The organism is Paratissierella segnis (assembly GCF_014385195.1).
Classification (GTDB): Bacteria; Bacillota; Clostridia; order Tissierellales; family Tissierellaceae; genus Paratissierella; species Paratissierella segnis.
The window spans coordinates 1-105,459 of the sequence record NZ_JACRTG010000012.1; the positions used below are offsets into that span (position 1 = coordinate 1).

Below are 105,459 nucleotides of genomic sequence, written 5' to 3' on the forward strand. Positions count from 1 at the left end.
CTTCGGAGAAGAAGTAACCGAGACAGCAATAGAAATAGAAGGTTACAACAAGGTAGAACCAATAGAAGTAGCCATAGAGCTAGGAGTAGAAGGAAATGTAATTAACTTCTACTACACAGCTAGAACAGATATCAGTTACACTGTAAACTATCTAGAAAAAGGAACTAACAAAGTATTATCTCCAGCAAAAACTGTTGGTAATAAAACCTTCGGAGAAGAAGTAACCGAAACAGCAAAAACAATCTCTGGTTATATAGCATTAGATCCAACAAGTTTAACAATAGAACTTGGAGAAGAAGATAATGTAATAACCTTCTACTACAAAGCAAGACCATACAATCCACCGGATGATGATGACGATAATGAAAAGAGAAGGGATAGAGACGAAGTAGTAATCCTCGACGAACCGGTTCCAATAGGCAAACCGGAATTAAACAAGGAAGATCACTTCCAATATATTCAAGGTTATCCGGACAACACAGTCAGACCAGAAGGCTTGATAACAAGAGAAGAAGTAGCAGCAGTATTCTATAGACTTCTAACAGAAAACTATAGAGAAAGCATCAAAACAAATGCTCACAACTTCGTAGACGTTAAATCAAACAGATGGTCAAATAGACATATAGCCACATTGTCTAATGGAGAAATAATCACAGGTTATCCGAATGGAACCTTTAAACCCGGAAGCTTCATCACAAGAGCAGAATTGGCAACCATAGCATCAAGATTTGATAACCTAAGTCCATTTGAAGCAGATAGTTTTTCGGATATAAAAGGACACTGGGCAAACAAATATATAAATTCCGCATCAAAGAAAGGCTGGGTAAAAGGCTATGAAGATGGAAGCTTTAAGCCGGATCAATATATCACAAGAGCAGAATTTGTAACCCTAGTAAATGCAGTATTAGAAAGAAGAGTTCACAAAGATAATATATTACAAGATGCCAAGAAGTTCCCGGATCTTCTCGAGTCAAAATGGTACTATGAAGATATGCAAGAAGCAATCAATAGCCATTACTATGAAAGACTTGAAGATGAATTTGAAGAATGGAATGAAATATATTATCCGACATTAGATTTGTAATTGGAATGTAATATTATATAAGTGTCTTTTCTTGAATTAACAAATAAAAAAGTGTAAACTATAATTATTATGGTTTATACTTTTTTTACATAGTAGAGATCCTTCGTTTCACTCAAGGATGACATCAGCAGAAATTATTCTGCAAAGCTCAACCCTAGCAACTCTTCACTCTTAGTTCTTCACTCCTCGCTTTTCTTTCAATTGTGAATTGTGAATTGTGAATTGAATTAAGTTGTGAATTGCACAAATATTTATTGACACTGTAAATAAAATTTCATATAATAGAGATACTAAGAAACAAGGAGATGAGAATATGGCTCAGACAAATATAAACATTCGTATGGACGAAGACCTGAAAAAAGATTTCGATAAAATGTGTGGAGAGCTGGGTATAAATATGACCACAGCGTTTAATATCTTTGCCAAAACGGTCGTTCGGCAGCGGGGCATTCCTTTCCCTGTCGCACTTGATACTCCAAATGCAGAAACGCTGGCAGCAATTGAGGATGTGAACAAACGGCGGAATATGCGTGGGCCTTTTAACAGTGTTAAGGCGCTGATGGAGGACTTGAATGCTGACGATTAGTTATTCCACACGTTTTAAAAAAGATTACAAAATAATCAAAAAACGTGGATATGATATTGCTTTATTGGAAGAAGTGCTGGAGCTACTCTGCACTGAACAATTTCTACCGCAAAAATATCGTGACCATGATCTAACAGGAAATTATGAAGGACATTGGGAGTGCCATATTTCTCCCGATTGGCTGCTTATCTATAAAATTGAAAAAGAAGAGCTATTGCTTGCTTTGACCAGAACAGGAACGCACAGCGATCTGTTTTAAGGTATCCGGCATTTAATATGTAATTGGAATGTAATATTATATAAGTGTCTTTTCTTGAATTAACAAATAAAAAAGTGTAAACTATAATTATTATGGGTTACACTTTTTTTTACATAGTAGAGATCCTTTGTTTCACTCAAGGATGACAACAGCAGAAATTATTCTGCAAAGCTCAACCCTAGCAACTCTTCACTCCTCACTTTTCTTTCAATTGTGAATTGTGAACTGTGCATTGTGAATTGAATTAAGTTGTGAATTGTGAACTGTGAATTGTGAATTGAATTAAGTTGTGAACTGTGAATTATGAATTGAATTAAGTTGTGAATCATGAATTATGAATTGAATAAGAAAGGACATAAAAAAATGATATATTCATTATTATTAACATTAAAATTTATACTTTATACAAATTTAATAAAAGTAGAATACAACAGAATATCAATAATAATAACCAGTAGCTTAATATCCGCACTAATACTATCCTTAATATATAGATCAAAATCAAAACACAAAAGCAGAAATTCTCTCATATTCTATTCCGTAGTATCCATACTAATGCTGGGAAATGCCACATATTTTGCGCATTTTAACAATTTATTATCCGTAAAATTGATACCGCAAATTCCACAACTAAAAACTGTAGGAGAAAATCTAAAGATATTATTGGACATGAAGAAACTTCTATTGATAACCGATATACCAATCATAATAGCGTATAGATTCTTCACAAGGTCAAAGGCAAGGGCGAAAGACCCTATCCACCCGCTTCATAGATCCCATTCCAATGTCAATCTGTTCAATGTAGGGGCCCGCCCACAGGGATTTTCGATTTCATCAATTATCAATTTTATTCGTCGTCCGATAGTATTGGGCGTAGCCGTAATAGCTCTGTTTGCCATCTTCAATATAAATGGAACAATAAACACGATTAAGACACAAGAGCTATTTACCTATCATCTGCTTGATATAAAGAATACCATAATAAAAGATGAAAAAGCAGAAGCAGACGGAATCCTGACCAAAGCGGATATAGAAGATTTAAAATCCAGAGCAAGTCTAAAAGAAGGGAATTTGACAGGCATAGGAAAAGGCAAAAACTTAATAGTATTACAAGTAGAAGCATTTCAAAACTTTGCAGTAGGATTAACATACGATGGGCAGGAGATTACGCCAAATATCAACAAATTAATAGAAGATAAGTCGTCAATTTACTACAACAACTATCATCAAATGCTGGGAAGGGGCAATACATCCGATGCAGAATTTGTTTCCCAAAATTCTCTTTACCCTTCCATGGAAGAACCAACCTATACACAATATGCTCACAATACCTATTATGGATTGCCATGGCTGTTAAGGGACAATGGCTACAATGCATGGGTATTTCATGGATATAAGGCAGATTATTGGAATAGAGAAGAAGCCTACGTAAATCAAGGATTTCAAAGATTTATATCAGAAAAAGACTTTACCTTTGATGATATTATAGGATTCGGACTCAAAGACGAAGATTTCTTTGACCAATCCATCCACTATCTCAAAGAACTGGATAAAAAAGATGAAAATCCATTTTACGCATTTATGATAACACTATCAAGCCATACACCATTTTTGATGCCTGAAGAATATCAAACATTAAAAATAAGAGAAGAACACAAGGACACCATGCTGGGAAATTATCTGCAAGCAATACACTATACAGACAAAGAAATAGGAAGATTTATAGAAAGTTTAAAAAAAGAAGGACTATATGACGACACCGTAATCGCCATATATGGGGATCATTTTGCAGTCCTTTCCACAGACGAAAATGAACAGCCGATAATGTCAGATTTATTAGGCGAAAGATATGATTTTGACAGTATGATGAATATTCCTCTCATAATCCATGTACCGGGAGAGGATATCCACGAAATAAATACAACATTAGGAAGCCAATTGGACTTTTATCCTACTATAGCAAATATAATGGGATATAACAATGAAAAGGGACTTGTATTTGGCCGAGACTTAAATAACACAGAAGAAAACTATGTATTTCCTCAAACCTATATGCTGAAAGGTTCTGTAATCACGGATACATCTGTACTTGAAATCTCAAGAGACGGAATCTTTGAACACAGCAGAGCATATGATAGAGAGACCAGAAAAGAAATAGATATAAACCAATTCAAAGCCCTAAGCAAAAAAGCAGAAGAAGAAATCAACAAAGGGCACTATATATTGAAACATGACACGCTTAAAGAGCTAAAATAAAATGTGAATTGCCTTATGTCATCTCGACCGAAGTGGAGAGATTCCCGGTTTTAGCGAAGCTGTCATCCTGAACTAGCAGTATAAGCATTACAATTGAAGGATCTCCTCCTTTAGACCTCAAAGCTCGAACCTAGGAACTCTTCACTCTTAGTTCTTAACTCTTAGCTATCTTAAAACCGGAGATCCTTCGCTTTATGCTCACCCTTAGAATGCAAAGGGTACACGGCAGGATGACGTAAGCAGTAATCTTGAGAGACTATAAAGGCAGAATAATCACTGCTGGATGTCATTCTGGAACGCAGTGAAGAATCTCCTCTTTACAGACCCTAAAGCTCGACCCCAGCAATTGTGCATTGTGAACTGTGAATTGTGAATTGTCTTTCTAATTGTGCATTGTGAACTGTGAATTGTGAATTGTCTTTCTAATTGTGCATTGTGAACTGTGAATTGTGAATTGTTTTTCTAATTGTGCATTGTGAATTGTGAATTGAAATCGGAGGTAATATAAATGAAATATAAATCAAAAAAATTAGCAATCCTAACGTTAATAATAGCCTTATTAATCCCAAATATCTCAGCAGCCGCCACTCCCACTCCTCAAACCCAAGAAAGAGATCCGGACCTTCTATTTTTTGTAGATGTGTTCCAATACATAAAGGGACAATATCCATTTGAAATAGAAGATAAAGAGCTGATGGAAGGAGCATTAAAAGGAATGCTTCAAAGCGTCGACCCATACAGTGACTACTATACACCCGAGGAAGCCGCAGAACTCTACAAAGACATGCTAGGAGTATTTTCAGGTATAGGAGTATATATAGAAGAAAAAGATTCTTACATCAATATCATAGAAGTAATAAAAAACTCCCCAGCAGAAAAAGCAGGATTAAAAGAAGGAGACTTGATAGTATCCATAGATGATACAGACACAAAAGATATCCAATTAAACCAAGCATCAAAACTTATCAAAGGACCAATAGGCACAAAAGTCAAACTAGGAATAAAAAGAGAATCCAAAAGTCTACCTATATATATAGAAGTAATTAGAGATACGGTCAATGAAAATCCCGTAAAATATGAAATCATAGAAGACAATATAGGCTATATAAGACTATCCGAGTTTTCCGGGAACTCCGCAAAAGCAATGAAAAATGCATTGGCTTCAATGGATAAGCAAGGTATCACAAATATCATATTGGACTTAAGAAACAATCCCGGTGGACTATTAGATCAAGTAGTAGCTATAGCCAAAGACTTTATACCAAAAGGACCCATAGTCCATATACAAGAAAAGAACAAAGAACCAGTAACCTATATCTCAACCTTAGAGAAACCGAAATATAAACTAGTACTATTAGTAAATGAAAACAGTGCATCAGCATCAGAAATCTTGGCGGGAGCAGTAAAAGATACAAAAAGCGGCACTATAATAGGAAAGAAAACCTTCGGAAAAGGAATAGTACAAAGCATGAGACCTGCACAAACAGGAGGAATCATCAAACTAACCTCCGCCGTCTACCTAACCCCAAACAAAACCTACATTCACGGAAACGGCATAGAACCCGACATAGAAATTGAAAACAAAAAAGACGAAGATACACAACTTAAAACTGCAATTAAGCAGTTTTAAGTAATTCACAGTTCACAAATCACAATTCACAATGAAAGGCGTGAGAAGAATTACAGAAAATGTAATAGAAACAAAATCATATAATTTTGCAATTGATGTAATAAATACTTATAAGAAATTGCAAGAAGATAAGGAATTTATATTATCTAAACAATTTTTAAGATCAGGGACAAGCATAGGTGCTAATGTCATGGAAGCGTTAAGAGCCAACAGCAGGAAGGATTTTTTATTTAAAATGAATATAGCACTAAAGGAAGCAAATGAAACAGAATATTGGATTAAATTATTAATTGATACTGGGTATTTAAAAGGGGACTCATATATTGAATTAATTTCTGATTGTAAAGAAATTTGTCGAATATTAAATGCTATAGTGAGATCAACAAGAGAAAACAACCCAGATTATATTAAAGAAGACGAGGAAAGTTATATTGATTGGTCCTTAATTGAATAACTCTCTTTTAAGGTTTTAATGTTTTAATCTTTTAATTGTGAATTGTGAACTGTGAATTGCAGTGTAGGTTACCCCTCATTTAATACCCCAAAGCTTAACCCTAAAGGTTTTTAATGTTTTAATCTTTCAATTGTGCATTGTGAACTGTGAATTGTGAATTGTCTTTTTAATTGTGAATTGCAGTGTAGGTTACCCCTCATTTAATACCCCAAAGCTTAACCCTAAAGGTTTTTAATGTTTTAATATTTTAATTGTGAATTGTGAACTGTGAATTGTGAATTGTCTTTTCAATTGTGAATTGTGAATTGTGAATTGTGAATTGTCTTTTCAATTGTGAATTGTGAACTGTGAATTGTGAATTGTCTTTTCAATTGTGAATTGCAGTGTAGGTTACCCCTCATTTAATACCCCAAAGCTTAACCCTAAAGGTTTTTAATGTTTTAATCTTCTAATTGTGCATTGTGAACTGTGAATTGTGAATTGTCTTTTCAATTGTGCATTGTGAACTGTGAATTGTGAATTGCAATGTAGGTTACCCCTCATTTAATACTCCCAGCCTCAACCCTAAAGGTTTTTAATGTTTTAATCTTTTAATTGTGAATTGTGAACTGTGAATTGTGAATTGTCTTTTCAATTGTGAACTGTGAATTGTGAATTGCAATACTTTGTAACACACAAGTATTGTATTTGTAACATAACTGTAATGGTAATCTGACTTATTCTCGTATATAATGATTTTAGAACGAATTTGAAATATACATTTTCTATATTACAAATTCATTACATTAACATCAATTGCTTGATTTAGAAAGTTTCTGATGTTATAATACAAAATAGGATATTTGGTAGTAAATTACATATTTGCTACTCAAATCCACATTTGGGTCAGGCGTTTAAGAAGGAAAACTTCTGACTTAAAGATTACATTCCTTCAGGAAAAATTATAATTTTATAAGGAGGGTTTTATAAATGAAGAAAGGTTTATCATTAGTACTTGTACTTGCAATGGTACTAGGATGTTTCAGCTTCGTTTCGGCAGCATCATATAGTGATGTAGCTGGCACTTCATACGAAGAAGCTGTAGCTAGACTAAGCCTATTAGAAATCTTAACAGGCTATAAAGATGGAACATTCAAACCTGAAGACCAAATAACTAGAGCAGAATTTGCTGCTGTAGCAGTAAGAGCTAAGGGCTTAGAAGCAACAGCTCAAGCTTCCAAAGGCTTACCAACTGGTTTTTCAGATGTTCCGGGAACTCATTGGGCATCAGGATATGTAGGAACTGCTGCTAAAATGGGTATTGTTAACGGTGTTGGCAATGGGCAATTCGCTCCGGCTGCTCCAGTTAAATACGAAGAAGCTATTACAATGATAGTTAGAGCATTGGGCTATGAACCATCAGCTCAAGTTAGAGGCGGATATCCATACGGATACCTAATCGTAGCTAACGAAAATGGTTTACTTGATGACGTTAAAGGAACTCAAGGAGCTCCGGCTCTTAGAGGAGAAGTAGCTCAAATAGTTGACAATGCATTAGAAATCCCAATGATGGTTCAAGTAGGATATGGTACTGACACTAAATGGGTTGTATCAGGTTCTAAAGAACATGGTGGAGACGAAAGATATTTATTAGATGACATGGGATTTGATTCAGTAAAAGGTAGAGTTACATCAGTAAATACTAAGACAAACAAAATAACAGTTGAACCAGAAGATGATGACAAGGTAGTTATAGAAGTAGCAGATGACTTTGACTTCTACTCAGTAGAAGGCTTAATAACTAAATTCTGGTACAAAAATGACAAACTTGTAGTTTATGTAGTAAAAGATGAAGCTAAATTCGACGCAGCTGAATATGATGAAGACGAAAAAGAATTAGCATTAGTTACAGAAGATGAAAATTATGAAATATCAAAAGATGCAATTTTAAGAGTAGACGGCGACAAGGTTAAAGCCGCTGATTTTGAAGCAGATTATGCTAAAATAGTTCTTAACGATGATGATGAAGTAGTATTCGCAGAAGGCTATACACTTGACGGTTACGTAGTAGTCGACGAAGTTAAGGATGATGAAATTGCGGGTTATGGTGATGAAGAATTAGATGTTGAAGATTTCCTAATAGTAAAAGAAGGAAAAACTATTGCATCAAAAGATTTAGAAGATGGCGAAGTTGTATTCTACAACAATAGTGAAGACTTTGCTGTAGTAGCTACTGCAAGCAAAACTGGGAAAATCGATAGAGTTTACTCAGACGGTTTCAGATTTGAAGGCAAAACTTATAACTTTGACAATGTAAAATATTTCGACGGAAAGAACTTAAATGATGTTGATGAAGATATTTTAGACGAAGTTGTTGAAGATGAAGACGAAATAGAAGCAATCTTTAACTTCAAAAACAAAGTAGCAGTTTTAAAAGGTGAAGACAAAGACCCAGATGCTAGCTCATTCTACGCAGTATTAACAGAAGCTGCTGGTCGTACAACAGGTAGAAGAGGAGATATCTTCCTATCATTAGATGTAAGAGGAGCAGATGGTACTAAGAAAGCATATGATTTAGATTTTGATGTATTAGATGATAGTGAATTATTAAAAGAAAATACAACAAAAGAAGATTTTAATAAGGTTGAAAATATAGAAGATTTATTAAAATTGCTAGATCTTAGCAAAAATAGGGCATTAGCAGAAAAAGGCGACGTTATCAAAGTTAAAGTAGATAAAGATGGTGACGTAACAGAAATTAGTGTACCAGAAAGAGACAAAATTACTTCAGATTTTAAGATTACAAAGACTTATGTTAATGGTGATGGAGTAGATTATAAAGCAACTCCAAGCACAGTTGTATTCTACGATAGCACTAAGAAAGCTATTAAAATTGGTGATATTGACGATGAATTTGAAGTAGTTAAAAAAGAAGGGTTCGTATACTATGAAGCTGGTAAAGCAGTTGCTTTAGTATCGGAAACAGACGCAGATGCTGATACCAAGACTGTAGTTGGTCTATTAACTAGAGTTAAAAAACTAAGTAGTGGTGCTCACGAATTCGGAGTTAAGGTAGCAGGGAAATCAGGTACTCAATATTATGTAACTGAAAAAGACAGCTATAAACTTCCAGACGGTATAAAAGTTGGAACTAAAAATGTAATAGTAGTATTAACAGTAGGAGAAAAATCAGATAAAGTAAGAGATATTAAATTTGCAGATAACTTTGTTAGTGATGTTACTATCGGATCATATAGCGGTAAAAAACTTACTATCAAAGATAGTGATGATGAATATGCATTCTCAGACGATTACAAGATATTTGATGCTACTGATGATTATGCGGAAGTAAAGAGTGTAAGGGATATAGTAGGCAAGAAGGTTACGCTATACTTAGATGGTAAGAGTGATTACTATGTAAGTTATGCGATAGTAGGCGAAACTGGTAAAGCTGAAGAAGTAAAAGGTTTAATAACTTATATTAATGCTGCTGGAACAGCATTCGCAGTTGATGGAGAAATCTACTCAACAAATAAAGATACAGTTGTTAAAGATGCAGCTGGAAAAGTTATTGGATTAGGCGATGCTTCAGTATTAGTTGAAGGTGACGTAGTAGACGTAAAAGATAATGTAATCACTCGTAAAGTTTCTGTAGTAGCAGAAGCAGCAAAAGTAGAAGCTTTAATTAAAGGTTTACCAGCAACAGTAACTATTACAGATGAAGCTAAAATTGCAGAAGCAAGAACAGCTTATAAAGCGTTAAATGAATATGGAAAAGCAATAGTTGATGGTGCAACAACAAACAATACTGCTTTATTGGAAACTAAAGAAGCAGCTTTAGTAGATGCGTTAATTGATGACATTAATACAACTACTCCAGAAGCAGCTAAAGTAGCTAAAGCAAGAGCAGCATTCGATGCATTAACTACAGGAGCAAAAGGAAAAGTAACATCAGCTAAGAAGACAACATTAGAAGGTTATGAAGCAGCAGAAGTAGCAGCTCCAGTAATAGCTAAGATAAAAGATTTACCAGCAGCTGGAACAGTTAAATTAACTGATAAGGCAGCAATCAATGAAGCAAGAGCAGCTTATGATGCATTATCAGGAGCAGCAAAAGCTAAAGTTGATGCAGAAACTACTAACAATACAGCTAAATTAATAGCAGCTGAAGATGAGTTAAAAACACTAGAAGATACATTAGCAGCTAATAAAAAAGATGTAGCAGATGCAAAAGCTGCTTTAACAACATTACCATTTGATAGTACAGATAAAGAAAATACTACAACACCTAAGATAGTTTTACCAACAGCAGCTAAAGGTGAAACATATGCATTTAAAGTAGAAACAACAGATGCATTAGCAGGTGGAGGTCAAGCGGTAATCACAGCTTCAAATGCAACAATTACTAGAGACTCTGCAGAAGAGTTCACATTTGAAATTGAAGTAACTATTTCTAAAGGAACAGGCGAAACAAAAGCTGAAGATAAAGTAGTATTTGTAGTAACAGTTCCAACAGGATTATCAAATGTAACAGTAAAATAATCAACAGAAATAAACATTGAGAACCTAACCGTTCTCTAAGATAAAGAAGGACCCCAGCGGAGAAATCCAAAGGGGTTCTTTTTATGTCTTTATGTGGTAGGTTATTAATCTAATGTTGTTAAATGGCACCCTAATAGACTTGCCTCATAGGATATGTGATGAGCTTGTCTGCTGGGGTGCTTATTTATTTTAAAGAAAAAGGACTATGCCTTAGTTAGCATAATCCTTAGAAAGGTGGATTGTTTAGGAACTCACTTTCCGCTTCTTCCATTTCAATTAAGTTTTTAGCATCTTTCCAATCTTTTAATAAGCCCTCTTCAAAGAAGGTGGTCGGCATTCCACATTTTTCACAATACCGAGCATCACTATCATTTTTATGGTATTCTACATAATCGGGGTTGTTTCCATTTGGATCAACTATAGTTTCACCAAGGCAGTAATTATAGAGCCTAAGGCCACAGATTTTGCAGTATTCAGCTTTAGAGCTATAAACTTCATTCCCACATCTAGGGCAAATTTCAACTCTCATATCATCATCCATTTTAACTCCATCATCATAAATCATAATAATAGCACCCCACATTCGTTATAATAGTTTGTCCATATTCTTTAATGCACTCCATAAGTAAATTTTGATGATTCAATATAATATCTGCAGACATAGCATTTGCTGCAAATACAATAAAAGAACCTTCATCTCTAATTGCTTTACTACCATCTAAAGCTGTATAAAGCTCTAAATCTCTTTTAAAATAATATACTGTAGCAATGATATAATTCCAGTATTCATATTCAATATAGTCCTCATATTTACCATTTTCAAAAGTGAGGAGGTCTGGTATTTGAACTTCTTTTAAATTATCAAATATATTTAATTCCTGAAACTTAGTAGTTTCACCACAGTTAGGGCAGTATCTACAAGCACCAGATACTTTTGTATTTTCACTTAAACAAGTATTGTATAATGGTGTGCCACAAATTTTGCAATATGTAGCATCTTCATCAAAGTCTTGATTTTTACACACAGGACAATATAAAACTCTTTTGTTATTATCAACCTCTATATACGGATAATATTTACCCTCTAGGTTTTCAGGCCAACCTATCCACACCCCATTTACAGGTAAGTTTTTAAATGGATAATCCCATTCAGGTACTGTATTTCCACAAACATGACAAAACTTTTGATTCTCATCTGTTATGTAAGCATTACAATTCCTGCAAATTCTACAGATTTTATAAAACTCATCATAAAGATAACTGCCATTAAACTTATATATCCCATTAGCAATAGACTGTAGAACTCTATGCTTAAAGAAGAAATCATAAAAGTTTCTAACAAGCTTTCTTTCTAAATCTACAAATTGGGGTCTAAAGTTGTTTAAATACCCTTCACATTTTTCAGCAGATTCTTGAGAAATATTACATATGAAGGCGATGTCCTGGCTATCTTTAATACCATATAAATTAAGAACAACATGGGGTGATAATAGAATACCAGCGAACCAATGGGCTTCTACTTCTAATACCCCATATTGTTCTTGAGTTAGGCCACCTCTATTTAAGGCTGTTTCTTCATAATAAACAAGATGGCCTAAAACTATATGGCCAATTTCATGAGCTATAGTCCAGCGAATACGGTCCATAGAAAAACTATCATCATAGACAATTATATAATCATTCGTTCCTCGTTGAATTTTAGTTGCAGCTTCTGCACCGTTTCTTTTTAAATTAAATGGGTCTTCCACGCCAGTATTTATTTTCAATTCAGTCCAACTTAAAAGGTGCCAATTATCTTCAAATCTTTTTATTATCTTAAAAGGGTCTATTGGAAATTCTTTTACATCTAATTCAAGCAAAAATTCATAGGCTCTTTTTGTGGCACGCTTAAAATTTGGCTTACTTGGAATTTTTCTTTTTCTTTGCATGAGCTAAGAACATCTCCATTTGATCTACTAAATCATCATAATCTTTCTCTTCAAGATCAGAATTCCTGGCTAACCCATCTACTATCTTTTGAACAGTTTCTTGCTGCTTCTCTGTTTTTAAATCTGGAAAAACCCTTGCAATTAAGGGAACATTTTCATCATCATCAATATATCCTGCTATGCGAAGCATTTCTTCTTGGGGAACACCTAATGCATCTGCAATAGAACTTAGAACAGGTGCAGAAGGATTTTGTCTTTCACCAATTTCAATTCTATGAACTTCCGTATGACTTATGTCAGCCTCAGTGGCAAGCCTTCTTTTTGACCAGCCTTTTGCTTCTCGGCGTTCTTTTATAAACTCACCTAAAGTAGTCATTGATAACACCTCCAATATTTCAATTATTAAACTATAGACAATATATATATTGTGTTGACTATAGTATATCATTAGTGTAACCAAAAGGCAACAAAAATATAATTATTGAACTTTATATTGACATGGCACTTTAAGGGTGATATGATTTATTCAATGGAACTGAAAAGCACAATAAGGAAAAGAGGTGAAATAAATGGTGCCAAACAGAGAGTATTTATTAGAGCTAGTTAGGGATAGAGATTGGTCTGGAAGTGAATTAGCTAGAAGAATGGGAATATCAAGATCAGAAGCAAATCGATTATTAAATGGAGAAAGGGTAGGAGGTAAAAAAACCATTGGTGGATTAATAAAAGCTTTTCCAGAGGAACCATTAGAGAAGCTTTTTATTTTTCCAAGCATGGAACCTAAAAACACCAATAATAAATAAATAGAAACAATAAGTTGATAGTGGCTGCAAAAGTCAAGATATTAGAACTAGAGAAAGGAGAGGAAGAGAATGAGCAAAATCAAACTGGCACTAGATGTGGTGGAGGATCTACGAAGTCTTGCAGATAGTATTGAAACTTTGGCAGGTACAGTAGAAGGAAATAAACCTAAAGAAAAGGTGGAAGTTAATCTACCAACTTTAGAGGAAGTCAGAGCAAAGTTAGCTTCTCTATCTAAAGCTGGAAAGCAAGCACAGGTAAGAGAGCTTATTACAGGCTTTGGAGTTAAGAAGTTATCTGACATACCAAGAGAAAAATACCCAGAATTATTAAAGAAAGCTGAGGTGATGTAATGGGAGAACACGCTCTACTCTCTGCTTCATCGGCTCACAGGTGGCTTAAGTGCAGCCCTAGTGTAAGGCTTGAAGAAGAGGTGGAAGATAGCACAAGCATTTATGCAAAGGAAGGAACTTTTATGCATGAATTAGGAGAGTTACATCTTAAACTTTTTCTAGATGATATTACAAAGGCAGAGTTCAATAAGAGACTAAAAGAAATGAAGCAAAATGACTTTTATACAGATGAGATAGAAAAAGCAGTAGAGATTTATGTAGATGCAGTAATTGAAAAGATTAATGAGGCAAGAGCTATTAGTCCTGATCCATTGATTCTCATAGAAGAAAGATTAGATTATAGCCCTTGGGTTAAAGAAGGATTTGGAACAGGAGATGTTCTTATTATTGCAGATGGAATTATTGAAGTTATTGATTTAAAAGGTGGCAAAGGAGTAGCGGTATCAGCAATAGCAAATCCCCAAATGCGTCTATATGCCTTAGGTGCAATTAACGGATTTGGAATGCTCTATGATACCCAGAAAGTTAGAATGACCATTATCCAACCAAGACTTGATAACATCTCCAGCGATGAAATGGAAGTAGAAGAACTTATACATTGGGGGAATAAAACAGTAAAGCCAAAGGCTGATGAAGCCTGGAAGGGAGAAGGTAAATTCAAGGTAGGAGAGCATTGTAGATTTTGTAAGGTGAAAGCCATATGCCGTTCAAGGGCAGAAGAGAATATGAAGTTAGCTTGTATGGATTTTAAGCCACCGCCACTTCTTATAGATGAAGAAATTGTAGAAGTACTAAATCAAATAGATGAGTTAACAAAATGGGCTAAGGATGTAGAAGCATATGCATTCAGCCAAGCAGTAAATGAAGGCAAAGAGTGGCCTGGATTTAAGCTGGTAGAGGGAAGAAGTTCGAGAAAGTATTCAGATGAAGATAAAGTTGCCAAAGCTTTACTTGCTGCAGGTTATTCAGAGGATAGGATATTTTCAAAATCTCTAATAAGCCTTACCAAGCTTGAAAAGAAATTAGGAAAGAAAGTATTTGAAGAAACCTTAGGAGATTTAATAATCAAACCTCCTGGAAAACTTCAGTTAGTTCCAGAGGAAGATAAAAGGCCTGCTCTAAGAAGCAGTGCAGAAATAGATTTTAAAAAGGAGATGTAATGATATGAGTACAAAAGTGATTACAGGAAAGGCATTATTAAGTTATGAACATTTACTGACACCTCAAGCAGGAATAGGAGGAGGGGAACCTAAGTATTCGGTTTCATTAGTAATACCAAAGAATGATAAAAAGACAATAGAAAAAATAGAAAAGGCAGTTCAAGAAGCTATAAAAGAAGGAGTAACAAGGTTTGGAGCTAAGTTTGGAAAAGGTGCTAACTTTAGAACACCTTTAAGGGATGGAGATTTAGATAAACCAGATGACCCATCATATAAAGACAGTTACTTTTTAAATGTAAACTCTAAAACAAAACCTGGAATAGTAGATAGAGATTTAAATCCAATATTAGACCCAACAGAAATTTATTCAGGTTGCTTTGGAAGGGCCAGTATAGTTGCATTCCCATATTCAGTTAATGGTTCTACTGGTGTGAGCTTTGCACTTCACAATGTCCAAAAGCTAGAAGATGGGGAACCCCTAGGCGGTAAGGCAAGACCTGAAGATGATTTTGAAGCTATAGATAATGACTTTGATGATATTTTAGGATAATGCCTTATGAAAATACTAGCTATCGATATTGAAACCTATAGTAGTGTAGACCTCGGTAAATCTGGGGTCTACGCCTATACTGAAGCAGAGGATTTTGAAATACTAATCATTGGTTATGCCTATGATGATGAAGAAGTACAGGTTGTAGATTTAGTAAGTGGTGAAAAGGTTCCAACTGATGTAGTAGAAGATATAACAAATCCTAAAGTAATTAAAACAGCTTTTAATGCACAGTTTGAAAGAACTTGTTTATCAAAATATTTTAAAGAGGAAATGTCACCAGAACAGTGGAGATGTAGCATGGCCCACGCATTAACTTTAGGCCTTCCTACCAGTTTAGCTGGTGTGGCTAGGTGTTTAAATCTAAAACAGCAAAAGATGAGTGAAGGGAAAGCACTAATTAGATACTTCTCAATTCCTTGTAAACCTACTAAAGCTAATGGGGGAAGAACTAGAAATCTTCCTCATCATGATAAGAATAAGTGGGAAACATTCAAAGCATATTGTAAGCAAGATGTGGAAGTGGAAAGGTCTATTCGTAAAAGATTAGAAAACTACCCCATGACAGATAAAGAATTAAAGCTGTGGTTTTCAGACCAAAGAATTAATGATGGAGGGGTTAGAGTTAATAAAGAATTAGTAGAAAATGCCATTCACTGCGATGAAATCTACCAAAAGGAATTATTAGACGAAGCTATAGATTTAACAGAACTTGAAAATCCTAACAGCCCAGCCCAGCTAAAGACTTGGCTTAAAGATAAATATGATATTAAAGTAGATAGTTTATCTAAGGAAAAGGTATCAGAGCTATTAGATGAAGCCCAGAACCCTACAGTAAGAAGAGTTTTAGAGTTAAGGCAAGATATGTCTAAGACTTCAGTTAAGAAATATGAGGCTATGGAAAGAGCCATGTGTAAGGATGAAAGAATACGAGGATTACTGCAGTTTTATGGGGCCAATCGAACTGGTAGATGGGCAGGGAGGCTAGTTCAAGTTCACAATCTTCCAAGAAATGATATGAGTGATTTAGATTTAGCAAGGGAAATTCTTCTAGCTGGAGATTATGAAACACTAGAACTTTTATTTGATTCAGTACCAGATGTATTATCTCAGCTTATTAGAACTGCTTTTATTCCCTCTCCTAATTCAAGATTCATAGTAGCAGACTTTAGTGCTATAGAAGCTAGAGTTATAGCTTGGCTTGCAGGAGAGAAATGGAGAATGGATGTGTTTAATTCTCATGGAAAGATATATGAAGCTTCAGCATCTCAAATGTTTGGAGTTCCTGTAGAAGAAATTCATAAGGGCAGCGTCTTAAGACAGAAAGGAAAGATTGCAGAGTTGGCCCTTGGATATGGAGGAAGTAAAGGTGCCTTAAAGGCTATGGGTGCAATAGACATGGGACTTAGTGAAGAAGAACTACCTGAGCTTGTATATGCTTGGAGAAAGTCCAATTCAAATATAGTTAGACTTTGGTGGGATGTAGAAAGTGCTGCAATTAAAGCAGTTAAGGAAAGAACTGTAGTTAGTATGCAATATGGTCTTAAGTTCTACTTTAAATCAGGAGTGTTATTTATAAGACTACCCTCTGGTAGAAGCCTTGCTTATGTAAGGCCTAGGATTGAAATAGATGAAAGATTTAATAAAGATAAATTGACCTATGAAGGTATAGAAGGAATGAAGTGGGGTCGCATTGACACCTATGGAGGAAAATTAACAGAGAATATTATACAAGCCATAGCAAGGGACTGTTTAGCTGAATCTATGCTAAAGCTTGAAAAGTATGGATATAGGATTGTATTTCATGTCCACGATGAAGTTATACTAGATGTTCCAAAGGATAATGGCTCATTAGAAGAAGTGGAGGAAATTATGGGGGTTGATATCCCTTGGGCTCCAGGACTTCCATTAAGAGCTGAAGCCTTTGAGAGTGATTACTATAAAAAAGACTAGGTGGGTCATGAAATACGACCTACCTAAAGAGGAAGGTGATATTAGTGAAACCAATTATCTATGTATGTTCTCCCTTAAGGGGAGATGTTAAAAGGAATATAAATAAAGCTATAGGTTACTCAAGGTATGTCTATGTCAAGAGTGGTATTCCCTTGGCACCTCATACCATCTTTACTCAGTTTTTAGATGACGAGGATGAAGAGGAAAGAAACGCAGGAATAGATATGGGGCTTGAACTTTTAAATATATGTGATGAACTATGGGCCTTTGGAGATAAAATCTCTGTGGGAATGCTTAATGAAATTGAAAGGGCTAAGTCACTAGGGATTATAGTAAGAAGGTTTAATGAAAGGTGTGAACCTTTGGATGAATAGGGAAACCATTAAGTTTATAAAACTTCTAAAAGACTATAGGGGAATTTTTCCAAGACAAACCATTAAAACCTTACGAGGTCAGGCATTAGCTGGAGACATAGAAGGAGCAAAGAAGGGCCTTAAGAAAGAGGTGAGTAAATATGCAAGAGCCATATAAGCTTAAAGAACCTAAATTAAAACATGATGGAGTTCTTACCATTGCTACAGGTAGAAGTAGAAAAGAAATGAACTGGAAGAATCGAGAGATGCTATGGTCGGAGTTAGTAGAGAAATTAAGCAGTACAACTAGAACATATGAAACCTATGAAGAATACAAGAAGCTATCTAAATCTAAGAAAGATGAAGTAAAAGATGTAGGTGGTTTTGTAGGTGGAACTTTAAAGGAAGGCAGAAGAAAAGCTGATAATGTAGTTTGGAGGCAAATTGTAACACTTGATGCTGACTTTGTTAAGGGAGATTTATGGGCAGGTGTTGAGACCAAGTTTGGATATGGATGTGTAATGTATTCAACTCACAGCCACAGTCCTAAAGCTCCAAGATTAAGACTTGTTATTCCACTAAAAAGAGCAATAACTCCTGATGAATATGGAGCAGTATCAAGAAGAATTGCAGCAGATTTAGGCATAGATTTCTTTGATGATACCACCTATGAGCCACATAGATTGATGTATTGGCCATCAACTTCTTCTGATGGAGAGTTTATTTTCAAAGTATTAGATGAAGAATGGGTAGATCCAGATGAAATACTTGCAAGGTATAAAGATTGGAGAGACTCTTCCTATTGGCCTGAAAGTTCAAGGACTAAAGAGAATAGAAAGAGATTAGCAGAAAGACAAGGAGATCCTAAAGAAAAGCCAGGTGTAGTAGGTGCCTTTTGTAGGACATACTCTATCATTGATGTAATTGAGAAGTTTTTATCTGATATATACTCACCTTGTGAAACTTCTAATAGATACACATATATTCCAGGATCATCTGCAGGTGGATTAGTTATATATGAAAATGGAGACTTTGCATATTCACACCATGGCACCGACCCCATTAGTGGCAAACTATGTAATGCTTTTGATTTAGTTAGACTTCATAAGTTCGGTGAATTAGATGAAGAGGCAAAGGAAGGAACACCAGTAAATAAGCTGCCATCTTATCTTTCTATGCAGAAGTTAGCTAGAGAGGATTTAGAGGTTAAAAAGACTATAGCTAGTGAAAGGATGACTTCAGCTAGTGAGGATTTTAATGAGGAAGATTGGCAAGTAAACCTTGAAATTAATAATAAGGGAGAGCTTAAAAATACTCTTACCAATATAATTCTTATACTAAGACATGATCCACAACTTAACAGTATTTTTTATAACGAGCTTCGAGAAGGTGTTGATGTAGAAGGAGATGTTCCCTGGAAAAGGTTAAAGTCTGGGTGGAATAAAACTGATGAAGCATCTCTTGCTGGATATATTGATTTAAACTATAACCTTTATGCACCAGGAAAGCTTAAGGAGGCTGTATTAAAAGTAGCCGTTGAAAGGTCTAGACATCCAGTAAAGGAGTATCTATTAAATCTTCCAAAATGGGATGGTGTTAAAAGAGTAGATACCCTATTAGTTAAATATCTAGGAGCAGAAGATAATATCTACACCAGAGAAGCAACGAGAAAGACACTAGTTGCAGCAGTAGCAAGAACCATGAATCCAGGAATTAAATTTGATACAGTTCTAGTTTTAAATGGGCCACAGGGAATAGGAAAGAGTACTTTGTTTTCAAAGCTAGGAGGAAAGTTTTTTAGTGATTCTCTTTCCATCTCAGATATGAGAGATAAAACTGCAGCGGAAAAACTTCAAGGTTACTGGATACTTGAAATTGGAGAACTAGCTGGAATTAGAAAAATTGATGAAGAGACATTAAAGTCTTTTTTATCAAGGCAAGATGATAAGTTTAGAGCAAGTTATGGATACTCAGTAGAAGACCATCCAAGACAGTGTATTATTGTAGGCACCACAAATCAAGAAGCAGGATTTTTAAGGGATATTACTGGTGGGCGTAGGTTTTGGCCAGTTAAGACTCCAGGAGATACTAAATTAAAACCTTGGGATATAGATGATGTAGACCAGATTTGGGCAGAAGTAATGGAATATTACCATAAAGGTGAATCTTTAGTATTAAGTAATGAAGCTGAAAAAATAGCAAATGCAGCCCAAGTGGATGCTTTAGAAAGTGATGATAGAGAAGGAGTAGTTAGAGAATATTTAGATATGCTCCTTCCAACGAACTGGGATGATATGGACTTATATGCAAGAAGAAGCTTTATTCGTGGTGATGAGTTTAGCGATAATGTTATAGGAACTGTAAGAAGAGAGCAAGTCTGCACCATGGAAATTTGGTGTGAGCTATTTGGTAAAGAAGCTACTGCCATGAGAAAGATAGACTCTTATGAGATAAATGCAATAATGAGAAAGATTGATGGATGGGAAAAGTACACTGGAAACAAGCAGGGAAATGCCAAAGTTCCTCTCTATGGAATACAAAGAATTTATGTTAGATGCGATAAACAAGATTAAACAAGATTTAGGCTTGTTACCATTCTTGTTTACTACCCCTACCCTAGTTATATTAAGGCTTTAATTTATATTATTAACAAGATAAACAAGATTATATATATAGATAAATAAAATAAAGAATATATAGGTATATGTATATGCCTAATCTCTATAATTAAGAGTAGTCTATAGGAAATTCTTGTTACTTGTTTATTGAAAACCTTTTAAAAGTTACTAAAAGCCTTATAAATACTGAAGTGTAGAGATTAACAAGATTGTTAACAAGATTTGTACTTGTTTAAGAAATGGGGAGTGTTTGAGATTTTAGAGAGTAAAATAGAGGCTAGATTAAAACGGGAGGTAGAAGATTTAGGTGGCCTTGCACTTAAGTTCACCTCTCCAGGAATGGCAGGTGTGCCTGATAGATTAGTCTTACTACCAAAAGGAAAAATCTACTTTGTAGAACTAAAAGCACCTGGGAAAAATTTAAGGCCTCTCCAATTAAAAAGAAAAGAGCAACTGGAAAGCTTAGGCTTTAAAGTTTATGTAATAGATTCATATGAAAAAATAAATGTATTTTTACAGGAGGTGGTTGATTGAAATATAAACCTTATGATTATCAAGAATACGCTACTCAGTGGATTTTAGATAAAGAAAAAGCAGGATTACTGCTGGATATGGGAATGGGCAAGAGTGTTATTACACTAACAGCCATAGATGAATTAATGTTTAACTACTTTGAAGTATCAAAAGTTTTAGTTATAGCACCTCTTCGTGTAGCGGAAAGCACATGGGATGAAGAAGCAGCTAAATGGGATCATTTAAAACATCTAAAAATATCTAAGGTTCTAGGAACGGAAAAAGAAAGAATCAATGCCTTATACACAAAAGCTGATATTTACATCATCAACCGAGAAAATGTGAAATGGCTAGTAGATAAATGTGGTAAGGACTGGCCCTTTGACATGGTGGTAATAGATGAATTATCCAGTTTTAAATCCCATAGAGCACAAAGGTTTAAAGCCTTAAGAAAGGTAAGGCCCTTTATGAAACGAGTAGTGGGCCTTACTGGAACCCCAGCACCAAATGGACTTATAGATTTATGGTCCCAAATTTATCTATTAGATGGTGGAGAAAGGCTAGGAAAAACCATTACTGGGTACAGGGAGAAGTACTTCTTACCAGATAAGAGAAATCAACATATAGTATTCACCTATAAGTTAAAGGAAGATGCCGAGGAAGCCATCTATGAAAAACTATCAGATATTTGTGTCAGTATGAAAGCAGAGGATTATTTAAAACTACCAGAAAGAATTAATAATATCATACCAATTTATCTGCCAAAGAAGGCAAAGGATAAATATGACCAACTGGAAAGAGACTTATTACTGCCACTTAAAGATTCAGATATTGTAGCAAATACAGCAGGTGTTCTAGCTAATAAGCTACTCCAAATGTCCAACGGTGCTGTCTATGATGAAGATGGGGATGTTCGGGAAATACACAATGCAAAGCTTAAAGCATTAGAGGACACTATAGAAGCTGCAAACGGAAAGCCAGTATTAATCTTTTATTCCTATAAGCATGATTTAGATAGAATTAGAAAGCACCTAAAAAGAGATGATTTAACAGTTCTTGATACATCTGAAGATATAAAGAATTGGAATGAAGGTAAAATACCAATTATGCTGGCCCACCCAGCTAGTGCTGGACATGGATTAAACCTTCAAGCTGGTGGAAATATCATCATCTGGTTTGGACTTACTTGGAGCCTTGAATTATATAGTCAAGCAAACGCAAGACTTTATAGACAAGGCCAAAAGCAAAATGTAATCATCCATCACTTAGTATCCAAAGGTACTATGGATGAAGATGTTATGAAAGCACTTGAAGGTAAAGAAGTAGGACAAGAAGCATTGCTAAATGCAGTAAAGGCGAGGGTTAGGAAGATGGGAGGTAATGAGAATGAATGCTAAAGAATATCTATCTCAAGCTATGTGGCTTGATAAAAGTATAAATAATAAACTGGAGCAAATGGAAAGACTGAAAGCTATAGCAGAGAAGGTTACTGTAGATTTTACTCAGGAGAAAGTATCTGGAGGAAAAGCTACAACAAGTCCTATGGAAGATGCTACTGTTAAACTTATAGATTTAAGCTATGAAATAAATGATGATATTGATAGATTAATTGATTTAAAAAGAGAAATCCTGGATGTCATAGGTCAAGTGGAAGATGTCAGTTACCAACTGCTATTAGAGATGAGATATATAAACAACAAGGGCTGGGATGATGTAGCTAGATGTATGGGATATGATAAAAGGTGGATAATGAGACTTCATGGTAGAGCTTTAAAAGAAATTGATGAAATTTTAAAAGAAGCCACTAAAAGCCATTGAAAGCCACTTAATAAATGTAGTATTATATAAGATGTAAAGGTATAGAAAAATCAAGAACACCATATGCTGTTTGAATAGGCCGAGGTTATATCAATTTGATTCCAAGGAAACGCAGCATTCTTGAATACAAGCCCCAAAGAGGGCTTTTTTCTATGCCTGGAATTTAAAAAAGCTAATGACATATAAAACTAAGAGTGATACAATGTTAATATAGATACTAAAGATGTTTTTTAAAACAAATGGGGGATAAAAATGAGTTGTATGAATTATGAGGATTTATCTAATTATATAATTGCTTATTGTAATTCGCATAACTTAGAAATTTCAAATAAAAAACTTCAAAAATTAATGTATTATTGTCAGGCCTGGAGTTTGGCTTTAAATGATGAAAAGCTAATAAGCAATGGTTTTGAGGCTTGGAGACATGGTGCAGTTTTAAGACCTTTATATTTTAAATATTCTAAATGTGGGTATAATAATATACACATGGATACAAACTTAGTAAACAATATTTTAGAGAGTGCAATGAGTAATATTTCTGATTATAAATTGAATATAATTAATAAAGTTCTAGAAACATATAGTTCATATACTGCAAATGAGCTAGAAGCGATGAACCATCAAGAAATTCCTTGGATTGAAGCTAGAGGGGACCTAAATGATAGTGAGATTTGTGATGAAGTAATAGATACTGATTTAATGAAGCGATATTATAAGTCCAAAGCCTTAGAGAGGGGGATGAAAGAAGTGAAAAATAACATATTCAAATTTTCACCCGCTAGATTAAAGAAAGCTCAGGACAACTTAAGAAAAAAGGAAGTTTTTAAGGTGAATGAAGATAATTATGTAGAATATGAGAAATTCATCTTAAATTCCTATGAGGCTACATTAGATACAACGGAGAGAGCAGAATATGTCAAAACAATATAAAGACCTAGAGGCTTTAAAAGATGACAGGGAATTTGCATTTGGTAAGATATGGAAATTAAGAGATGAATTGATAAGATTGCTTCCAAGTGATAGAGTTGTTAATAAGAGAAACTTACACCCCTCCAGAACTGTATTAGTTGTACAAAACTGTTTAGAGAATAATGATGAAGAATCTTTGCTAATAAGAGTTGCACCAATTACAACAACTATAAGATTTCTACAAAAGTTTGATGTTCTTTTATACCCGAATGAAGGAGATATAAAAAGAGATGATGTATTAAGAAAATGTATGGCCCAAATACAGTTAACTCAACCTATTTTAAAAAAAGATATGTATGAAAAAGTGGGAGAAATATCAAATGAGAAGAAAGAAGAAGTAGCTGCTATTAAGTTAGAACTTCTTGGGATTAATTTAGATGATCTTTTACAAGAATAGATTTTTAAGATTAATGTAAAATACAAAGATACTTTAGGATGAATGCCTAAAGTGTTATAAATGTCAAATATGGGGAGTCACGAGTGGGCTACCTGGTATAATTATACTGAGGAACAAAAACTTATAAAGTTTTTAGCGAGAAGGTGCCTGTACCTACTCGTATTTTTGTTCAAATACTATTTAGCTTAACATTTGGTTAGGCACTTAATATTTCTTAGGGTGGCTTGGGTCGCCCATTTTTATTTAAAACGATCTGATCTAAAGTTTTATAGAATGACAAGCTCTAGAGCATTTAGCTTTAGGGCTTTTTCTATGCCCAATTTTAGGAGATGAAACAAATGAATAAATGTAAGAAATGCGTCTGGGGAGCATGGCTTTCACCTAATATGGTGTATTGCATGTTCCCTAGTTGCTTTAAAGATAAAGAGGTGAAAGAGGATGCCAAGGAAACCAAAGAAGCCCTGCAAGTACCCAGGCTGTCCAGAGCTAACAGAAGGGAACTATTGCAAGATGCATCAAAAGGAAATTAATAGAGAATACAACTGTAGTAATAGACCATATAAGAAACTATACAACAGCAGTCGCTGGCAAGATTTAAGAAGGTATGTATTAAACAAACAACCTCTCTGTGTAGAGTGTTTAAAGAATAATAGGATTACCCCAGCAACAGTGGTAGACCATATAAAACCTCATAAAGGTAACGAAGACTTATTCTATGACATTAATAATCTTCAATCCCTGTGCAAGTCCTGCCATGATAGGAAGACTGCCAAGGAAGACGGCAGATGGAAGAGAAAGGTTTACACCTATTGACCCCTAGGGCGGGGTGAAGATTTTAAAACCCTCTAGCCCAGGAACGGGGCGGCCCCCTCGTGCAAGAATTCGCAAAATTCCATAGGGGGGTATAGAAGCAAAATAGCCCTCTTTTGAGAGCTATTTAATATATCGCTTTAGTTGTTGATAAAAGTTTTCACGAGTTCCAGCAAGAAGCACAACAATCTTTTTACCATTAACTTCATTGATGGTATAGGCAATTTCGTAATTTATACCTTTATACTTTACATCAAAACCATAAATTCCAGCCAAATCACCACGTTTTGGTTGACCGATATAAGGATTTTCACTTAATTTTAGTAAAGCTGTTTTATATGCATTTTTTAAAGGTTTTTCCTTTAATTTTTTAAAAAAACGTTCAGCTTGAGGACTGAATAATATTTCGTACATAATCAGTCCTCTGAACCAAAGATGTCATCAAAGTTTGCTGCTTTCTTTTCACCAGCTGCAATGGTATCTGCTTCTTCAAGCATATTGGTAACAGCTTTTTTAATATTTTTGCTTTGTGTTTCAAACTGCTTTACTAGTTCATCACCTGAATATCCTTGAGAAACTAGGTCTTTTAGTATTTCAACGGAAAACTCACTAGGTTCTCTATGAAGAGGTTGAATAACAATTTTACCATCTTCAAGTGAGCATTCAACTTCGCTTCCAAGTTCAAGATGTTTATAGAATTGTAAAGGTATCGTAATTTGACGCTTCTTTGAAACGCTGATTATTTTACGATCCATAATATCACGCTCCATAACAATTGTAGGCATATTTGTAACCTCCTTTATAGTATATGCTAAATTCATAAATATAATACCTATATCTTTGTATCTTTATAAACATTATAACAAAGAAACAAAGAAAATTCAATAAAAAATAAAGAGGTGAGTGAAATATTGAAAACAACAGAAGAATTAAAACTAATTAATATAGATGAGTTGATACCTTATGCAAATAATGCTAGAACCCATAGTAAAGACCAAATTAATAAATTGAGAAGTAGCCTTAGAGAATTTGGTTTTATAAATCCCATCCTTATAGATAAGGATTATAATATCTTAGCTGGCCATGGCAGAGTAATGGCAGCAAGGGAAGAAGGAATAAAAGAAGTTCCCTGTGTGTTAGTGGAACATTTAACAGAGGCCCAGAAGAAGGCCTATATTTTAGCAGATAATAGACTGGCTATGGATGCAGGCTGGGATGATGAGATGTTAGCTTTAGAATTAGAAAATTTAAAAGAACTGGATTTTGATATGGACCTTACAGGCTTTGATGCTGCAGAAATAGATGAGCTTTTTAGTAATATCCACGATAAAGATGTGCAGGATGATGATTTTGATGTAGATGCAGCTTTAGCAGAAGAGCCTATTTCAAAACAGGGTGATATTTGGCTACTTGGAAGGCACAGACTTATTTGTGGAGATAGTACCAAGGCAGAAATTTATGAGAAACTAATGGAAGGAAAGAAAGCAAATCTCTGTGTTACAGACCCTCCTTACAATGTGAATTATACAGCTGGAAGTGAAAATGAGAGAAAAATTAAAAATGACAATATGGAAGATAAAAACTTTTATGAATTCCTATTAGCTTCATTTAAAAATATATTTAATTCTCTTGATGATGGTGCTGCAGCTTATATATTCCATGCAGATACAGAAGGGTTAAATTTTAGAAAGGCTTTCAAGGATGCAGGATTCCATCTTGCTAATGTGTGTATTTGGGCCAAGCAATCATTGGTATTAGGTCGTTCTGATTATCAATGGCAGCACGAGCCTATTCTTTATGGGTGGAAACCTACGGGAAAGCATAGATGGTATGCAGATAGAAAACAAACAACTATCTGGAATTTTGATAGGCCTACAAAATCAGAACTTCATCCAACTATGAAACCAGTACCTCTTGTAGCTTATCCGATCCAAAATAGTAGCATGAGTAACTGTATTGTATTAGAACCTTTTGCTGGCAGTGGTTCTACTTTAATTGCCTGCGAGCAGTTAGGAAGAATTTGTTATGCAATAGAACTTGATGAAAAATATGCAGATGTTATTGTGAAAAGATATATTGAGTATGTTGATTCTTATGAAGAAGTTTTTCTAATAAGAAATGAGGAGAAAGTACCATATAAAGGGCTTATGAAATCTACTAGAAACTAAAATACAAAGTATGTGATTTAGACTAATTTTTATTTAAAATTCTTGAAAATCAAATAATTTAATGATATAATTGCACTAAAATACCCGCACTGCTAATTGCAATGCGGATAATGAGGTGCAATTATGATTGAAAAAGGTGTTATCTATAAAGAATTTAAAAATCGTGGTGGAGTATTAAAAACATCAGAACTTAATGCGTTAGGGCTTTCAAGTCGGCAAATAAAGAAACTTGTAGATAGTGGAGATATTACAAGAATTAAACGTGGTTATTATGAACTATCAGATAATATCTATCCAGAAGAAGCTGTAATAGCAAGACTATTTCCAGATGCAGTAATTTTTCTTGAAAGTGCACTGATGCATTATGGATATACAGATAGAATACCTCTAGCATGGCAAATAGCTGTGGATAGAGACAGTGAAAAAAGTCAGTATAAAATTGACTACCCATTAATAGAAGTCTTTTATATTGAACCAAAATTACTAGAAATCGGCTTGGATGTAATTCAAGTAGAAGAGGTAGAGATAAAAATATTTAATCGAGATCGCACTATATGTGATGTTCTTCGCTATGAGAATAAGTTGGAGAGAGAAGTATTTACTAATGCAATAAAACGTTATATAAAAGATCCAAAGAAAAATGTGAGAAACCTATTTGAATATGCTGAGAAATTTAATATTAAGAATAAGACACAGACATATATAGGAGTGTGGTTGTAATGGGAAATATTGAAGCGTCAGTTTTAGCAAGACTAAAAAACAAATCGAAAGAACAAGGCATCCCATTGCAACAGCTACTAAATTTATTTTGCCAGGAAGAATTTATTCGAAGGCTTTCGGGGAGTAACTATAAAGAAAATCTTATTCTTAAGGGTGGTTTTCTATTATATTCAATTAGTGGATTTACTACGAGGCCAACAGTTGATGCAGATTATCTTTTAAAGAATTATTCAAATGATTTAGACGCTATTGAAAAGCTTGTTAGAGAAGTTATTTCTTCACCTAGTAATAATGATTTTGTAGAGTTTAAAATTAGAGGTTTAGAGGAAATTAGTGAGGTTAAAGAGTATCATGGTATCAGAGTCAACCTTACTGGTATTATTGGAAGAACAAAGACACCTTTTAGTATAGACTTTGGAGTTGGGGATATTATTGTACCTTCTCCAGTTGAAAGAACTCTACCAGTATTACTTCCAGAGTTTGAAAAACCTGAGGTATTAACTTATTCTTTAGAATCTACAGTAGCGGAGAAATTAGATGCGATCATATCTTTAATGGAAGCTACAGGTCGTATGAAGGATTTTTATGATATATATTATTTAGCGACAACATTTGATTTTGAGGGTAGAAAGCTTCAAGAAGCAATCTATGAAACATTATCTAATCGAGGTACACCATATGAAAAAGACTCTGTTATTGTAATTGCAAGACTTGCTAAAGATAATCAAATTCAAAAGAGATGGAACAATTTCTGTAAAAAGATATTAAAATATGAACTTGATTTTACTGATGTAGTTAATATAATTGTTGATTTTACTTCGCCACCATATCAATCGATAATTGAAGAAGACGAATTTTTTAAAAATTGGAGATATAAAGACAGGAAATATATCTAATCAAAAGTAGGCTTTTACTAGCCTGCTTTTTTATTTGAATAAATCTCGATATAACCCTTGCAATTCCCTGTGTTTAGAGTGATATATGTAAGTAACCTAAATACAGGAGGGATTGAAATGGATAGAAAGGAATTAGTAAAAATCTTAGGTGAGCATTTTGGAGTGAAGCCTAAGTATCTAGGAGTACCAAGCTTTCAATATCAAATAGAAACACCTAAAGAAACTTACATCATAGATAGGGAGGGAAAGATTATGACATCTCTTGGAGTAGAAGTAGAATTTGAAGAACTACTAGCTGGGCCTGAAGAACCTATTGGCTACGAATTAGAAATACCCATGGATGGCCACAGTGGTAGAACCTTAAGAAATATTGTAAACATGATTTACAGCAGGCAGCCTTTAATTAAAAAAGCATTGGGAATTGAAGAAAATATAGTAGAAGAGGACTTTGTTATTAAAATTAACGAAGCAGATATTAACAGCGTAGATAGTTTTGAAAGAGCATTAAATAAAATTGAAGAGGGAGGACATCCTGGAATAGAATTTGATTTTAAGGATAAAACCATCACCTTTAAGCATACAGGAACTGAAGCAGCTACTTGGCTTTTTGCACTAATCAATAAAAATGCTAAGGCCCAAAGTAGAGCTTTAGCTAAAGTGAAACCTACCGACAATGAAAAATACACTTTTAGAACTTGGCTAACAAGACTGGGAATGATAGGAGATGAGTATAGAGAAATTAGAAAAGAACTACTTCAAAATCTAAGTGGCAACAGTGCATTTAGGTATCCAGTGAAGGAGGAAGACTAATGACTAAACCAAGGTGTAAATTAATCGGTGAAGATGGAAACATATTTAATCTTATGGGGATTGCATCTAGAACCCTTAAAAAAGCTGGTATGAAAGATAAAGCAGACGAAATGGTAAAAAGGATAATGGAATCTGGGTCTTATATTGAAGCTTTAGCTGTTATTTCTGAATATGTTGAAATAGTGTAAAATACTATGTTTCTTTTGAAAATAGTACTTGCTATTTATCCCTTTTAGAGTGATATATATACACAACGAAAACACACTGAAAGGAGATAAAACCATGGCAGACAGAGGCTTTTTAAAAGGAAACTTTGGAATTGAGATTGAACTAACAGGAATTACAAGAGAAAAGGCAGCAAAAATTGTGGCAGAGCATTTAGGGGGAAGCATTCAAAAACAGTATGATTATTACGATAGCTACAAAGTTACTGCACCGGATGGAAGGGTTTGGAAAGTTATGTATGACGGAAGCTTGAGATGCCAAAGAAAAGTAAATGGGCAAAAGGTTGCGGCAGGAAGAGAATACAGCGTAGAAATTGTTAGCCCAATCTTAACCTACGAAGAAGACGTTGAAACTTTGCAGGAGATGGTGAGAAAAATCAGAAAGGCAGGAGGATTTTCAAACTCAACAGCAGGAATTCACATACACCTAGATGGAGCAGACCATACACCAAGAAGCTTAAGAAACTTTGTAAACATCATCTACGCTAGAAACGATTTGCTTTACGAAAGCCTACAAATTGAAAGGGAAAGAATGCGTTACTGCAAGAAGATGGATAAAGATTTAGTGGAAAGAATGAATAAGAAAAAACCTAAAACTTTCAAAGAAATTGAGGACATTTGGTACAAAGGCTACGGCTCCAGCAGGGAAAGACACTACCATGAAAGCAGATATCATTTTCTAAACCTTCACAGTTTTTTCAACGGAGTAGGAACAGTAGAACTTAGGGGATTTAATGGAACTCTTCATGCAGGAAAAATAAGAAGCTACATTGTTTTGGCCTTAGCCATAAACAACCAGGCCTTAACCCAAAAGAGTGCTAGCACCAAAAAGCCACAATTAGAAAATCCAAAGTTTGCAATGAGAACTTGGCTAAACCGAATAGGACTTATCGGAGAAGAATTCAAAAACTGCAGGGAGCACTTAACCAAACACCTAGAAGGAAGTGCAGCTTGGAGATTTCGAAGAGCCGCATAGAGAAACTTAAAAATAGCGGCAGGCCCAAGAGCCACAGAGGGGGAAACCCCTCTTAAGCTGGTAGAAGGACTCCCTCACTTAAAGTAAAGGCCACACAGGCCAAGTAGTGGGGAAATATTGGGCCCTTTGGAAAGGATGAATCAAAATGAAAAGACTATATGTTGCTTATGGTTCAAATCTTAACCTAGAGCAAATGAGCTACCGATGTCCTACTGCCAAGGTTTATGGAAAGGGAATGCTCTATGGCTACAGGCTGCTTTTTAAAGGTGTACCTGGAAATGCCTATTTAACCATTGAACCCTGCAAAGGTAAAAAAGTGCCAGTACTTGTATGGGAAGTAGAGCCTAAAGATGAACTAGCCCTTGATAGGTATGAAGGCTATCCTAGCTTTTACTACAAAGAAGATATACCAGTGGAACTTGAGACTGGTGAAATTGTAACTGCCATGGTTTACATTATGACCAATAAGATTAAGGATAGGATTCACTTAAATTCTCCAAGTCAAAGTTATTTAAGAACTGTAAAGGAAGGATACAAAAGTGCTGGATTTGATTTGAGTTTCATTGATGAAGCCATTGAAATCAGCACAAAGAGGGAAAAATAAGCCCCACACTTGCCCTGTAAGGGCTTTTTAAAGAGGTAATGGGGCAATTACCCTAGGGGTTTTAAACTACAAAGGAATTGGAAGATAGAAAAATCAGAAGGAAGGCCTAAAATAAGGGCCTTTTTTCTTCACTATAAATTGGAGGTGATAGCAATGGCGACACGAGGAAGAAAGCCAAAACCAACTGCACTAAAGGTCTTGGAAGGGAATCCTGGAAAAAGACCTTTAAATGATAAAGAACCAAAGCCTGAGAAAAAAGCTCCCGAATGTCCGTCATGGCTGGAGCCTGAAGCTAAGAAAGAATGGGAGCGAATGGCTAAAACTATGGAGGCCATTGGAATACTAACTGAAGTGGACATGGCAGCCTTTGCTGGATACTGTCAAGCCTATGCTAGATGGAAAGAAGCTGAAGAATTTCTATCAAAGCATGGCACTATTTTTAAAACCCCATCAGGATATATTCAACAGGTGCCACAGGTATCCATTGCCCAGACATATCTTAAGGTTATGAAGGATTTCTGTTCTGAATTTGGACTTACCCCTGCTGCTCGTACAAGAATTCAGGTAAATACAGGGGAGACTGATACCGATGATCCAATGGAAAAATTACTGAGGGTTAAATAATGTTTGATGAAAAGAAAGCAGAACGAGCAGTGAAATTTATAAATAACCTTAAACATACAAAAGGTGTATGGCATGGCGTACCTTTTGACCTTTTACCTTGGCAAGATAAAATCATACGAGATATATTTGGAACTGTAAAAGAAGATGGTTATAGAAAATATAATACAGCTTATGTGGAAATTCCAAAGAAAAATGGGAAGAGTGAACTTGCTGCAGCTATAGCCCTATATCTTACCTGTGGTGATGGAGAATGGGGTGCTGAAGTTTATGGATGTGCAGCTGATAGGCAGCAGGCTTCTATCGTATTTGATGTAGCAGTAGATATGGTAGATCAATGTCCTGCTTTAAAGAAAAGAATAAAACCAATTCTATCTCAAAAGAGATTAGTGTATATGCCTACAGCTAGTTTTTATCAGGTTCTATCTGCTGAAGCATTTACAAAGCATGGGCTTAATGTTCATGGAGTAATTTTTGATGAACTACATGCCCAGCCTAATAGACAACTTTATGATGTAATGACCAAAGGAAGTGGAGATGCGAGATGCCAGCCACTTTTCTTTTTAATTACTACTGCTGGAACTGATAGGCATTCTATTTGCTGGGAAGTTCACCAAAAGGCAGATGATATAATAAGGGGCAAAAAGCATGATCCTACCTTCTACCCTGTTATTTATGGAATTGAAGATAGTGATGATTGGACAGATGAAGCTAATTGGTATAAAGCTAATCCATCCTTGGACCATACTATTGATATAGAAAAAGTAAGGATGGCTTTTATAAGTGCAAAGGAAAATCCAGCAGAAGAGAACTTATTTAGGCAACTAAGGCTTAATCAATGGGTGAAGCAATCTGTAAGATGGATGCCAATGCATTTATGGGATAAGTGCTCATTTGAAGTAAATCCTGAAAAACTAAAAGGAAGAGAGTGTTATGGTGGACTTGACCTTTCAAGTTCCATAGATATTACAGCTTTTGTTTTAGTTTTTCCACCTGTTCCAGATGACGATAAATACTATGTACTTCCATACTTTTGGATACCAGAGGAGAACTTAGATTTAAGAGTTCGAAGGGACCATGTTCCTTATGATATTTGGAAACAGCAAGGCTACCTTCAAACCACTGAAGGGAATGTTATACACTATGGTTTTATAGAAAAGTTCATAGAAGAACTATGGAAGGATTATAACATTAAAGAAATAGCCTTTGATAGATGGGGAGCTGTGCAAATGACACAAAACCTAGAAGGTGCAGGATTTACAGTAGTTCCCTTTGGGCAAGGATACAAAGATATGAGCCCACCTACAAAGGAACTTATGAAATTAACACTAGAGGAAAAAATAGCCCATGGAGGCCATCCAGTACTATCTTGGATGATGGATAATATTCATGTAAGAACCGATCCAGCTGGAAATATAAAACCTGATAAGGAAAAATCCACTGAAAAAATAGATGGTGCTGTGGCTTTAATTATGGCATTAGATAGAGCAATAAGAAATGAAGGAAGTAAATTTGATATAAATGAAAATTCAACAGAGGAAATGCTAGATAAACTTTGGAGTTAGAAGGGGTGATGATATTTGAGTGTATTTAATAGGTTAAAGAATATATTTAGTCCTAAAGCTGAAGCGTTACCAGAGGAAATATCATTAAACGATAGAAGGCTTTTAGAAATATTAGGAGTTGAAAATAGCGAGTTTAATTACAAAGGTAAAAATGCACTAAAGGAAGCCACTGTGTTTTCCTGTATTAGAATATTGGCTGATAGCGTAGGTAAACTTCCTACTAAGGTATATAAAAATAATAATGGAAGGCAAAGTGCGACAGAACATTATCTAACCCCAATTTTAAAGATTAGACCTAATACTTGGATGAGTGCCAGGGATTTTTTTAAGGCTTTAGAAGTTCAGAGAAATATCTATGGAAATGCTTATGCTTGGATTGAATTTGAAACAGTTGGTAAAAATGCAGGTCATGTTACAGGAATATATCCCTTAGATAGTTCTAAAGTAGAAATATATATTGATGATATAGGACTACTACCTCATAAAGGTAGACTTTGGTATGTTTACACCGATAAAAAAGGTACTCAGTATAGGATTGATCCTGATGAGATGTTACATTTCAAGGGACTAACCAGCGATGGAATATTGGGTATGACTCCATTAGAACAACTTAAAAACACCATAGAAAATGCAGGAGCTGCAAGTGAATATTTAAATAACTCTTTTAAAACTGGGCTTCAAACCAAAGGAATTATTCACTATATAGGAGATTTAAACCCAGAGGCCCAAAGAGTATTTAGAGAGAGATTTGAACAGATGGCCAGTGGACTTAAAAATGCTAACAGGGTATCCCTTCTTCCCATAGGATATCAGTTTCAGCCTTTGAGTTTAACCATGGCAGATGCCCAGTTTATAGAAAACACTCAGCTTACCGTAAAGCAAATAGCTGCAGCCTTTGGAATAAAGAACCATCAGATTAATGATTTAGATAGGGCAACTCATACCAATGTAGAACATCAGCAAAGGGAATTCTATGTAGATACACTAATGGATATTCTAACAGGTTATGAACAGGAATTAACGTATAAGCTATTTACCAATAAGGAATTAGAAGAAGGCTACTATATAAAATTTAATGTAAATGCAATACTTCGTGCAGATCCAAAAACTAGATATGAAGGATATAGAATTGCTATCCAATCAGGCTTTATGACAGCCAATGAAGTTAGGGCATTAGAAGAATTAGAAACCAAGGAAGGTGGAGATAGGCTACTTATTAATGGAAATATGATGCCTATTGAAATGGCAGGCGAGCAGTATATGAGGGATAAAATTACAGGCGAAGAGGTAAAAGGTGGTGATGATATTGGGAAAGAAGAATAAAAGGTTTTGGAACTTTAAATCCTTAGATGAAAAAACAGGTGAGTTAACCCTTTATGGGGAGATTTCAAATGAAACTTGGTGGGGTGATGAAGTAACTCCTAAAGAGTTTAAATCTGATTTAGATAATTTAGGAGAAATAGATACACTAAATATCTACATCAATTCTCCAGGAGGTGATGTATTTGCAGGTCAGACTATTTACTCCATATTAAAAAGGCATAAGGCACATAAAAATATATATATTGATGGATTAGCTGCAAGTATTGCTAGTGTCATAGCCATGGCAGGCAATACTATTTTTATGCCTAAAAATGCTATGATGATGATTCATAATCCTTGGACTGTAGGCATGGGAAATGCAGATGAGTTTAGAAAACTAGCTGAAGACTTAGACAAAATCAGGGAAAGCCTTATTGCAGCTTATGAAAATCACTCAGCACTAACGAGAGATGAGATTATAGAGATTATGGATAGCGAAACTTGGCTAACAGCTACAGAATGTGAAGAGTATGGATTTTGTGATGTGGTAGAAGAAGAAAAAAATATGGCTGCATCTGTAGATTTGGAGGTACTAGAGAGATATAGAAATACACCTAAAGCGTTAATACAAGAGTCAAAATCAGAGAAGAATGGACAGGACAAAGAACAAGAATTATTAAAACAAAAATTATTAATTGAACTGGAGCTTTAGGCTCTTTTTTTAATTTCAGAAAGGATGGGATTATATTGAGTAAAGAATTAAGAGAACTACTTCAAAGTTTAGAAGAAAAGAAGGCGAAGGTAAGAAACCTAATAGCTGAGGATAAGGTAACTGAAGCTGAAAATATGATGGAAGAAGTAAGAGCATTACAAAAGAAAGTGTTAATGCAGCAGGAATTAGAAGCATCTGAAGCTTTTAATTTAGATGATGCTACACCCGTAAATAATGCAGAAAGAGATTTAGAAGCAGAATACAAAAGAGTATTTTTAAAAGGATTAAGAAAACAGAGAATTACTGCAGATGATTACAGCATTATTAATGAATATAAGGCTGCTATGCATGAAGGTGGAGTAAGCACTGATTCTGATGGGGATATGGGAATTATTGTCCCAGAGGATATTCAAACAAAAATTAATGAGCTTATGAGAAGTATGAATGATCTATCTAAAATTATTAGAGTAGAGAAGGTAAACACACTATCTGGTTCTAGGGTTTTAGAAAAAGACGAGGATATGGTTCCATTTGCAGTAGTAGATGAATATGGAGAAATTCAGGAAATGGACAATCCTAAATTTACACCAGTAACATATAAGCTGGTAAAAAGAGCAGGATTTTTACCAATTACCAATGAGCTATTAAAGGATAGTGATCAAAATATTATATCCTATGTAACAAGATGGATAGCCAAAAAGCACGTGGTGACTAAAAATAGTTTAATTATAGAGATATTAAAATCTCTATCAAGTAAAGATTTAAAAGACATTAAGGCTATTAAGAAAGTATTAAATGTAGATTTAGATCCTGCATTAAGTCTATCTAGTACAATCATCACAAATCAAGATGGATTCCAATGGCTAGATGAACAGGAAGATGGTAATGGTAGACCACTTCTTCAAGATGATATTACTCAACCTGGAAAGAAACTATTTAAAGGTAGACCAATTGCAGTAGTAGCCAATAGAACATTGCCTTCCACTGGAACTACCACAGTAAAAGCTCCATTTATAGTTGGAAACTTTAAAGAGCTAATGGTTCTATTTAATCAAGGGGTTTATGAACTAGCTTCTACAACTACTGGTGGAGATGCTTGGAGAAGAGATACTACTGAGCTTAGAACTATTACAAGAGATGATTGTGTGAAATGGGATACAGATGCAGCTGTATTTGGTAAACTTACTATTTCAACAACTGGAGCATAGGGGTGGAGTTTTCCACTCCTTTTGGAGGTGATAAGCCTTGCTAATTACACTAAAAGAAACTAAAGAATACTTAAGAGTAGATGGAGATGAAGATGATAGTTTAATAGAATCCTTAATCAATGCTTCAGAAGAGTATCTAAAAAATGCCACAGGTAAGACCTTTAATAGTACAAATCCTTTAGCTAGGCTATTTTGCTTAGTTCTAGTAGTAGATTGGTATGAAAACCGAGGTTTAACTGCTGGAAAGGTAGGAGAAAAAATAAGACCTGTAATTGATAGTATGCTTACACAGCTAAATTACTGTTACCCAGAGGAGATGGTGGAATGAATCCAGGAGAACTAAATAAAAGAATTACCTTTCAAAGATTAACTACCACCACCAATGAGAATGGCTTTGAAGTTGAAGAATGGGAAGATTTTAAAACAGCATGGGCAGGGGTTACTAATCTTCATGGAAGAGAATACTTTGAAGCTGCAGCTGTGCAAGCTGAACAGACAGTGAAATTTACTATTAGATACCTTGAAAATATAGACACCTCTATGAGGATACTCTTTCAAGGGAAACAATATAACATTACCGCCATTGATAATATAAAATACAAAAATGCGTATATGGAAATTAAGGCAGTGGAGGTGGATAAGAGTGGCTGATATGAAATTAGAAGGAATGGAGAATCTTCTTAATGAAATCGAAAAGCTAGGTAAGACTGGTTCTAGAATTGAAAATAAGGCATTAAGGGAAGCTGGAGATGTAGTAAACGAAGCCATTCAAAAGGAAGCACCTATAAGAACTGGAAAGCTAAAGGAAAGCATAACTGTATCTAGGGTGAAAAATAAGGATGGAGCAAAGCATGTAGAAGTAGGGCCTGATAAAGATGTGTTTTATAGTAGATTTGTAGAATTTGGGACAGTAAAGATGAAAGCCAATCCTTTTATGGCTAGAGGATATGAAACTTCAAAGGATAGTGCAATGGAAACTATAGAGAAGAACTTAAAAGAAGGATTGGGGCTATGAGCATAAATAAAGAAGTTTTATCAGCATTAAAAGATGTAGATGTTCCAGTAAGGTTTCAAACTTATACAGGTAATGAAGAAACATATATAACCTTTTTCACTTATCTAGATAGGCCAGAACAACACGCTGATGATGGCGAAATTGTTACTGGCTATTATGTTCAAATTGATATATGGAGCAAAGGTGATTATACTCAAATTTCAAAAACAGTCCATGAAAAGATGAAAGCTAGTGGATTTATGAAACAAAACTTTTATGACATTTATGAAGAGGATTTAAAAATTTATCACAAAGTAATGAGATTTTTTAAGGAGGTTATGTAAATGGCACAAGTAGGATTAAAGGATTTACATTTTGCTATTTTAAATAAAGACACCATAGAAGAATTAACTTATGCTGTTCCTGAACCAATGGTAGGAGCAATTAATGCTACAATAAACCCAACAGTAAATACTCAAGAAGTCTATGCTGATGACCAGCTTTGGGAATCTGTGTCTGCATTAGGAAAGATTGATGTAGAAGTAGAAACAGCAGATTTACCTTTAACTATAAGAGCAAAGATACTAGGAAATAAGATTGTGGAAGGAGTGCTTGTAGAAAATAAAGCAGATATTCCACCTCATATTGCCCTAGGATTTAAGAGCTTAAAATCCAATGGAAAATATCGTTATGTATGGCTTTTAAAAGGTGTGGCCCAGCCTATGGCAGAAGACTATTCCACAAAAAAGGACAATGTAGAGCATAAGACACCTAAGCTTAAACTTACCTTTATGCCAAGACTAAATGATGGAGAATGGAAACACACTGCAGATGAAGATAGTGCAGATTTCTTAGGAGCAGATACATGGTTTGAGAAAGTTCCTGGAGATACTACAGTAGTGGGAGGTTAATATGGAGATTATATTAAAAAAGGATAAAAAAGAAAAGACATATACCACTGGTTTCATCTCTGCCAGGATGGTTAGAAGAACCATTGAAGTTTCCCGAGGAGTGGATTTTGATAACATCACTCCTGAGGAATTAGATAAATTAATTGACTATATTGTAGAGCTATTTGGTAATCAATTTACTAGAGATGATGTCTATGATGGACTTCAATCTAAAGACTTAATTCCTACCATCACAAAATGTATTAATGAAGTAGTAGGTGAGATGACGGAAGTAACAGCAGGTGAAGGAAAAAACCAGTAGAGGGGAATGCCATGGATCCCCAAGATTTTATAGATAGCCTCTATCTAGCACTTCTTGATAAAGGCTGGACATTAAATGAAATAGATACCATGGACATTGTGTATTATTTGAAACTAATGACTAAGAAACTTGGAGAGGGAAAAGTATATATTGATGAAATTCTATAGCACCTAAATCCTAGGTGTATTTTTTATGCCCAAAGGCAGGTGAGATAAGTGGCAAAGGAAATAGGGAAATTAAATGTAGTAGTAGGTCTTGACTCTACTGGATTTCAAAATGGAATAAGTAGCTTAAACCGAGAGATGAAAAAAGTTCAATCGGAGTTTAAACTAGCCAGTGCTGAAATGGGAAAGCATGGGAAAGAACTAGATGGACTAAGATTAAAATCAGATAGTCTAACAAAACAAACTGAACTTCAAAGACAAAAAGTAAAGGCCTTAGAAGAAGCACATAAAAAATCTGTAGAGACCAAAGGAAAAGATGCCAAAGCTACACAGGATTTAGAGATAAAACTAAATAAAGCAAAGACACAATTAGCCTATATGGAAGAGGATTTAAAGAAAGTAAATCAAGAGATAGAACTTCAATCTTCTGGCTTTTATAAACTAGGAAAAGCATTAGAGCCAGTTGGGCAGAAGATGCAAGATGTAGGAAAAAAGATGGAATCTGTAGGTAAAGACTTAACTAAAAAAATTACACTTCCACTAGTTGGACTTGGTGCTGCTGCAGTTAAAGTAGGTTCTGATTTTGAAGCTGGAATGAGTGAAGTAGGGGCTATAAGTGGTGCTACAGGTAATGATTTAAAGATGCTAGAGGAAAAAGCTAAGGAAATGGGTGCTACTACAAAGTTTAGTGCCAGTGAATCTGCCGAAGCTTTAAAGTATATGGCCATGGCTGGCTGGGACACTACACAAATGCTTGATGGTTTAGATGGAGTTATGATGCTTGCAGCTTCTAGTGGTGAGGATTTAGGTCTAGTTTCTGATATTGTCACCGATGCCCTTACTGCCTTTGGAATGGAAGCAAAAGAGGCATCTAACTTTGCAGATTTACTAGCCAGTGCATCTTCAAATTCAAATACAAATGTAGCAATGCTTGGGGAGTCATTTAAATATGTGGCTCCTCTTTTTGGTTCACTGGGATATTCAGCAGAAGATGCAGCCCTTGCCTTAGGACTTATGGCTAACGCAGGAATTAAAGGGAGCCAAGCTGGAACTTCACTTAAAACTGCCATTGCAAATTTAGCAAATCCAACAGATAAAATGGCAGCTGCTATGGGTCAATTAGGTCTATCCATAACAGATGCCAATGGTGAAATGTTACCTTTTAAGAGTGTTATGGATGAATTAAGATCTAAATTTGCAGGGTTAACTGAAGAACAACAGGCCCAATATGCAGCTACTATCTTTGGAAAAGAAGCAATGTCTGGAATGCTAGCTATAATAAATGCTAGTCCTGAAGATTATGAGAAGTTAACACAAGCCACAAGGGAATACAATGGTGTGGCTAAAGAAATGGCAGAAACTATGGAGGATAATCTTCAGGGGGAAATTACTAAATTAAAATCAGCTTTTGAAGGTGTAGGAATACAGATATTTGAGATTTTAGTTCCACATTTACAAACCTTAGTTGAAAAGCTGCAACTTGTAGTAGAATGGTTTGGAAATCTTAGTCCTGCTACACAGGAAACTATAGTGAAAGTAGTAGCACTTGCAGCAGCTATTGGGCCATTATTAATTCTTGGTGGAAAGGTTATAGGTGGAGCAGGTACTATTATTACTTCTTTTTCAAAAGTATCAATAGCCTTAGCTGGATTAAAAACAGGAACTGCTGGAGTTACAGTTGCTACTAGTGGAATGGCTACTGGATTTAGTGCAGCAGGAATAGCAGCTAAATCTGGAGCTTTACTTTTAAATCCATGGACTTTAGGAATTGGAGCTGCTACAGTGGCAGGTATTGCACTATATAAGCATCTTTCAAAAGAAAGTATTCCAGCTATAGAACTATTTGGAGATGAAGTATCTGATTCTACAAAGAAAGCTGTAGGAGGATTTTTAGAATTAAATGATGAAGCTACTCTTGCACTTAATCAACTTTCATGGAGTGGTCAAGAAGTAACAAAGGAAATGGCAGAGGGGATAAGTAATAACTTTTCACAAATGGCAAGTGAAATTCAAGCAGGACTTGATAAGCATCATGAAGAGTCTTTAGGGAAGATACAAAACTTCGTAACAAACAGTACATCCCTTTCAAAAGAAGAACAAGATGAGATTTTAAATAACATGAATGAGGGTTATGAAAATAGAAAGCAAAGTATAGCAGATGGAGAAGCAAGAATAAAAAAGATATTAGATACAGCATCTAGTGAAAAGAGAGCTTTAACTAAGACCGAGCAAGAAGAGATAAATGCTATTCAGCAGGAAATGGTATCTACAGGAATACAGGTTTTATCTGAAAATGAAGTAGAAGCCAAGGCCATCATGGAAAGGATGAAGGCTCAAGCTGGAGATATTACTGCAAAGCAAGCTACAGAGGTTGTTAAAAATAGTTTAGATCAAAAGGATAAAACCATTAAAGCAGCAGAAGAACAATACAAAGAAGTAGTTAAGGAAATCATCAGACAAAGAGATGAAGCAGGTACTATTTCAGAAGATCAGGCAGATAAATTAATAAAAGAAGCTACTCGTCAAAAAGATGAATCCATTAAAAAAGCAGAAGAGATGCATAAGAAAGTAGTATATGAAGCTAAAGTACAGGCCAAAGAACATGTTAATCAGGTGGATTGGGAAACTGGTGAGATTAAGACTAAATGGCAAGTGATGAAAGATGATATAGAGACTAAGGCAAAAGAGATAAAAGAGGATGTAATAAATAGATGGGAAGAAATCAAAGTGGCTACATCTGAAATATGGGAAGTTACAAAAACATATCTAGCAGAGACTTGGGATTCTATAAAAGAAGATACACTAATAAAGGCTAAAAAGATAAAAGATGATGTAACCGATAGATGGGAAGAGATAAAAAGATCTACAGAGAAAAACTGGAATAGGGTGAAGTCTTCCGTAGAGGATAGTATGAAAACTGTGAAAGATAAGATAGATGAAGGAATAGGAAAGATTAAAGAATGGAATGCCACAAAGGTAAAAGAAAAGGTATTTAGTATTGTAGAGAAAATTACAAGGGTATTTAAAACAGTAACATCAGGCGGCGGAGCTGCATCAAATTATAGTGGAACAAGCTTTTTCCAAGGTGGCCTTACTATGGTAGGAGAACTTGGGCCTGAATTGGTGGAACTACCTAGAGGAAGTAGGATTTATAACGATAATGTGACTAAAAAGATGCTTTCTGGGGATAAAGGTATAACACAACATATAGTTATCAACAGTCCTACCCCTTTAACCCCATCTGAAACAGCAAGACAAATTAAAAATGCATCAAGACAACTTGCTCTTGAATGGTAGGAGGTGTGTTATGGAGAAAGTTGTTATTACTAATAAAAATGGAGAAAGCATCACCCTTGGGAACCACACTCCTTATTTTTTAGAAACATTAGATGGAGTTGGAAATATTCCAGTAACAATTGAAAGTCAAAAATCACCTAAACAAGATGGCTCTACTTATATTGATAATATGCTAGAAAGTAGAGTTATCTCCATTGAAGGGATGATTGTTACTAGAGATAATCCTAATGAGGTTCTAAACTATAGAAGGAAGATGCAAAGAGTATTAAATCCAAAACTTGGAGAAGTAACAATTACCTACTACCATGAAGATAAGATTAAGGAAATTAAAGCCATAGCAGAAACTACCCCGATATTCCCTAGTGGGCAAGGAAGTAAAGGACTCTTTTATCAAAAGTATCTATTACACCTACTTTGCCATCAGCCTTTTTGGCTTGATACTTACTATGAAAGTAGGGAAATGTCCTATCTTATGGGTGGTCTCAATTTTAGATTGTCTCTACCCACTAATTTTTCAAATAGAGGATTTAAAAGAAAAGCTGCGAATGTTGGGGATGTATCCACTCCAGTTGAGATAGAATTTAAAGGCCCAGCTACTAATCCAACAGTTACAAATGAAACTACAGGAGAATTTATAAAGGTAAATAGAGAACTCGGAGAAGACGATATTTTAACAGTATCTACTGTCTTTGGAGAAAAGTATGTAAGAATTAATGGAGAGAATGCTTTTCATTATATTGATTTAGGTAGTGTGTTTTGGCAGCTGGTTACTGGAGATAATATCTTAAGCTACCAAAGTAACAATGACAGTATTAAAACTAGAGTAAAAGTAAAATGGAAAAGTAGATATATAGGACTTTGAGGTAAGGAGGGGTTTAATGAGTGAAGAATATAGATTCTTTGATTCCATAGATGGGGAAGATGAACGATTTTATACAGCTGATGAGTTTGCAGAGTATTTTAGGCAGTTTATTAGAAATGGAATATTTAATGGTGGAGAGAATTTAAAAGTTGTTACAGATGAAAAGGATATGAAAATATCTATAAAACCTGGCTATGCTTGGATTGAAGGATATTTATATAAAATAGCAGGAGAAGATTTAATACTAGAACATGGTATTGCTGACCCAAGTTTAAATCGAATTGATAGGGTTGTAATTAGACTAGATAAAACCCTTGAAAATAGATATGTAAAAGCTTTTATTCTAGAAGGCACGCCAGAGTCAACACCTAAAGCACCAAGCTTAACAAGGAATGATAACATCTATGAAATATCTTTAGCTCAAGTGGAGATTATTGCAGGAAAGAGTTTTATAGAAAGCTATCAGATAACTGATGAAAGATTAGACAATACAGTCTGTGGTATTACAACCCATCTATTTGAACAGGTTGATACTACAGACATTTTTAATGAGTGGGAGAAATATTTAATCCATAAAAGGAATGAATCGGATGCAAGTTATGAAGAGTTTGTAACAGCTTATCAAAACATCTGGAACTCTTGGATAGAAGATAAGATATCAGAACCTAGTGGAGAATTTTATGCTGAGTGGAAATATTGGTTTAACGAGGTACAGGATACTACAAACTTGGTGACTAAGTCTCAGTTTGATGAGCATAAGATTAAAGTTACTACAGAATTTGAACAAGGGCACATGAGTATAGAAGATAAACAAAAGTTAGATAAGATAGAGGAAAATGCAAATAATTATATTCATCCTACAACAGCTGGAAACTTACACATACCTGTAGGGGGGCTAGTAGGTCAAATTTTGAAAAACATAGGTAATGGTAAAGCAGGATGGGCAGATAATATCAAGGCAGTATATGGAACTTATACAGGAAACAACGGATTTAATAGAGTCATAGCATTAGGATTTAAGCCTAAATTTATTTTTATTACTAATATAAAAATTGATAACAGTACCACACTATTTATTAGTGTATCAGTAGATAAAGGTGGATTTATGATGAATTCATCAGGCAGTTCCTTTTTCTACAATAATAATACTTTTGTACCAGTTGCAGTAGATAATGGTTTTAGCATAAGTGGAAATAGTGGTGGAAGGTTAAATTATAATATAAACAGATATGAATACTTTGCTATTGGATAGGGGTGATAGACATGATAGTCAGGAGAGATAAAAGCTTTGAGATTAATTCACTATTTCCTAATACAGATTGGTATGAAGAAGGAAATTATGTTATAGATGAAACTAAAACTGAGAATCACGAGCTTATAGAGAAGATAAAAAGATATTCACCTTTTATGGAATTGGTTATTAAAGATGATAAATTGGTGGATATTATACCGAATGAAGAGCTGAAAATAGAGCAAGATTTGCTAGAGAGTCTTATTCCTACACCAGAAGAAGTCTTTAGAGCAGAAATAGATTTACAGATAATAAATATATTACAGGAGGCTGATTTAATATGACCATAATACAAAAGAGACTTATTAATGCCTATACTGTATTGGTAATGGCAAATAGGCTTGAATTGATAGATGTACCAGAAACAGAAGTAGTTCTTGAAGATGGCAGTTCTTCTACATTGAGAACAGAGGTAGAAATTAAAAAGGCAGAAAGAGAAATTGAGGTATTATCTTCAGGAGTTAATACAAAATAATTCAAATGAAATATTAAACTAAAAATAATTATAGTAGAGAAATATTATTTAAACTGTATAATATTTCAAATTTTACAGGATGAATATGATACAATCAAGGTAATACCTAAAGGGATGGTGATTATCTTGAAATATGAAGAATTTTTAGAGGATAGTAATGTCAACAACTTTTCGATGGATTATTATAATGCAAAAGCTGCCCATTGTATTCATTTGCATGAAGGAATTGAAAAACGGGTGGCATTTGCTTTAATAAAGAAAGAGGCAATAATTAATATATTAAATTATAAAAAGAAAGTAGTTGATGATTGGAGAGAACAGCTAATTAAAAATAAACATACATCAAGTTTACCTTCCGAAGAATTTGAATATATTAATTTAAATATTTCAAGTGATTTTGCTCTAGAAATGTTAATAAACGAATTTTTCAGCCATATACATTCAATATTTGACCTAGTAGCTTTTTTATTAAATGAAACAGTACTTCAACGTAGCATTAAAAAAACAGAAGGAGTTTCATATAACAAAGTTATTGAGGAGCTAGAAAATAACAAACAGCACCTTGACTTATTAGAAATTTTGCAAGGAATTAAAGATAATGATTGGTATAAATACATCGATGATTTTAATAATTTAGCGAAGCATAGATATCTAGCTAATATAGAAAGCACATCTTATCTAGATACTAGTGAAATCGTGGTTAATATATCTGAGTTTGAAAGAAAAGGAAAGCACGAAGAAGAGGAAGCCTTCGATGTAATTTATATATGTTTTGATGAGGTGTTAATATTCCTAAATGATGTATTTTCATATATAAAAAAAGAGCTTCCTAATATTAAATTTGAGGATAGATATCATAGAGATGACATGTACTATAAGGCTCAGATAAGTACTGATTCAGGTTCTTCTGGTGCTAATGCATTTTTAATTACTGGAAGTAAAACATATAAAAAAGATGATGAGCTATATATAAGTATTGTAACTATAGATGATGAGTTAAATAGAGTGAAATTAAACGATGAAAATCATGTAGTTCGTGTATTTCTAAAGAACAGGAGAGAAGATGATTTACCATATGCCTATGCAGAACACGTACCCACTTATAAACTTAGGTCTAGATATGACTATATTAAATATAAAGTTAAAACTTCTAGTGAAATTGAAAAGGTTATGATTTTAGATTTTTTCGAACCTAAAAAGATTTATGGCAATAGATTAACGGACGATATTAATTTAATAGTTAATAACAAATAAAAGAAGGTGAGACATGCTACCAATAAGAATATTATCACCAACACTAGATTTACAGGGAGAGATAGATAACTATCTTTCCTTTTCTTTTTGTAGGAAATACTACACATCTGGAGACTTTCAGCTAGTCACAAATAGAAAAGTTCAAAATGCAGATAAGCTGAATATTAATCAACTAATAATGCTTGGAGCAGATACTAGAAAGGTAGGAATTATTCGATATAAAGAAATAAAAACAAATGAGAAGGGAGAGGAAATTCTAACAGTTAAAGGGCCTACACTAGGAGCTATACTTAGACAGCGAATTACTATTCCACCAGATGGAGAAGCCTATGATGTTCAAGATTCTAATGCAGAAACAGTCATGAAGCATTATGTAAAGAGGAATTGTTTTGATATTTCTGGTATGGAGTTTCCTATGCTTAAAATTTCTCCAAATCAAAATCAGGGTGAGAAGATTAAATGGCAAAGTAGATATAAGAACTTAGAAGAAGAATTAGAACTAATAAGTAGACTTACAAATTTAGGCTGGCATATATATTTAGACTTCAAATTAAAGAGGTGGATATTTGACATATATAATGGAAGGAATTTTTCAGCAAGCCAAAATATTAATCCTCCTGTTATCTTTTCACCTGAATTCGATAATGTAAAATCACAGGAATATATTGATAGCTTAGTGGGAGTTGGAAACTTTGCTATTGTAGCTGGACAGGGAGAAGGTGTGGAAAGAAAAATTGTCATGACAGGAAGTGACGCTGCTGGCCTTGATAAGCATGTCATATTTGTAGATGCCAGAGATATAAAAGACAGTGCTGACTTAGAAGTAAGGGGACAAAGTAAACTTAATGAATACAAAAGGACTATTTCATTTAAATCAGAGGTACTTCCAACTGGGCCTTTTCAATATGAGAAAGATTGGAACTTAGGAGATGTGGTGACAGTTCAGAATAAGGACTGGGCTATTACTATGGATACACGAATTACAGAAGTAACAGAAATCTATGAAGCTGGTGGGTTTAAGCTAAATGTTTGCTTTGGAGAAAGTCTTCCCACTTTAACAGAGAGATTTAAGCTAAGTTTAGGGGAGATGAAAATTGAAAGTACCAAGTGATAGGCACAACAGGTGTCTATTTTTTATGCTGAGAGGAGGAAGAGGTAAATGAAAAATGTGATTCATACTTTACAACTTATCTTTACCGCTATTGGTGGATATATTGGCTGGTTCTTAGGAGGATTTGATGGCTTGCTTTATGCACTGGTAGCCTTTGTAATTATTGATTATATCACAGGCGTTATGGTAGCAGTTCTTGAAAAGAAGCTATCTAGTAGCATTGGATTTAAAGGTATATTTAAAAAAGTTCTCATCTTTACCTTTGTAGGTATAGGTCATATAGTAGATATTTATATCCTTCAAAACGGAAGTGCCATAAGAACTGCAGTTATCTTCTTTTATTTGTCCAATGAGGGATTAAGTATAGTTGAAAATGCTGCAAAGATAGGACTTCCTGTGCCAGAGAATTTAAAGAAAGTATTTACAGAGCTAAATAAGGAGGATGATTAGATGGCTAAACTTTGCTTAGATTACGGCCATGGTGGGGAAGATCCAGGAGCTATATATAAAGGAAGGTGCGAGAAAGACGATGTATTAAATATCGGGAAAGAAGTGGCTAAAGAATTGAGAAGACATGGAGTTATCGTAGATGAAACGAGAACGAAAGATAAAACCATGAGTCTTAGAGAAAGAAGTAACTTTGAAAAGAGTGGTAGATATGATTACTTTATATCATTCCATCGAAATGCCTTCAAACCAGAGGGGGCTCAAGGTATTGAAACCTTCACTTATTTAAATCAAGGAGCAAAGGCTAAAGAACTAGCAGATAGGATACAGAAAGGATTAGTAGATATAGGCCTTGTAGATAGGGGTGTAAAGACTGCTAACTTCCATGTATTAAGAGAAACAAAAGCACCTGCAGTATTAGTTGAAATAGGGTTTATTGATAATAGTAAAGACAATAAACTATTTGATGAAAAAAGAGATGAAATAATAAAAGCCATATCAAAAGCCATCCTGTCTCAACTGGAGATTAAGTATAAAGAAGAAAAGGACTCTCTAGAAGAAGCTTTAGATATATTAATTAAAAAAGGTCTTATTAATTCACCAGACTATTGGCTATTAAATGCTAGGGAAGGAAAACAAGTAAAGGGAGAATTTGCAGCTCTTCTAATTGAAAGGGTAGCTAAGTTTTTAAAATAGACATAAAGCCTTGGACTTAACAGTTCAAGGCCTATTTTTTTAACCCTAAAAAGCTTAATTTTCCTATCTAAACTATTAGCTAATTATTAGTGATATATAACTTGCTATTACTGAAAAGTAAGTTTAATATGCTACTACCAAAACTTAACAAGGAGTGATTATATGCTTTACAATCAAGCTGTAGAAGAGTTTTTAAAGTATATGAAAATGACGGATAAGTCAAAACAAACCATTACAGGTTATGAAAAGGAACTAAGGTATATGAATAACTACCTAACAGTCAAACACAATTGCCCAATTTATGTGGAGGACATTACCCTAGAGGATATTGAAAGCTATATGCATTACAAGAAGGAAAAGGGACTAGCATCATCCAGTAGGAGAAGGGCCATTTACATTTTAAGAAGCTTTTATAACTACTGTGTTAAAAGAGGAATATGCGATAAGAACCTGCCTGACATGCTAGAACCTATTAAGGTAAAAGAAAAGGAAAGAGAATTTATTACGGAAGAGGAATTTGAAGAATTAGTAGGAGCAATCGATCAACTAGTTATTCGAACCGTAGTTCAAACCATGTTTTACACTGGGGGAAGGATTTCAGAAATATTAAACCTAAAGCTTGAAGATGTAGACTTGGAAGAAAGAGTCATCCACATCATTGAAGGAAAAGGGAACAAGGATAGGAACATTCCAATCAATGATAAGCTTTATGATATTTTACAGAATTATCTAGAAAACATAAGAGAGGTAGATGAATATATAGAGACTGATAAGTTCTTTGCTAATAAGTCCACTGGAATGGTTTCAGGAAGCTATGTAAATAGGTGTATTCAAGAAGCAACCAATAATCTAGGGTGGGAAAAACACATAAGTTCTCACATATTAAGGCATTCCTTTGGAACTAACCTTTTAGAAAAGGGAGCATCTTTAGTAAGTATTCAAAAGCTACTGGGCCACACTAACTTAGCAGTGACCTCAAGATACCTTCACCAAGACATGAGAAAGTTAAGTGATGCAGTAAATCTATTGTAGAAAGGGGAAAAGTAAATGGAAGAAAGAGAACCTATTTATGATAAAAAGGTAATAAAGATTTTAGATATGATGAAATACATGACTAGAGAAGATGCGGCTAAAGAATTAAAATACAAAGACTGGAGGGGTATGGACTCTTACATGAGAAGGAAGAACTTCCGATTTGATAGCATAAATCAAGAGTATGTTCCTGCTGCAACCAAGGTAAATAGCATAATGAAAGACCCTAAAAGTTACGCACCAGTAAAAGTAGTGAGTATTATTACGGCTTTTGAAGAACCTAATGCAGACCCAAGGCTAATAGCAAAGCAAGCTGGATTTAAAGACCATAAAGCTATGGCAGATTATATGAAGGAAAAAGGTTATGAGTGGAATGTGTATAAGAACAATTATGTAAAGATAGTAGGAGAACTTAATGAAGAGGAAGAAGTAATACCAGAGGCCTTTACTCCAACCGCTGGGGAGAAACTTCCTGAAAGTGTAGAAGAGTATTTGCCCTTCATAAGATTTCTATATGAGAAAAGAGATGATGTATATCAGCTATTATCTGGCACAAGGGAAGATGGGAAGATTCCAAGATACGCTCTTCCTGGAATGGTAAGAACCAAGGCTATTTATATGAATGATATGATAGCAAGGCTTACAGCAGAGTTTAGTAGAGAAAAGAATGTCACCCAAAGAGAAATAGTAGAAGCAGCCCTAGTAGAATATCTTCAGAAATATGGATACAAAGTAGAAATTGAAGCACTTTTAAAGAGCAACTAATGCCTATGAAAACCCTAATAATTCATAAAAACAAGCAAAATACTATTGAAATCTATATTAATAATAAGCTTAGATTTCCTACTAATATGAATAATGGTACTCATAATATGGATACCTACCATAAGGGGGTATTAACAAAGCCTGAACCCTTTGATACAAGCGGGGTTTGGGCGTTTTACATATATGGAATTTTTGTATGTTTGCTTATATTGACACTGCAAGCTTCAGAGTAGATAATAAGACAGCATACTTCACAACAGATAAGACTATCTTAAGAGATAAAAATGATGTTATCTTAACAACAGGTAAAGACCTAACTGCTAAATTAGCAATTGGTGATCAAGTAGATGTTAAAGCTACTGGAATTGATGCAAATGAAGTTAAGATTGTTAAGAAAGCTAGCGAATTTGCATTAGCAGATGCTATAAAAGCAGCTAACAAAGCATTAACTGATCATGTAGCAGCAGGTGGAAAAGCTACAAACACTGAATACAAAGCAGTAGAAGCAGCATTAAAAGCAGATCCACAAGTAGCAGCTAATATAACAAGTACAACTACAGCTTTAACAGCTTTAACAAACGATATTAAAGCAGCTAAAGAAGCACAAGTAGCATATCTAGCAGCAGGTGGAAATAATACAGATGCAGTTTACAAAGCAGTAGATACTGCATTAGCAGCAGATCCACAAGTAAAAGCTAATATAACAAGTGCAACAAGTGCTTTAGAAGCAGCAACAGATACAGCTTCAGCACAAGCTATAGTAGATGCAGAATTAGCAAAAGTACCAGCTACTTTAGTATTAGCAGGAAGTACTGCAGCAGCTCAAGCGGATATAAAAATAGCAGTAGAAGGATTAATTGACAATAACAAAGTTACTGTTGGTGTATCAGCTTCATCACCATGGGTTGTAACATTAACATTAAGAGCAGATGGAACTACAACAGCTAACAAAACAATTACTGTAACAAATGAAGCAACTGTAGCAGAAAAAGCAGCAGTAGATGCAGAATTAGCTAAAGTAGTAGATTTAACATTAGCAGCTGGTTCAGCAGCAAATCAAGCAGCAGTAGATGCAGCAGTAGAAGGATTAGTTGACCTTAATAAAGTTGTAGTTACTTCAGTAACACAAGGTTCTGGTAACGAATTTGCAGTAGTATTAACTGCAAAAGGTGGAACTTACAACGATAATAAGACTATCACAGTATCATCAGCAGATGTAAATGCAGCTAAAGCAGCATTAACAAATGCATCATTAGCTATGGTAAGTGCAACTACTGACCCAGTAGTAGTAAATGCACCAGCGGCAGCTAGTGGAATAAGCTACTTTATTACAGATGCAACTGACACTAATGTTACTACAACTGGTGCAGGAGCAAGTGCAACATCAGTATCAATCGCAAGAGATACTAGTGCTGGTAGTACAGTATTAGAATTAACTATAACAAAAGGTCTTATTAGTGAAACAGCTACATTTACTGTAACAGTACCAACAGGTACAGATGCAGCAACAATTGCTAAAAACTAATTAAACCCAAAACTAAAAACTAGAGACCTCTAACAAGGTTCTCTAACCAAAGAATGACCCCAGCGGAGAAATCCAAAGGGGTTCTTTTTTTCGTCTAAAATTAATTGATAAAATATTGTAAGCGCTCAATAATAGATGTATTTTAAATTTTCCACTACCATGAGACAATAGAATAAATTGCAACACTCTTAGAGTAAACACAAGTGTTACAAATACTATAAAAGTCTTTGGGGAGATACCAAATATGGATATGAGAAGTGTTAATCATCAGGCAAGTCTTGTGGAATGGCGAGAATTAATTGCTGAGTGCAGGAGAAGCGGGAAATCTGTAAAAGATTGGTGCGCTGAGAATTCAATAATTCCAAGTAAATACTACTATTGGCTAAGAGTAATAAGAAACGAAACTCTGGTTCTGGCTAACAATCACGTCCCAGTACCTCAACCACAATTTGTTGAGGTAAAGGTAAAGGAAGAGAATTATGGGAATGAGGCTTATGATAGTGAAAGCAGCATTTGTGCTACCCTAAAATTCGACTCCTTTTTACTTAAGATAAATAATGGTGCCGATGTAAATACACTTGAACATACTCTAAGGATACTTAAGAACCTATGTTAGCTGAATTAGGTGGAATCTTAAAAGTATATGTAGCCTGTGGCCATACAGATATGAGAAAGTCAATTGACGGACTATCTGCCATGGTCTCGCAAAACTTTAAGTTAGACCCTTTTGGTAAAAGTCTTTTCTTGTTTTGTGGAAGAAGAAGAGATCGAATCAAGGGACTGTTATGGGAAGGTGATGGATTTTTACTTCTATACAAGCGCCTAGAAGGTGGAAGATTCAATTGGCCAAGGGATGAAACACAAGTTATGGAATTAACCCCTCAACAATATCGATGGCTGATGGAAGGCTTATCTATTCATCAGAAAATCATACCAAAAATCGAGAATAAGGTGATAATATAAATGCTTGAAGCTACTGAAAAATACGGTGTTTCAAGCATTTTCTGGTTGTTTTTGAATCGTTAAAATGGTATAATATACTCAAAGATAAGACCATAAGAAAGGCTAAATTCCAATGAATGAGAACTCTTTGATAAGAACACTTCAGGATACAATTGAATCTCAGAACAAAACCATTGAAGGTCTTAGAGAAGAGTTGAAAAAGTCTAATGAGAACATGGAATTTCTCATTAAAAAGCTCTATGGAAGAAAGACCGAGAAAACATCTGCAATAGATGGGCAGCTAGTAATTAGTGATATTTCATTAGGTTTATTCAATGAGGCAGAAAAAGAAGCAGATCTATCTGTTCTAGAACCAGTTCCATTTGAGGAGCCAGTAAAAAGAACAAGAAAAGGCTACAAGAGAAAAGATCTCTTCAAAGACCTACCACAACAAGATCATGTCTACAAATTGGATAAATCTCAACAAATATGTCCAATTGATGGTGATAATCTTTCTGTAGTAGGGAAAAAATTTTTAAGATCAGAAATAAAATATGTCCCTGCCGAAATCAGCATAGTTAACATATATCAAGAAACTTATGAATGTAGAACATGTAAAAAAGAGAACAGACCAGGGGTATTTAACCCATATATGCCAGAGCCTGTACTTCAGCATTCCTATGCCACAGCTTCTAGTGTAGCATGGACCATGTATCAGAAATTTGTACAGTCAGTTCCTCTATATCGACAGGAGAAAGATTGGAAGCAGATGGGCTTTCCATTAAGCCGTGCAACTCTTTCTAACTGGATCATAAAAACATCGGAAGAATGGCTAACTCCTGTAGTAGAGAAACTACGAGAGGAACTCCTTAAAGAGACGTATTTGCACGCTGATGAGACTCCTGTACAGGTTTTTAATGAAGAGGGTAAGAAAAACACTACAAAATCATATATGTGGGTGTATTCTACTTCAACTAATTCAGAGCGTGGAATTAGAATATTTAAATATGCTACAGGTAGAGCAGGAGACAATGCCAAGGACTTCCTTAAAGGATTCGATGGATATCTACATACCGATGCTTACTCAGGTTATGGAAAGGTTAAAGACATCCATCACTGTTTATGCTGGGCTCATGTCAGACGATATTTCACAGATGCCTTGCCTAAGGATATGAAAAGTCCAGAAGCTACCCTACCAGCAACAGGAGTAGCATATTGTAACCAGCTGTTTGACTGGGAAAGGGAGTTAAAAACCCTAACAACAGAAGAAAGAAAAAGAATGCGTCTAGAGAAGGAAAAACCTGTACTAGATGCCTTTTGGTCGTGGGTAGAAAGCTCAATTCAAAAAGTACTTCCCAAATTCAATATTGGTAAGGCACTTCAATATGCCTTAAATCACAAAGATAAACTTCAAACATACCTAGAGGATGGGAACTGTGTTATCTCAAATAACATAGCTGAGAATAGCATAAAACCATTCACTGTAGGAAGAAAGAACTGGCAGTTCTGTGGTAGTCCTGAAGGAGCTAATGCAAGTGCATGTGTATATTCACTTGTTGAAACAGCCAAAGCTAATGGACTTAACCCCTACAAATATCTAGAGTTCCTATTAACAAGACTACCAGGATCCAATTTTAAGACCAGCCCAAACATGCTGAATTTAATGATGCCTTGGGATGAATTAATTCAAACAACATGTAAAGCAGAATAAATACTTACAGGGATATCATACCGATATCCCTGTTATTATGCCATACATCTTTTATTGTACGCTTACTCTCCTCTTTTAAAGACCCCAAAACCTGACCCCAACAACTCTTCCCTCTTAGTCCTTCCCTCTCCCTTTTAACTCTTGGAAATTTTGTTGTATAATGAGGGTAAAGGAGTTGGGTGGATAGATGATTGAAGAAATAAATCTCAATGATATAAAAGAAATGATTGATAAGAACAATGAAGATAAGGAATACAATGAGAACTTGACTAAAGATTTAAAAAAACGAATTCATTCAAATAGCATACCAGATAAATCTTTATCCGAGAGTTTGGCAAGAATGGTGGCTGAAGATAGACATACTCCGGGACTGATTGTTTCATATCCGCATGGTACAGTTATTCAGCAGGAAAAGCGTTCTAATTACTATAGAGGAGAGACTGCATTATATAGTAGTAGTAAGCCTTCGATTTTTAGAAATACACCAAAGAACCCTGTGGAGAAAGTTGTTTACCATTTTATTTCTGAGATGAAAATATACGAGTTTTCTAAAATAATTGATAGTTTTAAGGTTGTAAGAGATTGGCCTTGTGATGTCTTATATAGAGCAATTGCTCAGCATTATGGAATTCCCACAAATTGGTTAGATATAACTAATGATTTTGAAGTCGCTTTATTTTTTGCATGCTGTAAATATGATAAAGAAAAAGACCATTATAGACCATTAAATCAATATGATTTTAAAGAAGAAAAAAATAAGTATGGAGTTATTTTTAAAGCGGATGCCTTTTTAGCTGGTTTAAGATCAGGTGCATCTGAGTGTAAGAGTAGTATCACACCAATAGGATTTCAACCTTTTATGAGATGCCACAGACAATATGGATATGCATATGTCATGGGAGAAAATGAAGATTTATATAAAAGTAATGATTTTCATATAATGAAATTTAAACATTCCATAGAATTATCTAATGAAATCTATCAACATATGGAAAGCGGGAAAAGAATATTTCCGAATGAAGGACTAGAAGATATAGCTGATGAGATAAATCAGATAAAAGAGGCACATACTTTTTCTAATGAAGCATTTCAGAATGTATTAAAGAGCTTTGATTTTGGCAAACAGAACGTAAATATAGAAAAAGAATTAAATAAGAGAAATATACAAATAGGAAAATCTCCTATAAAAATTAGTCGGCAGAGAGTTCGTAAAATAGATCAAAAATATAAAAAATCAGATTCTTCAAAAGAATTTAAGCTGCCTATTCACGCTAGAACATCTTATGTACCGGAAGGTGGAGATAAATTTTATTTATCCGTGAATTACAAAACATTAGGAAAATATGAAGATAAATAATTCCATTTTTCCCTCCAAAGCCTGACCTTACAATCGGAGAATTAAACCCTAAGTTCACTGCTGATGTCATCCTGAGTTTCACAGTATAATTTTTGCTATCGAATGATCTCTGGTTTTGAGACCCCAAAGCTCTACCCTAACAATTGTGAACTGTGCATTGTGAATTGTGAATTGACTTAAGTTGTGCATTGTGAACTGTGCATTGTGAATTGTGCATTGACTTAAGTTGTGCATTGACTTTTTCATTGACTAAGACAAGCCTTAATGGTATCTTTATACTAACTATGATAAAACTTAAAAGGAGAGATGAAATTGAAGCCAATAATAGGTTTAACATGCCAATATGATAGTACCATAAATAGGGGTGTCAATCGAATCAATTGTGAATATATAAGTGCAGTATTGGAGGCTGGAGGTATGCCTCTTGTCATACCAAATTTGCAAAATACGGATGATATTGAGATGTATTTAAATGTGATAGATGGGATTATATTTACCGGTGGAGAGGATGTATCAGCGCACTATTTTGGAGAAGAACCGGTAAAGGAAATAACTGAGGTTTCCCGTGACAGAGATATGACTGAAATGGCATTGTTTGAAAAGGCATATGAAAAGGGAATTCCTATTTTTGGGATATGCAGAGGAATGCAGCTAATTAACATTGCATTGGGAGGGAATATGTACCAGGATATTTATACTCAGGTACCCGGAGTACATGGGCATAGCTGTGAAATAAGTCTGCAAGAAGGCTATCATAGCATAAATATTGCAAGAAATAGCATAGTGTATGAGATATTTGTAAAAGAAAGATTATTGGTAAATTCACTTCATCATCAGGCGCTAAAGAACTTAGGAAAAGATTTGAAGATAACTGCCAAGGCTTTGGATGGAATAGTTGAAGCAATCGAATCTACAAATGAAAAATTTGTACTGGGATTACAATTTCACCCTGAAACAATGGCAATGAAATATAAAGAATTTGTAAAACCTTTTAAATATTTTATAGATAGGTGTAAAATATAGATATTATCAGAGGTATGACCTTTAATTGACCTAAACAATTTATAAATAATTCCATTTTACCCCTAGACACCGAACTGATGTTTGTGTATAATGTAATTAACAATACAAATACAGGGAGGAAAAAGAAATGGAGGACTTTGTAACAAAAGACATAATGGCTGTAGTACCGGTTTATGTAGCTGATAGGGGAAATTGCACCATCATCTACGCTGAAGATGAAAACATTACCACCAATTCATCTGTAAGAAATATAATTAAAAGATTATGTACTCATTATCATTTAGATAGAGTAGCGTCAAATAAGTATTTTGGCAATCTGATACAAGTTAAAAATGGAGTTCCATTGCCATTGACCAGAGACAGGATATTTATTCAGCTAAAGGTAAGAAGAGCTATAGGTCATTGTGATGGGACTATGGGATACTTTAATCTTGATTCCATCAAAAGCGTAAAAGGTATGGAGAATGATGCCTTTGTAATACTAAAAAACGGAACGGAAATAAAATGCGTAAGTGCACTGTCCAATATAAAGAAACATATGAAAAATGGTGAATTGGTAAGAAACCTATATGACAATCGAATATATACCGCAAATGAAGCTATGGAACGATACGAAACCTCAAATACTCCTGCAACCAAAGCGGATATAGCGAGGCTATATATGATACTTCAGGATATGTCGGATAAAATAAGTTGAGGAGTTAATTGGGCATTGTGAATTGTAGAAAAAACATCTTTTCATAGTTTCTATGGAAGGATGTTTTTATGTAAACTAATTAAATCATAAATAAATAAAATTGGATGGTCGTAAAGAATAGCAATAACAAAAAATACATAAGTTAAATAAAATGTATTAAAGGATACGTTTATGCATTGCATTTTTGGTATAATTAATGTATAATTGTATTTATCGTATCTTTTCATAAAAGAAATAAATCAATAAAATATTTATTTAAATAATACCTGAAATTTAAAATAAGAGTAAAAATAGTGATTAATAAAAGGAGGGAACCTAGATGTTAGGGTTTTGTGAAAAGTGTCATGATATGGTAGAGTACTATATCAATGAAAGGAAAATGACAAAAAATATCAAAGGTAAAGAAATCGAATATATAGGGAAAGTAGCAATTTGTAGTGAGTGCGGAAGTGAAATATTTGTAGCTGATATTCGTGATTACAATCTTAAAATGCTGGATAATACTTTTAGGGAAAAAGAAGGGTTGATTTCTGTTTCAGAAATGGAACTTATATTAGATAAATATAATATTGGGAAAAGGCCTTTGTCTTTGCTATTAGGATGGGGTGAAGGTACTTTGACTAGATATTTGGATGGAGATGTTCCTACTAAACAATATTCGGATACTTTAAAAACAATCCTTAATGATCCTGAGTATATGAAAAAGTTACTAGAGGAAAATAAAGATAAAATAACAGATGTTGCGTATAAGCGTTGTAGTGAGGAATTAGTTAATATTGAAAAAAAGAAGTTCATTACTATTAAATCTGAGGATAAAATTGACCATGTTGTAAAATATCTTTTGGTAAACTGTGTAGATATAACACCTTTAGCATTACAAAAATTATTGTATTATGCTCAGGGATTTTTCAAAGCTTTTACTGATGACTTTTTATTTTATAATAATTGCGAAGCATGGATACACGGACCTGTATATAGAAGTGTGTATTATAAATATAAAAACTATGGATACAATCCAATTGAGGAAAATGAATGTTACTATACTGATATAGAATTGGATAAGATGGAAAAGGAAATTTTAGACAATGTGATTAGAAATTTTGGGTGTTATAGTGGTAAGGTGTTGGAAAAGATGACTCATGCAGAGATACCATGGAGCAGTACTAGGGTAGGGTTAAGAGATGATGTAAACTCAGAAAGAATTATTGAAAAAGAGTTGATAGCAAAATATTTTCATGATATAAAATTAAAGCATAATATGCTTAACATATCGGACATTAGTGATTATAGTACTGATCTTTTTAATAAACTATACAGATAAAATGTGAAAATAACTCTGTAAATGGGAGAGATTTAAATATAATAATAAATAGGGTATATTATTACCTATATCTTATTGAGATAAGCAAAAATATTTAAAAATATTTTTGCTTTTTTCTTTTTTTGAATAGTAAAAAACACCTCCCAAATCTATTTAATAAGTATAGCAGCAAACAAACAAGTTCACATCTCGGTGTCATCGTACAATTGAAGGAACCCATCTTTTGAGACCCAAATGAATGACCCTAACAATTGTGAATTATGAACTGTGAATTGCCACCGAAGGTGTTATTCTGGAACGCAGTGAAGAATCTCCTCTTTACAGACTCTAAAGCTCGACCCCAGCAATTGTGCATTGTGAATTGTGAATTGCCACCGAAGGTGTCATTCTGGAACGCTAGTGAAGAATCTCCTCTTTACAGACTCTAAAGATCGACCCCAGCAATTGTGCATTGTGAATTGTGAATCGTGAATTGTAAATAGTAGCTGCTAATAGAAAAGGAGGTGAAAACATGGCAATTGCAAGCTTAAAGGAAAAAACAACCCTTAAACTAGAGTTAGATGCAGGAACTGTAAATGGCAAACAAAAAGTTAAATCAAAGTCATTTAACAATGTAAAGACTGATGCAACAGATGAGTCTCTACATGAAGTAGCAACAACATTAGCAGGGCTTCAACAAAACGACTTACTAAATGTGAAGAGAGTTGAAGAAACATTATTGACAGAAGAATAGAAATAAACAATTGCTAGATCCCCAGTTTTCAATTGTGTCTTGTGAATTGTCAACTGAATTGTGCATTGTGTGAATTTGTAGAAGGGAGGTGAAATGATGGATAAGGTTAAACTTGAAATGAATTTTCTCAACGTTGCAAATAAAATAGTAAAAATCTCCATAGATGATCCTAAAGAAGATTTAAACAACGCGGAAGTAGAAGACGCTATGGATAATATAGTTGCACTAAATATATTTGACTCAAAAGAAGGAGACTTAGTAGGAGTAAGTGGAGCTAGAGTTATAAGGACTAGTGTAAGTGATATAGAATTTTAAATAGGGAGCCTTTATGGCTCCTATTTAAAAACCTAAAAACAGAGATCCTTCGGAAGTAACGCTTATGCTGCCCATCTCAGGATGACGTAAGCAGTAATCTTGAGGACTATAGAGGCAGAATAATCACTGCAGGATGTCATTCTGGAACGCAGTGAAGAATCTCCTCTTCACAGACCCTAAAGCTCGACCCAAGTAATTGTGAATTGTGAATTGAAAGGTAGGTGAGTTTATGCAGGAGATATTTTCTAATATAGCTAATTTGGGCTTTCCCATAGTAATTTCCATATATCTATTGGTAAGGATAGAAGGAAAATTAAATGAATTGACAAATAGCATAATAGAATTATCCAACTCAATATCTAAATTGAACTAAACAAAGCCATCCTTTCCATAGTTTCTATGGGAAGGATGGTTTTTAGCTATTTCATAATATCACGAAAAAGTGGAATTAATTCCACTTTTTGTGTTAAAAATAAAAGCACTACTTATGCTCTAAAACTTCAACGAACTTTCCAATGATGTTTATTTCATCCATTGGATATTTCATTGGCGGATATTCCGGATTAGCTGAACGGAGTTCACATTCTTCGCCGTTAAAATAAATGTATTTAATTGTTGCTTTTCCATTTACATTAACCAAAGCTATCTCTCCGTTTTCCACCATTGGCTGCACCTTAAAAATGACTAAATCACCATCTTCTATGTCTGCATCTATCATATTTTCTCCTCTTGCCCTAATGATAAATGAATTGGATATGTCTCCATGATATGCTTCAATACTTTCAATTGGAACGCCTGTAGCTATGTCTCCTAAAACTGGAAGATATACCGCAGGTTCTTCTCTTGCTATTGTACTTAAATTATTCTTATACACAGCGTTTATCTTTTCTTTATAAGTAACTCCATGATTGTTCTTTTCCCTTCTTAATTTTAGAAATTCTAGAAAAATGTCTAAGTCCCTTTTATCAGTTTCCGTAAGATTCTTTAATTCATATGAGAGCAAAGGATTTATGATATTAGTTTCTTTACCTGTCAGTAACCAATCTGAAGTAACATTAAAAAAAGTACTTAAAGCTAATAGATTCATTGTTGAAGGGTTTGAATTGCCATTTTCCCAGTCGCTTATATTACCTGAGCGAACATTAATAGCTTCAGCTAATTTAGCCATTGATAAGCCATGATTTTTTCTTAACGAACGTATTCTATCCCCTAAATCATCCATAAGATTCCCCTTTCTAATTCTTTTTTAAGAGCATCAATATAAAAAATACTTTGAAAAAAGAATTTTATCATTGACAATACTCTGAATAAAGAGTAAACTATATTTGACGAGGTAATTAACAGCTAATTACCACGACTTAATTTTATCACAACTATCTATATAACTGAATATATAGTTGTGCAAATTTCCAATTTTAAAAATATTAAGTAATCATAGGGGGTGAGTTGGATGAAACAGAGACTGACACCTTGGGGAATGAAGGTAAAGAAAAGGCTGATAGACTTGAATATGACACAAGCGGATTTTTGCAAAGAGTATGGCATACCGGAAAATAGACTTTCAGAGATGATTACAGGCTCAAAGCCAAATTACAAGCACAAAAAAGTAGTGAATAAAATACTGATGATAGAAGATATAGCATAATCAGTATGAAATTTAAATCTAGGAATAAAAAATTTTTAGCATCATCATAGCGTTTTCATATATTTAAATAGTAATTTAAGGGGGAGGTTTATTATGAAGTGGATGATTGATTATGTAAAAGATGCTCCAGAAATATGCAAGAACATGGTAAAAAACAGAAAAGAAATAACTAAGGATCTGGTAAAGAAATATACATCAAAAAAATATAGGGGAATTTTGATTGTAGGATCAGGTACATCCTTTAACATTGGTTTATCTTCAAAACCGGTTTTAGAAAAATATTTAAATGTACCAGTAAAGGTACAAACGCCAAGAACATATGCGTATTACGATTATAAATTTTATGATGATTATCTAATCTTATGTATTTCTCAAAGTGGAAGAAGTACAAACACTATTGATGCAGTCAAAAGAGCTCAAAAACAGGGGAATGATGTGTCTGCAATTTCAATGATGCCAAATAGCCCCATAAGTAATTATGTTAAAGATTCCTTTGAATATGGTTCCTATAATGGTGAAGGAGATAGTTTTGTAAGCAAGGGGTTTCCGACATCTTTTCTTTATTTTTCGTTATTTTCAATTGAAGCAGCACTTAAATTAAATCTAATTGACCAAGAAAAATATGATAGTGCTGTTGCAGAGTTGGAACAGATTATTGAATATATGCCAAAAATGCGAGAGAAAAGTGAAGAATTTTATGAAAATAATATTGAAGCTATACAAAATGCCAATAGAATTATGTTTGCCGGTATAGGGGCTGGATTTGGATTAGTTCAAGAAGCTTGCTTGAAGTTTTCCGAAACAACAGGAATTCCGACAAATGGTTATGAAACTGAAGAGTTTCTCCACGGCCCTTCATATGAAGTGAAAAAGGATCATGTAGTTTTCATAATGGATTTAGATTTAGAGTCTAGCGGACTTGCTAATAAAGTTTTTGAAGCTATGAAACTTTTAACAGATAAAGTTTATATGATTACGGACAAAAGAATTCGTGGAAACGATGTATTGAGCGCAGAAATCAATGTAGATGATGTTTTAAAACCTATGCTGTTTGTAATCCCGGTTCAAGTTATTCCCAGTAGAATTTGTTCTGACTTAAATATAAGAGCTATAACTATCTATAATCATAAGGCTTCGAAATTGGTTCAAACTAAAACAGATAAATAATAAACGGAGAAGTTTGCATTAATAAAGGAATCTTTTACATTTAATAATTCAATAAATATATGGAGGTAGCAATGAAAAAAGTAATAATCCTAACTCATGGAAGATTAAGTGAAGGTTTCCAATCAGCATTTGAAATAATTTGTGGGAAAGAAAATGGACTTGAGACAATAGTAATGGAAGCTAAAGATTCTCCAACAACACTATCAAAAAAAATCCAAGAAAAAATAAGCAAATTCTCTGAAGATGATACCATCATATTATTAACAGACATACCTGCAGGTAGTACTACTAAGACAGCAGTTTCTTTTCTAAAAGATTATAAAAATTTATATATTGTGTCCGGGATCAATTTAGGGTTATTGCTTGAGATAATGATGGATCCCATGGAACAAGCAGAAGAATCAATAAGAAGATCTATAGCTCTAAGCAAAGACACTATACAATTTATAAATGACGAATTGAAAATACTTGCTTTAGATTGTAAGGAGGAATGAAATGATAAAACTTTTAAGAATTGATCAAAGGTTAGTTCATGGTCAAGTGGCTACATACTGGGTAAGGTCTACAGAAGCAGATACTATGGTAGTGATAAATGATAAAGCAGCAACAGATTCAATGACTAAGATGAGCTTAAAACTTGGGAAACCCGCAGGTGTTAGATTTGAAATTCTTACTTTGAAAGATGGAATTGATTATATAAATAGTCCATCTAATAAAAAGAGAAAGATTCTTATAATAGTAGGGAATTGTAAAGATGGTAGAAAAGTTTGCGAAAATAGCCCAGAAGTTGCAGACGTTAATATTGGCGGTATTCATTATGAAGAAGGCAGGGTTTCAATCACAAATCAAGTATTTCTAACTCAGGAAGATTTAGATGAATTAGATAAAATGGAGGCTTATGGCAAAAATGTTTTTCTTCAATCTATACCTAATGAACAAAAAATATATTTAAAGGAAGTTCATGAAATATATAACAAAAATAAATGATTAAAGAGAGGAGAGTGGATTTTATGTTTCTAGTTAAATGTATTCTGGTGTCATTAGTGCATGTGTTGGGAGTAATTGACGGAAGAATTTTTGGACAAAACCTATTAAATACTCCAATTGTCGAAGGTGCATTAGTAGGTTTAATTATGGGAGATATGAAAACAGGAATAATTATGGGGGCAACGCTACAACTGATCTTTATGGGATTTGTGGGGATTGGGGTTACTTCTTTACCGAATTCCTCGGCAGGAACAATTTTAGCAGTTTTTTTTGCTATTAGTTCAGGCTTGGATGCCGATTCAGCCATAGCACTATCAATGCCTATTGCTTTATTGTTTCAACCCACCGGTATAATTCCAAGGATTATTAACAATATTTTCAATCCACGTTGTGATAGGGCAGCAGATAGAGGGGATTATAAAGCAATAGAAAAGTATTTTTGGTTAGGGGTATTAGTATTTGCTATAGTATTTTTTGTTCCTATGCTATTAGCTACATACTTTGGGCAAGGACCGGTAGAAGCATTGATAAGGATCATTCCGGATGTGATACTAGATGGATTAAACAAAGCATCAACTTTGTTGCCAGCGCTAGGAATAGCACTTTTAATGAATTATATTATGGATAAAGAAAGTACTCCATTTTTGTTCTTAGGGTTTTTATTATCCGCTTATTTAAAAATGGATTCTTTAGGAATAGCAGCTATGGGGCTAATTATTGCATCGGTTTATTATTTTTTCTCTCAAAAAAGAACTTTGGATTAGGGGGATGTTAAGATGACAAATAGCAATGATATTCAAGAAAAAAAAGGCAAATGTTTAGGTAACATGAGTAAAAAAGAATTTATGAGTGGATTTTGGCGTTCATGTGGAGTTCAGGGCTGTTTTAATTACGAACGTCAACAAGGAATTGGATTTGGTTTTAGTATGATTCCTCATTTAAGGAGAATTTATAAAGATGATAATGATGGTTTTAAAGAAGCTTTAAAAAGGCATATTACTTTCTATAATATCACGCCACAAATGACTACGTTTGTTCAAGGCATTTCAGTTGCTATGGAAGAGGAAGCGGCAGAAAATGAAGAGTTTGATACTGGATCAATTAATTCAGTAAAAACTGCTTTGATGGGTCCATTATCCGGAATTGGGGATTCAGTTTTCTGGGGAACATTGCGTACTATAGGGCTAGGAGTAGGATTATCTTTTTCAATGAGGGGTAGTATTCTGGGACCTATATTGTTTTTGCTTATACACAATATTCCCGGGTGGTATGTTCGCTATAAAGGTTTAGAAATAGGTTATATGCAAGGAATGAAATTTATGGAATCAGCCACTGAAGGTGGCATGCTAGATACTTTTAGTACTGCTGCAAAATTACTTGGTGCAACTGTTGTAGGCAGTATGATTTCATCCATGATCAATTTTTCTACAAGTATTACTTTAGACTTAGGAAACTATCAAACACTTTCAATACAGGAGATATTGGATAGTATAGCACCAAATCTTTTACCATTGGGTTTGGCTTTATCGTGTTTTTACCTTGTAAGAAAGGGAAAAAAGACAACAACTGTTATGTTGATATTATTTTTGCTTGCTTTCGTTCTTGGATGGATTGAAGGCTTACCAATGTTTATTGCATAGCCTGATTATGAAATCTCATACACATTAAAAGGAAGGAATTTATTTTCCCAAAAATAGTCAATGGATTAAACTACACTCCTTTGTTATAATAAATACAAGGGAGTGTACTATTTATGAAAAAAATATTATATATATTATGTGTTACATTAGCATTGGTATCATTGGCAGGTTGCACATCCAGACCGGAAATATCCGAAGAAGCATTAGGTGGCAGTGCTCAAATCCTTGAAAGTAATGTGGAAGTAGATGATGCTGAAATAATCGTTGAAAAAAACAAGATTATGTTTTACATAGCGCCACTTGATGTAAGCTCATCAGATGAAAGATTAAGAGAATTGGGAGTAGATTTTGTGAAGGTGTTGGGAGGATATACTGCAGGGGAAGAGCTAGAGGCTCCAACAGAAGAATACTATGGTGAATTGTATGATTATTATGATGTGGAAATCATAATAGAAGGAGAGCATGGAGCAGTATTAGATAAGGCTACTAAAGCTAAAGGGAAAAATGAAATAGTTTGGCAGGAATCCTTATAAAAAATTGTTAAAATTATTTCAAATTATTGTATTTTTTTGTTTATTGTGATATTCTATATATAGTGTAAATAGATAAGTAAGGATTGTTACTCTTCGGAGGCTTGACCTTATAATTAGTAGTTGCTGATTATATAGTCAATCTTTCGAAGAGTTTTCTTATTTCTAAGAATATAACGAATAGGAAAGTTCTGCTTTGATTAGGATAATAAAAGAACTTTACGTAGATGCTTTTCTAATAAGGGGTGATAGAAATTGCTTAATTTTTTTAAAAAGAAAAATGAAGAATTATATTCAATAGCAAATGGGGAAGTTATTTCTATTACAAGTGTTAATGATAAATTATTTGCTAATAAATTATTAGGAGATGGTGTTGCTTTTTTATTATCAGATGGCAAAATATATTCGCCTTGTGATGCAGAAGTGGTAATGTTAGCGAAAACAAAACATGCAATTGGATTAAAAACAAAAAACGGAGGCGAATTGTTAATTCATATTGGGCTTGATACAGTTAATTTGAACGGTGAGGGATTCAATGTTTTTGTTAAAACCGGTGATAAGGTGAAGCGAGGTACAAAATTAGTAGAAGTTAATTTGGAATTTATGAATTCAAAAAAAATTGATCTAATGACGCCCATCATTTTAACCAATGGTGATGAGTATAGTTTAAATATATTGAAGATAAATCAGAGGATAAGTTTAAATGATGTAATAATTAAACTAGAAAAAAATAAAAATGGAGGGAAAAGTTTATGAGAATCATTCGTAACATAAACAATAACGTTTCCCTTTGCAAAGATAGTAATAATGTGCAGGTGGTAGTCTTTGGAAAGGGGATTGGGTTTTTAAAAGTTAATGAAGAAGTTCCCTTATCTAAGATAGAAAGGACATTTTATAATGTTAATAAGAACTATTTAGATGTAATTGCATCATTGCCTGAAGATGTGTTAGAGGTGTCAAGCAAGATTATTGATATGGCAAATATCAAACTTAATACAAGCTATAAGTCTAACGTTGTCTTATCGTTGGCTGATCACATCAATTCTGCAATACAAAGAAAGCAAAACAATATTAGCATTAAATTGCCATTGATATATGAAATAAAGCACTTGTATCCAATGGAGATAGAAATCGGTAAGGAAGCTGTTAAGCTGATTTCAGACAAATTGAATGTTGAACTTCCAAGTGAGGAAGTAGTCGGGATTACATTACATTTGGTAAACTACGGAACAACAAACAATCCTATTGATGATAAGAATGAAGAAAAGATTGTTGATGATTGTACTAAGCTTATTGAAGATGAACTTAATATCAAGATAGATAGATCGTCATTTAGCTATTTTAGATTTGTATCACATTTGCATTATTTATTTTCAAGAACAAATGAACAGATGAAGAGTGATAATGAAGAAATATATAAAATGATAAAGAGTAAATATGCAGATACTGATATATATGATTGTACGATAAGAATTCGTGATTATTTGAGCAAGACGCTGGATTTTAAATTAAATGATGAAGAATTACTATATTTGTTTATACATGTTAATAAATTGTGTATACATGAAGATTGTTACCTAGAGGGTTAGGGTTTTTATTTTGGCAAATACGATGTAATGCGCGCGACATCGTTTGCATATAATCAGGATTAAATCACAAATTAAAATGAAAGGAGTGCATGATATTTAGTCTTGTAAATATCATCAAGAATAGATATGAAAAAGAAAGATTATTCAATGATGTCCTCTGAAATAGTCAAAGGTATTGGAGGTAAAGATAACGTCAGCTTTTTCACACATTGTGTAACTAGATTGAGATTTAATTTAAAGGATAAAGGATTAGTAGATAGCAATGGAATTGAAAAGATATCTGGTATAATTGGATGCCAATGGGTTGGTGATCAGTTACAGATTATAATTGGACAAGAAGTTGAAGATGTATATGAAACAATTTGTGAACTTGAGGGGTTTAAAAGAGAAGATGCAATCGAAGAAGATACTCAATCTGATTCACAAAAAAAGAAAAGATTCTCATTCAAGTATCTTTTAAATGAAGTTATTATCGGCACGATTTCGGAATGTGTATTTCCTATTTATCCGATTTTTGTTGGTGCAGGAATTATCAAAATGTTCGCTACAATTTTGGGACCGAATTTATTGAACTTTTTTTCGGCAGAAAGTGACGTTTTAACTTTATTAAATTTTGTAGGAGATGCCGGGTTTTATTATTTTCCTGTTTTTGTCGCTTGGACAGCTGCAAAAAAATTCAATACAAGCATTTCGATTGCTTTGTTTTTAAGTTCCGTATTGGTTCATCCAACATTGGTTGGAATGGTTGCAGAAGGTACCAAATTTACCGTTTTTGGCATTCCGATGACCTTAGTCAATTATCCTAATCAATTATTACCTAGTATTTTAATGGTTTGGGTTTTATCTTATGTTTATAAATATGTAGATAAAGTATGTCCAAAGTCTGTTAAAACAGCTGTTGTTCCAGTATGCACAGTTCTTATTATGCTTCCTATAACACTATGTTTATTAGGACCTATTGGAAGCTATTGCGGTATTCTAATAGCTATCGTTGCAAAATGGCTTGTTTCAACAGTTGGTCCATTGGCAGTAGGGTTAATTGGCGGATTATGGTATGTACTTGTTGGCTTAGGAATGGATAAGGCTTTAATCCCAATTATATTGAATCAGTTTGCAACTCAAGGGTATGATGACCTATTTTGGTTGAGTGCAATTGTTGCCACATATGCTTTGATAGGGGTAGCTGTTGCCTTTGCTATTCGTTCTAAAAAGGAAGAAAGAGCAATGAATACATCTAGTGCGATTACGTTAATTTTGGGGGGAGTTAGTGAGCCAACTATCTTCGGATGTATTTTCCGTTTTAAAAAAGCTATGATATGGTTGTTCACCGGAGGTTTTGTAGGTGGCATCATTGCTTCTATATTGAATGTAAAAGCATATACCATAGGAACAGGCAATATTTTGTTTTTCACGGTATGTGCAGGTGGAGACGGTTCAAGTCTTGTTCCCGGAATTATTGCTTGTGTTGCAGCATTTTTAGTTAGTTTTATTTTATCAATGCTATTTGGGTTCACAGACAGGTCTGAAAGACAGGTGAGATAGGGCTGAGCTAAGCTTATAAGACACAAATCCAAAAGAAAGGAGATTATGATATTTAGATTCTATAAATATCATGCAAATAAATATGAAAGTATTAGTAGCACATATTACGTCGGAATGTAATGAACATATTTCCCATGTTGCAGATTTAGATGCATTTTTGCTATTGTATGGAGATGATTGCATAAAAGCAATGCATATTAAAGATATTTTCGAGGAAAAAAATATTGAATTAGTTCCTGCTATTTTTGCAAGTCTTCATCCAAGCGGAATGATTAAGCATGAAGCTTTTGATTTTATTGCAAATAAAATTATAAATACAATTAGGGATAATATTAATGAAATAGATGGAATATATCTTCAACTTCATGGGGCAAGCGGAATAAAGAATCTTGATGAAGTTTCCGGAGAGCATTATCTTATTAAGAAAATCCGTGAAATTGTAGGACAATTTATGCCAATTGCTGTAGTAATGGATCCCCATGGAAATATAACCGAAGAATTAACGAACAATGTCAATTTGGTTCGTTGTTATAGAGAATCGCCACATTCAGATCAGGTAGATACGGAGAGATTGGTTGCCAAAAAGTTTATTAATCTTTTAGAAAATAGGAGGGAAATGAAACCTATTATTCGGAAATTGCCAATAATGGTCGGGGGTGAGAGAAGTGTTTCGGCGAAAGAACCTATGTTGACCATAAATACAATGTTAGATGAAGCTGAAAAAGACCCTAGAGTATTTTCGGATTCTTACCATATTGGATATATTCGCCATGATGATGATAAATTAGGGGCAGCAGTGGTTGTTGTACCGAATACACCACAGGATATTCAATATTGTGAAAAAGTCGCAGACGAGATTTCAGCATATGCTTGGGAACATAGGAAGGAATTTAAATTTAGCGGAAATTTTGATGAACCTAGTGAATCCATAAAAAAAGCGATTAGTTTTGTAGGGAAAACAGCAGTTATTACTGATTCGGGAGATAACTGCGGGGCAGGTGGAGCCGGTCAAAATACAGTTATTCTAAGAGAATTATTGAAATCAAATCTATGTGGGAAAAAGGTGCTTATTGCGGGAATTAATGATCCTCAGACACATAGTCAAATGAATTCATACAAGATAGGAGATCATATTTCCATTGATTTAGGTGTAGGAGAGGATGAATTGTCAGCTCCGGTTCATATTGAAGGAACGCTAAAACAAATAGGTGAAGAAATGTATGGATTAGGTGTTTCACATGTTGTGGGTAAAGCGTATACGGTAAATGTTGATAGTACTTTTATTGACGTAATAATTCTAAATAGGAATATACAATATGGTAATATGGATCAATTTCATAAAGCCGGATTAGAATTTCATAACTATGATATAGTAGTCGTTAAAATGGGATATCTTGATACGTATTTGGTACCGGAGACTTCATATCATATTATGGCGTTGACTGACGGACCGACAATACAAAGATCGGAAAAAATTCCTTTTAAACGCATTTATAGACCAATGTGGCCTATAGACGACTTTGATAGTCTAAGATATATTGATTAGTTTAAAGCTTATTGGACATTGGTTTCACCGAAAATGAAATAAGAAAATTAGATTAGTTATTAACAATTAGGGTATAAACGTTAGACAAATATCTGAGAGGAGTGATAAAATATGAAAAGGTTTTTAGACTTGGCGGCTTCAGATTTTAGAACAATAAATAAAAGGGATCTACTTGATTCTATAGTTGCGAGTGAAGGAAGGGTTCTAATGAGTGAAATTATTCCTCATCTTAACCCGATGCTTTACGAAATTTCTGATGCAGAATTAGCTTCCGCGATGGGTGCAGATATTATATTATTAAATATGCTTGATGTAAATAATCCTGTAATTAAAGGCATTCCCATAGAACAGGGTCCGGAAGCAGTTGAAGAACTTAAACGTCTTGTAGGTAGACCGCTGGGAATTAACTTAGAACCTGTATCTGAAAGCCTTGGACTTGAATTACCCGAATTAAAATTCAATGAAGGTAGAAAAGCTACTGCAGAAAACGCAATAAAAGCAAGGGATTTGGGTATAAAGTTTATACTTATAACCGGTAATCCGGGAATAGGCGTTGGGAATGCACAGATTGCTAAAGCTTTAAAAGAAATTAGTGCTGTTGTTGGTGATGACATAGTTCTTTGTGCGGGAAAAATGCATGCTGCAAGTGTCCTCTCTGAATCAGGAGATAGTATTATAAGCAAAAAAGATATTGAAGAATTCGTAGAGTCAGGCGCTGATATAATCCTTATTCCTGCCCCCGGCACTGTACCTGGGATAACTCTTGATATTGCTAAAGAACTTATTGCTTATGCACATAAACTCGGCGTAGCAACATTGACTTCTATAGGAACTTCACAAGAAGGAGCGGACCCAGATACGATTAGGGAGATTGCTTTGATGTGTAAAATGGCAGGAACTGATATTCATCATATTGGAGACTCAGGTTATCTGGGTATGGCACTGCCTGAAAATATCAAAACATACAGCACGGCTATCAGAGGTATTCGTCATACTTATTTAAGGATGGCGCGATCTGTAAATAGATAATAGAAAACAACAAATAAACGTATAAATAATTTTTATAACCCCACTGGATGTGCTATCCGGTGGGGTTTTGTATACCTTGGCACCAAAAACGGATATAAGATTTATAATTTTGTAGAAATTTAGAATACCTATATATTGAACTAAACTAAGCATCCCTTTCATAGTTTTTTATGGAAGGGATGCATTTTTAAAATTTTAGTTTATTCTTTTTATCAATCGTAAAATATCCTCTATTGTAGCTCTATAAAAGCTTTCGCTGTTATATCGTGCTTCTGAGAATGGAATAGGCTTTCTATTGATGCTGAATATACTAGTTACTCCCATGTCATAAATTGGGTAAGCATCCTCTTCTACGGCACCTACTATTGCAATTACAGGAATATCTTGGATTTTTCCCCTTGAGGCAACACCGCTAATGACTTTTCCTCTAAGGCTTTGTGAATCCAGTCTGCCTTCTCCCGTAATGATAAGATCAGCATCTTTTATGCGGCTATCAAAATCTACTGTATCAAGCATAATGTCAATGCCAGGTTCCAACGTACCATTTAAAAAAGCTACAACTCCTGCACCCATACCTCCAGCAGCACCGCTACCGGGAATCTGGGCTACATTTTTATTTAGATTTTCCTTTATAGCTTTATCAAGAGCTATCAATTGGTAATCTAAGAATTCAACCATTTTATCACTTGCGCCTTTTTGAGGAGCAAAAATATAAGCAGCACCGGTTTTTCCATAAAGAGGGTTATCAATATCACACATAGCAGTTATGGAAATGTTTCTTAAAAGTTCATTTGCTGCTGATGTATCAATGTATTGAATTTTATCTAAACTGCCTCCGGTAGGGATAAAACTGTTACCTTCTTTATCTTTAAATACAACTCCTAATGCAGCTGCGCAGCCACAGCCGCCATCATTGGTGGCGCTGCCGCCAAGACCTATAATAATTTTATTTGCACCCTTTATGATTGCGTCTTTAATCAGTATTCCGACACCATATGTAGATGCCCTGCAAGGATCAAGCTGTCCCTCTGCTAAAGGAAGTCCTGCCGCTGATGACATCTCTATAATGGCTGTATTTTCAATCAAAGCGTAGTAAGCATTTATGCTTTTTCCAAAAGGATTTTGAGTTTCTATTTCTATTTTTTTTCCGACTTCCATAATGTTGAGAAAGCTGTCAACGGTACCTTCTCCTCCGTCTGCTACAGGAATATTTACCACTTGGCATTCGGGAAAAAATTTGTGTATGCTTTTAGCAGCAATACTGCAAATTTCCATAGATGATAATGTACCCTTAAATGAATCAGATACAACAACACATTTTCTCATTTGTTTTCCTTTCTTTGTTTATATTAAGATAAGTGATAGCAGATAGATGAAGATAATAGAAACCAGACCTATAGCTAACGTCATACCGGTTTGTGCTTTATATGCTTGTTTAGTATTCATATCGGAAAATTCTGCAACAATCCAGAAATAAGCATCATTTGCATGGGAAACCACCATTGAACCTGCTGCAATTGCTAATGCTGCCAATACTCTTCCCATTGGGGAGCCAAGACCTAGAACGTCAAGCATTGGTAAAGTCATGCTGGTCGCCAATACTTGTACTACAGTAGTAGCACCCATGGCTGTTTTGAAAAATGCAGCGATTATAAATGGTAAGATAACACCCAGAGCCGGACTTAGGAAATTACCGCCAATGGATTCTGCTAATGGAAGCGCTTGAAGAATCGCACCAAAAGATCCGCCTGCGCCAATTATTGCAAGCATTCCTGCAGAGCTGTTAATTCCTTCGCCAATATATTTTGTTAAATTTGCTCTATCGCTTTTTGCAACAAGGGTCATTGAGACAAACATACCTATAATAAGGGCAATGCTTGGATTGCCTACCAAATCAAGGAAAAATTTTACTGCTCCTGTTCCAAATGGTGCGCTTTCAAGACTGGCAATAGCTTGAAGTGCTATTAACAGTACAATAATTAGTATTGGAGAGAAAGAATGCAGTTTTCCGGGCAATTTTCCGTATTTTGCGATTAGTTCTTCTTCAGTAAACTCCGGATTTGGGGGGATGTCAATTTTAGATGATATTTTTTTTGCATAGATTACGCCCGCAATAGTGCCGGGAATAGCAACAATCAAACCTAAGCCAAGCAGCACGCCGAAGTTTGCATTTAGCCCGTTGGCAATTGCAAGTGTGCCCGGATGCAACGGAGTAAAACAGTGTGTTGTAAATAATCCGGCACTAAGTGCTGTAGCCATTACTGCCAATGATACATTAGATTTCTTGGCCATTGGTCTTGCGATTGGAGCAAGCACTACATAGCCGGAGTTACAAAACAGAGGAATACCGGCAACATAACCTGTAAGAGCCATTGCAAGAACAGAACGCTTTTCACCAACTGCACCTAAAATGGTATTTGCAATTACAAGGGCAGCGCCTGTTTTTTCAAGCATTACACCAATAATTCCTCCTGTAAGAACAATGATACCAACACTGCCTAAAATATTTCCAAAACCGCTTTCAACATGAGTCATAATTTCTTTTGGATTCATGCCTGTTGCAAGACCCAAGGCAATTGATACTATCAATAAAGCTAAAAATGGATGGGCTTTTAGTTTTGTAATTGCAATGATCATTGCAATTATAGCAAGTATAATAACTACAAATAAATATGTTGTAGACATTAAATTCACCCTTTCGTGTTCATATTATATATTTTATCGTTATAAGCCAAAAGCAAACGTAAAAAATACTCTCTAATAAAATCATTTTCTGATTCTAATCCAAGAACCGAGTATACTTTGTTGATTCTGTAAAGCAGAGTGTTTTTATGGATAAACAATTGGTCTGCCGATTTGCTCACACTTCTATCGTTTTTGTAATATACTTCCAAAGTTCTTAATGCTTCTTTAAAGGCTTTATTACCTAGTTCTTTTTCCAAAACATTATAGATATTCTGGATAAAATCTTCACCTAAAGACTCTTTGCTAATATAACTTTGGGTAAAATAACGAATCATACCTTCATATGAGTTAAGATAATAAACTCCGGAAACATTATTTTTATTAATTTCAAGCGCTCCATTGTATGAACTGGCAAGTTTTGCATAGCTATCACAATTTCCGCTGAGAACTACTGAATATTTTTTATCAAAGATTGACTCTATAAAATAGAGTGTTTGTTTTAGCCATGATTCAACTTCCTCATTTTCATCAAATGTCTTTAATATTACAAAACTTTCATTCAATACGCCATATACATCTTTGCTGGAGAGCATTAGTTCCGAGCTCACAAGACAACTTTGCAGTTCTTTAAATGAAAGAGCGCGGGCAACTTTGTCTTTTTTGTTGCAGGGTTTTATTATAATACAAGTTAGGGGGAGGTTTGAGTCAAGCATAATTACGCTGCTCAGTTTTGAAACACTGCTAAGTTCTATTTTTTCTCCTGATAGCAGAAGCTTCAAAATATCCCCCCGAATTTCTTCTTCAACTTCCTGCTTGACTGTGTGGGCAATTTGCTTAAAATAAAGCTCTACATAAACTCTAAGCAGATTAGCTGTGTCTTCTACTTCGTCAGGATTACCATATACTCCAACAACACCAATGATTTTTTCATTGTCGGTCATAGGCATGTTTATGCCTTCTTTAGAGCCCGGATAGTCTTTTAACTCTTCTTTATAAATGCGCACTGTTTTTCCTTTTGCAATAACGTCCGCTGCGCCTTGGTGAAAATCACCTATCCTTTTTTTATCAGAGGAGGCAACGATAATACCCTCTTGGTTCATAATGTTTACTGTGCGTCCGCAAAGAAGTGAGGAGGTGGCATCTACTAAATCCTGAGCAATAGATTCAAAAGTCAGCATGGTTATCTAGCTCTCAACTGCAAAGCAGTCGCCAACACCTAGATGACAGCTTTTAACCTCTATATCATCTTGTGCTGCAAATTCAGCAGTTTGACCTGAACAGTGAGATAATCCAAGAATTTTCAACCCCATTTCTTTCATTTTAGCTATAGTAATCTTAATTCTTTCATCATCTGCTTCTACAAGATGAGTTCCACCCAGTACTGCATATATCGGTTGGTTGAGCTTTTCGGATATTCGAGTAAGCATATTTAGAATTCCGGGATGAGAACAGCCTACAACTACAATTAGTCCCTTTGAACTTTCCAATACCAGACAAATTTCATCTTTGAAATCGTCAATAATAGTATGTGGTGGATTGCCGCGAACAAATCTTTTAGGAATTGTTTCAAATTCATATTTTCTTGGAAAATCACCAAACAAATAGCAGCCGTCAGCAAGTTTTGTAAAATCACTGCATACCTTGTGAACTATTTTGTTTTCTGCAAGATATTCTTCGTCAAAACCTGCTCCTAAGTAAGTGTACTTTACACCATCATAAGCATATTTGGGTTCAAAAAAAGCACGACCGGTATAGAGTGGACCTTTTACCCCTTTTTCAATAAATGAAGGTAGTCCGCCGCTGTGATCATAGTGTGAGTGGCTCAAAACTATACAGTCCGCTGTTTCAACCGGCACATTCATAAGCCTTGCATTATTAAGTGCAGTGCCTTCAGAACCGCAGTCGAATAAAACATTGATTTCCGGAGTACGAACAAATACAGAAAGGCCATGTAATGGGACCAATGCTTTATGTTCCGTTGCAACGTTTTCCATAAGAGTAATTATTTCTACCATTATACTTCCTCCTTATAAATTATTTGTGTATTTTTTAACTATTACAGTTTGATTATACTTTATTTTATTTGCGTTGTCATTGTGATGGGTAACAAAAAATTAATAGAAAAAGATGTTAATTATTGGGCGAGGTTGTTATATAAGCAGATTTGCGAATATGAATAAATAGGCATATTTTAGAATTTTGTGTTAAAGCCTAATTATTGGCGGATTGACTCCGGCACCAAAAACGGATATAAGATTTATAATTTTGTAGAAATTAGGAATAGATTTTATGGTAGAATATTTACTAATTACCATAGACATAGAATGGATGTTCTGATATAGTAAATATAAATAGTAATTAAATTTAAAAATTAATTATCTTAGTGAATATTTGCATAACATAATATATAATAAAATATAAATACTAGTTTAATCTTAATTGTTTGTTTAGGGTAAATGTAATTGGAGGAGGAAATCCAGTGATTTCTTATATTAAAGGAGATATATTTAATAGCCCTGCACAAGTATTAGTAAATACGGTAAATACTGTTGGGGTAATGGGGAAAGGGATAGCATTAGAATTTAAAAATAGGTATCCGGAAATGTTCAAGGTTTATCAAAAAGAGTGTGATGAAAATAATTTTGATATTGGGAATCTCTTATTATGGAAAAAAGAAGATAAGTGGGTATTGCTATTTCCTACTAAAAAACATTGGAGATCAAAATCAGAAATTTATTATATAGAAAAAGGATTAGATAAATTTGTGCAAACCTATGAAGTCTTAGGCATAGAATCCATTGCTTTTCCTAGGCTAGGATGTGGAAATGGTGGATTGGAATGGAATGTAGTTCAACCTATAATGGAAAAACATCTAAAGAATCTTCCAATAAGAATTTATATTTATGTTGATAATTATAAAAATACTATACCGGAGTTTAAGCAAATTAGTGAGATGGAGAAATGGATAAGGGAAAACCCTAAGTCTATTGGATTTAATATGTTAAAAGAAGATTTACAAAATACAATTAAATTGAATAATGAATTACTAATATGTGAAAGCGAAATAAAGCATATATCATGGGAAGAAGATGGCATCTATATAATTAATGGTGAAGAAATTATTATACCTGAATACGACTTATCTGATTTTTGGGAGTATATCCGAAGTGTGGGAATTCTTGAAACTGATAAACTACCGGAAAGATTTAGTCTTTATGGTACGATTATGCTAGATATTCTTAGTCGTCTAGATTATGTTCAGCCGGTTATTGTGGGAAGTAATGGTATGGATTTTTTAAAAGAAAGCAATGGATATCAGTATATCAATGTATAGGATGTGAAAATTATATGTTGAGCTATGGAAGTATAATCAGCGAACAGAGAAAGAAATTAAATGATAATACTAGGAGATATAAAAAAGAACGTTCTAATGGTGAGGATCTTTTGATGAAGGTGAATATAGATTGGCTAGGGGATAGTTTCGAAGTACTAGAGAGGTCGTCAGGTACTGCGATGCTTGACTATAGCGAAGTTGTACTTGCAACATATAGACCGAAAAGAAAGATTAAAAGCAATCTTGCTCTAGTAGAAGTTAAATTCGATGGATTTTTAATGTACAAGAATATAATTAAAATAAATGAATATGAAATTGTATAATTGAAAAGAACCTCAGAGCAGTTAAATCCAACGAGGTTCTTTTATGTATTATGGAACTCTTGTAATCCCGACTGGAGCTATAGCAAAATGGGAATTCCACCAAAAGTAAAACAATCAGAGTATTGATGATAGTATATAAATGAAGAAAAAGAGGTTTTTATAAAATTCAATTGCGAACTGTAATTGATATTTTTAGCTTGAATTTATTTGGAGTTTGTTATATTATTAATTAATTAGCAGTTTCGCGGAGGTCTAAATGAAAAAATATCAAGGCTATATTTATACTATTTTATCTGCAATTATTTTTGGATTAATGCCATTGGGTGCTAAATTAATATATAATAATGGAAGCAATTCAATAACATTGGTCTTTCATAGGTTTTTATTTAGTGCACCATTTTTATATTTTTTGGCTAAAAGTAAGTCCAAAGAATCATTAAGAATCAGCAGAGATAAATTCAAAAAAATATTTTTTTTATCAATAGGTTATATTAGTACTCCGGTATTATTGTTATCTTCCTATAATTATATTTCTTCGGGTACTGCGACTACGATACATTTTATTTATCCTGTTTTAGTTCTTTTGGGCTGTGCAATATTTTATAAGGAAAAGATCAATTTCGCCAAAGGATTGAGCTGTTTGTTGTGTATGATAGGGTTATTAACGTTTTATACCCCGGGAGATGATTCCGCTTTTTTGGGATTTGTACTTTCATTTATGTCGGGTATTACCTATGCTTTCTATATTATACGATTTGCAAAAAGCAATCTGGAAGGCATGGATCCATTTACAATATCTTTTTATCTATCTTTGATAGGGAGTGTAGAATTGCTTTTGATATCCATTGTAACAAACACTTTAACATTTGATTTGACCCCTATAGCGTGGGTATTGACCATCCTTTTGGCAGTCTTTACATCTGCAATCGGGACAATATTATTTCAAAAGGGGACAATCCTAATCGGACCTCAAAAATCATCTCTATTAAGTACCTTTGAGCCTTTGACAAGTGTTATTGTGGGTGTTTTTGTATTTAAGGAAACATTGGGAGCTTCGTCAGTGGTAGGTATTATTCTAATTTTGATATCTGTAGTTTTGCTTAGCATTTATGATAGATAGGATCTCAAGCAATGCAGAAGAACCTCGGAGGAGTTGAATCCAAAGAGGTTCTTTTTATGTGCATTTTAAGTTTGCAATGATATGAAATTAAATTTTATAAATAGGTATTGAAATTAAATTAAGTTTCTGATATATTAATAATAAGAAACTAATCATCAAAATTCAAGGAGGTATAGATTATGAGCTTTATGTTTAAACCGCTGGCATATGATGATATGAGTGCCGTAAATAAAATAGATTTACCGGAAAAGGTAAAAAAGTCTTTGGTAGTTGGCAATAATAATGTAGGAATATCCATTGCAAAGTATTGCATTGAAAATATGAAAAATAATTCCTATTATTTAAGTATTGACGGATATGTAAGTGCTGAATTTGATATAGTATTAAAAGGGATTAGAGAATATTGTGAAAAGGAAAATATTAAATTTACTACTGTCAATATAAAAGATTATTATAAATCAGAATCGGGAATTAATGATTTAACAAAGGAAAATTTGCCACTAAATTATGATGATGATCCGGTTCTGTTATTTGGCAAACTTTTTGAAGGAAGCATGGATGATTTAATGGATAAAGACAAACTAAATTCATTATATGGGGCATTAAAGAAAAAAAATGAAGGTATAACAGCAGTATACGGACTGGGAAGTGCCGTAGAAAGCATCCGCAGCCTTTGTGATGGGGTAGCTTATATTGATGTCACACCGAAAGTTGCAGCTATTCGTGCCAGAGAAAAAAGATTTGCCAACATAGGCGATAAAAGTTCTCGTGAATTCAATTTGCTTATGAGAAGGAATTATTTCGTTGATTTTGAAGTTGTATTTAAATTGCGTGAAGAATTACTTAATGAATACGGAATTGATTTTTATATTCTCGGAAGTGACGATAATAATTATATGTTAATGGACGGTTCAAGTTTGGAAACCGTTTTGGAAACTTTAGTCCGCTACCCTTTCAGGGCAAAACCGGTTTATCTGGAAGGAATCTGGGGAGGCGAATATATACGTAAGATTAGGAATATACCACAGGATATTTCTTCAAATATTGCTTGGATTTTTGAATTTATACCGATGGAAACGAGTATAGTCGTGGATATAGGCGGTAATTACGTTGATATTCCTTTCTATACATTTGTACAGAAAAAGGGATTGTCAATGATGGGACAGAAATGTTTTGATGAATTTGACGGATATTTTCCCATCAGATTTAATTATGATGATACATGGCATAGTGACGGAAATATGTCTGTTCAAGTTCACCCGGATGAAGATTTTGTTATAGATAATTATGATGAACTGGGACGTCAGGATGAAGCATATTACGTTATTGCTACGGGTCACGGGGCAAAAACATACTGTGGGTTTAAAGGAGACGGCAGGGAACTTTTGGAGCTTGCTAAAAAATCTGAGAATGACCATAGGGATATAGATTATGAGAAGTATGTAAATTCTGTTGAGTCCATTCCGGGGAAGCAAATTATGATCCCGGCCGGTACCATTCATGCTTCAGGCAGGAATCAGTTTATTTTGGAATTAGGCAGTTTAACCCTTGGATCATATACTTATAAAATTTATGATTATAACCGTAAGGACAAAGAAGGGAAGTTCCGCCCTATTCATACCAAGAACGCGGGAAAGGTATTGCATTTTGAACGAGATTCGAAATGGGTAAAGCAGAATATAGCCATAGAACCCATATTAATTTCGGAAACACAAGATTATAGGGAATATATCGTCGGAAGAACGGATTTAGTATATTATCAGACTAACCGTATAGAGCTAAATACCCACGGAATATACGAAGGCAATAATAAGGGGCAGTTTACAGTCATAACATTAGTGGACGGAGAAGAAGTTGAAGTTTATTCAAAAAGTAATCCTAAATTTCGTTTCACACAAAAATATTTGGAGATTGTTACGATACCCGCAACAATTGATGATTATATTATTGAAGCAAAAGGCTACCAACCTGTAGTTATTCACAAAACATTTTTACGTGATAACTATGCTCGTTATAAAAATGAAAAATATAAAAACCGTTAGGAGAAGCAAAAATGAAACCATTAAAATTGGAACCCGTTTATATGAAGTGTATATGGGCGGGCAATAGATTACAGAAAATAAGAAATTTGAATGAACATGGTTTTGGCATTTCCAGAGAAGTGTGCGCATATAAGGGTTCTGGGAATATAGTTGCTGAAGGTGAATTTGCAGGGAAGAATATTAAAGAGGTTATTGAAAATCATCATGAGGAAATAATGGGAGATGATCCGAATACACAATTAATACGTGTTGCGTATATTGATGCGGCGGAAGACCTTTCAATACAGGTGCATCCTAATGAAGAATATGCTCAAAGAATAAATGATTATGAGAAGTCGGAATCATGGTATGTCTTAGAAGCAGATGAAGGAGCATACATCACGGCAGGTGTTGATATAGAAGATAAAGCCATATTGCGCAAAGCAGTTGAAGATGGAACTTTAGAGAATTATGTCAATCGAGTACCTGTAAAACAGGGGGATTTTGTATTGATTCCCGCTGGGCTTTTGCACGCTTGCGGTAAAAATATGTTAGTGCTTGAAATAGGAAGTTTTGGTGGCATTACTTATCGTATATACGATTATGGCCGCCCCCGTCCATTGGATTTGGAGAAAGGTTTTGAGGTATTAGATATTGATGCTAAATATGATATTAAGCATTTTCCTTTAACCCAAGTTCGAAGCAATAATTGCCATGTAGGGGTTGAACATAGATTATTTCACGTGGATGTGATTGATATAGAAAATGAAATGGACATTTTGAGTAACGGACGATATTACATTCTTACATGTGTTAAAGGAAACTGTGTATTACAATGTGAAGATGAATTGTATAATTTATCATATACAGAATCAATACTTGTACCGGCTTCCTCAGGTGATATAAAGGTAAAAGGGAGCTGCCGTATTCTTAAAATTTATTACCCGCAGAGGTGAAGATCCATGAAGACAATCTGGATAATCTTGTCGATGTGGCGATAGAGTCAGGTAAGGAATCAATAAATTGTGGATGTTAGTTTTATGGTATAATATAGTAAACCCTTAATGTTTATCGTGAAACCGGGAAATAAAATTAAGTAAATGATGGAAGGAGATATACCGTTGCAAAGCCTAAGACTAATAGAAAGAAATTATGATATGATGACTGATACCGAAAAAGTTATCGCAAATTATATTTTGAAGGATACGGATAAATTTGTAAAAGCGAATATACATGAAATGGCAAAAACTATAAATGTTTCATCGACATCTATATCAAGATTTGTACGTAAATATTGTAATCTGTCCTTTGCCGAATTGAAAATTGAGGTTGCTTCCGGTATTAACAATGATGCTTATGATAATGCCAATAAGATTTTTAATTGGGCGGATTCATTTAACGAAATGCCAAATAATATAATAAGCAGCATATCAAAAACATGCAAGGATGTCATGGGTGTCAATGGTATTAGACCCTTTAAGCAGGCTATAGAGTGGATAAATGCTGCCAATACAGTATTCTTTTTTGGAGTAGGGGCATCTGGTATAGTAGTAATGGATTTCATGCAAAAACTGATACGATTAGAAAAACGTTGTGTATATAGTATTGACAGTAATTTCGGAGTTTTGAATTCAAGAATTGCAACTAAAGAAGATATAATAATAGCGATATCCTTTAGCGGCAAAACCAAGGAGGTAAATTTAGCTGTTAAAGAAGCTAAGAAAAATGGGGCGAAATGCATAGCAATAACGAGGAATTTCAAGAGTGAACTTGAAGCTTTAGCAGATTTAAAACTTCTTGTTCCAAGTACGGAACTCAATGCAACGAGATTGGCCCCGATTTTTTCCAGATATGGGCAACTGTTTATAGTAGATATTTTGTTTTTAGGATTAGCTAAGCAAAAAACAGATTCCATCGATGAATTTATGGATCAATATGATAATTTACTATCAAAGTTAAAATAATGCCGAATAGGCAATAAATGCTGTTTAGAATGATATTGCATAAGTCTCAAGCAACGCAGAAGAACCTCGGAGGGGTTGAGTCCAAAGAGGTTCTTTTTATATGCATTTTATTTTTCTATTTTAATATTTATTATAGAAACAGTAGAGATCCTTCGCTTTATTCACCCTTAGACTACAAAGGGTACACGGCAGGATGACAACAGCAGTGATTAATGGTCTTTAATTGTGAACTGTGAACTGTGAATTGTGAATTGATTGTGAATTGATTGTGAATTGATTGTGAATTGATTTAAAATAATTTGATAATTTCTCTCATTTATATTAATCTATAGTTAACAATCAATAATAAATCACAAGGAGGAAGAAATATTGAAGTTACCCATAAAGTTAATAGCATTAGATCTAGATGGAACATTGTTAGACTCAAATGACAATGTTTCACCGAATACAAATCTAAAGTTAAAAGAATTGATAGAAAGAGGGATCCATGTAGTAATTGCTACCGGAAGAACATATCGTTCAGCAGACAATGTGCAAAAAAGATTTTCACTTAATGTGCCGATTATCTCCTATAACGGTGCCAAAGTTTCTCTACCCTCAAAAGTGGATATAACAGATAAAAAGATATCAAAAGATGAAGCAAAAAAGATATTAGAATATGCCGAGACAAATGATATGTTTGCAAAGGCTTATATAGATGATGTAATGTATATAAACGAAGAAGATGAACATTCCATAAAATTGTCCTATAGACATGGAATTCAGTACAAGGTAATTGGGCGTTTAAGTGAAAATATCAATAAAGATGTAAATATGATTGTAATTAGGAATAGAGATAGAACCGAATTTAATATAGATGGTTTGTTCGATGATTTAAATGTGTCAATTACAAAGTCTGTACCTCATATATATGAATTTATGGCAAAAGGAAGTTCAAAGGGAGACAGCTTAAAGACCCTTTCAAAACATTTAGGGGTAAAAAGAGAGGAAATATTGGCAGTAGGAAATGCCCTAAATGATTTGGAGATGCTGCAATTTGCGGGAACAGGCATAGCTATGAAAAACTCCGATCCCGAATTGCTTGATATCTGGGACAACCTTTCTTATTATACGAACAATGAAGAAGGAGTATATCGGATAATCAAAGATATTTAGGATAAATAATTGTACTTTACATCTAAAAATAAAAGCATCTAAAAATAAAAAGTTCATACTAAATTCATATAAATCTTATAATATACTACTATCATAACTACTAAGGGGGATGCAAATTTGAGCTTAAAGAAGTCTAACAAGAAGAAAAAAATAATCATTGGTGTCGTATGTGTACTTATAGTTGCCCTAATATGGGGACTAAAATCACGACCCAAGGAAGAACAATATGATGAAGAGACAGCTAAGACGCAGGATGTGACCACATATTACAGCTTCAGTGGCAATATTGAATCCAAGGATAATCAAATCGTCTTTTCAAAAAATATGTTACCAATTAAGAAACTTTATGTAAAAGAAGGAGATTCAGTAAAAAAAGGAGATGTGTTGTTTACTCTTGATGATAGCAATTTAGCAGCAGGTATTGATCAGGCGCAAGCAAGCGTGGAAATAGCCAAGATCAATTATGAAAAGATGACAGGTACAGCAAAGGATCAGCAAATGGCACAGGTATCCAATGCTCTGTCAGCAGCGGAATTGAATTTTAATGATGCTAAGTCCAATCTTGAAAAAATGACAGAGCTTTATGAAGCAGATGGCATATCAAAACAAGCATTAGACCAAGTGGAGACAGTTTATGAATCTGCTGAATTGCAGCTTCAGTCTGCACAAGATAATTACAATTTAACTCTACGGTCAATTGAAGAAAATTCCCGAACCGCAAAAGAACAATTGAATCAAGCCGAAGCAAGTTACAATTCAGTAAAAAAACAGGTTGATGATTTAACGGTTACAGCCGAAGTAGACGGGGAGGTATCAGAAATTTTTGTTGAAGAGAATGAATCTTTGGCAATGGGCATGCAAATAATGGAGATTGTCGATTATGATAATTTAAAGATTACAATAAAAGTTGATGAATATGATATTGGGGCATTGACAGTGGGAAAAGAAGTTAAAGTAAATATCAATACATTAGAAAAAGATGCTACTGGTATAGTCTCCAAAATATCAAATCAAGCGCAGACTATAAATGAAGTATCATTTTTTACAGCGGATATAGATTTACAAAAAGATGATGATTTACGTGTAGGGTTGTCAGTAGAAGTCAGTGTACAAAACAAATATGCTCCAAATGCCACTACTATTTCTATGAAAGCATTACAATTTGACAACGAAAATAAGCCATTTGTTTATATAAGAGATATGGACAATAAAGTAGTTCCTAAGCCTGTAACTGTAGGGATTAATGATGGAAATACCGTTGAAATCATAGATGGAATAAAATCAGGGGAAGTAATTCTTGTACCTCGAAGAAGGATTATTACTATTGATGATATGATGCAGATGAACTAGGAGGTATTTCATAATGGCTAAAGAGATTATTCATATGAGAAATATAATAAAATCATATCAATTGGGCGATCAGGAACAAATTGTTTTAAAAGGGGTGGATTTGGATGTTTATGATGGAGAATTTGTTTCCATTTTAGGACCTTCAGGTTCGGGTAAATCTACCATGATGAATATTATAGGCTGTTTGGATACTCCTACTAGCGGAGAGTACTATCTGTCGGAACGTAAAATCAAAGACTTAGATGAAAAAGAACTTGCTCATATTCGCAGCAAAGAGATTGGGTTTGTATTTCAACAATTTCAGCTGTTGCCAAGATTGGATGCAACTGAAAATGTGGAATTACCTTTGATATATTCCGGTGTTTCAGTGTCAGAGAGAAGAAGTAGGGCAAAGGAGATGCTTGTAAAGGTTGGATTAGAGGATAGGCTTGATTATTATCCAAATCAATTGTCCGGCGGGCAGCAGCAGCGTGTTGCAATCGCAAGGGCATTATCCACCAATCCTACGATTCTACTTGCTGATGAGCCAACCGGTGCCCTAGATCAAAAAACAGGGCATCAAGTAATGGCATTGTTTAGAGAGCTTAATGAGGAAGGGCGAACTATAATCATGATTACCCATGACATCAACATAGCAAAAAATGCCAGCAGGACAGTAGAGATTTTGGATGGAAACTTGACTGGAGGTGTGGTAAATTATGATTAAGGAAAGCATAAAAATGTCATGGAAAAATATTGTCCATAACAAGATGCGTTCTTTCCTAACTACCCTTGGAATAGTTATTGGCGTTACAGCAATTATAGCCCTAATTACCATTGTTGAGGGAGTAAACAATGAGATGAACAGTCAATTTGCAAGTTTAGGAGCCGGTAAAATTACAGTGTTAGCATATGGTACTCCGTTGAAGCAAGGGCTTAATGACAATGATTTGCAAAAGCTCCTTGAAATAGATAATGTATTGGGAATATCTCCTACACTATCAATGGATGCGTCCGTTGTGAGGGATTCACTTTTAGAAGAAAATGTTGTGGTAGAGGGGAAAAATGATGTATATTTTAGACACAATTCGGAACTTATATTAAAAGGAAGAGATTTTAATATATTGGATATGGAAAATAAAAACCGAGTGGCAATTATCAATCAGGATTTGGAAAGGATATTGTTTTTCGGGGAGGACTCCCTTGGTAAGGATATACAGATAAATGGAATAACCTATCAGGTTGTAGGAGTCTTAGATGAAGCTGTTGCTACAGATGTTATGTCAGTGATGGAAACCAGAATGGGGAAAAAATCAGATGGAAAAGCGATTATTCCCTATAGGACTGCAATGGGAATGGCTGGGATAAGCAACATCTCATCTCTGGAAATACTTATTGATGATACCAATAGGACAGATGAAGTAATCAAAGATACGGAAAATGTACTGAACGAAGCTTTCAATTATAAAGATGATAGCTATACGGTTATCAATTTAGATAGTCTCCTTGACGCTATGGATACTATGTCAAATATGATGACGACAATGCTTGCCGGTATTGCGTCGATTGCTCTATTGGTAGGAGGTATAGGTATTATGAATATGATGCTCGTATCTGTAACAGAGCGTACTACGGAAATCGGCCTTAGAAAGGCGCTTGGTGCAACTCCGGGGAGTATTCAGCTTCAATTTCTGATTGAGTCTATTTTCTTATCTCTGCTTGGAGGCTTTATAGGACTCGTATTGGGAGTGTCACTTTCATGGGCTGTTACTACCTTATTGGGTATTCCTTTCCAAATATCTACAGGAGCAATAACTCTGGGAGTTGGGTTTTCCGCTTCAGTGGGGATTATATTTGGCTGGGCGCCTGCCAGAAATGCAAGCAAACTCGATCCTATCGATGCGTTGAGGAGCGTTTAAGATAATATTTAAGAGGTGGAGCTATGCTCAATATTTTGGTTGTTGAAGATGATAAAAACCTTAGAAAGTTAATGACCGCGGTTTTATTAAAGAATGATTACAATGTCTTAAGTGCAGAAGATGGAATCAAAGCTTTGGAAATCATGGAATCGTCTCATGTTGATTTGCTGATAAGCGACATTATGATGCCAAATATGGATGGCTATGAGCTTACTAGGCTGCTTAGAGAAGCAAATTATAATTTGCCCATTCTTATGATTACTGCAAAGGAAACCCTTGATGATAAAAAGAAGGGGTTTTCTGTGGGAACTGATGACTATATGGTCAAACCCATTGATATGGACGAAATGCTTTTGAGAGTAGCCGCATTGCTTAGAAGATCTCGAATTATGAATGAAAACCGACTTGAAATAAATGACGTAGTTTTGGATTATAATGCTTTGACTGTTACAAGAAATGGGGAGTCTATACTCCTACCTAAAAAGGAGTTCTATCTATTATTTAAGCTTTTGAGCTATCCGAAACAAATATTTACCAGAAGTCAGTTGATGGATGAGATTTGGGGAATGGATTCTGAAGCGGATGAGCGTACAGTTGATGTTCACATTAAAAGACTCAGAGAAAAATTTGCAGACTTTCCCGAATTTGATATTGTAACAGTTAGGGGTCTAGGCTACAAAGCGGAGAAGAAGCTATGAAAAAGCTTAACAAAAAGCTTGTATTCTTTTTTATAGCTTTGATGATTATTTCTTCAGCATTGTCTTTTATTCCATCTGCCATATATTATAACAAAGGTGCTATAAAGGAAATAAAACAAAATCAACAATCGATTGCCATATCTATATTGGAATTGAGGCAAAAAACTGATTTAAGCGTAGAAGAAATAGTAAAGATAATGTCAAATTTCATGCAAAATATTTATATAATCGAAGATATTGATTTTATGGAGATTAGTAATGATGATGTAAATAGGATTAAAAATCAAGAGATTGTTTTTTTGTCAAATTCCCAAAAACATACAGCAACAACTATATTTATGCTGGACGGTTTTTATATTGGGATTGGATTATATCCACATGATAGCATATTCAATATGGTGGCGTCACGTGTAGTTCTTACTCTATTGTGCTATGTTGGTATTGGCGCTGTTTTGATTATTGTATCTGCCAACAGAGTTGTAAGACCTATTATAAGACTTTCCGGAGCTACTCAGGAAGTTGCGAAGGGCAATTTTGATATACAAATTGAAAATAACAGCAAAGATGAAGTAGGTAAGCTCATAGATAATTTTAACAAGATGACCAAGGAATTGAAAAGCATAGAGTATTTACGCAAGGATTTCATAAGCAGCGTATCCCATGAATTCAAGACGCCTGTAGCTTCTATTCAAGGGTTTGCAAAGCTTTTGCAAAACAATGATTTGACTGAAGAAGAAAGGCAGGAGTATACTCAAATCATTATTGAGGAAACTTCCAGAATGTCGAAACTTTCCTCAAATATTTTAAATTTATCAAGGCTTGAGAATCAAGAAATGATTGGCAACAAGACGGTATTTTCTTTGGATGAGCAAATCAGAAAATCTATTTTGCTCCTTGAGCCGGAATGGAGTAAAAAGAATATTGAGTTTGATATCGAACTGGATTCGGTGCAATTTAAGGGAGATGAGGAACTCCTTCAGCAAGTATGGTTAAATCTATTAAGCAATGCAATCAAGTTTTCTTATGAAAATGGGATAATCACAGTTAGATTGTATGAAATAGGTTCAGTTGTGAAGGTAAAGATTAGCGATACAGGTGTAGGAATGAGTGAAGAAGTGCAAGAAAGGATTTTTGAAAAGTTTTACAAGGAGGATTCGGCGCACTCCTTTGAAGGAAGCGGATTGGGACTATCCCTTGTAAAGCGTATAGTAGATTTGTGCGGCGGCAAAATTTATGTAAAGAGCAGCCTTGGTAGAGGGTCTACTTTTACCATAGAACTAACTATGATGGAGTAATAAACATAGTGAATTGTGAAGTTTTTTTAAGGAGGAAAAATTATGAAGAAAAAATTGATTATTTATGTAATAGCATTCTCTGTATTTGCATCGATATTGATGCCTAATTATACTTATGCAGCAAAGGGAGATACCGTTTCATTGAGTTTAGATGCGGCAATAAACTATGCCCTCGAAAACAGCAAGGATATAGCAATAAAGGAAGCAGAACTTGAAAAGGCAAAGGTAAAGTACAATGATGATATTAGGGCTGTAAAAAGCGGAGAGAAAAATGTTGACGATTATCCGACTAGAGATCCTATTTTCAATGAGGCTATTACCGATGCCGCTTTAAATCAAGGAATGATCAATAGCGGAGCTTTAAGAAAATCCGTTGAGCTTCCATATGATATTGCAAAATGGAATCTAGAAATGAAAAGGAATGAAATTAAGTACAATGTTGAAAAGGCATATTATGATTTGCTTCAAATGGAGAAGGAGTTGGAGATTGTAGTAGAGAATCTTAAATTATCCGAGAAGCAATACAATCAAGGCAAAGTGAAATATGACTTAGGAACTATTTCCAATCAAGAGCTTTTAGGGCTTGAAATGGGAGTACTTAAGGCTCAAAATATGTATGAATCAACGAAAATGTATAGAGATTTGCAGGTAATGAGCTTTCAAAATACTTTAGATATGCCCTTTGATAGTGACATCAAGCTAACTGATACAATCAAATATAAAGAACATGAGGAAATAGATTTGGAAGCATCTGTTAAAAAGGGATTAGAGAACAGCGCAATGATAAAGATGTCACAAGAGAATTATGAATTGGCCAAGATGACTTTAAAAGGTATCAGCGGGAGATATCCTGAAAATACCTACAGATACAAAGAACAACAAGCCGAGGTCGCTAAGGCAGAGGAAAGCTTGGAAACCGCAAGAAATGGAGTAGAAATGATGGTTAGAAGCTCATACTTAAACCTTCTTACTGCTGAAAAACAAATTAAGACTTATGAAAAAACAATAGAACAAGCTCAAAAGACACTTGAGATAGCAGAATTGAGCTTCGATTTAGGACAAAGTACAGCAACGGAAGTGATACAGGCAAATCTCAATTTGATGAATGCTAAAAAAGAACTGTCCGCTCAAATCCATGCATATAATATGGCATTGCTTGATTATGAAAATAGTATAGGGTTTGGTAAAGGAATGTAGCATTAGATGGAAGATTACAAGATAATTACAATTTAGTTACATTTTCTATAATCCTTTGACAATCACTACCTTTAATTATAATATAAAGTTATAACAAATAGGAGGTAATAATATGAAAAAGAATTATAAGAAAATGTCAGTTGTTGTGGCTGTAATGATATTTGTCATTTCCATAACTTCAATAAGTTTAGCAGCACCAACGGCTAAGAATCTTAAGGCTTACTACAACAATATAAGAGTTTTTAGGAACGGATCGCAAGTATCAATATCAACTCAACCATTTATAGTTGATGGAACAACATATGTTCCTTTGAGAGCTATATCAGAATTACTTGAGAAAGATGTGACTTGGGATCAATCAACTTATACAGTAGGTATAAATGACAAACCGGGTTCAAGCTCTACTGAATTGTATAATCAAATTTACAACTATCAATTACAAATATCTCAGCTTGAAAGCAAGATAAAAGATCTTGAATCAAAATTGGATAAGAAGGAAGAATCTTCTTCCATGACTATTAAAGAGTTGCAGAAACAACTTAATAAGGACTATGGCACTTACAAGAAGATAGACTTTGATATCAATTTAACTGAAAAGAAGAGCAGTATTACAGTAAAAATTTATTTTGATGATGAAAAATTTTATGATTTAGATGATAAGTATATCGAATCTTTCGTAGAAGATATAGTTGATGATATCACAGATGAATTTGAAGATATGGAGATTTCAGGATATATTGAAGATGACTATACCGATGAGGAAGTAGTTACATTCTCAGTAAATAGCAAAGGTAAACTAAGCGTAGATATAGACTTTTAGTTTAAACGCCTAACTTTAAAAAAGTTAGGCGTTTTTACATACCTAAATCACTGCAGGATGTCATTCTGAACGAAAGTGAAGAATCCATGTTTAAGACCCTAAAGCTTGACCTCAATATGACAGTATAATCACTGCTGTGTCATTCTGAACGTAGTGAAGAATCTCTGTTAGTTTTCTGCTCTTCACTCTTCACTATCTTAAAACCGGAGATCCTTCGATAGTTAGGTTAATCCTGCCCGGCTCAGGATGACATCAGCAGTAAATTCGGGTATATAAATGCCGTATAATCACTGCAGGAGTCATTCTGGAACGAAGTGAAGAATCTCTGTTAAAGGCCCTAAATCTCGACCCCAACAACTCTTCACTCTTAGTTCTTAGCTCTTCACTTTTCTTTCAATTGTGAATTGTGAATTGTGAACTGTGAATTGTGAATTGTGAACTGTGAATTGTGAATTGTGAATTGAATTAGGGAATAATAAATAATAGAATGGATTATAAGGGAGGTGTTTATCATTCAAAAAAATAATATAGAAAGAATCCTATACTTGGATATATTACGCATATTGTCCATATTTGGCGTAGTTGTGCTTCATGTTTCAGCACCATTTTTAACTACTTTAGATAGTAACGGTATACAATGGTGGTGGTCAGGAAATATTTTTGATTCTTTAAGCAGATGGTGTGTGCCGGTATTGATTATGATAAGCGGTAAGTTGATCTTAGGGAGTAAAAAGTATAATGATATAGGCGAATTCTTGGGAAAAAGGCTTACAAAAATCTTAATTCCTTTAATCTTTTGGAGTATATTGTACTTTATTTGGGTAGGCAGATCTAATTTGAGTCTGGATATTACACTGATTACCGGTATTTTAACAAGAATATATGAAGGAAGTATAGTTACTCATTTTTGGTATTTATATATGTTGATCGGATTATATTTATTTACACCTATAATTAAACCCTTCATACAGGATTACAATAAATCCGGAACTAAATATTTTCTATTCATTTGGTTTATAGCAAATGGGATTTTTGAATTTATTGGAAGGCTTAGCGGACTTAATTCGGGTATTTATTTGCAGCTTTTTCATTGGAGTTTAGGGTTTTATGTTTTAGGCTATTTTTTGGACAGGGAAGATATGAAGCCTAAAAATAGAATAATACTATATATTTTGGGCTTTATAGGGCTTATGAGTACAATTTTCGGTACATATTATTTAATGAGTAAGAGTAATGGAGTTTTTAGGGACAATTTTTATTCTTACCTTGCTCCTAATGTAATATTTACGGCTATAGGAGTTTTTGTTTTATTTAAATACATCAAATGGGAAAAGATAATTCCAGCCGGAGGATTCTTGCAAAGAGCAGTCCAAAGCATCAATAAAACGAGCTTTGGTATATATCTTGTTCATCCGCTTATAATAGATATTTTAAAGTCGGGATATATAGGTATAAACATTTATCCGCTGATGTTTAATCATGTAATAGGCATACCCTTGATAGGGATTGTTGTATTCATACTATCACATATAATAATTTGGTTGATACAACGTATCCCGATCTTTAGAAAGGTTGTATAACATTGTGAACTGTCCTCTATCAACTGTCAACTGTATCTCTATCCCCAAAGCTCGCCCTCAAAACCGGAGATCCTTCGAAAGCAGTGCTTATACTGCTAAACTCAGGATGACATCAGCAGTAAATTCGGGTATATAAATGCCGTATAATCACTGCAGGAGTCATTCTGGAACGAAGTGAAGAATCTCTGTTAAAGGCCCTAAATCTCGACCCCAACAACTCTTCACTCTTAGTTCTTAGCTCTTCACTTTTCTTTCAATTGTGAATTGTGCATTATGAACTGTGAATTGTGAATTGGTTGTAATTTGTCTTTCAATAAATATCCTTTATTGCTATAATATAGCTGTAAAGTGTAAAACAAACATAAAAGTATTGACTTAAGGGTAAAAATATATTTTAATTGGGGGATAATAAAATGACCGGGATTATATTAAAAAATTACATGGAAGAGATCGTTTTCAGCGTTATTGATGATGTATTGAAGGACATGGATATATGCAGATGCGAAAGATGTAAAATGGACATCATAGCTATTTCATTGAACAATTTACCTTCAAAATATGTGGTTACAGAGAGAGGAGAGCTGTATTCTAAAGTAAATTTATTCAAAATGCAGGTTGAAGTGGATGTTATAACGGAGATTACAAAAGCGGCTATGATAGTGAAACGAAATCCTAACCATTAAAAAGATTAGACCCCTTACTTCTTCTCCGATTTTATGTTATTATTATAGTAAATACTTATTAGGAGGGACTTTTAAATTGAGAAGCAGATCTAGCAAAGTAAATGGATTATTAATAATAATTTTTCTAATGTGCATAATGATTTTTGAGTCAACTGCATTGGCATCTTCAGAATTACCGCATCAACCATTAATCGCTCATGCAGGGGGACATATATACGGATATAAATATACCAACTCCTTAGAGGCTCTTGAAAATAGCTACAATAACGGGTTTAGATTTATCGAATTAGATTTTGATTGGACACAAGATAATCAGATCGTACTTATCCATGACTGGTCAGGAATGGCATCAAGATTATTTATGACAGAGCCCAGAGTATTTACTAAAGCAGAATTTAATAACACTCCTGTATTACAGAATTTAACGCTATTGGATATAGAAAATCTTGTAAAATGGCTTGAAGATAAAAGCGATGTAAATATTGTGACTGATGTAAAGACTCGAAATTTGGATTTTCTGCAATATATAGGTCTTAACTATGGACATATAAAAAATCAATTGATTCCGCAAGTATATTCTTTTGACGAATATTTAAAGGCTAAAGAGCTGGGGTATGAGAATATAATATTGACATTATATAAGAGTAATTATACAGATGATGAAATTGTTGGATTTGCAAAGAATAACGAATTATTTGCTATAACAATGCCTGTTGAAAGAGGTTATACTTATCTTCCAATGAGGCTCAAGGAATCGGGTGTACTTTCTTATGTACATACGGTCAATGATTTGTATACCTTTGAAGAGTTGAATAAAAACGGAGTTTACGGCATATATACGGATTATTTTCAAATGAATCACTGGGTAGAGTAAGTTGGGCAAGGGGAAAGGTTTTCCTCCTGTCCAATTCTTTTTCTGAAATTACTTTTTTTAAATTACATGGAGATACAATAAAAACTATGGTAGAATATAGTTAATTAATAAACGATATGGACAAGGATTTGGTTTCCTTGTCAGGAGGAGGCAAATATATGAAACAGTTGATATTCAATTTAATTGGCGGTACAGCTTTGCTTATGTATGGTGTTGACATGATGGGCGAAGGCTTGGAGAATGCATCGGGTAATTTGATGAAAAAAATGCTTTCAATTCTCACAGGCAATGTTGTAAGTTCATTTTTGGTCGGAGTTTTTCTGACAGCATTGGTGCAAAGCAGTACAGCTATTACGGTGCTTACCGTTGGATTTGTAAATGCAGGGCTTATCGCATTGCCACAAGCTCTTGGAATTATATATGGTGCCAATATAGGTACTACCATTACTGCGCAACTTATGGCATTAAGCTTCAGCTTCAACCTTACTGAGGTTGCTCTCCCCGTTCTAGGAATTGGATTTGGCATATCAATATTTGCAAAGAAAAAGACTATTAAACATATTGGTCAAGCTATTATGGGCTTTGGGCTTATGTTTTTAGGATTGAGTATTTTAAACTCTTCAGTGCCGATTATGAAAGAAAATAGTACATTAAGATTCTTCTTTGAAAACTATGCAAGGAATCCTTTCATTGCTGTATTATTAGGCATAGTAGTTACAGCATTAGTACATAGCAGCGCTGCCACAGTGGGATTTGTTATGGTATTGGGTCAAGCCGGACTTTTGGATTTAAGTTCAGCTGTATATATTATGCTGGGAGACAATATAGGTACTTGTTTTACCGCTCAGCTTGCTAGTTTAACAGGCAATATCAACGCAAGGAGAACTGCTTGGGCTCATACTCTATACAATATCTTCGGTGTCGTATTGGTTGCAATTATATTTCCATTTTTTATAAAGGCAGTAGAACTTATCACAAATACCATACAACCGAATGGTGGATTAGAAGCGCAGATAGCTAATTCACATACAATTTTTAATCTATTTTCAGCTATAGCATTTTTGCCAATTACAAAATATTATGTTAAATTTCTAGAGACCATTATAAGACCTAGGGATTCAGATGAAGAGGGGCATGCAATTTATTTGGACGGATTGTTATTGGATACTCCGGCTGCAGCGTTTAAGGCATCTTTAGCTGAATTGAAAAGGGGAGCGGATATTGCTAAGACTATGCTCAATAGCGCTTGGGAAGCTTTGATAAATAAGGACGATAAAAAATTGGAGGAGATTGTAGTTAACGAAGACATTATCAATCAACTTCAACAGGATATTACCATGTATATGGTAGAATTATCAAAAAGACCTTTATCCAAAAGTGAATCCATTACACTACATTCAATGATAGATTCAATAAACAATTTAGAAAGAATGGCTGATCATACAACTGACATTGGAGAGGCTATAGGAATAAAAATAGAGAAGAATATCACGTTTTCTGAAATAGCCGTGAGTGAAATAAAGGAATTATACGATTTAACAATGAGAATGATGGAAAAGACTATTGAACTTTTAGACACTGAAAACTTCGAAACGCTAAAATTTGTAGTAGAGTCAGAGAGTATAATGGATGATCTTACAAAGAGATTTTCCGATAATCATATAGAAAGATTAGAAAGTGGTGAATGTACTATTGAATCAGGAGTTGTTTACTTGGATATAGTCACACACTTTGAAAGGGTAGCAGATTTAATATATACAGTTGCGTTGGCTGCCATGGACGAACTAAGGGGAATATCTCGTGAATTGTAACTTGAATGTAACAACTTCCGCTAAAATTATGGGTATAATATATATATAATTTTAAAGGAGGTACATTAGATGAAAAAAGGAATGGTTATTTCATTGGCTGCTATATTGACCATAAGCCCTATGGTTGTTAAGGGTGAGGAAGCAAAGGTTGATAATCCGGTTCAAACTCCAATATCAGCACCATTGGAAGCTCAAGAAGTGCAGCCGGAATATATAGGATTTAAAGGGAAAATTAGTCAGATTGAAAATATTGATGGTAATTTTAGGATATTAGCTGAAAATGGGTTAAAGGAAGGTTTAAACTCCCTATATGCATATATTGGCGATGATGTAATATTGTTGAACGATAAAACCATGGATTTCGTAGAAAAAGATGATTTGAAGGAAGGTATGGAAATATCCGTTTATTATCATAAAAATACTATTATGACTATGAGTTTACCGCCAATGCTAACACCTGATGTAGTTGTAGTAAATGAAGCTGGAGACAAAAATAGCGTTATAGTGTCTAATTTCAACAAGGATTTTTTAAACAAAGAAGGATCTTTGTATGTTAGACCCGGTGAAAAAACCATCATAATAGATAAAGATGGAAACAAGGTGGATAAAAAGGATTTAGTCGATAGAGACTGGATAGCTTTTTATAATATAGTATTGGAAAGTTATCCCGGACAGACGTCACCTGAAAAAATAATCTTAATGCCTGAAAGGGAAAAACTTCCTGAGTCAACGAAGGTTGTATTAAAAGATGAAGTATATAAAAATGATGAAGGAGTATTGATGATTCCACTAAGACAAGTGACTGAAGGTTTGGGCTATGAATTGAAGTGGTATCAAGACAAAAAAGCGGTTGAAATAACAAGGGGAAATCAATGGTCAATGGTTACCATAGGTGAGGATAGATATAATTTTGCCAGAATGTATATCGAACTAGGTACTGCACCTGTATTGAAAGATTCTAAGACCTATGTGCCTGTTAACTTTGCAGAAAAGGTATTGATAGCCACAGTAGATATATTAGATGACGGAACTGTAACAATCACACAATAGAAATGTAAATTATGACCAAAAGTTTAATGCTTTTGGTCATAATTAGATGTTTTTTTATTTAGGGGGAGATTAGATGAATAAAAGATTTGTATCTTTATTCATGATTGTTCTTATCTTGTTGGGAAATAGCGGATTTACATATGCCTTTTCAGGAAATCCGAAGATTGATTGGCTTATAGAAAGAGGTATCGTTCAGGGTGACAATCGAGGGCTGAGACTATATGACGGTATTACCAGAGCAGAAGCTACAAAATTGATCGTTGAAGCCAGCGGGCTCGGAGATCGAGTACCTAATTTCGAAGGGTTAAAGAGCATGTTCATTGATATGAAGGATAATTGGGCAAATGGCTATGTCAATGTAGCGGTTATCAATTCTTTGGTAAATGGCTATCAAGATAAGACCTTTAGACCCGGTAACAATATCTCATATGCAGAAGTTATCAAGATGCTTGTAATGGCACGAGGTGAGAAGGTAGATACTGTCGGATTCGGCGGCCCTTATTGGTTTATACCTTATAGAGTAAAGGCTGAGCAAATGGGTATTACGGAAGGAATGTTCATACCTGATTTTTCTGCAAATGCAACAAGGGGAATGGTCTTTGAACTTGTTTACAACACGATTATAAAAGGCATGAATAAGGATGTGGAAATATATAAGGGTATAGTTGTTGACAATAGCCGTACATCCAAGTTAAATGATGATGAAGTGAATATTGTATTGTTTGAGGATTTGAATGATTCCAATGCTTATCCCAGATATAAGATGGGGGAAAAAATAAAGGTGAACATACCAAAGGGTTTGGCTGATACAGGGGGAATTCTTGGAGTTGTGGTGGATATCCATATAGATCGGAACAACATGGCTACAGAGATTGAACTGGACAAAAGTTATTCATATATAGAAGGTCCGATTTTGGCAAGTGAATATGATGTATATATGGGTGCAAATGGTAAATATTATGATGTTTATCAGGACAAACTCCAAGGGGTAATCCATAATGACAAAAGCTATGATTATGATGATTTTGTCTATGATCTGGGAGACTATGATGAATATGGTGATGCAGCATTTCTTGCCGAATTTGCTAGGGTTACCGTCAAGGGTTCCAAGGTGTATTTTATTGATTCCTATACTTTTGACGATATTGCTCCTGTAAACAATGTAAGACCTAGTAGGAATGAGGTATATATCTATGATGACAAAAAGGATGGGAGAGATGCTACAATATCTTTGTCTTCGGTAATCGGATATTCTCATGATAGCGGGTTTCTATCCTTGGATATAGATGATATCTATCCCGGAGATGTAATTCATATCTATAATAAAAACCATGCCATAGCAAGAATTGATGCTGAAAATCATGGCATATTTGAAGATATAATAGAAAATCAAGGTTTTTATTTTGCGCAAATTGATGGGGATACTTATCAAGTTCGGGAAGCCAACAGGAGGAGGCCGGTATTTTCATTGGATGGTAATAAATACTATACATTATATGCAGATACCGCTTTTGAAGAGCTTCATAACCTAATAGACTCAGATATCATATATCTATTGGATATAAATGATCATGTTCAATCCATAACTAAAAGATAATTAAAAAAACTCCAAGGGCTTATGTATCTGCCTTTGGAGTTGGTATTATATCAAGTAACAATTTTTCTGAATCTTCATATACGATAAATGTTACAGAATTATCGTCTTTTTCGGATACTATGCCATTAGGCTTCATATTGGTTCTTGTGGTCCATCCATCTTTTTCTAAATCCTTTTCATATCCTTCAAGAAATGTATCTAAATTTTCATTTTTTATTTCATAGGTAGAAATCTCCATTTTAGTTTTTTCGATTTTTTTATTATATGTCTCTTTTAATTCCATATTATCCTTTATGGGGATATCTAAAGATTCTACGGACAATTTGGAACTGCATCCCACGGTAAATATTCCAATCGATAATGTTATAATAAGTACGAGGATTCTTTTCATAGGTCAACACCTCTTTCTACAGATTGCTCACAATAAAGATTTACTAATGAAGTTTAGCATATATTTTGACCCTTGTCAATTATTTTTCCCTTACAAAAGTTGACAGCATAGCTCGAACTAAGCAAGCAGTAAATCACTGCAGGATATCATTCTGAGACGGACAGGATTAACCTAACTAACGAAGAATCTCTGTCTTTACACCGTAGGTGTCATTCTGAACGCAAGTGAAGAATCCTTTTTTATTAAAAATTCAAAAAAAAGAAGGATTTTAACAGTTTATAAAGAATATATACTATAGGAGTAATATATACGGGGATGGCTTTTATTAATCCAATAATATTAAAAGGAGGAGAAATAATGGTTTCAAAAAACAAAAGAGTTTTAAGCGTAATACTTTCGTTCTTCTTGGTTTTAGGCATAATCATTGTTCCTACTAGTTCCTCTGCAGAAGAAAACATAAAACTTACCATCATAGGAACCACTGATCTTCATGCAAACATTTACAATTGGTCGTATGAAGACGGAAAAGAGGTAGATGATATTGGCATGGCAAAGGTTTATTCTGTAATACAAAAAATCAGAGAAGAAAACCCAAATACTTTGCTGATTGATAATGGAGACAGCATTCAGGGTACTATCTTATCTGATGACTTGTACAATTTCAATCTGGAGTTAAAACATCCTGTTATTGATGTGATGAATTTTATGGGATATGATTCAATGACCTTAGGAAATCATGAGTTTAACTTTGGAATCGAGATGATACAAAAAATAGAAAAGGAAGCAGAGTTTCCAATACTTGCAGCCAATGCGACTTATGACAAAGATGGATCTTACCTTGTAAAACCCTATGTAATCAAAGAAGTAGCAGGAATAAAAGTCGGAATATTGGGAATTACAAATCCAAACATTCCAAGATGGGACGGACCGAAAGTAAATGGTATGGTTTCATTTGATAAGCCGGCAGATATAATGGAAAAAAATATCAAAGAAATGAAAAAAGAGGGAGCGGACATTATTGTAGTAGCATCTCATATAGGTTTTGAGGAAGAATATGAAGGAATGGGGGATAGTGCTAAGGAATTGGCGGAAAAATTCCCGGAAGTTGCTGTAATTCTTTCCGGTCATCACCATGTAACTGAAAATCACAAGATTGGAAATACTTTAATCGGAGCAGCAAGAGATGCCGGAAGACAAGTAGTTGTATTTAATCTTGAATTGGCAAAGAAAGAAGATTCTTTTGAAATAGTAAATAGTGAAGTAGAAGTAATTGATGTGACTGGTTACGAAGCATCCGATGAATTGAAGGAATATGCTAAAGAATATCACGAGAAAACCCTTGAGTTCCTTGAAGAAACAATCGGAAAAGTCTCGGAAGATTTTGCACCGCCTTCTGAAATACCGGGTATACCTGAGGCTCAACTAAAGGATACAGCTTTGATAGATTTAATAAACAATGTACAGCTTAAAGCTACAGGAGCAGATGTTTCAGGTGCCGCGCTGTTTTCATCGGGGTCTAACTTAAGAAAAGGCGATGTAAACTATGCAAATATATTTGAAATATATAAATATCCAAATACATTGGTGGGCGTAGAAGTAACAGGTAAGGAATTGAAAGACTATATGGAATGGTCTGCTAACTATTATAATACATTTACCAAAGGGGATATAAATATAAGCTTTAATCCGGATATTAGAGTTTATAATTATGATATGTTTCAAGGTGTAGATTATAAGGTAGATATTTCCAAGCCTATAGGTGAAAGAATAGTAGATCTTAAGTTTAAGGGCGAACTGGTAAAGGATACTGACAAACTAAAATTAGCTATCAACAATTATAGATATGGCGGATTAACAAGTATGGGAATAATAAGTGAAGAACCATATTTTAATTCTGACCCTAAATCTTTAAGAAGTTATATTGCGGATTTTATAAAGGAAAATGGTACAATTGAACCGGAGGTAGATAATAACTGGGAAGTCATAGGAGCTGATCTAGATCACCCATTAAGGGATTATATTATAGCTGAGGTCAAGGCAGGAAATATAGAAATACCTAAATCAGAAGATGGAAGGACTATAAATGTCAAGGCTTTAAATGCTGATGATATGATTAAAAAAGGAATGATACCTAAGGAAGTTCTGCTTGAGCATGGTCTGGGGGATGTCCCTGTAGAAGAAAAACCTGCAGAAAATCCAGTTGAAGAACCAAAACCGGCACCTGTTCCGGCACCAGCTCCGGTACCTCAGCCGGAAGTTAGAAAATACGTAGTAAAAGCAGGAGACGTGCTTTGGAAAATAGCAAGATCATTTGATACTACTTGGGAGAAATTAGCTGAATTCAATAGTCTCAAGAACCCACATCTAATCCTCCCAGGGCAAGTAATACTATTACCGTAAAGACAGTTGACAGAGGATAATGGGAGAATAGAGAGGCTGTTAGGAAATAGCGAAATCTAACTCTCTGGATAAGGACTTACTAAAATAGAAAATCCTAAAAGGTTTAATCCTGGTCCATTTGTTTCCCTCCTTAGCTCTTTAAGTAGTAATATCAAAATTTATTATTTCTTTGAACTTTCTGCTAATTTAATTTTAAAGAAATTATGACATATGTCACCACTCAACATTTCAGGATGAAACTGTAGACCAATTACAATAAGCAAATAGTGTAGAAATTTTTAACAATCACACGACAGAAAATGGACAAGAGGTAAATTTTTAACCTTTTGTCCATTTTTTCAGTTAACATTCTTTTTCCAAAAATTCCAATATAAACTTGTATATTCTATTTGCAGATTCTATTTCCATTTGCTCTCTAGTTGTATGAGCATTTTTGATATTACAGCCCATTGAGATCATATCCCAATCGGGTCTTTTTTTTGCAAAATAGGCACATTCTAAACCAGCATGGATGGATTCTAATTTAGGTTCTTTTCCAAATTTTTCACGATATAATTGAGTAATTTTATTTCTAAGCTCTGATTTTGTCATGTATTCCCAAGCAGGATAATCTCCCCTAGTTAAATAATCAAATTCAAATTTTTCTGCTAAGATTTTAATATTTTCAAGTAAAACAGCTTTAGTAGAGTCTTCATTGCTTCTAAGTAGTAGAGTAGTTTTGACTTCGTCTTTGTTAAACTCTATAATTCCTATATTTGAAGATAATGAAACATCTCCTGTATCTAGATTAAATCTCAAAGCGCCATTTGGAATTAATAGAAGCAAGTTGATGAAATTATTTTTCTGTTCATTAGTAAGTGCATCTAGTTGTTCACTAATGTCATCATATTTAATATGAATATTTGGTTCATTTGGATACTCTAGACTTATGGTTTCTTGAAGTTTATCTATAATATTTGTTATTATAATATCCTTATTTTCTGGATAAGATATGATAGCATTTGCCCCTGTGGGAATACTATTTTCTTTATCTCCACCAATGAAACTATGAAGCAATACATCATTCTCAAAATCCAGTTGTTTTAAGATTCGTGCCAGCAATTGAATTGGATTTGCAAATTGCTTTTTTATTTCAAGCCCTGAGTGGCCTCCATTACATTCTACTAAACTAATTTTTATTGTTTTCATACCATTAGAGTCTACTGATCTAAAACTAGGAGTAAAACTTAGCATTACCCGAATGCCACCTGCACAGGAAACAAAGAATGTTCCCTCTTCCTCCCCATCTAAGTTAAGTAATGTATCTCCTTTTAATCCAGTTAAATCTATATTTGATACACCTTTAAGTCCTCTTTCCTCATCTGTTGTGAAACATAGTTCTAAAGGAGGATGCTTGATGCTTTTGTCTTCCATTATATTTAACATCATGGAAGCGCCTATACCATTGTCTGCTCCTAAAGTAGTACCATTTCCAAATAGCCAACCGTTTTCTTCTATGATATTAATAGGATCTACTGTGAAATCATGTGTAGTACCAGGTCTTTTTACACAAACCATGTCTAAATGACTTTGGAGTACTATTGGTTTTCTCTGTGAGGATTTATCTGTTGCAGGTTTATATACGATTACATTATTGTAATTGTCTTGATGATTTTCAAGGCAAAGTCTATCTGCAAAAGATACAACATAGTCGCTTATCTTTTTCTCATCACCTGAACTTCTAGGTATACTCGATATTTCTTTGAATATTTCAATTAATCTATTTTCTTCCATTGTATCACCTTATAATTGTAATTATTTTGAAATTATAATTTTATAATATTCAATATCTTAAATAGTAATTTATAAGAACTTATAAGGATATAAGTCCATATAGGGTTTTTTAATTTTGTACTATTATTTTTATTAAATAAATAATGAACCATTAAAATACTGTAATGAATTCGCTAGCATCCTGATATCATTGATAATCTTCTATCTATTATATTATATGATTAACATTAATATTTGAAGTTCATAATATAGCCTAATATTGTACCAATTAAAAGCCCTCTGTAAACTGATTTGGTGCTTTACTCTTTTGAAACTTCATACCTAGGTAATATACTAATGCAGCTACCAATAATGATTGTATTGGTGGAATACCTATTGGTTTTTTATATGCGGTGATATATCCTACCAATATCCCTACTATAAATGCTATTGTAGCGATAAAATTCCAACCTTTTTTATCTTTCCATTTTTTATGCCCTCTAACGAAGAAGTCGCAAAACATTACTCCAGCTATTGCTGGGTAGCAAAGAGAGGCAATATTTAAAAAATCTTGAAAATGTTCCAATATTCCTAGCAATGTTAAAATTATTGATAACAGGGTACCAATTAATGTAACCTTAATTCTTCCTTCATCAGTTTTCACGTTTAGTATGTTTGAAAATGCTAAACCCATAGAATAATTATTAATTAATTGACTACTCCATGATGCTAGCCATAGAACTAAAAATCCCCATATTGGAAATCCTAAATTCTCCATTACCATAACTATATCTGCTGTCCCTGAACCCGCACCCATAATTCCACCTATGATGATCAATGGAACACCGATAACTATAATTCCCAGTGGCATCAATATATTATCTAATATCTTAGGTTTACCATGCCTTGAATAATCTGCCGATAATACCAATTGAGATACGTTTAATCCCAAAACCATAGTCACACCTGCAGCAAAAGTCATACTATTATCACCTTGTAAGTTCTTTATTGAATTCCATCCCATATTTTTGAGTGCTAGGTAAACACCAACTAAACATAATAGTAATCCTCCAGGTACTGCAAAATAATCTGTCCATTTCATAGCATTAAATCCGAATATAGATGGAATAGCAAATATTAAACCTACTATTGTCGTTACTATTACCCATCCAACTCTATTTGTTACATAGTCAATCCCTAGTATGACACATAATGCATTTCCTGATGTAGCTGTAGTAATTGCCCACCAACCCATACTTAATACTCCAATGACCATTGCAACAATAACTTTTGCCTGCTGATCCCCGAAACTTTGTCTTGCTATCACCGATGATGATAATCCAGTTTTTGCACCCATATAACAGCATATAGAATTTCCGATCCATGTAATTACAAGAAAAGTAAATAAAACTACAGGTAGCATACCTTTAAAACCAAAAGTACCAATTAACGAACCACCGACCATTAGAACAGGTATACTAAATTCTAAGCCTGCAAAAACTAATGCTGGGCCAAACCAATGTTGTCTGTCACTTATTGGAATTGCTTTTGTCAGTATATTTTCTTCAGCTATTTCTTTTGTATTATTATCGTTAGTCATGTTTTACCCTCCCATTTAATTTAATCGTTTTGTAAACTTAAATGAAAATTGAGGACTCCAACCTCTGTATGGTACAATGTTTTTACCGAAAACAAATACCTCCCAGAAAGGATGAAGTCCTCATGCAAAAAATTGTATCAATA

109 protein-coding genes are annotated in these 105,459 nt (G+C 34.3%); 96 read left to right on the forward strand and 13 right to left on the reverse strand.

The features are described from left to right. The 7 genes from H8707_RS04300 to H8707_RS04330 form a co-directional block, all read left to right on the forward strand. Positions 1 to 1,084 (forward strand): S-layer homology domain-containing protein (locus H8707_RS04300; protein ID WP_262428910.1); only part of this gene is annotated, 1,084 nt, incomplete at its 5' end. A gap of 313 nt (positions 1,085 to 1,397) precedes the next feature. After that, the gene (locus H8707_RS04305; RefSeq protein WP_262428911.1) at positions 1,398 to 1,670 is read left to right on the forward strand and encodes a type II toxin-antitoxin system RelB/DinJ family antitoxin; all 273 of its coding nucleotides are present in this window, start codon (positions 1,398 to 1,400) and stop codon (positions 1,668 to 1,670) included. Beyond that, on the forward strand, positions 1,657 to 1,929 hold the full coding sequence (locus H8707_RS04310; protein WP_262428912.1) for a type II toxin-antitoxin system RelE/ParE family toxin: 273 nt from the start codon (positions 1,657 to 1,659) through the stop codon (positions 1,927 to 1,929). The genes H8707_RS04305 and H8707_RS04310 overlap by 14 nt, the downstream gene beginning before the upstream one ends. A gap of 327 nt (positions 1,930 to 2,256) precedes the next feature. Further along, on the forward strand, positions 2,257 to 4,185 hold the full coding sequence (locus tag H8707_RS04315; RefSeq protein WP_262428913.1) for an LTA synthase family protein: 1,929 nt from the start codon (positions 2,257 to 2,259) through the stop codon (positions 4,183 to 4,185). A gap of 508 nt (positions 4,186 to 4,693) precedes the next feature. Then, a complete protein-coding gene (locus H8707_RS04320) occupies positions 4,694 to 5,815 on the forward strand; it encodes a S41 family peptidase (RefSeq protein ID WP_262428914.1) in 1,122 nt (373 codons plus the stop codon). 31 nt (positions 5,816 to 5,846) lie between these two features. Further along, positions 5,847 to 6,269, forward strand: coding sequence for a four helix bundle protein (locus H8707_RS04325; protein WP_262428915.1), 423 nt, complete (start codon positions 5,847 to 5,849; stop codon positions 6,267 to 6,269). Positions 6,270 to 7,238: 969 nt separating this feature from the next. Continuing rightward, positions 7,239 to 10,790, forward strand: a complete 3,552-nt coding sequence (locus H8707_RS04330; RefSeq protein WP_262428916.1) for an S-layer homology domain-containing protein — start codon at positions 7,239 to 7,241, stop codon at positions 10,788 to 10,790. 226 nt (positions 10,791 to 11,016) lie between these two features. Here H8707_RS04330 and H8707_RS04335 read toward each other — a convergent pair whose 3' ends face one another. From H8707_RS04335 to H8707_RS04345, 3 genes are read right to left on the reverse strand one after another with little or no spacing between them, the layout of a single operon-like run. Further along, positions 11,017 to 11,355: a hypothetical protein gene (locus H8707_RS04335; RefSeq protein WP_262428917.1), complete on the reverse strand. Its 339-nt coding sequence runs from the start codon at positions 11,353 to 11,355 to the stop codon at positions 11,017 to 11,019. Then, a complete protein-coding gene (locus H8707_RS04340; RefSeq protein ID WP_262428918.1) occupies positions 11,345 to 12,718 on the reverse strand; it encodes an ImmA/IrrE family metallo-endopeptidase in 1,374 nt (457 codons plus the stop codon). The genes H8707_RS04335 and H8707_RS04340 overlap by 11 nt, the downstream gene beginning before the upstream one ends. Next, entirely contained in the window at positions 12,690 to 13,094 is a 405-nt protein-coding gene (locus H8707_RS04345) for a helix-turn-helix domain-containing protein (RefSeq protein WP_262428919.1), read from the reverse strand. Before H8707_RS04345 ends, H8707_RS04340 begins: the two co-directional genes overlap by 29 nt. A 193-nt stretch (positions 13,095 to 13,287) precedes the next feature. Here H8707_RS04345 and H8707_RS04350 point away from each other — a divergent pair, with 193 nt between their 5' ends. The 15 genes from H8707_RS04350 to H8707_RS04420 all read left to right on the forward strand — a co-directional run bounded on the left by H8707_RS04350 (position 13,288) and on the right by H8707_RS04420 (position 25,016). Then, on the forward strand, positions 13,288 to 13,521 hold the full coding sequence (locus H8707_RS04350) for a helix-turn-helix domain-containing protein (RefSeq protein WP_262428920.1): 234 nt from the start codon (positions 13,288 to 13,290) through the stop codon (positions 13,519 to 13,521). A gap of 69 nt (positions 13,522 to 13,590) precedes the next feature. Continuing rightward, positions 13,591 to 13,872 (forward strand): hypothetical protein, encoded by a 282-nt coding sequence (locus H8707_RS04355; protein ID WP_262428921.1) that lies wholly within the window; start codon positions 13,591 to 13,593, stop codon positions 13,870 to 13,872. Further along, positions 13,872 to 15,032 carry a DUF2800 domain-containing protein gene (locus H8707_RS04360; RefSeq protein ID WP_262428922.1) on the forward strand — a complete coding sequence of 387 codons (1,161 nt, stop codon included), beginning with the start codon at positions 13,872 to 13,874 and terminating at the stop codon, positions 15,030 to 15,032. Before H8707_RS04355 ends, H8707_RS04360 begins: the two co-directional genes overlap by 1 nt. A gap of 4 nt (positions 15,033 to 15,036) precedes the next feature. After that, on the forward strand, positions 15,037 to 15,582 hold the full coding sequence (locus H8707_RS04365; protein WP_262428923.1) for a DUF2815 family protein: 546 nt from the start codon (positions 15,037 to 15,039) through the stop codon (positions 15,580 to 15,582). A 6-nt stretch (positions 15,583 to 15,588) separates the two neighbouring features. After that, the gene (locus H8707_RS04370; protein WP_262428924.1) at positions 15,589 to 17,535 is read left to right on the forward strand and encodes a DNA polymerase; all 1,947 of its coding nucleotides are present in this window, start codon (positions 15,589 to 15,591) and stop codon (positions 17,533 to 17,535) included. Between the two features lie 44 nt (positions 17,536 to 17,579). After that, on the forward strand, positions 17,580 to 17,909 hold the full coding sequence (locus H8707_RS04375) for a DUF7768 domain-containing protein (protein ID WP_262428925.1): 330 nt from the start codon (positions 17,580 to 17,582) through the stop codon (positions 17,907 to 17,909). After that, the gene (locus H8707_RS04380; protein WP_170063671.1) at positions 17,902 to 18,066 is read left to right on the forward strand and encodes a hypothetical protein; all 165 of its coding nucleotides are present in this window, start codon (positions 17,902 to 17,904) and stop codon (positions 18,064 to 18,066) included. Before H8707_RS04375 ends, H8707_RS04380 begins: the two co-directional genes overlap by 8 nt. Then, the gene (locus H8707_RS04385; protein WP_262428926.1) at positions 18,050 to 20,461 is read left to right on the forward strand and encodes a virulence-associated E family protein; all 2,412 of its coding nucleotides are present in this window, start codon (positions 18,050 to 18,052) and stop codon (positions 20,459 to 20,461) included. The genes H8707_RS04380 and H8707_RS04385 overlap by 17 nt, the downstream gene beginning before the upstream one ends. Positions 20,462 to 20,752: 291 nt before the next feature. After that, the gene (locus tag H8707_RS04390) at positions 20,753 to 21,040 is read left to right on the forward strand and encodes a VRR-NUC domain-containing protein (protein WP_449406482.1); all 288 of its coding nucleotides are present in this window, start codon (positions 20,753 to 20,755) and stop codon (positions 21,038 to 21,040) included. Continuing rightward, positions 21,037 to 22,416, forward strand: a complete 1,380-nt coding sequence (locus tag H8707_RS04395) for a DEAD/DEAH box helicase (protein WP_262428927.1) — start codon at positions 21,037 to 21,039, stop codon at positions 22,414 to 22,416. The genes H8707_RS04390 and H8707_RS04395 overlap by 4 nt, the downstream gene beginning before the upstream one ends. Further along, complete coding sequence (locus H8707_RS04400) at positions 22,406 to 22,837, forward strand: DUF1492 domain-containing protein (RefSeq protein WP_262428928.1); 432 nt, start codon at positions 22,406 to 22,408, stop codon at positions 22,835 to 22,837. The genes H8707_RS04395 and H8707_RS04400 overlap by 11 nt, the downstream gene beginning before the upstream one ends. 252 nt (positions 22,838 to 23,089) lie before the next feature. After that, entirely contained in the window at positions 23,090 to 23,767 is a 678-nt protein-coding gene (locus H8707_RS04405) for a Panacea domain-containing protein (protein ID WP_262428929.1), read from the forward strand. Continuing rightward, positions 23,751 to 24,203, forward strand: a complete 453-nt coding sequence (locus H8707_RS04410; RefSeq protein ID WP_262428930.1) for a type II toxin-antitoxin system PemK/MazF family toxin — start codon at positions 23,751 to 23,753, stop codon at positions 24,201 to 24,203. The genes H8707_RS04405 and H8707_RS04410 overlap by 17 nt, the downstream gene beginning before the upstream one ends. Before the next feature lie 338 nt (positions 24,204 to 24,541). Continuing rightward, on the forward strand, positions 24,542 to 24,733 hold the full coding sequence (locus H8707_RS04415; protein WP_262428931.1) for a hypothetical protein: 192 nt from the start codon (positions 24,542 to 24,544) through the stop codon (positions 24,731 to 24,733). Continuing rightward, positions 24,714 to 25,016: an HNH endonuclease gene (locus H8707_RS04420; protein ID WP_237915647.1), complete on the forward strand. Its 303-nt coding sequence runs from the start codon at positions 24,714 to 24,716 to the stop codon at positions 25,014 to 25,016. The genes H8707_RS04415 and H8707_RS04420 overlap by 20 nt, the downstream gene beginning before the upstream one ends. A gap of 120 nt (positions 25,017 to 25,136) precedes the next feature. Here the strand turns inward: H8707_RS04420 and H8707_RS04425 are convergent, their stop codons facing one another. Both H8707_RS04425 and H8707_RS04430 read right to left on the reverse strand, forming a co-directional pair. Next, entirely contained in the window at positions 25,137 to 25,427 is a 291-nt protein-coding gene (locus tag H8707_RS04425) for a type II toxin-antitoxin system RelE/ParE family toxin (protein WP_262428932.1), read from the reverse strand. 2 nt (positions 25,428 to 25,429) lie between these two features. Next, entirely contained in the window at positions 25,430 to 25,798 is a 369-nt protein-coding gene (locus H8707_RS04430) for an AbrB/MazE/SpoVT family DNA-binding domain-containing protein (protein WP_095177268.1), read from the reverse strand. Positions 25,799 to 25,924: 126 nt separating this feature from the next. Here H8707_RS04430 and H8707_RS04435 point away from each other — a divergent pair, with 126 nt between their 5' ends. The 41 genes from H8707_RS04435 to H8707_RS04635 all read left to right on the forward strand — a co-directional run bounded on the left by H8707_RS04435 (position 25,925) and on the right by H8707_RS04635 (position 60,416). Next, the gene (locus H8707_RS04435; protein WP_262428933.1) at positions 25,925 to 27,181 is read left to right on the forward strand and encodes a site-specific DNA-methyltransferase; all 1,257 of its coding nucleotides are present in this window, start codon (positions 25,925 to 25,927) and stop codon (positions 27,179 to 27,181) included. A 123-nt stretch (positions 27,182 to 27,304) separates the two neighbouring features. Next, the gene (locus H8707_RS04440; protein ID WP_111921355.1) at positions 27,305 to 27,901 is read left to right on the forward strand and encodes a type IV toxin-antitoxin system AbiEi family antitoxin domain-containing protein; all 597 of its coding nucleotides are present in this window, start codon (positions 27,305 to 27,307) and stop codon (positions 27,899 to 27,901) included. Then, the gene (locus H8707_RS04445) at positions 27,901 to 28,797 is read left to right on the forward strand and encodes a nucleotidyl transferase AbiEii/AbiGii toxin family protein (RefSeq protein ID WP_262428934.1); all 897 of its coding nucleotides are present in this window, start codon (positions 27,901 to 27,903) and stop codon (positions 28,795 to 28,797) included. Before H8707_RS04440 ends, H8707_RS04445 begins: the two co-directional genes overlap by 1 nt. Before the next feature lie 117 nt (positions 28,798 to 28,914). Beyond that, positions 28,915 to 29,607, forward strand: a complete 693-nt coding sequence (locus H8707_RS04450; protein ID WP_262428935.1) for a virulence-related protein — start codon at positions 28,915 to 28,917, stop codon at positions 29,605 to 29,607. Next, a complete protein-coding gene (locus H8707_RS04455) occupies positions 29,607 to 29,795 on the forward strand; it encodes a hypothetical protein (protein ID WP_106063644.1) in 189 nt (62 codons plus the stop codon). The genes H8707_RS04450 and H8707_RS04455 overlap by 1 nt, the downstream gene beginning before the upstream one ends. A 94-nt stretch (positions 29,796 to 29,889) precedes the next feature. Beyond that, positions 29,890 to 30,807: an amidoligase family protein gene (locus tag H8707_RS04460; RefSeq protein WP_262428936.1), complete on the forward strand. Its 918-nt coding sequence runs from the start codon at positions 29,890 to 29,892 to the stop codon at positions 30,805 to 30,807. 145 nt (positions 30,808 to 30,952) lie between these two features. Further along, positions 30,953 to 31,411, forward strand: a complete 459-nt coding sequence (locus H8707_RS04465; RefSeq protein ID WP_262428937.1) for a gamma-glutamylcyclotransferase family protein — start codon at positions 30,953 to 30,955, stop codon at positions 31,409 to 31,411. Positions 31,412 to 31,564: 153 nt separating this feature from the next. Beyond that, complete coding sequence (locus H8707_RS04470; RefSeq protein WP_262428938.1) at positions 31,565 to 32,035, forward strand: phage terminase small subunit P27 family; 471 nt, start codon at positions 31,565 to 31,567, stop codon at positions 32,033 to 32,035. Continuing rightward, positions 32,035 to 33,597 carry a terminase large subunit gene (locus H8707_RS04475; protein ID WP_262428939.1) on the forward strand — a complete coding sequence of 521 codons (1,563 nt, stop codon included), beginning with the start codon at positions 32,035 to 32,037 and terminating at the stop codon, positions 33,595 to 33,597. The genes H8707_RS04470 and H8707_RS04475 overlap by 1 nt, the downstream gene beginning before the upstream one ends. A gap of 15 nt (positions 33,598 to 33,612) precedes the next feature. Next, the gene (locus H8707_RS04480) at positions 33,613 to 34,920 is read left to right on the forward strand and encodes a phage portal protein (RefSeq protein WP_262428940.1); all 1,308 of its coding nucleotides are present in this window, start codon (positions 33,613 to 33,615) and stop codon (positions 34,918 to 34,920) included. Then, positions 34,904 to 35,611 (forward strand): head maturation protease, ClpP-related, encoded by a 708-nt coding sequence (locus H8707_RS04485; RefSeq protein ID WP_262428941.1) that lies wholly within the window; start codon positions 34,904 to 34,906, stop codon positions 35,609 to 35,611. Before H8707_RS04480 ends, H8707_RS04485 begins: the two co-directional genes overlap by 17 nt. Positions 35,612 to 35,646: 35 nt before the next feature. After that, positions 35,647 to 36,819 (forward strand): phage major capsid protein, encoded by a 1,173-nt coding sequence (locus tag H8707_RS04490; protein ID WP_262428942.1) that lies wholly within the window; start codon positions 35,647 to 35,649, stop codon positions 36,817 to 36,819. Positions 36,820 to 36,856: 37 nt separating this feature from the next. Beyond that, the gene (locus H8707_RS04495) at positions 36,857 to 37,147 is read left to right on the forward strand and encodes a head-tail connector protein (protein WP_262428943.1); all 291 of its coding nucleotides are present in this window, start codon (positions 36,857 to 36,859) and stop codon (positions 37,145 to 37,147) included. Beyond that, positions 37,144 to 37,470: a phage head closure protein gene (locus H8707_RS04500; protein ID WP_262428944.1), complete on the forward strand. Its 327-nt coding sequence runs from the start codon at positions 37,144 to 37,146 to the stop codon at positions 37,468 to 37,470. Before H8707_RS04495 ends, H8707_RS04500 begins: the two co-directional genes overlap by 4 nt. Position 37,471: 1 nt before the next feature. Further along, complete coding sequence (locus H8707_RS04505) at positions 37,472 to 37,834, forward strand: HK97-gp10 family putative phage morphogenesis protein (RefSeq protein ID WP_262429010.1); 363 nt, start codon at positions 37,472 to 37,474, stop codon at positions 37,832 to 37,834. Next, positions 37,831 to 38,157 (forward strand): hypothetical protein, encoded by a 327-nt coding sequence (locus H8707_RS04510; protein ID WP_262428945.1) that lies wholly within the window; start codon positions 37,831 to 37,833, stop codon positions 38,155 to 38,157. The genes H8707_RS04505 and H8707_RS04510 overlap by 4 nt, the downstream gene beginning before the upstream one ends. Continuing rightward, positions 38,158 to 38,724, forward strand: coding sequence for a major tail protein (locus tag H8707_RS04515; RefSeq protein ID WP_262428946.1), 567 nt, complete (start codon positions 38,158 to 38,160; stop codon positions 38,722 to 38,724). A gap of 1 nt (position 38,725) precedes the next feature. Next, the gene (gpG, locus tag H8707_RS04520; protein ID WP_262428947.1) at positions 38,726 to 39,025 is read left to right on the forward strand and encodes a phage tail assembly chaperone G; all 300 of its coding nucleotides are present in this window, start codon (positions 38,726 to 38,728) and stop codon (positions 39,023 to 39,025) included. A gap of 11 nt (positions 39,026 to 39,036) precedes the next feature. Beyond that, entirely contained in the window at positions 39,037 to 39,192 is a 156-nt protein-coding gene (locus tag H8707_RS04525; protein ID WP_262428948.1) for a hypothetical protein, read from the forward strand. A 48-nt stretch (positions 39,193 to 39,240) separates the two neighbouring features. After that, positions 39,241 to 42,486 (forward strand): phage tail tape measure protein, encoded by a 3,246-nt coding sequence (locus H8707_RS04530; RefSeq protein ID WP_262428949.1) that lies wholly within the window; start codon positions 39,241 to 39,243, stop codon positions 42,484 to 42,486. A gap of 10 nt (positions 42,487 to 42,496) precedes the next feature. Further along, positions 42,497 to 43,348 (forward strand): phage tail family protein, encoded by an 852-nt coding sequence (locus H8707_RS04535; RefSeq protein WP_262428950.1) that lies wholly within the window; start codon positions 42,497 to 42,499, stop codon positions 43,346 to 43,348. Between the two features lie 16 nt (positions 43,349 to 43,364). After that, positions 43,365 to 44,600: a hypothetical protein gene (locus tag H8707_RS04540; RefSeq protein ID WP_262428951.1), complete on the forward strand. Its 1,236-nt coding sequence runs from the start codon at positions 43,365 to 43,367 to the stop codon at positions 44,598 to 44,600. An 11-nt stretch (positions 44,601 to 44,611) separates the two neighbouring features. Next, positions 44,612 to 44,923: a hypothetical protein gene (locus tag H8707_RS04545; RefSeq protein WP_262428952.1), complete on the forward strand. Its 312-nt coding sequence runs from the start codon at positions 44,612 to 44,614 to the stop codon at positions 44,921 to 44,923. Next, on the forward strand, positions 44,920 to 45,114 hold the full coding sequence (locus H8707_RS04550) for a hypothetical protein (RefSeq protein WP_262428953.1): 195 nt from the start codon (positions 44,920 to 44,922) through the stop codon (positions 45,112 to 45,114). The genes H8707_RS04545 and H8707_RS04550 overlap by 4 nt, the downstream gene beginning before the upstream one ends. A 114-nt stretch (positions 45,115 to 45,228) precedes the next feature. Next, positions 45,229 to 46,368 (forward strand): hypothetical protein, encoded by a 1,140-nt coding sequence (locus tag H8707_RS04555; protein ID WP_262428954.1) that lies wholly within the window; start codon positions 45,229 to 45,231, stop codon positions 46,366 to 46,368. Positions 46,369 to 46,381: 13 nt separating this feature from the next. Further along, a complete protein-coding gene (locus H8707_RS04560) occupies positions 46,382 to 47,479 on the forward strand; it encodes a siphovirus ReqiPepy6 Gp37-like family protein (protein ID WP_262428955.1) in 1,098 nt (365 codons plus the stop codon). Positions 47,480 to 47,527: 48 nt separating this feature from the next. Beyond that, a complete protein-coding gene (locus H8707_RS04565) occupies positions 47,528 to 47,929 on the forward strand; it encodes a phage holin family protein (RefSeq protein ID WP_262428956.1) in 402 nt (133 codons plus the stop codon). Further along, complete coding sequence (locus tag H8707_RS04570) at positions 47,930 to 48,622, forward strand: N-acetylmuramoyl-L-alanine amidase family protein (RefSeq protein ID WP_316699600.1); 693 nt, start codon at positions 47,930 to 47,932, stop codon at positions 48,620 to 48,622. A gap of 162 nt (positions 48,623 to 48,784) precedes the next feature. Beyond that, on the forward strand, positions 48,785 to 49,654 hold the full coding sequence (locus tag H8707_RS04575) for a tyrosine-type recombinase/integrase (protein ID WP_262428957.1): 870 nt from the start codon (positions 48,785 to 48,787) through the stop codon (positions 49,652 to 49,654). A 15-nt stretch (positions 49,655 to 49,669) separates the two neighbouring features. Further along, positions 49,670 to 50,419: a hypothetical protein gene (locus H8707_RS04580; protein ID WP_262428958.1), complete on the forward strand. Its 750-nt coding sequence runs from the start codon at positions 49,670 to 49,672 to the stop codon at positions 50,417 to 50,419. 196 nt (positions 50,420 to 50,615) lie between these two features. After that, positions 50,616 to 51,944 carry a hypothetical protein gene (locus H8707_RS04585; RefSeq protein WP_262428959.1) on the forward strand — a complete coding sequence of 443 codons (1,329 nt, stop codon included), beginning with the start codon at positions 50,616 to 50,618 and terminating at the stop codon, positions 51,942 to 51,944. A gap of 244 nt (positions 51,945 to 52,188) precedes the next feature. Then, complete coding sequence (gene tnpA, locus H8707_RS04590; RefSeq protein ID WP_262428960.1) at positions 52,189 to 52,560, forward strand: IS66 family insertion sequence element accessory protein TnpA; 372 nt, start codon at positions 52,189 to 52,191, stop codon at positions 52,558 to 52,560. Then, positions 52,554 to 52,907: an IS66 family insertion sequence element accessory protein TnpB gene (gene tnpB / locus H8707_RS04595; RefSeq protein WP_262428961.1), complete on the forward strand. Its 354-nt coding sequence runs from the start codon at positions 52,554 to 52,556 to the stop codon at positions 52,905 to 52,907. Before tnpA ends, tnpB begins: the two co-directional genes overlap by 7 nt. Positions 52,908 to 53,037: 130 nt before the next feature. Further along, positions 53,038 to 54,597, forward strand: coding sequence for an IS66 family transposase (gene tnpC, locus H8707_RS04600; protein WP_394354633.1), 1,560 nt, complete (start codon positions 53,038 to 53,040; stop codon positions 54,595 to 54,597). Positions 54,598 to 54,784: 187 nt separating this feature from the next. Next, a complete protein-coding gene (locus H8707_RS04605; protein ID WP_262428963.1) occupies positions 54,785 to 55,954 on the forward strand; it encodes an FRG domain-containing protein in 1,170 nt (389 codons plus the stop codon). A gap of 312 nt (positions 55,955 to 56,266) precedes the next feature. Next, complete coding sequence (locus H8707_RS04610) at positions 56,267 to 56,977, forward strand: gamma-glutamyl-gamma-aminobutyrate hydrolase family protein (protein WP_262428964.1); 711 nt, start codon at positions 56,267 to 56,269, stop codon at positions 56,975 to 56,977. Between the two features lie 127 nt (positions 56,978 to 57,104). Next, a complete protein-coding gene (locus H8707_RS04615; RefSeq protein ID WP_262428965.1) occupies positions 57,105 to 57,674 on the forward strand; it encodes a competence protein ComK in 570 nt (189 codons plus the stop codon). 319 nt (positions 57,675 to 57,993) lie between these two features. Then, positions 57,994 to 58,995: a type II toxin-antitoxin system antitoxin SocA domain-containing protein gene (locus H8707_RS04620; protein WP_262428966.1), complete on the forward strand. Its 1,002-nt coding sequence runs from the start codon at positions 57,994 to 57,996 to the stop codon at positions 58,993 to 58,995. Positions 58,996 to 59,506: 511 nt separating this feature from the next. Next, positions 59,507 to 59,728, forward strand: a complete 222-nt coding sequence (locus tag H8707_RS04625) for a DUF1659 domain-containing protein (protein WP_262428967.1) — start codon at positions 59,507 to 59,509, stop codon at positions 59,726 to 59,728. A gap of 96 nt (positions 59,729 to 59,824) precedes the next feature. After that, on the forward strand, positions 59,825 to 60,043 hold the full coding sequence (locus H8707_RS04630; protein WP_262428968.1) for a DUF2922 domain-containing protein: 219 nt from the start codon (positions 59,825 to 59,827) through the stop codon (positions 60,041 to 60,043). Between the two features lie 229 nt (positions 60,044 to 60,272). Continuing rightward, positions 60,273 to 60,416: a YvrJ family protein gene (locus H8707_RS04635; protein ID WP_262428969.1), complete on the forward strand. Its 144-nt coding sequence runs from the start codon at positions 60,273 to 60,275 to the stop codon at positions 60,414 to 60,416. 108 nt (positions 60,417 to 60,524) lie between these two features. Here the strand turns inward: H8707_RS04635 and H8707_RS04640 are convergent, their stop codons facing one another. Further along, the gene (locus tag H8707_RS04640) at positions 60,525 to 61,265 is read right to left on the reverse strand and encodes a helix-turn-helix domain-containing protein (protein ID WP_262428970.1); all 741 of its coding nucleotides are present in this window, start codon (positions 61,263 to 61,265) and stop codon (positions 60,525 to 60,527) included. 228 nt (positions 61,266 to 61,493) lie between these two features. Between H8707_RS04640 and H8707_RS04645 the strand changes: the two genes are divergently transcribed. The 12 genes from H8707_RS04645 to H8707_RS04700 all read left to right on the forward strand — a co-directional run bounded on the left by H8707_RS04645 (position 61,494) and on the right by H8707_RS04700 (position 71,718). After that, positions 61,494 to 61,688, forward strand: a complete 195-nt coding sequence (locus H8707_RS04645; protein WP_262428971.1) for a hypothetical protein — start codon at positions 61,494 to 61,496, stop codon at positions 61,686 to 61,688. 93 nt (positions 61,689 to 61,781) lie between these two features. Continuing rightward, a complete protein-coding gene (locus H8707_RS04650) occupies positions 61,782 to 62,855 on the forward strand; it encodes an SIS domain-containing protein (RefSeq protein WP_262428972.1) in 1,074 nt (357 codons plus the stop codon). 71 nt (positions 62,856 to 62,926) lie between these two features. Then, positions 62,927 to 63,349 carry a PTS sugar transporter subunit IIA gene (locus H8707_RS04655; protein WP_262428973.1) on the forward strand — a complete coding sequence of 141 codons (423 nt, stop codon included), beginning with the start codon at positions 62,927 to 62,929 and terminating at the stop codon, positions 63,347 to 63,349. A 1-nt stretch (position 63,350) separates the two neighbouring features. Continuing rightward, complete coding sequence (locus H8707_RS04660; protein ID WP_262428974.1) at positions 63,351 to 63,842, forward strand: PTS sugar transporter subunit IIB; 492 nt, start codon at positions 63,351 to 63,353, stop codon at positions 63,840 to 63,842. Positions 63,843 to 63,865: 23 nt separating this feature from the next. After that, on the forward strand, positions 63,866 to 64,606 hold the full coding sequence (locus H8707_RS04665; protein WP_262428975.1) for a PTS mannose/fructose/sorbose/N-acetylgalactosamine transporter subunit IIC: 741 nt from the start codon (positions 63,866 to 63,868) through the stop codon (positions 64,604 to 64,606). A gap of 12 nt (positions 64,607 to 64,618) precedes the next feature. After that, entirely contained in the window at positions 64,619 to 65,482 is an 864-nt protein-coding gene (locus tag H8707_RS04670) for a PTS system mannose/fructose/sorbose family transporter subunit IID (RefSeq protein WP_262428976.1), read from the forward strand. A gap of 113 nt (positions 65,483 to 65,595) precedes the next feature. Continuing rightward, positions 65,596 to 66,015 carry a hypothetical protein gene (locus H8707_RS04675; protein ID WP_262428977.1) on the forward strand — a complete coding sequence of 140 codons (420 nt, stop codon included), beginning with the start codon at positions 65,596 to 65,598 and terminating at the stop codon, positions 66,013 to 66,015. A 252-nt stretch (positions 66,016 to 66,267) separates the two neighbouring features. Further along, the gene (locus H8707_RS04680) at positions 66,268 to 66,768 is read left to right on the forward strand and encodes a PTS sugar transporter subunit IIA (RefSeq protein WP_262428978.1); all 501 of its coding nucleotides are present in this window, start codon (positions 66,268 to 66,270) and stop codon (positions 66,766 to 66,768) included. Continuing rightward, positions 66,765 to 67,601, forward strand: coding sequence for a PRD domain-containing protein (locus H8707_RS04685; RefSeq protein ID WP_262428979.1), 837 nt, complete (start codon positions 66,765 to 66,767; stop codon positions 67,599 to 67,601). The genes H8707_RS04680 and H8707_RS04685 overlap by 4 nt, the downstream gene beginning before the upstream one ends. A gap of 126 nt (positions 67,602 to 67,727) precedes the next feature. After that, positions 67,728 to 69,143, forward strand: a complete 1,416-nt coding sequence (locus tag H8707_RS04690) for a PTS transporter subunit EIIC (RefSeq protein ID WP_262428980.1) — start codon at positions 67,728 to 67,730, stop codon at positions 69,141 to 69,143. Positions 69,144 to 69,213: 70 nt separating this feature from the next. Then, positions 69,214 to 70,689, forward strand: coding sequence for a M81 family metallopeptidase (locus H8707_RS04695; RefSeq protein WP_262428981.1), 1,476 nt, complete (start codon positions 69,214 to 69,216; stop codon positions 70,687 to 70,689). Between the two features lie 111 nt (positions 70,690 to 70,800). Beyond that, positions 70,801 to 71,718 carry a DUF7916 family protein gene (locus tag H8707_RS04700; protein WP_262428982.1) on the forward strand — a complete coding sequence of 306 codons (918 nt, stop codon included), beginning with the start codon at positions 70,801 to 70,803 and terminating at the stop codon, positions 71,716 to 71,718. A 195-nt stretch (positions 71,719 to 71,913) separates the two neighbouring features. Here H8707_RS04700 and H8707_RS04705 read toward each other — a convergent pair whose 3' ends face one another. From H8707_RS04705 to H8707_RS04720, 4 genes are read right to left on the reverse strand one after another with little or no spacing between them, the layout of a single operon-like run. Further along, a complete protein-coding gene (locus H8707_RS04705; protein WP_262428983.1) occupies positions 71,914 to 73,044 on the reverse strand; it encodes a glycerate kinase family protein in 1,131 nt (376 codons plus the stop codon). An 18-nt stretch (positions 73,045 to 73,062) separates the two neighbouring features. Next, the gene (locus H8707_RS04710) at positions 73,063 to 74,403 is read right to left on the reverse strand and encodes a GntP family permease (protein WP_262428984.1); all 1,341 of its coding nucleotides are present in this window, start codon (positions 74,401 to 74,403) and stop codon (positions 73,063 to 73,065) included. 5 nt (positions 74,404 to 74,408) lie between these two features. After that, entirely contained in the window at positions 74,409 to 75,581 is a 1,173-nt protein-coding gene (locus H8707_RS04715) for a CdaR family transcriptional regulator (RefSeq protein ID WP_262428985.1), read from the reverse strand. A gap of 6 nt (positions 75,582 to 75,587) precedes the next feature. Continuing rightward, entirely contained in the window at positions 75,588 to 76,418 is an 831-nt protein-coding gene (locus tag H8707_RS04720) for an MBL fold metallo-hydrolase (RefSeq protein WP_262428986.1), read from the reverse strand. A gap of 464 nt (positions 76,419 to 76,882) precedes the next feature. Between H8707_RS04720 and H8707_RS04725 the strand changes: the two genes are divergently transcribed. The 20 genes from H8707_RS04725 to H8707_RS04820 all read left to right on the forward strand — a co-directional run bounded on the left by H8707_RS04725 (position 76,883) and on the right by H8707_RS04820 (position 99,173). After that, positions 76,883 to 77,737, forward strand: a complete 855-nt coding sequence (locus H8707_RS04725; protein ID WP_262428987.1) for a macro domain-containing protein — start codon at positions 76,883 to 76,885, stop codon at positions 77,735 to 77,737. A 17-nt stretch (positions 77,738 to 77,754) separates the two neighbouring features. Then, the gene (locus H8707_RS04730) at positions 77,755 to 78,060 is read left to right on the forward strand and encodes a hypothetical protein (protein WP_262428988.1); all 306 of its coding nucleotides are present in this window, start codon (positions 77,755 to 77,757) and stop codon (positions 78,058 to 78,060) included. Between the two features lie 256 nt (positions 78,061 to 78,316). Further along, entirely contained in the window at positions 78,317 to 79,180 is an 864-nt protein-coding gene (locus H8707_RS04735) for a DMT family transporter (protein WP_262428989.1), read from the forward strand. Between the two features lie 179 nt (positions 79,181 to 79,359). Beyond that, on the forward strand, positions 79,360 to 81,222 hold the full coding sequence (locus H8707_RS04740) for a class I mannose-6-phosphate isomerase (protein WP_262428990.1): 1,863 nt from the start codon (positions 79,360 to 79,362) through the stop codon (positions 81,220 to 81,222). An 11-nt stretch (positions 81,223 to 81,233) separates the two neighbouring features. Next, positions 81,234 to 82,157 (forward strand): class I mannose-6-phosphate isomerase, encoded by a 924-nt coding sequence (locus tag H8707_RS04745; protein ID WP_262428991.1) that lies wholly within the window; start codon positions 81,234 to 81,236, stop codon positions 82,155 to 82,157. A gap of 165 nt (positions 82,158 to 82,322) precedes the next feature. Next, entirely contained in the window at positions 82,323 to 83,165 is an 843-nt protein-coding gene (locus H8707_RS04750; RefSeq protein ID WP_262428992.1) for a MurR/RpiR family transcriptional regulator, read from the forward strand. Between the two features lie 369 nt (positions 83,166 to 83,534). Continuing rightward, entirely contained in the window at positions 83,535 to 84,320 is a 786-nt protein-coding gene (locus H8707_RS04755; RefSeq protein ID WP_262428993.1) for a Cof-type HAD-IIB family hydrolase, read from the forward strand. A 117-nt stretch (positions 84,321 to 84,437) separates the two neighbouring features. After that, a complete protein-coding gene (locus H8707_RS04760; RefSeq protein WP_262428994.1) occupies positions 84,438 to 85,670 on the forward strand; it encodes an efflux RND transporter periplasmic adaptor subunit in 1,233 nt (410 codons plus the stop codon). Between the two features lie 13 nt (positions 85,671 to 85,683). Then, positions 85,684 to 86,376: an ABC transporter ATP-binding protein gene (locus tag H8707_RS04765; protein ID WP_316699603.1), complete on the forward strand. Its 693-nt coding sequence runs from the start codon at positions 85,684 to 85,686 to the stop codon at positions 86,374 to 86,376. Continuing rightward, positions 86,369 to 87,568, forward strand: a complete 1,200-nt coding sequence (locus tag H8707_RS04770; RefSeq protein WP_262428995.1) for an ABC transporter permease — start codon at positions 86,369 to 86,371, stop codon at positions 87,566 to 87,568. Before H8707_RS04765 ends, H8707_RS04770 begins: the two co-directional genes overlap by 8 nt. Before the next feature lie 23 nt (positions 87,569 to 87,591). Continuing rightward, the gene (locus H8707_RS04775; protein WP_262428996.1) at positions 87,592 to 88,266 is read left to right on the forward strand and encodes a response regulator transcription factor; all 675 of its coding nucleotides are present in this window, start codon (positions 87,592 to 87,594) and stop codon (positions 88,264 to 88,266) included. Beyond that, a complete protein-coding gene (locus tag H8707_RS04780; protein ID WP_262428997.1) occupies positions 88,263 to 89,561 on the forward strand; it encodes a sensor histidine kinase in 1,299 nt (432 codons plus the stop codon). Before H8707_RS04775 ends, H8707_RS04780 begins: the two co-directional genes overlap by 4 nt. A 42-nt stretch (positions 89,562 to 89,603) precedes the next feature. Beyond that, on the forward strand, positions 89,604 to 90,758 hold the full coding sequence (locus H8707_RS04785; protein WP_262428998.1) for a TolC family protein: 1,155 nt from the start codon (positions 89,604 to 89,606) through the stop codon (positions 90,756 to 90,758). 112 nt (positions 90,759 to 90,870) lie between these two features. After that, entirely contained in the window at positions 90,871 to 91,578 is a 708-nt protein-coding gene (locus tag H8707_RS04790; RefSeq protein ID WP_262428999.1) for a copper amine oxidase N-terminal domain-containing protein, read from the forward strand. A 503-nt stretch (positions 91,579 to 92,081) separates the two neighbouring features. Continuing rightward, positions 92,082 to 93,158, forward strand: coding sequence for an acyltransferase (locus H8707_RS04795; protein WP_262429000.1), 1,077 nt, complete (start codon positions 92,082 to 92,084; stop codon positions 93,156 to 93,158). Between the two features lie 413 nt (positions 93,159 to 93,571). Beyond that, positions 93,572 to 93,841, forward strand: a complete 270-nt coding sequence (locus H8707_RS04800; protein WP_262429001.1) for a late competence development ComFB family protein — start codon at positions 93,572 to 93,574, stop codon at positions 93,839 to 93,841. Positions 93,842 to 93,917: 76 nt separating this feature from the next. Next, positions 93,918 to 94,715 carry a glycerophosphodiester phosphodiesterase family protein gene (locus tag H8707_RS04805; protein WP_262429002.1) on the forward strand — a complete coding sequence of 266 codons (798 nt, stop codon included), beginning with the start codon at positions 93,918 to 93,920 and terminating at the stop codon, positions 94,713 to 94,715. A gap of 158 nt (positions 94,716 to 94,873) precedes the next feature. Continuing rightward, complete coding sequence (locus H8707_RS04810; protein ID WP_262429003.1) at positions 94,874 to 96,526, forward strand: Na/Pi cotransporter family protein; 1,653 nt, start codon at positions 94,874 to 94,876, stop codon at positions 96,524 to 96,526. Between the two features lie 69 nt (positions 96,527 to 96,595). Continuing rightward, positions 96,596 to 97,576: a copper amine oxidase N-terminal domain-containing protein gene (locus H8707_RS04815; RefSeq protein ID WP_262429004.1), complete on the forward strand. Its 981-nt coding sequence runs from the start codon at positions 96,596 to 96,598 to the stop codon at positions 97,574 to 97,576. 73 nt (positions 97,577 to 97,649) lie between these two features. Beyond that, positions 97,650 to 99,173: an S-layer homology domain-containing protein gene (locus tag H8707_RS04820; RefSeq protein ID WP_262429005.1), complete on the forward strand. Its 1,524-nt coding sequence runs from the start codon at positions 97,650 to 97,652 to the stop codon at positions 99,171 to 99,173. A gap of 19 nt (positions 99,174 to 99,192) precedes the next feature. Here H8707_RS04820 and H8707_RS04825 read toward each other — a convergent pair whose 3' ends face one another. Beyond that, the gene (locus tag H8707_RS04825) at positions 99,193 to 99,564 is read right to left on the reverse strand and encodes a hypothetical protein (protein ID WP_262429006.1); all 372 of its coding nucleotides are present in this window, start codon (positions 99,562 to 99,564) and stop codon (positions 99,193 to 99,195) included. Between the two features lie 357 nt (positions 99,565 to 99,921). On the opposite strand from H8707_RS04825, the gene H8707_RS04830 reads away from it, so the two are divergent. Next, the gene (locus H8707_RS04830) at positions 99,922 to 101,964 is read left to right on the forward strand and encodes a 5'-nucleotidase C-terminal domain-containing protein (protein ID WP_262429007.1); all 2,043 of its coding nucleotides are present in this window, start codon (positions 99,922 to 99,924) and stop codon (positions 101,962 to 101,964) included. Between the two features lie 342 nt (positions 101,965 to 102,306). On the opposite strand, the gene pepD is transcribed toward H8707_RS04830, so the two are convergent. Together pepD and H8707_RS04840 are read right to left on the reverse strand one after the other, a co-directional pair. After that, entirely contained in the window at positions 102,307 to 103,737 is a 1,431-nt protein-coding gene (gene pepD / locus H8707_RS04835; protein ID WP_262429008.1) for a beta-Ala-His dipeptidase, read from the reverse strand. 268 nt (positions 103,738 to 104,005) lie between these two features. Further along, positions 104,006 to 105,316, reverse strand: a complete 1,311-nt coding sequence (locus H8707_RS04840; protein WP_262429009.1) for a purine-cytosine permease family protein — start codon at positions 105,314 to 105,316, stop codon at positions 104,006 to 104,008. Positions 105,317 to 105,459 lie beyond the last annotated feature (143 nt).

Bases quoted from the DNA above. Each gene is read 5' to 3' on its own strand.
- H8707_RS04305 (WP_262428911.1), top strand. From the start codon at position 1,398: ATGGCTCAGACAAATATAAACATTCGTATGGACGAAGACCTGAAAAAA.
- H8707_RS04310 (WP_262428912.1), top strand. From the start codon at position 1,657: ATGCTGACGATTAGTTATTCCACACGTTTTAAAAAAGATTACAAAATA.
- H8707_RS04315 (WP_262428913.1), top strand. From the start codon at position 2,257: ATGAATTATGAATTGAATAAGAAAGGACATAAAAAAATGATATATTCA.
- H8707_RS04320 (WP_262428914.1), top strand. From the start codon at position 4,694: ATGAAATATAAATCAAAAAAATTAGCAATCCTAACGTTAATAATAGCC.
- H8707_RS04325 (WP_262428915.1), top strand. From the start codon at position 5,847: ATGAAAGGCGTGAGAAGAATTACAGAAAATGTAATAGAAACAAAATCA.
- H8707_RS04330 (WP_262428916.1), top strand. From the start codon at position 7,239: ATGAAGAAAGGTTTATCATTAGTACTTGTACTTGCAATGGTACTAGGA.
- H8707_RS04335 (WP_262428917.1), bottom strand. From the start codon at position 11,355: ATGATTTATGATGATGGAGTTAAAATGGATGATGATATGAGAGTTGAA.
- H8707_RS04340 (WP_262428918.1), bottom strand. From the start codon at position 12,718: ATGCAAAGAAAAAGAAAAATTCCAAGTAAGCCAAATTTTAAGCGTGCC.
- H8707_RS04345 (WP_262428919.1), bottom strand. From the start codon at position 13,094: ATGACTACTTTAGGTGAGTTTATAAAAGAACGCCGAGAAGCAAAAGGC.
- H8707_RS04350 (WP_262428920.1), top strand. From the start codon at position 13,288: ATGGTGCCAAACAGAGAGTATTTATTAGAGCTAGTTAGGGATAGAGAT.
- H8707_RS04355 (WP_262428921.1), top strand. From the start codon at position 13,591: ATGAGCAAAATCAAACTGGCACTAGATGTGGTGGAGGATCTACGAAGT.
- H8707_RS04360 (WP_262428922.1), top strand. From the start codon at position 13,872: ATGGGAGAACACGCTCTACTCTCTGCTTCATCGGCTCACAGGTGGCTT.
- H8707_RS04365 (WP_262428923.1), top strand. From the start codon at position 15,037: ATGAGTACAAAAGTGATTACAGGAAAGGCATTATTAAGTTATGAACAT.
- H8707_RS04370 (WP_262428924.1), top strand. From the start codon at position 15,589: ATGAAAATACTAGCTATCGATATTGAAACCTATAGTAGTGTAGACCTC.
- H8707_RS04380 (WP_170063671.1), top strand. From the start codon at position 17,902: ATGAATAGGGAAACCATTAAGTTTATAAAACTTCTAAAAGACTATAGG.
- H8707_RS04385 (WP_262428926.1), top strand. From the start codon at position 18,050: ATGCAAGAGCCATATAAGCTTAAAGAACCTAAATTAAAACATGATGGA.
- H8707_RS04400 (WP_262428928.1), top strand. From the start codon at position 22,406: ATGAATGCTAAAGAATATCTATCTCAAGCTATGTGGCTTGATAAAAGT.
- H8707_RS04405 (WP_262428929.1), top strand. From the start codon at position 23,090: ATGAGTTGTATGAATTATGAGGATTTATCTAATTATATAATTGCTTAT.
- H8707_RS04410 (WP_262428930.1), top strand. From the start codon at position 23,751: ATGTCAAAACAATATAAAGACCTAGAGGCTTTAAAAGATGACAGGGAA.
- H8707_RS04415 (WP_262428931.1), top strand. From the start codon at position 24,542: ATGAATAAATGTAAGAAATGCGTCTGGGGAGCATGGCTTTCACCTAAT.
- H8707_RS04420 (WP_237915647.1), top strand. From the start codon at position 24,714: ATGCATCAAAAGGAAATTAATAGAGAATACAACTGTAGTAATAGACCA.
- H8707_RS04425 (WP_262428932.1), bottom strand. From the start codon at position 25,427: ATGTACGAAATATTATTCAGTCCTCAAGCTGAACGTTTTTTTAAAAAA.
- H8707_RS04430 (WP_095177268.1), bottom strand. From the start codon at position 25,798: ATGCCTACAATTGTTATGGAGCGTGATATTATGGATCGTAAAATAATC.
- H8707_RS04440 (WP_111921355.1), top strand. From the start codon at position 27,305: ATGATTGAAAAAGGTGTTATCTATAAAGAATTTAAAAATCGTGGTGGA.
- H8707_RS04445 (WP_262428934.1), top strand. From the start codon at position 27,901: ATGGGAAATATTGAAGCGTCAGTTTTAGCAAGACTAAAAAACAAATCG.
- H8707_RS04450 (WP_262428935.1), top strand. From the start codon at position 28,915: ATGGATAGAAAGGAATTAGTAAAAATCTTAGGTGAGCATTTTGGAGTG.
- H8707_RS04455 (WP_106063644.1), top strand. From the start codon at position 29,607: ATGACTAAACCAAGGTGTAAATTAATCGGTGAAGATGGAAACATATTT.
- H8707_RS04460 (WP_262428936.1), top strand. From the start codon at position 29,890: ATGGCAGACAGAGGCTTTTTAAAAGGAAACTTTGGAATTGAGATTGAA.
- H8707_RS04465 (WP_262428937.1), top strand. From the start codon at position 30,953: ATGAAAAGACTATATGTTGCTTATGGTTCAAATCTTAACCTAGAGCAA.
- H8707_RS04470 (WP_262428938.1), top strand. From the start codon at position 31,565: ATGGCGACACGAGGAAGAAAGCCAAAACCAACTGCACTAAAGGTCTTG.
- H8707_RS04475 (WP_262428939.1), top strand. From the start codon at position 32,035: ATGTTTGATGAAAAGAAAGCAGAACGAGCAGTGAAATTTATAAATAAC.
- H8707_RS04500 (WP_262428944.1), top strand. From the start codon at position 37,144: ATGAATCCAGGAGAACTAAATAAAAGAATTACCTTTCAAAGATTAACT.
- H8707_RS04505 (WP_262429010.1), top strand. From the start codon at position 37,472: ATGAAATTAGAAGGAATGGAGAATCTTCTTAATGAAATCGAAAAGCTA.
- H8707_RS04510 (WP_262428945.1), top strand. From the start codon at position 37,831: ATGAGCATAAATAAAGAAGTTTTATCAGCATTAAAAGATGTAGATGTT.
- H8707_RS04515 (WP_262428946.1), top strand. From the start codon at position 38,158: ATGGCACAAGTAGGATTAAAGGATTTACATTTTGCTATTTTAAATAAA.
- gpG (WP_262428947.1), top strand. From the start codon at position 38,726: ATGGAGATTATATTAAAAAAGGATAAAAAAGAAAAGACATATACCACT.
- H8707_RS04525 (WP_262428948.1), top strand. From the start codon at position 39,037: ATGGATCCCCAAGATTTTATAGATAGCCTCTATCTAGCACTTCTTGAT.
- H8707_RS04535 (WP_262428950.1), top strand. From the start codon at position 42,497: ATGGAGAAAGTTGTTATTACTAATAAAAATGGAGAAAGCATCACCCTT.
- H8707_RS04540 (WP_262428951.1), top strand. From the start codon at position 43,365: ATGAGTGAAGAATATAGATTCTTTGATTCCATAGATGGGGAAGATGAA.
- H8707_RS04545 (WP_262428952.1), top strand. From the start codon at position 44,612: ATGATAGTCAGGAGAGATAAAAGCTTTGAGATTAATTCACTATTTCCT.
- H8707_RS04550 (WP_262428953.1), top strand. From the start codon at position 44,920: ATGACCATAATACAAAAGAGACTTATTAATGCCTATACTGTATTGGTA.
- H8707_RS04555 (WP_262428954.1), top strand. From the start codon at position 45,229: ATGGTGATTATCTTGAAATATGAAGAATTTTTAGAGGATAGTAATGTC.
- H8707_RS04560 (WP_262428955.1), top strand. From the start codon at position 46,382: ATGCTACCAATAAGAATATTATCACCAACACTAGATTTACAGGGAGAG.
- H8707_RS04565 (WP_262428956.1), top strand. From the start codon at position 47,528: ATGAAAAATGTGATTCATACTTTACAACTTATCTTTACCGCTATTGGT.
- H8707_RS04570 (WP_316699600.1), top strand. From the start codon at position 47,930: ATGGCTAAACTTTGCTTAGATTACGGCCATGGTGGGGAAGATCCAGGA.
- H8707_RS04575 (WP_262428957.1), top strand. From the start codon at position 48,785: ATGCTTTACAATCAAGCTGTAGAAGAGTTTTTAAAGTATATGAAAATG.
- H8707_RS04580 (WP_262428958.1), top strand. From the start codon at position 49,670: ATGGAAGAAAGAGAACCTATTTATGATAAAAAGGTAATAAAGATTTTA.
- H8707_RS04585 (WP_262428959.1), top strand. From the start codon at position 50,616: ATGTTTGCTTATATTGACACTGCAAGCTTCAGAGTAGATAATAAGACA.
- tnpA (WP_262428960.1), top strand. From the start codon at position 52,189: ATGGATATGAGAAGTGTTAATCATCAGGCAAGTCTTGTGGAATGGCGA.
- tnpB (WP_262428961.1), top strand. From the start codon at position 52,554: ATGTTAGCTGAATTAGGTGGAATCTTAAAAGTATATGTAGCCTGTGGC.
- H8707_RS04605 (WP_262428963.1), top strand. From the start codon at position 54,785: ATGATTGAAGAAATAAATCTCAATGATATAAAAGAAATGATTGATAAG.
- H8707_RS04615 (WP_262428965.1), top strand. From the start codon at position 57,105: ATGGAGGACTTTGTAACAAAAGACATAATGGCTGTAGTACCGGTTTAT.
- H8707_RS04620 (WP_262428966.1), top strand. From the start codon at position 57,994: ATGTTAGGGTTTTGTGAAAAGTGTCATGATATGGTAGAGTACTATATC.
- H8707_RS04625 (WP_262428967.1), top strand. From the start codon at position 59,507: ATGGCAATTGCAAGCTTAAAGGAAAAAACAACCCTTAAACTAGAGTTA.
- H8707_RS04630 (WP_262428968.1), top strand. From the start codon at position 59,825: ATGGATAAGGTTAAACTTGAAATGAATTTTCTCAACGTTGCAAATAAA.
- H8707_RS04635 (WP_262428969.1), top strand. From the start codon at position 60,273: ATGCAGGAGATATTTTCTAATATAGCTAATTTGGGCTTTCCCATAGTA.
- H8707_RS04640 (WP_262428970.1), bottom strand. From the start codon at position 61,265: ATGGATGATTTAGGGGATAGAATACGTTCGTTAAGAAAAAATCATGGC.
- H8707_RS04645 (WP_262428971.1), top strand. From the start codon at position 61,494: ATGAAACAGAGACTGACACCTTGGGGAATGAAGGTAAAGAAAAGGCTG.
- H8707_RS04650 (WP_262428972.1), top strand. From the start codon at position 61,782: ATGAAGTGGATGATTGATTATGTAAAAGATGCTCCAGAAATATGCAAG.
- H8707_RS04655 (WP_262428973.1), top strand. From the start codon at position 62,927: ATGAAAAAAGTAATAATCCTAACTCATGGAAGATTAAGTGAAGGTTTC.
- H8707_RS04660 (WP_262428974.1), top strand. From the start codon at position 63,351: ATGATAAAACTTTTAAGAATTGATCAAAGGTTAGTTCATGGTCAAGTG.
- H8707_RS04665 (WP_262428975.1), top strand. From the start codon at position 63,866: ATGTTTCTAGTTAAATGTATTCTGGTGTCATTAGTGCATGTGTTGGGA.
- H8707_RS04670 (WP_262428976.1), top strand. From the start codon at position 64,619: ATGACAAATAGCAATGATATTCAAGAAAAAAAAGGCAAATGTTTAGGT.
- H8707_RS04675 (WP_262428977.1), top strand. From the start codon at position 65,596: ATGAAAAAAATATTATATATATTATGTGTTACATTAGCATTGGTATCA.
- H8707_RS04685 (WP_262428979.1), top strand. From the start codon at position 66,765: ATGAGAATCATTCGTAACATAAACAATAACGTTTCCCTTTGCAAAGAT.
- H8707_RS04690 (WP_262428980.1), top strand. From the start codon at position 67,728: ATGAAAAAGAAAGATTATTCAATGATGTCCTCTGAAATAGTCAAAGGT.
- H8707_RS04695 (WP_262428981.1), top strand. From the start codon at position 69,214: ATGCAAATAAATATGAAAGTATTAGTAGCACATATTACGTCGGAATGT.
- H8707_RS04700 (WP_262428982.1), top strand. From the start codon at position 70,801: ATGAAAAGGTTTTTAGACTTGGCGGCTTCAGATTTTAGAACAATAAAT.
- H8707_RS04705 (WP_262428983.1), bottom strand. From the start codon at position 73,044: ATGAGAAAATGTGTTGTTGTATCTGATTCATTTAAGGGTACATTATCA.
- H8707_RS04710 (WP_262428984.1), bottom strand. From the start codon at position 74,403: ATGTCTACAACATATTTATTTGTAGTTATTATACTTGCTATAATTGCA.
- H8707_RS04715 (WP_262428985.1), bottom strand. From the start codon at position 75,581: ATGCTGACTTTTGAATCTATTGCTCAGGATTTAGTAGATGCCACCTCC.
- H8707_RS04720 (WP_262428986.1), bottom strand. From the start codon at position 76,418: ATGGTAGAAATAATTACTCTTATGGAAAACGTTGCAACGGAACATAAA.
- H8707_RS04735 (WP_262428989.1), top strand. From the start codon at position 78,317: ATGAAAAAATATCAAGGCTATATTTATACTATTTTATCTGCAATTATT.
- H8707_RS04740 (WP_262428990.1), top strand. From the start codon at position 79,360: ATGAGCTTTATGTTTAAACCGCTGGCATATGATGATATGAGTGCCGTA.
- H8707_RS04745 (WP_262428991.1), top strand. From the start codon at position 81,234: ATGAAACCATTAAAATTGGAACCCGTTTATATGAAGTGTATATGGGCG.
- H8707_RS04765 (WP_316699603.1), top strand. From the start codon at position 85,684: ATGGCTAAAGAGATTATTCATATGAGAAATATAATAAAATCATATCAA.
- H8707_RS04770 (WP_262428995.1), top strand. From the start codon at position 86,369: ATGATTAAGGAAAGCATAAAAATGTCATGGAAAAATATTGTCCATAAC.
- H8707_RS04775 (WP_262428996.1), top strand. From the start codon at position 87,592: ATGCTCAATATTTTGGTTGTTGAAGATGATAAAAACCTTAGAAAGTTA.
- H8707_RS04780 (WP_262428997.1), top strand. From the start codon at position 88,263: ATGAAAAAGCTTAACAAAAAGCTTGTATTCTTTTTTATAGCTTTGATG.
- H8707_RS04785 (WP_262428998.1), top strand. From the start codon at position 89,604: ATGAAGAAAAAATTGATTATTTATGTAATAGCATTCTCTGTATTTGCA.
- H8707_RS04790 (WP_262428999.1), top strand. From the start codon at position 90,871: ATGAAAAAGAATTATAAGAAAATGTCAGTTGTTGTGGCTGTAATGATA.
- H8707_RS04800 (WP_262429001.1), top strand. From the start codon at position 93,572: ATGACCGGGATTATATTAAAAAATTACATGGAAGAGATCGTTTTCAGC.
- H8707_RS04810 (WP_262429003.1), top strand. From the start codon at position 94,874: ATGAAACAGTTGATATTCAATTTAATTGGCGGTACAGCTTTGCTTATG.
- H8707_RS04815 (WP_262429004.1), top strand. From the start codon at position 96,596: ATGAAAAAAGGAATGGTTATTTCATTGGCTGCTATATTGACCATAAGC.
- H8707_RS04820 (WP_262429005.1), top strand. From the start codon at position 97,650: ATGAATAAAAGATTTGTATCTTTATTCATGATTGTTCTTATCTTGTTG.
- H8707_RS04825 (WP_262429006.1), bottom strand. From the start codon at position 99,564: ATGAAAAGAATCCTCGTACTTATTATAACATTATCGATTGGAATATTT.
- H8707_RS04830 (WP_262429007.1), top strand. From the start codon at position 99,922: ATGGTTTCAAAAAACAAAAGAGTTTTAAGCGTAATACTTTCGTTCTTC.
- pepD (WP_262429008.1), bottom strand. From the start codon at position 103,737: ATGGAAGAAAATAGATTAATTGAAATATTCAAAGAAATATCGAGTATA.
- H8707_RS04840 (WP_262429009.1), bottom strand. From the start codon at position 105,316: ATGACTAACGATAATAATACAAAAGAAATAGCTGAAGAAAATATACTG.